Genomic DNA, 80797 nt, shown 5'->3' with positions numbered 1-80797 from the left:
TTGTCGTTACTCACGTCAGCATTCGCACTTCTGATACCTCCAGCAGACTTCTCAATCCACCTTCATCGGCTTACAGAACGCTCCCCTACCACGTAACTTAAAAGTTACATCCGCAGCTTCGGCACATAGTTTTAGCCCCGTTACATCTTCCGCGCAGGCCGACTCGACTAGTGAGCTATTACGCTTTCTTTAAAGGGTGGCTGCTTCTAAGCCAACCTCCTAGCTGTCTATGCCTTCCCACATCGTTTCCCACTTAACTATAATTTTGGGGCCTTAGCTGGCGGTCTGGATTGTTTTCCTCTTGACTACGGACGTTAGCACCCGCAGTCTGTCTCCCGGATAGTACTCATTGGTATTCGGAGTTTGCATCGGTTTGGTAAGTCGGGATGACCCCCTAGCCGAAACAGTGCTCTACCCCCAATGGTATTCGTCCGAGGCGCTACCTAAATAGCTTTCGGGGAGAACCAGCTATCACCGAGCTTGATTAGCCTTTCACCCCTATCCACAAGTCATCCCCTGGCTTTTCAACGACAGTGGGTTCGGTCCTCCAGTTAGTGTTACCCAACCTTCAACCTGCTCATGGATAGATCGCCTGGTTTCGGGTCTATACCCAGCAACTAAACGCCCTATTAAGACTCGATTTCTCTACGGCTCCCCTATTCGGTTAACCTCGCTACTGAATATAAGTCGCTGACCCATTATACAAAAGGTACGCAGTCACCGAACATGTCGGCTCCCACTGCTTGTATGCATGCGGTTTCAGGATCTATTTCACTCCCCTCACAGGGGTTCTTTTCGCCTTTCCCTCACGGTACTGGTTCACTATCGGTCAGTCAGGAGTATTTAGCCTTGGAGGATGGTCCCCCCATATTCAGACAAGGTTTCACGTGCCTCGCCCTACTCGTCATCATTATGTGTGCCCTTTCGTGTACGGGAATATCACCCTCTACGTTCGCACTTCCCAGAGCGTTCCACTAAAACACACATAACTTAATGGGCTAATCCCCGTTCGCTCGCCGCTACTAAGGGAATCTCAATTGATTTCTTTTCCTAAGGGTACTGAGATGTTTCACTTCCCCTCGTTCGCCTTGCAACACTATGTATTCATGTTGCAATACCTACCTTATGGTAAGTGGGTTCCCCCATTCAGATATCTCCGGATCACAGGATATTTGCCGCCTCCCCGGAGCTTTTCGCAGGCTATCACGTCTTTCTTCGCCTCTGACTGCCAAGGCATCCACCACATGCACTTAATTACTTGACTATACAACCCCAAACAGTCGTTAACACATACAAGTGAGTGTTATCGTTGCAAACTTAATTGCTACTGGTTTGTTGTCTGTGAATTTAATCACCATACAGCTTCAATCTAAATTCATATACCAAAACGCTTGATTCAGTGTTTTTGCTAGTTCTCATTTCTAACAACTCAGCTTAAAGAATTAATTCTTCTTGCTTTGTTATTGAATGAGTGAACAATTTATTTCAGACTCAATTTTCTAATCTGTTAATGATTAACTACAGCCTCGTCAGCTTGCAGTAAACTGTGATAAATCACAGAAGTTAATAAATCTAAATCAATCTCTTGATTCACCTTATTTATTAAGTTCTATAATTTAAAAATATCTTTCACTACCATATTAGATCAGATACTACGCGCAGCATAGCTGCTTGTCTTGCGCTTCGGCAAAGCGTTGCTTTGCTGATCGAAGCTCTGGTGGAGACTAGGAGAGTCGAACTCCTGACCTCCTGCGTGCAAAGCAGGCGCTCTACCAACTAAGCTAAGTCCCCAGCTTACAATCATAATGAACGATATATCTTCTCATCTAGTAGCTTGTGATTATTCATCACTTCGTCAGTAGTGGTGGGTCTGACAAGACTTGAACTTGTGACCCCACGCTTATCAAGCGTGTGCTCTAACCAACTGAGCTACAGACCCTGAGAAATAAAAGAAGAGATCGTTGATCTCTTCTTTTATTTCGCAAGACAAGCGCAGCGCGTAGTGCACGACTTATCTCTAAAATTAAAAAAGAGAAACAATACTTTTTCTATCTTTCATTCGATATATCTCGAAGAACAACTTGTTGTGGATTCTTACCGATCGTCAATCTTTCGTTAAGGAGGTGATCCAGCCGCAGGTTCCCCTACGGCTACCTTGTTACGACTTCACCCCAGTCATCGGCCACACCGTGGTAAGCGTCCTCCCTAAGGTTAGACTACCTACTTCTGGTGCAACAAACTCCCATGGTGTGACGGGCGGTGTGTACAAGGCCCGGGAACGTATTCACCGCGGCATTCTGATCCGCGATTACTAGCGATTCCGACTTCATGGAGTCGAGTTGCAGACTCCAATCCGGACTACGATCGGCTTTTTGAGATTAGCATCCTATCGCTAGGTAGCAACCCTTTGTACCGACCATTGTAGCACGTGTGTAGCCCTGGCCGTAAGGGCCATGATGACTTGACGTCGTCCCCGCCTTCCTCCAGTTTGTCACTGGCAGTATCCTTAAAGTTCCCATCCGAAATGCTGGCAAGTAAGGAAAAGGGTTGCGCTCGTTGCGGGACTTAACCCAACATCTCACGACACGAGCTGACGACAGCCATGCAGCACCTGTATGTAGATTCCCGAAGGCACCAATCCATCTCTGGAAAGTTTCTACTATGTCAAGGCCAGGTAAGGTTCTTCGCGTTGCATCGAATTAAACCACATGCTCCACCGCTTGTGCGGGCCCCCGTCAATTCATTTGAGTTTTAGTCTTGCGACCGTACTCCCCAGGCGGTCTACTTATCGCGTTAGCTGCGCCACTAAAGCCTCAAAGGCCCCAACGGCTAGTAGACATCGTTTACGGCATGGACTACCAGGGTATCTAATCCTGTTTGCTCCCCATGCTTTCGTACCTCAGCGTCAGTATTAGGCCAGATGGCTGCCTTCGCCATCGGTATTCCTCCAGATCTCTACGCATTTCACCGCTACACCTGGAATTCTACCATCCTCTCCCATACTCTAGCTTCCCAGTATCGAATGCAATTCCTAAGTTAAGCTCAGGGATTTCACATCCGACTTAAGAAGCCGCCTACGCACGCTTTACGCCCAGTAAATCCGATTAACGCTCGCACCCTCTGTATTACCGCGGCTGCTGGCACAGAGTTAGCCGGTGCTTATTCTGCGAGTAACGTCCACTATCTCAGAGTATTAATCCAAGTAGCCTCCTCCTCGCTTAAAGTGCTTTACAACCAAAAGGCCTTCTTCACACACGCGGCATGGCTGGATCAGGCTTGCGCCCATTGTCCAATATTCCCCACTGCTGCCTCCCGTAGGAGTCTGGGCCGTGTCTCAGTCCCAGTGTGGCGGATCATCCTCTCAGACCCGCTACAGATCGTCGCCTTGGTAGGCCTTTACCCCACCAACTAGCTAATCCGACTTAGGCTCATCATTTAGCGCAAGGTCCGAAGATCCCCTGCTTTCCCCCGTAGGGCGTATGCGGTATTAGCATCCCTTTCGGAATGTTGTCCCCCACTAAATGGCAGATTCCTAAGCATTACTCACCCGTCCGCCGCTAAGATTAGGTGCAAGCACCCAATCCCCGCTCGACTTGCATGTGTTAAGCCTGCCGCCAGCGTTCAATCTGAGCCATGATCAAACTCTTCAGTTTAAAATCATTAGTAGCTTATGGCTACAAATCTTGGCTCATCAATTTTCTGACTAAAAATTCGCTCAAATAAACTTCGAGAAATTTCTACCATTCAATCAATGATAATATATCGATCAATCAATCAGTAAAAATCCACACAAGTTGTTCTTCTATTCTCTTAATGATCTTCTCAATGATTCGTCATCATCAAGCTAGGTCGGCTATGTTACTCTAAATTTCTTTAAAGTCAACTGATAATTTCGATATTTTTAAAACTTATCAACCAACCCAAGAATCTAACAACTTTAGCCAAACCCTTGTTTCTCAACAAGTTTTTATCTGCATCACCGCCGATGAGTGGGCATTCTACAGCATTTCAGGGCGCTTGCAAGAACTTTTAAAAATTTAATTATTCGGTTGTTGTATTTTTAAACTTTAACTTATCTAATATACTGATTTATATAATTTAAAATTAAATAATGTGAAAAATAACGCAGTAGTAATGCTGTAACAGGGTTATTCCTTATGGCTGGATTGCTTGGGTAAATGGGCAATATATTGCAGTGCGATCAAGCGTGACACCACCACCGCAAGGTACATCACCCCACCAAACATTTGTAGCATTGTTAATACTCTAGCCGCTGGACTAATTGGCATCAAATCAGATAAACCCGTTGCTGATTGCAGACTAAAACTCAGAAATAATAAATCGAGCCAAACTTGTAAATCTTGTGGCTGATTTGGGTTTTGAAAACTATTAGGTAAAAGCAACTGGCAAATACTATATAAAAAGGCGAATGCCCAAGCGATGAGAGTAAAAACTGCACCCGCAGCAAATAGCTCATCCTTGGTGAGGTAACGGTCGGCAAACATATAACGCAGCAGCCCATAGGCGGCATAAAAATAGGCAAGCGCCTCAAAGCTATAGGCTGTGACCTGAATGACTGGTGTGCCATAGCCAATAAAAATCAGGATAGAAAACAGGAAAGCGCCACTGACAAAAACCAGTCCCCAAAAGGTAAACACCGGAGTTTGGCGAATGACCTTGGCAATAATCAGTAGTGCCAATACACCCAGCGACCAAGTCAAGGCACGATATTCACTGTCACCAGAAGTCAGCATATATAAAATCAACAGGGCCAGTTGCACCAGTAACAGCCATGCGGATGGGAGTAAACGAAACGTTTTCCAAAATTCCCTCAAGGTTTGCATGTGGTTTCCCCAAGTCTTGTTATGGTTTTCATTATGTTTATAGCATCATCTCTGTACACGACAAATTTCATAGGATCCTTGTCCTATCAGGCTTTTTCTTTCTTAAAATTGCTAGCACTTTCTTAAATTCTTCTTTTTTTCCAAAACCAATCAAACGTAGAATAGCCATTTGAACATAGTCCAAACCGTAGCGAAATAAACTTACTGAAAGTCGTCCATGCTTCTTTATTTTTATCGCTTTTTTTCGATCATGTTGCCATTCACCTGTTAAATAGCACCAACAGAAACCGATAGCTAGCACTGCTATCAATTTCTTGACTCGTCCAGGGTCTGTTAAACGAGTATTTTCAAGATTGAATCCACGTCCTTTGAGACAACTAAATAAGGTTTCGATTTCCCAGCGTAATGCATAATCACGAATAGCAGAAGCATTAAACATAGGAGAAACAACAAGTAAAAGTTCTCCATCTTCTAATCGTAGCGCACTAATATACAGTTTTACTCGACCAACCCAAATACGTCGTTTACGACATTCAGTTTGACCAACTTGAAGATGACGAAATAAATCACTAATTTTATGATTCCTGGCTAAGTGATTGGTCACAATAAAGTTTTTTTAACACGTATACAGAAGTTAATGTCATTTTCAATTAACCATGTAAACCATTTCTCACCGATAAATTCTCTGTCTGCGAACACATTCACAATACGGTCTTTACCAAAAATAGAGATAAAGCGTTGAATCAAAGCAATACGCTCTTTTGTATCTGAATTTCCACGTTTATTGAGCAATGTCCAAACAATAGGTATCGCTATTCCACGATAGACGATGGCTAACATCAAGATATTGATATCTCGTTTTCCCCATTTCCAATTGGTTCTATCTAAAGTCAGTTGCACTTTGTCGAATGAAAATATATTGAAAATTAACTGAGAAATTTGACGATAATCAAAATACTGATCTGCAAAGAAGCGTTGTATACGTCGATAAAATGATTGTGGTAAGCACTTGATGGGTAAGGCTTTAGATGCAGAAGAAAGATTACATGTCTGTTTTACAATTAATGCAATCATAATCAGTGTAAAACATTTTACATGTGACTTGTTCCACTTTAGATATTTGTTTAAGATGAGATGTAACTCATTGAAATGTGTCATCATATTCGTCGTCAGAAAACAAGTATTATGCCATTATTTCAATGAGTTATCTTTTTTTGTCGTGTACAAAGTAGCATCATACTGCATCCAGAAAGGAAATGATCATTTTAGAGAGTTCTTGTTGCAAACGCTGCTCTTCAATTAAAAAGGTGTTTTTACTGGCATACCGCATCATGGTAAATAAAGTACTGTTAATAATCACAAAAGACTTATGTTTTAAAGTCTCAAAATCCCAATGGGGGTAGTAACGTCCAAATAAGTACATACCCACTTCCAAGAAGTGCTGCTCCAATACTTGTGCCGCTTCTGAATCACTATAGGCATGCCAATTTTTTAAGATTTCGATAAAGAAACCATGATCTGATTTCAATGATTCAAAACCAAAAGCGATACTTAATGTGATGATGTCTTGAATAGCTGTTTGTTGTTGGAGCATCACTAACTGCTTTAGTGCTTGCCCTAAATTTTCGCTTTTACGTAACAATAGTTCAGCAACAATCTGTTCTTTATTTTCAAAATATTGATAAATTGATCCGACACTTACTCCTGATTTTTCAGAGATTTTAGGTGTCGTGACATGCAACACGCCATATTCAGAAATGCATTTTTGTGTACCCTGTAAAATGCTTTCCACGATCATTTTGGCACGTTGCTGCTGGGGTCTTTTTCTCATGCTCAGCCTCAAGGGAAATGCGAATTGAATACGAATATTTATTCATATTAAGCTTTGATTAAATAACAATCAGGGGCTTTATGCAATGCAAAGCATCGTTAAACCTAAACGTCTGGCTTCTTTTGAAGACATGATTCAGTCGAATGTGAAATCCAAAATATTAAGCTATATGACTCGTCAGGAGGTCCAGCCAAGTTATGCGGACTATCTGGCATTGAATAACGCCCTGCAAAGTGGTGATGAGCCCATGGATCAGGTGTTGCGCTGGGTATTGCAAAACCCAAAACAGCACCGTAAGTATTTTGAAACGGCGCTGTATGAGGGTTTGGACAAGCTGCCGCATGAGATTCCTGAACTCACTGAGTTTTTTCAGCTCATTGAACAAAAACCCGTTTGGTACGATCAAGGCAAGATTGATGAAGCCCTGAAATTTACCTATCGTTTGGGTGTAAATAATGGCTTCATCCTGAGAGATGTTTCCCTCATGACAGGTTATCTGTATCCTGGCTTTAACCAGCCATTGGTATTGACAGGCGCATTAAAGAAACAGGCGGGCACCCGTCTGGCTGAAACCACCAAATGGTGGGTGGATATCACTGAACAAGGTGGTTTTGAACGCTTTAGCAAAGGTTTTACCTCAACCATTTTTGTACGTTTTATTCATTCGCTGGTGCGTCATCAACTGCAAAAATCTGAAAAATGGGATGCTGAGACCTGGGGTTTGCCCATCAACCAATATGATCAGGCCATGACCAATATTGCCTTTAGCGGTGTGGTATTGCTGGGTATTCGGGCTTTAGGTATTTTTCCGAGTAAACAAGAAGTTGATAGCTTTTTGCATTTTTGGAAATATGCGGGCTGGTTGATGGGCATTGAAGAAAAATGGTTAGTGAATAATGAAGCTGACGGCTGGAAAATGATTTACTGGATGCAGTTTGCACATCCTCAATCTGATGAGAGCAGTATTTCTCTGGGATCTAGTCTTTCCAAAGAACCCTTTGAACGGAAATATCGTTACCTACGCTCTTTCCAGCAAAAACTAGCCTACAAACAACACCTCGAAATTACCCAATTCTTTATTGGTCGTAAAAAAATGCAGAAATTGGGTTTGGCACCACAGTCAGCCTCATGGTTTGCTTATTATTTGATTGGTCGCAATCTAGCACTCTATACAGGCGCCAAACATATTCCAAAATTAAATCATTTCCTTGAACAGAAAGGACGGCATTTACAGAAAATTGGTCTGTCATTGTATCGCAATCAATCACAGCAACTGGCCAGTATGCATCAATAAACCATAAAAAAGCCCTCAATTGATGAGGGCTTTGATTTAGATATCGAATTTAATTAGTGATCTGATGCACCAGAGATACCAATACCTGTTTGCGAACGAACAAACTGAGCATCGAAAGCTTTACGTTCTTTCTCTGCACGTGCTGACTTGTCAGTGACTGAGAACAACCAGCAGCAGAAGAATGAGAGTGGCATTGCGAATAATGCTGGACCATTGAATGGGTTTGGCGCAGTTTCAGAAATACCCAAAGTATCAACCCAAACTGCTTTTGATAAGATAATTAAACTTACCGCACCCACCAAGCCAACCACACCACCAATTACTGCACCACGAGTCGTTAAACCTTTCCAGAACATAGATAACACCAGTACTGGGAAGTTTGCACAACATGCAACTGAGAATGCCAAACCAACCATGAACGCAACGTTTTGTTTTTCGAACAAAATCCCTAGGACCATGGCAAAGATTGCTAAACCTAAAGTCGCAATTTTTGACATACGTAATTCAGATTGAGGCGTAGTTTTACCTTTTTTGAATACGTTTGCATATAAGTCATGTGAAATTGCAGATGCACCTGAAAGCGTTAAGCCTGCTACAACCGCAAGGATTGTGGCAAAAGCAACTGCTGAGATGAAGCCCATGAACAGGTCACCACCAACAGCATCACTCAGGTGAACTGCCGCCATATTATTACCACCAACCAACTCTAATTTTCCTGTCATAGCCGCTTTCGCAACATCAAGGAACTGAGGATTGTTTGCAACGAATAAGATTGCACCGAAACCAATAATGAAAGTTAAAAGATAGAAATAACCAATAAAGCCTGTTGCAACAACAACTGATTTACGTGCTTCTTTCGCATCTTTTACTGTGAAGAAGCGCATTAAGATGTGCGGCAAACCTGCTGTACCAAACATCAAGGCAAGACCAAGAGAAAGTGCATCAATTGGATTCGCAGCAAGCTTGCCTGGCCCCATGATTTTTGCAGCTTCATCCCAGCTCATATTATGCGCTTGGCTGTATACACCAATCGCTTGGTTAAACATATTGCTAAAGCTAAAGCCCACAGCTTTCATCACCATGAATGCCATGAATGTTGCACCACTGAGTAGCATCACCGCTTTGATGATTTGAACCCAAGTTGTTGCCAACATACCACCAAACATCACGTATGCCATCATCAATAAACCGACAATCACAACCGCGATATTATAGTTCAAACCAAATAGTAGTTTGATTAACTGACCTGCACCCACCATTTGAGCAATCAAATAGAAAGCAACAACAACCAATGAACTCACTGCCGCTAAAGTACGCACTGGCTTTTCTTCAAGACGGAACGACACTACATCAGAAAGGTTATATTTTCCTAAGTTACGTAAGCGCTCAGCAACAAGGAATAGAACAATCGGCCAACCGACCATAAAACCAAGTGAATAAAGCAAGCCATCGAAGCCTGAACTAAACACCAATGCTGAAATACCCAAGAACGATGCTGCTGACATATAGTCACCCGCAATCGCTAAACCGTTTTGGAAACCACTGATTCCACCACCCGCAGTATAGAAATCTTGGGTAGATTGTGTTTGCTTAGCTGCCCATTTGGTAATAAAAAGCGTGAAACCAACAAAGATCATAAACATAATGATCGCATGCCAGTTGGTGGCTTGCTGCTCAGCTGCTCCTAAATCAGGACCAGCAAATGCAATACCTGAGCTACACAAGGTTGCGAGTGCGAAAATGATCGCTTTAATAGACGTCCCTTTCATCTCAGTGCATCCCTTTTTCATGTGTGATTGCCTCAACTTCCTTGAGTGCTTCTTCATTGAGTTGATCGAGTTTAGTATTGGCGATATATGAATACACACCACATAATAAAAATGACAACACGATGATGCCTAAACCGAGGGGCATGCCCCAGGTTGTAATGCCACCACTAAATGAACTTGCTAGAAACTCTTTGTTATAGCCAACCAAAAGCATAAAACCAACGTAGATAAACAGCATGATTGCTGTTAATGTCCAACTCAGTGTGCGTTTTTTGCTGACCATCTCTTGAAACTTTGGATTATGTAGAATTCGATCTACCTGTGAATCATCCATAACCAACTCCTTATTTTTGTGTCCAACCGTGGACGCCTTTTTCGAATGGGATTTTTCATTATTCAAATTAGCAAGATTCCACTTGACTCGTAACTTAGACTTTGGTCTCTAAATGTAATCTTGTTTTAACGCACGTTCCGCGCTTCGCGGTATGATAAAAAATGGGACTTGATCACGTGAGCAATATGAACAGTTGGCTGATTATTGGGGTACTTGCCCTGTATATTGTGGTGCTATTCGGCTGCGCGTTTTTCGGAGAGAAACACGCCAGTCGCTTAAGCACACGTGGTCGTATGTTAATGTTCAGCCTAACTTTAGGCGTATATTGCTCATCTTGGACATTTTATGGCGCAACAGGCGCAGCCGTCCGTGAGGGGATAATTTTCCTGCCGATCTATCTGGGTCCGCTGTTGTTTATCTGGTTCGGTTATGACATCTGGAGACGGCTGGGCCGTATTCGCCAGCACCATGCCATTTCTTCAATTGCCGATTTCGTTGCTGCCCGCTATGGCAAAAGTGGCAGTTTAGCTGCACTGGTCACCATCCTTGCCGTGATTGCAATTGTGCCCTACCTTGCCCTGCAACTCCGTGCCATTGCGCTGAGTGCATCGGTGATTCTTGAGCAAAATGCCCACATCCACACCACCACCAACAGTGTGCTGGTGCTGACAGGCATACTGGCGATTTTGGCGATGATCTTTGGCACCCGTCATATTGCCCATACCGAACAGCATGGTGGCCTGATGCTGGCGGTGGCGTTTGAATCTTTCGTCAAGCTGTTCGCATTGCTCTGCGTTGCAGGTTTCTTTCTATTGCAGTCACCTGAAAACATCAGGCAGGTCAGCAGTGATGTCAGCCAGCATTTTCATGACCTACAGCAGCTTGGCGTACCTGAAACATTCTGGATTCAAACCCTGCTCGCTGCACTGGCCATGATTTGCCTGCCACGCCAGTTCCATGTGGCGGTGGTTGAGTTACGGGATGAAAAGCATATTCGGGGCGCACGGCGCTGGTTCGCTGCCTACCTGATCCTGACCATCATTGCGATTATCCCGATTGCCAGTTGGGCACTGCATTCCCTGCCTGAATCACTGGGTACACCTGATGTTGCGGTATTGGCGCTGCCCCTCAGTTATCAACAGGACTGGTTGACCCTGCTGGCGTTTCTGGGCGGCTTCTCTGCCTCCACAGGTATGCTGCTGGTGGCATCCGTTGCCCTCTCGATCATGCTCAGCAACGACCTGATCATGCCTGCGCTGTGGCGCTTTAAGATTATTTCCCGACAGGACCAGCAACTTCCCAGAGTGCTGAAACTGACACGGCGTTTCAGTATTGTCAGCGTGATGACACTGGGTTTTTTATTCTTCCATTTTTTCAATGACATTAACCAGCTCTCGGTGTTTGGCCTACTGGCCTTTAGTGCCGTTGCACAGTTCTCACCAGCCCTGATTGGTGGTCTTTACTGGCGTGGCGCAAGCCGTCAAGGTGTCTATGTCGGTCTGATCGTAGGCTTCATAATGTGGAGCTACACACTACTTTTTCCAACGGTATTACGCAGCCTGCCTGAGTATTATCAGGCTTTTGCCCAGCATTTGTTGATGTTTGGCCCATTTGACATCAATGGCTTGCGTCCAGAAGCCCTGCTCGGTTTTGAATCCTTTGCACCCCTGACCCACGGGGTACTGTGGTCTTTGGGATTGAATGTGGCTCTATATATCTGGGTCTCACGCCTGTACCGTCCCAGTGTTGCCGAACAGATTCAGGCGGAAAGCTTTTTTTACTATGAAAGCAAGCCCCTGCCCTCTGCCCAGTCCAATACCGACCTAACTGACCTGCATCAGAATGCGGCTCGCCTTAAGGTGGGTGACCTGCTGGCACTGGCAAAACGGATTACAGGAGACCGCCCCACTACACAGGCATTCCAGCAGTTCTGTGAGCAAAACCATGTCCTCCTCAATGTAAACCATGTGGCCAATGGCATGTGGTGGCGCTTTACCGAACAATACCTGGCAGGCATTATTGGTGCGGCCTCTGCCCGTACCCTGCTGACCACCGCCATGATCAATAATGGTCTGGCTCTAGGACAGGTAGCAAATATTCTGGATCAGGCATCGCAATGGCAACGCTTTAACCAAAACCTGTTGATGACCATAATTGACCATATGACTCAGGGGGTCAGTGTGGTGGATAAAAATATGTGTCTGGTGGCGTGGAACAATCAGTACCTGAAACTGTTTGATTATCCCAAAGATCTGGTTTATGTGGGATGCCCGATTGCTGATTTAATCCGTTATAACGCGGAACAGGGTGAATGTGGACCAGGTTCGGTTGAAGAGCATGTAAATAAACGGATTCACTGGATGAAAGTCGGCAGTGCGCATGAATTTGAACGGATTCGTAAGGATGGTCTGGTGATTCAGATGCGCGGCAACCCCATTGAGGGTGGTGGCTTTGTCACCACCTTTGCCGATATTACTGCGTTCCGCGAAAATGAAGCGATTCTTGAAGAACGGGTCAATGACCGTACCCAGCAGCTTGCCAATGCCCTGACCGAACAGAAATTGGCACTGGAACAAGCCGACAAGGCCAACCAGTCGAAAAGTCGATTTTTGGCAGCGGCCAGTCACGATTTACTGCAACCGATGCATGCAGCACGTTTGTTCAGTACGGCATTGGAACAGAGTGTCAGCTCAGTTGAAGATCAACAAACCTTACAACAACTTGATCGCGCACTGTATGGTGCTGAAAGCATGCTCTCTGCCCTACTCGATATTGCCCGTTTAGAAGGTGGAACCATCCAACCAAAACGCCAAGCCTATTCATTACATGACTTATTGAGTGATCTTGAACTTCAATTCAAATCAATTGCAGCGCAGCGCAATATTCAACTGTCTGTACACGATACTCAATGCTGGGTGGATACCGATCCACAATGGATGCGACGAATTATTCAGAATTTCGTTAGTAATGCATTGCGTTATACAGCACAAGGTCGGGTCGTTGTTGGTGTATTACGTTCTGCACAACGTCCAAACCATATTCGGATCGGGGTTTGGGATACAGGACCTGGCATCAATGAACAGCAACGCGTGAAACTGTTTCAGGAATTTGAGCGTTGCGGTCATACCTCGCCCTGGGGTGAGCAAGGACTTGGACTTGGTCTCGCGATTGTTCAACGTATGACCAGCCTGCTGGATTTCCCTGTTCATGTCTATTCAGAACTGGGGAAAGGTTCCTGCTTTATCATTGAAGTACCACTGGCTGAAGCACCAAAAATTCAAGTGACTACACCTCAGATAACGGCATTGCAGTATACGGCCTATAAAGTGCTATGTCTGGACAATGATGAAACTATTTTACAAGGTATGCGAACTTTATTAAGTAAGTGGGGCTATCAAATTTTTACAGCAACTGAGCCATCGGAAGCACTAAAACTAATTGAACAAGAAGATATTCAAGTATGGTTAGTCGATCAGCATTTAAATCATGAGCAGCGCGGACTGGATTTCATTGAAAAGTATCGTCCAGCCCATATTCCTGTTGCCCTGATTACTGCGGATTCCGATCCAGAACTTCCTCAGTGCCTAAAGCGACAGAATATTGTTTTGCTGAGAAAACCACTGAAACCTGCTGGATTACGCGCATGGTTATCAGGCTTAAAAATCATGCCGATGGGCTAAATGGCAAAATATTTTGAAACATAGGCAAAAATCATCAAAAAAAGAGTACTAAAATGACAAAAAATTGACCAAAGTGCTCAAAAATTTATTGGCTATGGCAAAAACGTTCACTTACACTAGTGAACGTTTGTACACTTACTTACAATTAATTAAGATATTGTTTTTGTTAATAAATATTACCACAAAAACCACATATACAACTTTAGTCGTATTCTACTTGTTTTCTGAATCACGCATAAATTGATCAAAATGATAGGAACCTATGTCTTTGCTGTTTTAGGTTTCTAACACAATCGCCATAAAGGACATGATCATGAATAGCAATCAAGCCACTTCAGAACATAACGAGTTACAGTTTTACCGCCAATATAGTGCAAATGCATTATTACCAGAGCTCAACTGGCAGGATATTTTTGTACAGAGCAACTTAGATGATACTCATCTAAAAGCATTGAATACACTTTATCAAGCAGCCGTCCCCCTTGCCCTCAATGTATTCCATGAGCTGAATTTTGATGTATTTGCACCAGCAGCTTATCAGCCACAAGGTCTAGGGCTATTTGAAAAGCTAGCGTTACAAGAACAAAAATTCTTGGATGTATTAGAAACAGAATCCGCTCATTTGGATCATGAAACTCGTCATCAAATGTGGAGTATGCTACTTCGTGGTGGTGCCGTGTTGGTCTTTAAAGCATGGTTGGGGCATGTGAACGATGGTGAAAACCAATTAGATAAAAGCCAATTTGATGAGCTTTCCGATTTATTATTTATCAAAACTCGCCCAGAGCAATTAGCACAACGTTTAAACGTAGATGCCAATGCAGAACTGACACACATTTTTTTGATGCATGAAAACGATGTATTTTTAGATCATTTCAATAGCTTGGAAACAGCGGCTTTATTTGTAGATTTAGGTGTTTATGACGCTGCTTTCTTAAGTTTACGTGATGATCGCGTCGCAGAATATCTCATCGCAAAAAACTATGTAACTCAAGAACAAATTGATGATTTACAGTGTGCATTAAATCCACTGTATTGCGATAGCTTAATGCCAAAACAAGACTGTTTGGCTTAAGCTCAGAAAAAACAAGGTGGCTCAGCCACCTTGTTTTTTGTTAATTAGAACTTCATGCTCATCCGCATCCAGTAATTACGTCCAATATTATTAAACTGCTCACTTGCAGCATAACCAAACATGGACGCACCCGCTTTATTTAAGTGCTCTGTATAAGCCTTATCTAAAACGTTATCAATCCCGACTGAAACATCGACTGCATCAGTGAGCTTATAAGTTCCATTTACAGCTAGGGTATCGAATGTTTTACTTTCATTCATGTCATAACCAACCACATTACCCTCATTCAAACTGATACGATTTTGTTTTGCAACAGCACGCCACAATAGACCTAAGCTATATTTTTCATCAACATAGCGTAAATTTAGTCGACCCTCTAAAGGTGCAATTTGTGGTAATGCGCGATGATCCGATGTATTTTCTCCCCAAGCGTACATGGTTGAAAGATCCGCTTGGAAATGATCATTAAATTGATAACCCACCCCGGCCTCTGCCCCAGCAATTGTGGCATCTACATTACGCGCAAGTGGTTTTCTTTTATCTAGTGTATTGTATTCAAGTAGGATGAAATCTTTGATTAATCCAGCATAAACTGATGCCCAAGTACTCCATGCACCATGCTCTGCTTGCAAACCGAGATCCAATTGTGCAGTGCGTTCTTTGTTCAGATTGTTTAGATTATCCACCATTTTATATGTGGTTTTACCCATCATATCTGTGGAACCTACACCATGATCTGTCGACGTACTATACAACTCCCAAAAGTCAGGTGTACGTTCCACATATCCCAAACCTAGATAAGTCTTTAAACCATGTTCTGGGAGACTCTTTTCCAAGCGTACAAAACCACTTGGTACAGTATCTTTACGATTTTTCGCATTTTGCAGATTGTCTATTTTGACTTGATCGACACGTGCTCCTGCTACAACTTTTTGATGTTGATCAATCGCATAAGTCCACTCACTAAATGCACCATAAGATTGAAATTTCAAATCTTCATCCAAGGATGGGATTACTGAAACACCTTGCATATACATATTTCCAGCATGTTGATTATGCTGAGAATCCAAGCCAGAGATAGCACTCCATTTCTCCCATTCTGTTGTAATAGCAGCACGTGCATTCATAGTACGACGCGTCACATTCATCGCCATAGCCATCATTGGCGGCGTACGTAAACTAAAATTATCCATGATATGATCGTTATAGCTGTAGTCCACTTGGGCTTCAACTTTCTTGATCACCTCTGTAATATTTTTCTGTTCAGCGTGTAGACCAAGGCTTTCTCGTTTAAATTGCGAACCATCCATGCTACGACCAGCGTAGGCAGCCTCACCATCACCTTTACCTGCACGTAATTCTAACCAAGAATCATCTGTTGGCTTCCAACCCAATGCCAAGTCAGTATTCCAGCGCTCCCAATTTGAATGAATGCTTTTATCGTTGCCATCTTTATAATCATCTGCAACAGATCGATTGGCATTTAAACGAGCATATTTGGTTTCATCGCCAATTGCCGCTTCAATATTATGATCTAGACGACCATATGAACCCATCAAAATACTGGCTTGGCCACGATAAGGCTGATCTTTGCTGAGATTTTCAGGTTGACGCTGAAAAATGACAGTTGCAGCCGAACCAGGCGTTGCGTACTGAACAGTTTGCGGCCCTTTAATCACCGTAATTTTATCAAAGCTTTCTGGCTGAATATAAGAACTTGGTGCATCCATACGATTCGGGCACGCACCTAAATTTTCACTACCATCAACCAACATTTTAATCCGTGAACCAAACATGCCGCGAAAGGTGACATCACCATTGGTTCCACCATTTTTAATGGCACTAAATCCCATAATATTTTGCAAATAATCTGCACCGTCCGTTGCAGGAATAGGTTGAATTGCTTGCTTAGGATCAGCATGAATAATCAATCCATTTGCATCATTTGGCTGCTGTGCTGTAACGACAATAGGTGCTAATACAACATGGGTTTTATCGGACTGAACATCCATATTTGCCGATAATAATGTGCTATTTGAGGCAGCAAGAATCGCAACCGTAAGCGGTTGTAATAAAAATTTAGGTTGAGCCATGATCGGTCTCTCTTAAAACATAAGTAAAACTAGGCTAGAGTTTTGAAAACCCTAATAAAATTGACGTTTTAATTTATGCAAAGAGTGGCGGTGCTCGCCCTTGAGGTAATAAGAATAGCCGTTGCAGTGCAAAATAAACATGCTTAAATGCCTGTTGATACGCGACTAAACGGATTTGGATTCGAACTAAAACCTCTTTCACGCCGAATTCAGGCGGTAATACCAAATTGGCATACACCGTACAGTATTGACACTGGTGATTTGGATCGTGATGATCGTGTGAAGATGTTGTAGATGCGGGTGCTTGTTCGAGTTGATGTGAATGATGATGAGCATGATGCTGTGATTGACTTTGCTCAGCTTGTACCTGAGGTAACAGTAAAGCTTTGGTAATCGTTTCACAGACAGGTGCAATCTGATATTGCTTCGGCAGCAGTGGCTGCAAAAACACCGCAATCTGTAAATAGACTGCGGTGAATGCAAGCATTAAACCACTACGAAACAAGAAGGGCACTTTTAATAACCGAAAAAAATTTGTTAACGTTTAACCGCAACTTTTTCTTTATCGCGTTGACGTACAACTTTTTCAACTTTCTCACGTGCACGCTGACGTTTTAATGGCGATAAATAATCAACAAAAAGTTTGCCATTTAAGTGATCCATTTCATGTTGGATACAAACTGCGAGAAGTTCGTCAGCTTCTAACTCAAATGCTTGACCATCAAGGTTAATTGCCTCGATTTTTACACGTGACGGACGCGCAACTTTGTCGTATATTTGAGGCACAGAGAGACAGCCTTCTTCGTACGGCTGAGTCTCTTGAGTCAGTGGAGTGACTTTGGGGTTGATGAACACCATCGGTTGATTTTTCTCTTCAGAAAGGTCCATGACAATAAGCTGAATATGATGATCAACCTGAGTTGCCGCTAAACCTATACCCGGTGCCTCATACATGGTTTCTAACATATCTGCTGCAAGCTGACGAATATCATCAGTGACTTCTTCGACTGGCTTGGCAATGGTACGAAGACGGGGATCAGGAAAACTTAAAATAGGTAATAAGGCCATACCGTTCCTCATTTATGCCATTGATCAGAAAACCAACTGAAGGGAATGCTTGATCAAAAAATTGTGTGTAAAGTCGTTATTATAGCGCAACTACACACATAATTTTTAGGAATTATGATAATGAAAAAGGTTTTAAACGGCATACCATCATTTCATGCCTTGGGGTTAAAAAAACAACTGATTGCTGCTGCAATTTGTGCAGGACTGGGCATGACGGCAAACCTGACCCATGCGGCCAGCCCCAATGTCAGCCCACCGTCCGTGAAAGCAGGCGCACCGCATGTCTATGTGGTGAAAAAAGGCGATACGCTTTGGGATATTTCAGGCAAGTTTTTAAGCAAGCCGTGGCGCTGGCCTGAAATCTGGGCAAGCAACAAGCACATTAAAAACCCACACTGGATTTATCCAGGTGACAAACTGCTACTTTGCAGCCTGAACGGTAAACCTTTAATTGGCAAGGATGAGGGAGATGGCTGTGACGGTATTATCCGCCGCTACACAGGCAGTGCCTCAACCTTGCGTCCACGGGTACGCATTGAGGCATTGAACAACAGCGTCCCTGTCATTCCACTGGCACATATCCAGCAATGGCTGGAACGCACCTCGGTACTTCCTGCCGATGCAATTGCCAATACACCTTATATTCTGGGTACAGCAGACAACCGTGTTCTTGCAGGCAAGGGCCAGAGCGTTTATGTGCGTGGTCAGGGTCTTGAAAATGGTCAACGTTATGGTGTGTTCCGTGAGGGTGAACCTTACGTGGTGCTGGATGAGAAAGGCAAGAAACAGGTGCTTGGTGTTGAGTTGACCCAGGTGGCTTCGGGTGTCGCCATTCGCAACGAAAATGACATCACCACGGTTGAACTGACTGACAGCTATAATGGTGAAGTGCGCCGTGGCGACCGCGTTATGGCTGAACAGGATGCCATGCTGCCTACCCTGTTCTATCCAACCGATGCAGGTCAGGTTAAAGACGGTGGCAAGATTATTCGTGTCATGGGCTCAATTGGAACTGCTGCGAAGAATGGTGTGGTAACTGTAGACCGCGGTACGGCTGATGGTATTGAAATTGGGCAGGTGTTCAGCACCTATCAGGATGGTGAAACCGTTCGTGACCCTAAAACCAAAGAAACCGTTAAACTTCCTGGCCAATATGTGGGCAGTGTCATGATCTTTAAGAGCTTTGACCGTATCAGCTATGCATACGTACTGGAAAGTGAGCTGCCAATCAAGATTGGTTCAAACATCAAACCACCCCGTCTTGACGACTAAGTTGTAAAGACTCATGTTGGATCATCTATCACCCCAGCATCACGCAACCGTGTTGGTATGGTATTTGGTTCAACATTCCCTCTCCAGTTTTCAAAAAATTCTTCATCACTTTGGCAGTTGTGAACAGGCAACTCAACCCAACCGCCTGGCAGAATGGCAACAACTTGGCCTGCATGCCAATCATTTAAAACGTTTGCAGGAATTCCAGACGGCTCAGGGACAACAACAATTTGAGCAAGTCATTCAACTCATTCAAAAACACAGTGACTTCATCTTAACGCCTGATGATATCAGCTATCCAACCCAGCTATTGCCCTATTCAGACCACCCACCGATTTTATTTGGACAGGGACAGGCATCGACACTGTTACAACCTCAAATTGCTGTCGTTGGCAGCCGCAAGCCTGGCCCACATGGACGGCAAATGGCCTATGACTTTGGCTATTATTTAAGTGAGAAAGGCTTTTATATCAGCAGTGGTCTGGCACATGGCATTGATGAGGCAGCACATCGTGGCGGACTGGCACATCAACGAACCATTGCAGTGATGGGCACAGGACTGGATACCATTTATCCTGCCCAGCATAAGCAACTGGCAGCAGAGATTCGTCAATCGGGCGCAATTGTGACTGAGTTCCTGCCTGCCACCCTGCCTTTAGCCGCGTTTTTTCCACGGCGTAACCGTATTGTCAGCGGCTTGAGCCTTGGTGTGTTGGTGGTGGAGGCAGCATTAAAAAGTGGTTCCATCACCACGGCAAATGCAGCGGCAAATCAGGGCAAAATGGTCTTCGCCATTCCTGGACATATCTACAGCGAGCATCATCAAGGTTGCCATCAACTAATTCGGGAGGGGGCAATTCTGGTTGACCATCCTGAACAGATCATTGAAGATCTGGCTTTACCAACACAATGGCAAGCCCAGCAGCAACGTGCTGAAAAAACCAAAGAAACAGCATCTCCACCAGCCAGCCTACCTACGCACCTGATCGAACTCTACCAGATACTGGACTGGGTTGGACAAGACCTCGACCAACTTGCCCAGCGCTATTCAGCATCGATTGCTGAGCTCACCGCTCAGTTAATGGAACTGGAACTGCTCGGTTTATGTATCCAGCAAGGTGGACGCTATTTACGTTGCCGTCCAATGCATTAAAATAGCAACATCCATCCTTGATTCCCAATTTTCGCATGATCACATCCTCCATTTCCGAAGCGGCGCAACTTTTGAAACAAGGCGAAGTGCTCGCCTATCCGACTGAAGCGGTCTGGGGGCTGGGCTGTAATCCATTCAATGAACAGGCATTTCAGCACATTCTGGAACTGAAACATCGCCCAGTGGAAAAAGGGGTGATTTTACTGGCTGGGCACCTTGATCAGGTTGAACACTTACTACAAAGCTTAACAGCCGATATTCGCCAGCAAGTCATTGCAAGCTGGTCCAACCGTTTGCCGTCAGAACGTGCCACCACCTGGCTACTCCCTGCCGATCAGCACATTCCAGACTGGATTAAGGGACAGCATCCCCTTGTCGCGGTACGTGTGACCACCCATCCCCTGTGTGTTGGGCTGTGCAACAGCTTTGGTGGCTTTATTGTTTCAACCAGTGCCAATCCTGCGGGTTTAACACCTGCACATAGCCTGCAACAGGCACAGGATTACTTTGCCTCATCGCTGCATTACCTAAAGGGTGATCTGGGACTGAGCCAGCAACCGAGCCGAATATTAAATGCACTCACAGGCGAAGTGATTCGTGCTTAGTACATTAATCATGTAATTCGGTGAAGAGCAGACAAAAAAAAGCTCAGTTATATAGGGATAACTGAGCATAAAAAGGATGTGGATAATCACATCCAGAGGGTTTACAAATTTGGTAAGCAACTTCTTCATTCTCATAACGAATCAGCTTGCTGTGGGCGGTATTATGGAACAATTGTTCAACTTATACAAATATATTATTTATCTAACAAAAAATGTGAAAAGCGTACCATTTTTGTCACTTTCATTATTTTAATAAAATTATATTTCTATTTTTATTCAGCTTTTTTTAGATGACAAATTTAGTCACACTTTAAAATATATTTGTAAATCATATAGAAAGAATGCTCATTAGATAAATTTTTTGGTGTGTTTGTTTTTATTTTCAACAAACACACCTTTATGGAACCTGAATTAGGCTGATTCCACCCGTCTGGCTGGTGCTTTCACCGTTTTCTTCTGTGCCATCACAATACCCACCAGAATCATCACACCACCAATACCATGGTAGATCGTCCATTGTTCAGACAACCAGAGGCTGGCAATAATTGCGGTAACCACAGGCATCAGGTTGATAAAAATACTGGTACGGTTTGGGCCAATCGCCTGTACTGCCAGCATCCATAATAATGGTGCGATCAACGATGGAAAGATAGGCTACCACCACAGTTCCAGCTTTATTGAGTTCTTTAAACGCTATACAGGCCAGACCCCATCCAGCTTAAAAACGCCTCCATTTAAAGAACGCCCTGTTTTCATGGATTATTTGTATGGATTCATCTCAACAGCATTGCACTCTGGCTGAATAGCAGTTAAAACAAACAGGTCTTGCACAACAACAAATTAGGATAATCACATGAGCCAATCGGTTTACCACATTCCAGTTAAGGACATTAAGGGTCAGGATGTTGATCTTGATCAATATCAGGGTAAAGTCCTATTGATCGTCAACGTTGCGTCAAAATGTGGTTTGACACCACAATATGAGGGTTTGGAAAAACTTTATCAGACCAAAAAAGATCAGGGGCTGGAAATTTTAGGTTTCCCTGCCAATAACTTCTTAGAGCAAGAGCCAGGCACAAACGATGAGATTGAACAATTCTGCTCTCTCAACTATGACGTGCATTTCCCACTTTTCGCCAAAATCTCTGTTGCAGGTGATGATAAGCACCCACTTTACCAGACACTGACTCAGGCGATTCCTGAACGTACGGGTGAGGGTCCTTGGTGGAAAGACCTTGTTGACTATGGTTTAACCCCAAACAACCCACCTGAAGTGTTGTGGAACTTTGAAAAATTCCTCATCAATAAAAATGGCGAAATCGTTGCACGTTTTGCACCAGACATCACAGCCGATGACGAACGTATTGTCAGTGCGATTGAAGCTGAGCTAGCCAAATAATTCTTATATATTTAAAGAAAAGAATAGTTTACCTCTTCTTTTCTTTTGAATAACTATTATAATTTTACTTTAATTTATATATATAAAATAAAGATGGAATTTTATGGCAAAGTTTCTTAATACCAGCGCAACTAATTTTTATTTAGAGGAACTGATCAAGAATGCTAAAGAAAGATTGATTTTAATTAGTCCTTTCTTAAAACTGAATGATCGTATCAAAGAACTTTTAGAAGACAAAAATCGTTTAAAAATAGATATTCGTATCATTTATGGAAAAAGTGATTTGCATCCTGATGAAATTAAATGGATGCAAAAACTCGATTATGTACGAGTCAGCTTCTGCAAAAATCTACATGCCAAGTGTTATATAAACGAATCAACTTGCATTATCTCTAGTCTAAATCTTTATGAATTTAGCCAAGTCAACAATAATGAAATGGGTATCCTGATAGAAAAAGATCAAGATGCAACCGTATTTAAAGACGCCTACGAAGAAGCTCAACGCATTATTCGGATCAGCGATGAAGTTCGTATTTCTCTTGATGAAGTTAAAGAGTTCGAGACTGTTCAAGACAATAATGAACAAGAGGATTTCAGCAAATTAACCACCTCTAAACTTGCGGCAAAACATAAGCTCAAAACCAATGAACTTCTTGAACAATTTGTCCAAAAAGGTTTTTTAGTAGTTAATGATAAAGGTAAACACCAATTAACCGAGCAAGGCAAAAATATTGGAGGAGAATTCAAGTTCAATAGCTATGGTGGCTACTTCCTTTGGCTTGGAGATATGAATATCTGAACTGAGGTGGTTCCGTTAATTAGACCACTCAATTCAGTTTTATAAGTGATAAATCCGCTCTAAATATTTAAATTATGCTGCCATTACTTTTAGTAAATGTTGATCATAAAATTCATTTGGTGTTGCCTTATTCAAACTTGAATGAGGACGTATCATGTTATAAAAAACCAAATATTCAGCAAATTGATTGTTTCGCTTGTTTAACCGTATCGTAAGCTTTCAAATAGACTTCCTCATGCTTCAAGCTGCGCCATAACCGCTCAATCATCACATTATCTCTCCACCGTCCTTTCCCATCCATACTGATACGGATATTTCGCAATTTTAACTCATTCAAAAATGCCTCGCTTGTGAATTGACTGCCTTGGTCTGTATTAAACACCTCAGGACAACCATATTTCACAATTGCTTCTTGCAACGCATCTATGCAAAAGTCTGTTTCCATACTGATCGATACACGATGAGCCAGTACTTTACGACTATGCCAATCTATAATTGCACACAGATAGACAAAGCCTTTAGCCATAGGAATGTATGTGATATCTGTACACCAGACTTGATTAGAGTGATCGATGACCATGTTTTTCAACAGATATGGGAAAATACGGTGTGCAAGATTAGGCTTACTGGTATTGGGTTTTGGATACAAGGCATGTATTCCCATCAAGCGCATTAAACGTCGGACTTTACGCCGACCTATTTGATGCCCTTGACGCTGTAGCATATCTCGTATCATTCGACTGCCCATAAATGGGTAGTCGAGATGAATTTCATCGATCAGACGCATCAAACTCAAATCAGTTGATGAAATCTCTTTGGGCTTGTAATACAACGTACTGCGATTGATTTGAATCAATTGCGATTGTTGTCGTACCGAAAGTTGATGGGTCTTATCGATCATTTTTTGCCGCTCAGCTGCCCTATTTTTCTGAGCGCACCTTCTAAAAAATCAATTTGCAATGCCTGATGTCCTATCTTGGCATGTAGAGCTTTGAGGTCAATCTCAGGTTCTTGTTGTGCTGTTGGTCGTGAAAAAATATTGACTGATTGCTCAAGCAGTTGATTTTTCCAATCGATGATTTGGTTTTGATGTAAATCGAATTGAGTAGAAAGTTCAGCGAGTGTGTGGTCGCCTTTAATTGCTGCGAGAGCAACTTTAACTTTAAACTCTGCTGAATGATTACGACGTTTTCTTCGTGTCATGGTTGACTCCAAAAACAAGCATTTCCCATGCTTATTGGGGAGTAGATTATCACTTATAGACGTGGTCTAAAATCCTAGAACCACATCAGAACAACATCATTTACCTAAATCATCAAAAGATTTTGGGCTATAATCTTAGTAGCCCCCTCTTCTTTACATAAGCAATCTTAATGAATTACAAAAATCACTTTTTTATTCATATTTTTTCATTATAGTGACGTTATTCACATATTTTGGTGCAGTTCAGCCATGATGGAAAACCAGTCGATCAAAGCCATCCTTTCAGCCATGACACTTGTTGCTGCATTTACACTGACAGGCTGTGATCAAGTTCCCCATGACAATGAGCAGGTGGAACAAGAGTCTGAATTTGAACAGCCTGCTCCAACAGCGAATCAGGATAACAGCATCGAAATGATCAAGGCACAGGACACCCAAAACCTGAGTCATGGCGATATGCTCAACATCGCACGCGATATTGCAAAGTTGCAGCTTGAGACCGATGATTATGTGACCTTGTTAAAACAGTCACAAACCAGCCTTGAACAGGCAATTCAGGATCAAAATGTTCAGCAACTGCAAAATATCACAGGTGAACTTAAGCAGGAATTACACGGACTACATGACATTTTACTTTCACTAAACCTGAAAAGTAATGAGGTTGACCAGATTCGCCAGAGTCTACTTACGGCCAACCAGCAACTTTTGAGCATGCCCTTGCTGCATGGTCAACTGGACATTGCCCAGCTAGATTTTGCAAAAATTGAAAAGCAGTTCAACACCATTCAAATGGATATGGTCAAATTGGCAACCTTAGTACTCGGCAATAAAGATGATTCAAACGCTTAAAATCCGTTTATTTTAATTTTCGATTCCATATAAAAAAGCCACCTTTCGGTGGCTTTCTCAATCTTAAATCTGCAATTACATTGCGCGATTCTTGATTTTACGGATGGTTTCAAGCTGAGCCGCAGTTTCTGCAAGCGCAGCAAGAGCAGCAGCCGAGTCCAAATCACTCTTTTGGTTGGCTAACAATTGTTCAGCTTGTTTACGAGCTTCCATAATTGCAGCCTCATCCAAGTTGTCAGCGCGAATTGCAGTATCTGCAAGCACAGTCACAACGTGAGGTTGAACTTCTAACACACCGCCAGATACGTAAACAATTTCTTCCGTACCATTTTCCAACTGAACACGAATCGGTCCAGGTTGGAGCAAAGTTACAAGTGGTGCATGTCCAGGTAAAATACCTAACTCACCACCCGCACCTTTTGCGATTAACATCGTAACTTGTCCAGAGTAAATCGACTCTTTAACACTTACAACATCGCATTGCATAATCGCCATGAGAATCTCCTTAAATTAGAGTTGCTAATTAAAGTTTCTCGGCTTTAGCAATCACTTCGTCAATACCACCAACCATATAGAACGCTTGTTCTGGGATGTGATCGTATTCACCAGCTAATAGACCTTTAAAGCCACGAATCGTTTCTTTAAGCGGTACTAATTTACCAGGAGCACCAGTAAATACTTCAGCTACGTGGAATGGTTGAGAGAAGAAACGTTGGATTTTACGCGCACGGTAAACAACCAATTTATCTTCTTCAGCTAATTCATCCATACCCAAGATTGCGATGATGTCTTTAAGCTCTTTATAACGTTGCAATACGTTCTGTACAGAACGTGCAATTTCATAATGCTCTTGACCAACAACCAATGGGTCTAACTGACGTGAAGTTGAGTCAAGTGGATCGATCGCTGGGTAAATACCAGAAGATGCGATATCACGGCTCAATACTACTGTTGCATCTAAGTGAGCAAACGTTGTTGCAGGTGATGGGTCAGTCAAGTCATCCGCAGGTACGTATACAGCTTGGATCGATGTGATCGAACCAGACTTAGTAGACGTAATACGCTCTTGAAGAACACCCATTTCTTCTGCAAGTGTCGGTTGGTAACCTACCGCAGATGGCATACGACCTAACAATGCTGATACTTCAGTACCTGCAAGTGTATAACGGTAGATGTTGTCGACGAATAATAATACGTCACGACCTTTACCATTTTCGTCTTTTTCATCACGGAAGTATTCAGCCATCGTCAAACCAGTTAACGCTACGCGTAAACGGTTACCTGGTGGCTCGTTCATCTGACCGTAGACCATTGCTACTTTGTCAAGAACGTTAGAATCTTTCATTTCGTGATAGAAGTCGTTACCTTCACGAGTACGCTCACCAACACCAGCAAACACAGATAAACCTGAGTGTGCTTTCGCGATGTTGTTGATCAACTCCATCATGTTAACGGTTTTACCAACACCCGCACCACCGAATAAACCAACTTTACCACCTTTTGCGAACGGGCAAAGCAAGTCGATGACTTTAATACCTGTTTCTAAAAGATCAGTAGAAGCTGCTTGTTCAGCATAAGAAGGTGCTTGACGGTGAATCGGCAAACGTTCTTCAGTCGCTACAGGACCTGCTTCATCAATAGGGCGACCCAATACGTCCATGATACGACCAAGCGTAGCAGGACCCACTGGAACAGAAATCGGTGCATTTGTGCTAGTTACATTAAGGCCACGTTTAAGACCTTCTGTAGAACCCATTGCGATGGTACGAACAACACCATCGCCAAGCTGTTGCTGAACTTCTAAAGTAGTTTCAGTACCGTCAACTTGGAGAGCGTCATAGATCTTAGGAACGCTATTGCGCTCAAACTCGACGTCGATAACCGCGCCGATGATCTGAATGATACGACCGCTACTCATTGCTGTCTCCTCAATTCAAACTAATAATGTTAAACGGCAGCGGCACCGCCAACGATCTCGGAAATTTCCTGAGTAATCGCGGCTTGACGCAGCTTGTTGTAAATGAGCTGTAGGTCTTTAATCAATTGTCCTGCGTTGTCTGTCGCCGCTTTCATCGCGACCATACGAGCTGACTGCTCACATGCAACGTTTTCAATCACACCTTGATAAACCATAGACTCGATATAGCGAACCAACAAACCATTCAACAATACTTCTGCTTCTGGTTCGTAGATATAGTCCCAACCATAAGTACGGTTGAGATCATCGCCTGCTTGCGCTGGTGCTAAAGGAACAAGTTGTTCTACCTTAGGCTGTTGAGTCATCGCATTGACGAAACCATTTGAAACGAGGTAGATACGATCTAATTCGCCCTTATCAAATGCATCAAGCATAACTTGTACAGAGCCAGTTAACTGCTCCAAACTCGGCGCGTCGCCAAGTTGGGTCGTTGCACCAAGCACTTTACCGCCGTAATTCTTAAAAAACGAAACCGCTTTTTGACCAATCAAAGCAAATTCAACTTCAATTGACTGCTGTTGTTGTGCTTTGACATGCTGCACAACTTTCTTGAACAAGTTAATGTTCAAGCCACCTGCCAAGCCACGATCTGAAGACACCACGATATAGCCAACGCGCTTAACAGGGCGATCAACCATATAACGGTGTTTATATTCAGGGTTTGCTTGAACTAAGTGAGCAATTACACGGCGCATATTATCGGCATACGGACGGCCCTGAGCCATGCGCTCTTGCGCACGACGCATTTTAGAAGCAGCTACCATTTGCATCGCGCGAGTAATCTTTTGCGTGCTCTTGATACTAGCTACTTTGGCGCGAATTTCTTTTAAATTTGCCATACGCTTAACCTAGTATTCGAAAACCCTTTCGAGCTTCCGAAGGTTGATCCGTGAACCAAACTTAACTAAAGCTTAACTTAGTAAGTTTGAGTCGCTTTGAAGCTCTCAATACCTGCTTTGAATGCTGCTTCGATGTCTTTGTTGTAATCACCAGTTTCATCGATCTGTTGCATCAACGCAGCATGTTCTGAACGGAAGTAAGAGATTAACGCAGCATCAAAGTCTACGATTTTCTTCACTTCAACGTCAGCCATGTAGCCTTCGTTAGATGCATAAACAGATACAGCTTGGTCAGCAATTGAGTATGGAGCATATTGTTTCTGCTTCATTAACTCAGTTACACGTTGACCATGCTCAAGTTGCTTACGAGTTGCTTCATCAAGATCAGAAGCGAACTGAGCAAACGCAGCCAATTCACGGTATTGTGCTAAAGCAGTACGGATACCACCAGACAATTTTTTGATGATCTTAGTTTGAGCAGAACCACCAACACGCGATACAGAGATACCCGCGTTCACTGCAGGACGAATACCTGCGTTGAATAATGATGTTTCTAAGAAGATCTGACCGTCAGTAATCGAAATTACGTTGGTTGGTACGAATGCAGATACGTCACCCGCTTGAGTTTCAATGATCGGCAACGCAGTTAAAGAACCAGTTTGGCCAGTTACTGCACCGTTCGTGAACTTCTCAACATAGTCAGCTGAAACGCGCGAAGCACGCTCAAGAAGACGTGAGTGAAGATAGAATACGTCACCTGGATACGCTTCACGACCTGGTGGACGACGTAATAACAATGAAATTTGACGGTAAGCAACAGCTTGCTTAGACAAATCATCATAAATAATTAACGCATCTTCACCGCGGTCACGGAAGTATTCACCCATTGTACAACCTGAGTACGGAGCTAAATACTGCATAGCTGCAGGATCAGCTGCCGCAGCTGCGACAACAGTTGTATACGCCATAGCACCAGTTTCTTCTAGCTTACGTACCACGTTTGCAATTGTTGATTGTTTTTGACCAATCGCAACATATACACATTTAATGCCAGAGTTTTTCTGAGCGATAATCGCATCGATCGCCATTGCTGTTTTACCAGTTTGGCGGTCACCAATGATCAACTCACGTTGACCACGACCTACAGGGATCATGGTATCAACTGACTTATAACCAGTTTGAACGGGTTCGTCCACTGATTGACGCCAAATTACACCTGGTGCCACTTTTTCAACAGCATCAGTTAATTTTGCATCAATTGGGCCTTTGCCATCAATTGGGTTACCCAAAGCATCTACGACACGACCAAGAAGTTCAGGACCAACTGGAACTTCTAATACGCGACCAGTACAACGCGCTTTTTGACCTTCTTGCAGGCTTAGGTAGTTACCTAAAACAACGGCACCCACTGAATCCTGTTCTAGGTTCAGTGCCATACCAAATAAGCCGCCGTCGAATTCGATCATTTCACCGTACATTGCATCCGCAAGACCGTGAATACGCACGATACCGTCAGATACCATGACGATGGTACCTTCATTCTTAGCGGTCGCGCTGGTGTCCAGATCGCCGATACGCTGTTTAATGAGCGCACTGATCTCGGATGGATTCAGTTGTTGCATTGCGCTATTCCTCAATCTTTTTTAAGTTCAGTCTTTTTGCTGTTAGGCAAGAAGACGAGTCCGCATTTTTTCAAGCTTGTTAAGCGCAGAGTCATCTATCACTTGGTCGCCTGCACGAATCACAACCCCTGCGATCAACGCTGGATTAACGCTAACAGTCACATGAACAGTTCTGTTAAAACGTTTTTCAAGCGCATGAGCTAAAATATGCTCTTGTTTCGCATCCATTGGAAAAGCAGATTCAATTTCTACTTCCAATGAGTTGTTATTCTGCGATTTAAGTTGTTCGTATTCTGTTGCAATTTCAGGCAATAAGATAACACGATCATTTTCAGCAAGCAGTGTCAGAAAATTAGACAGCGCTGCTGATTGATCTTCACCTAAAACTTTTGTAAACAGACCAACTTGCTCCGCAGGAGTCAATTCAGGACGATTTAAATAAGCGGAAAATGCTTCATCTTGCACCGCAGCACTGAGCAATTGTAATGCATTTGACCAAGTGTCAGTTGCATTCTGCTCAGATGCATAAGCAAACGCTGCTTTAGCGTATGGGCGTGCCAACGTCAAGAGTTCAGCCATATTTCCCTCGCTTAAAGTTTAGCAGCCAGCTGATTCAGCATGGCATTATGAGCTTCTGCGTCAACTTGTTGGTTCAGAATTTTTTCTGCACCAGCAACTGCCAAGGCAGCAACTTGTTGACGTAATTCTTCGCGAGCAGCATTGATATCCTGATCAACAGTTTCTTTCGCCTGTTGACGAATACGCTCACCTTCAGCAGATGCTTGGGTACGCGCTTCTTCGACCAATTGCGCTGCACGACGGTTCGCTTGTTCGATCAATTGAGCCGCTTGTGCTTTTGCTGCGTCTAATTCTGCCTTAACTTGTGCTTGCGCATCAGCAAGGTCAGCTTTTGCTTTTTCAGCAGCATTTAAGCCATCAGCGATTTTACGCTGACGCTCACTAATCGCATTGATTAGTGGTGGCCAAACAAACTTCATGCAGAATGCGACAAAGAACGCAAATGCAATCGCTTGACCAATCAATGTGAGGTTGATATTCATTTCGCTATTCCTCAATATGTGGATTTAGGAATTAAGCTATTAACCTACAAATGGATTAGCGAAGATGAAGAACAAGCCAATACCAACACCGATCATAGGCACAGCATCAAGAAGACCCGCAATTAAGAACATACGAGTTTGAAGTTGTGGAGCCAATTCTGGTTGACGAGCAACAGCTTCTAAGAAGCGACCGCCCAAAAGACCAAAACCAATCGCAGTACCTAAAGCACCGAAAGCGATCAAGATAGCAGATGCAATTGCAACTAGACCTAAAGTGAGTTCCATGAAAAATTCCTCAGAGGTTAGGTTATTACCAAATTAAACTAAAATTTAAGCCTAACCATCGATTGATAATTAGGCAATACCATTAATGCTTTTCGCTTGCCATGCTCAAGTAAACGATGGTCAGCATCATAAAGATGAATGCTTGCAACGTGATTACAAGAATGTGGAAAATAGCCCAAGGCACAGATAACGCCCATTGAATCCAGAACGGTAATAACGCGATTAAGATGAAGATTAACTCACCCGCATACATGTTACCGAACAGTCGTAGAGCCAACGAAACTGGTCGAGCAAGAAAAGTTACTAATTCCAAAATCAAGTTCACTGGAATCAATAACGCTTTTGCAACTGGGTTACTTGGGTTAAATGGGTTAAGTGCCAATTCACCGACGAAACCGCCGATCCCTTTTTCACGAATACTATAGAACAAGATTAGTGCAAATACAGACAATGACATACCAAGGGTAATGTTAGGATCTGTAGATGGAACAACCTTGAAATACACGTGGTGAGGGTCCATACCAAACACGCTTGCACCAATCTGTTGAGCTAGATAAGGAATCCAGTCTACAGGAATCAAGTCCATTGCGTTCATGAGGAAAATCCACACGAAGATGGTCAATGATAAAGGAGCAATTAAACGCGATTTGCCGTGGAAAGTATCACGAACACTTGAGTCCACAAACTCGATAATCATTTCGATTGCAGATTGGAATTTAGTTGGAACGCCAGCATTTGCAGCTTTCGCAACTATCCAGAACAACAAACAGAAAATAACACCAAGTCCGATAGACCAACCCATTGAATCCAAGTGAATTGCAGTGAACCCCATCGATTGAGCTTCTTCAGCAGTCTCAGCCAATTTCCATGTACCATCAGGCATTTTGCCATAGGTCATATTGGTCAAGTGATGCTTGATATACTCGGTCGAAGTCAGGGCATGTTCTTCAGCAGCCATAAATCACACCTGGTCAATGTCAATCATTAAAAAGAAGCGGAACGAATCCTGCGAACTGCAAAAATCTCGTACCCTCTTCCAAAAATCTCAAAAATGTGTTTCATTCTCGTTGCTGAAGACGTGACACCCAGAATGGTGCAACCCACGACATAGCCTGAACGAGGATAAACCCACAAAACAATGCTACCGCTGACAACGGTTTGACATTGCTCAAAATTAAAATAAAACCCACAATCACAATTGCAAACTTACCGAGCATTCCCCGATACATATTCAGCATGACCTGTCTTGACGCCCGTGCCCCAGCTGTCCTAAACGACTGCCAGGCAAAATAACAATGCGCCAACCAACAAACCAGTGCCCCAAGCGCAGCACTCAGGGCCGCAGTGGTGTCTTTTATCAACCATGCCAGCAACGCTGCCACAGGAATCATGCACGCCTGTAAGAAGACCAAAGCTTTTGCTAATCGTCGGTCAATCAAGCGACTAGTTCGGCTCATTTTTTACCCACTTACAGCATAACTGCTTGACAAGTTTTAATCATGATTGTTTTGAATCGCAGGCATTATAGAGTTACACCCCTGAACATGCAATCTTTTCTCGACTTAAGTCTGTTTTTTTCGTTAGCCCATTTTTTGACGATAGAGTCAATTGGTTTTTATTTTTTTCATCAATTTTGTGTACTTAATACGCATTTATCGGTTTTTGAAGCCAATTTTTTCCAAGCTGTTACAAAATTGTCCTCACCACGCATGCTTTCATCCACGGGCTGGAAAACCACTGGGTTCAATTTTCGATACTGGCTGCTGCTGGCAGATGTTTCAGCCAATAGGCACATTTGTGCTTTAGGCCGATTGTCCATGAGATATTTAATCTGGGCAGCAGTCGGTGCAATATGTGGATCATCGGTTAATGCCCCTGCAAACTTCAGGTTCAGCGCCCGCTCCAGATACTGATAGGCATCATGATAAGACCAGTAGGGTTTGGATTTACTCGAACTTTCATATTGCTGGGATGCCTGTAGCATCTGCTGGGCAAAGTCCTTGGCATTGGCCAGATATTTCGCCTTGTTTTCTGGATATTGCTGTGAACGCAAGGTCGCAATAAAGAAAGCGATCCGCACTGCATTGTTGGGATCGAGCCATACATGACTGTCCACAGTGTTCGACAGTGCAGCCCCACGCAAGTTGCGTTGTGGCAATGTGGTCAGAATACCCGAATCCAGCAGTGCAATTGCCTTGCGGTTCTGACTGAGCAACTTGTCCAGAGGTGCTTCATGCACTTTACCAAGCCATAACACCAATGAAGCATCCTGTATTGCCTTGCGATGGGCTGGGGTAAGCTGTACATCATGGCCTGTCTGGTCACCCAACAACAGTACTGGTTCTTCCACACCATCGGTGACTTCTTTTGCAATCAGATAAATGGGATGTGTTGAAACCACTAGACTTTGTGTCCAGCCCCATGTGCTCAACATTGACAACAAGACCAGAAGAGAAAGGCGCAACATCACAGGATTACTCAATAAAGCGAATCATGTTATAATATAACAAAAGTTAAAAAATGCCTATGTCTATTTTCAGGATTCATCACACTATCTATTAACCAGTCCATTTAATATGGATCATTATAAATGAATTGCATGATATGATAGTGCGTCTGTTGATATACCTGCGACACAGGTTATATATGGTCGAAATATCAATAGGCCCTACAAAAACAATGAGGTCAATTTATGAGTTCCTGTTCACACGAACATGACAATGCTTTACACGGTGTTCACGGTCATCACGATATTAAGGCGCGGCTTGCTGAAGCAGAGATTTTATGCACTGCGGCGGGCGCTCGCCTGACACGTTTACGTAAAGAAGTGCTTGAACTCATTCTAAATGCTTCTGCTCCAATGGGCGCTTACGACTTACTGGCTAAAATCAAAGGTCAAGCAGACCGCCCTGCTGCCCCTCCCACCGTTTACCGTACCCTGGACTTCTTACTGGAGAAAGGCTTAATCCATCGGCTAACCTCAATTAATGCCTATATTCCCTGCTGTCATCCACGTGAGGGGCATCAGGCCGCATTCCTGATTTGCACTGAATGCCACTTGGTTAAGGAGGCATCGGCACAGGGCCTGATTCAGCAACTGGATCAACTTGCCACCTCTGACCAATTTTCTGCTCAACACAGCATTATTGAAATTTCTGGAAAATGTCATCAGTGCAACACTCGCCAATAAGCACTCCACTGATCCAGTTGGAGAACATCTCGATTCGGCGTGATGAACGGGATATTTTACGCAATGTTGATTTTGCCTTACAGGCAAAAGAGATTGTGACGTTGATTGGTCCGAATGGTGCTGGCAAGTCCACCCTGATCAAGGTCGTGCTTGGTATCATGCCACCCAATAAAGGCAAGGTTCATTTTTCCAAAAAGCTTAAAATGGCCTACGTCCCACAAAAGTTTAATCCATCTGCCAGCCTGCCTTTACGCGTGCAGGACTTGTTGGATTTGGAAGTTTGCGAAGCCCATTTACGTGAAGAAATTATCCGTGATACAGGTATCCTGAAACTACAGCAGTCCAAGGTCCAACAACTTTCAGGCGGTGAACGGCAGCGGGTATTACTGGCACGCGCCCTGTTGCGCCAGCCAGACATTCTGGTGCTGGACGAACCGATGCAGGGTCTGGATATTCAATCTGAGGCAGAGCTGTATGACTATGTGCGTAGTTTGCCCGAGCGCTATGGTTGTGCGGTATTGATGGTTTCACATGATTTACAATGGGTGATGCAGGGTACACACCGTGTGGTCTGTTTAAATAAACATATTTGTTGTAGTGGTTTACCTGAAAGTATTCAGCAGCATCCTGAATACCAAGCGATTTTTGGTACGCAACGCATGTTTTACCAGCATCATCACAACCACTGCGGACATAGTGACCATGCTGAACCCTGTAGCCACGATCCCCGCCCCCACATTCACCCTGAACCAAAGGCCTAAGCGATGATGGAATGGTTACAACTACTATTACCCGCTTGGATCATGGGCACATTGTTGGTGTTTTTAACTGCGCCACTGGGTTGTTTAATGCTATGGCGTAGAATGTCCTTTTTTGCAGACACCATGGCGCATGGCACACTGCTCGGTGTCGCGGTTGCAGGTATTCTGCATTTACCTTTCTGGCTGGGTGTTGGCTGTCTGGCGGCATTGCTGGTTGCCATTCTATGGGTTTTGCACGACTCACGTTTACCGAACGATGCCCTGCTCGCCTTGTGTTCAGCAACCCTGCTTTGCTCAGGCCTGTTATTAATTCAGCAAGTACCGAGCTTACGTCCAGAACTGTTAAGTTATCTGTTTGGTGACCTGCTCAGTATTGAATGGGCCGATTTACCTATCTTTGCAATCGTGATCATCAGCGCCCTTGTGGTGCTTTACCGTTCATGGTCGGCACAAATCCAGATTGCCATTGATCCCGACATTGCCATGAGCGAGGGAGTCAATGCCAACTGGCAACGTCTGGTTTTCATGCTGTTGCTGGCCTTGTTTACTGTACTGGCATTACGTGCCGTGGGTTCACTACTGATGGGTGCGCTACTGGTGATTCCTGCGCTTAGTGCTCGTTTGCTGGCACACTCTCCTAAACAGATGGTGATCTGGGCATTCATACTGGCACAATTTGGCGTTACAGTTGGGCTGTGGTCAAGTGCGGCGCTCAACATTGCCACAGGTTTAAGTATTGTATTGTGTATGGCGCTTTGTTTTGCCATTATTTTTATTGGACAGAAACTGAGTTCACGTTCCTCATAACATTTAACCGATTGCAGTTTGAATGAATCTCTTGCCAATTTGGTTAACGCGACAAAATTTGCTATATTTAGCGTTTTTCCGCGACACTTATTTCGGTAACTATGAATACGGCAATACAATCAGCGCTTGATCATGCGGTACAATCCCTTCAACAACAAGGGGTACTTCCTTCCGATTGGACCAATACGAGCCATTTAACCCGTACCAAAGACCGAAGTCACGGAGACTTCGCCTCCAATATTGCCATGATCGGCTCTAAAGCTGCTGGTATGAAACCACGTGACCTAGCTGAAAAAATCTTATCAGCACTGCCTGAAGTCGCTGACATTACAAAAGCAGAAATCGCAGGTCCTGGTTTTATCAACTTCTTTTTAAACGCAGACCAGCGCTTTGCTGTGCTTGACCAGATTCAGGTACAGAAAGACCAATATGGCCGCAGCCAGGCCAATGCAGCCAAGAAAATTCAGGTGGAGTTTGTTTCCGCAAACCCGACCTCTAGCCTGCATGTGGGGCATGGACGCGGTGCCGCTTACGGTATGACAGTTGCCAACCTTTTAGAAGCAACAGGTGCACAAGTTGACCGTGAATACTATGTCAATGATGCAGGTCGCCAAATGGATATTTTGGCAACATCAACTTATTTACGTTATTTAGAATTGACTGGGCAAACGCTTGTTTTCCCTAAAAATGCCTATCAGGGCGACTATGTTAAAGAAATCGCACAAAGCATTATTGATAAAGATGGCGATGCACACGTTCGCCCAGTTGCTGACATTTACAAAGATGTGCCTGAAGATGTTCAATATGCTGAAGAACTCGATGCCGAAGGCAATAAAGTTATTTTGTCTGGTGATAAAGAAAAACACATTGATGGCTTAATCGCCAATTCACAACAACAGTTAGGTGCGGGCTATCGCGTATTTCACCAAGCGGCTTTACATGCCATTTTGGATGATATCAAAGATGACCTTGCTGACTTTGGCGTGACTTTTGATGAATGGTTTAGCGAAGCTTCGCTAACCGAAAAAATTGATGAAGCACTTGCGACGCTTGATCAACGTGGCTTTCTTTATGAAAAAGATGGCAATATTTGGTTTAAATCAACTGAATTTGGCGATGAGAAAGACCGTGTGGTGAAACGTCGTAATGGCCAAACCACTTATTTTGCATCTGACATTGCTTATCATCTGAATAAACTACAACGTGGTTATACTGACCTGATTGATATTTGGGGTTCAGATCACCACGGTTATATTTCACGTGTAAAAGCTGCCATTGATGCAATGGGTTACGACTCTAAAAAACTGACTGTTCTTTTAGTTCAATTCGTGAGTTTATGGCGTGGTGGCGAGATGGTACAAATGTCATCTCGTTCAGGTCAATTCGTGACTTTACGTGATCTACGTAAAGAAGTGGGTAATGATGCGGCACGCTTCTACTACGTGATGCGTAAATCTGAACAACATATTGACTTTGATTTAGACCTTGCCGTTTCTCAAAGCAAAGACAATGCGGTGTACTACATTCAGTATGCCCATGCACGTGTAAATAGCATTTTGAACCGCGCGAAAGAGAAAGGCATTACATTTGATGTCGCATCTGCTCGCCAAGTTGCTAATCTCTTAGCATTAGAGACTGAAACAGAGATTCTCGCTAAATTAGCAGCTTATCCTGAAATTTTGATTCGTGCTGCAAATGTCTACGAACCACATCAAATTGGTAATTATCTAAAAGACTTAGCTGCGCTATTTCATGGATGGTATGCACAAGATGGCGTTAAATTTGTTGATGAAACAAATATTCCTTTATCACAAGCGCGTTTATTGCTTTCAATCAATGTACAGCAAGTTTTACGTAATGGCTTAGAGTTACTTGGTGTATCTGCTCCTGAAGCGATGTAATTAATACACACAGTTGCAATAAAAAGTTTGAATCTGAAATATTGTTGTTAACAACGCTATACCGATCTACTTTTAAACTTAGCCTATCATTGGTCGGCAATATCTTAAACAAAGCATTATTTTCAAACATAATGCTTTGTTTTTAACCAGATTCAAGTTACAAATAATCTAATAGAATTAAGAGGAATTTCAGGTGTTTGGAAAAACGCAACGTGGTGTATCTGAACGACCAAACAAGCCAAAAAAACCACTTATTCCAAAGTGGTTGGGAATGCTTGTGGCGATTCTTGCGATTCTATGTGTTGGTGTCATGCTCATGCTATGGCAACCATGGCAACCTGTTCCAGCAAAAAATCAGGTAACATCCGATCATTATCAAGAAGATACCAACAAAGATTATCGTTTCTACGATTTGTTGCCACAACAACAAGTTACTCCAATCCCTGAACAAGCTGTACCTGAAACCAAACAACAAGGTAATGTCGTGATTATTGAATCACCAAAACCTGAAACGACCACAGAAGATCCAACAGCGATTAGTTCGACTGAGCCAGCAGTGCCAGCTCAAGCAAGCTATATTTTACAAGTACGTAGCTATCCTGATCCTGACAGTGCTGATGCGCGTCGTGCAGAAATTATTTTGAATGGTTTATCTGCTGATGTCGTGAAAACAGTGGAAAATGGCCAAACATGGTATCGTGTGTTTTCTGGCCCTTATGATAGTCAAGATGCTGCCCTTGCTGCTCAGCAAACGCTACAACATAGTGGTATTGATTCAATCGTCATCAAGCGCTAAACCCTATCGAATAAAGGGGAACGATTGGTTCCCCTATGCACACTGAGAATTTAAACTTTTTTGCTCAGCACGCTGAAATGCTGAACGTTGTTGCACACGGTGTACAAAAGCCTGAATATTGGGATATTTTCCATGTAAACGCTTTTGAATTGCAATCAATGGAAAAGCCATCTGAATATCTGCAAAAGAAAAATCTCCAGCAAAATAATCATGCTCGCCTAAATATTGTTCAAGGTATAGCATGTGCTCTTTGATGCGAGGACGAACAAATCCAGCTTTTACACCATCCGTTACTTTTTCAGCGATAGGTCGAATCACCCAAGGAACATGCTTACTCACATTATTCATCACCAAAGTCATGACTAATAAAGGCATGAGAGAACCTTCGGCATAGTGCATCCAATAGGAATATTGCCGCTGGTCTTTTGCTTGTTCTGGTTTAAATTTTTGCTGCCCATCATACTGCTGTTGCAAATAATCCAAAATAACAGCAGATTCTACAATAACCTCTTCATCATCGACCAGAATTGGTGCTTTTCCTAAAGGATGAATTTGTTTAAGACTCTCAGGGGCTGCATAACTGGACGATCTTTGATAATACTCAACTTGATAATCCATACCAAGTTCTTCTAATGCCCACAATATACGGAACGAACGTGAACATTGTAGGTAATGTAAGGTAATCATTTTTGTGCCTGCTTTGTCTACGCAACTGCTGTATGAATCCCTCTCACAGTTACGTTTAGAATTATGATTTGCCCAAGCACAATAGCATTTTAGTCTTAAATAATCACGGTCTCTATGTCTAAACTGCGTAACAAAGTTTTAGTGATGGGCGTTTTACTACACACATTAAGAAGTTTTTCTTTTAAGTAATTGTGAAATAGGTTGTTTAAATATTACCCGACGTTCAATCCGTTCCTGTTGTTCACGATTGCTGTGAAAGTCAACCTCAACGCTAAACTCGCCCAAATCCATATCCTTATGCTTGGCATACATCCGTAGGTAACGCGCGTTTAATGATTGTACCCTTGCCAATCTCAGCTGAACGAATGGTGAACTCTTGAATAAATTGATTGATATAAGTTTTACAATCTTTTGAATCAGAAATATCGTAATCGTTATTATTAGTCATGATATTACTCTCTTTTACCTATGCTAGTGCAATGAGTTGTTTTATTGATCTTAACAATATCAACAGTATTCAATATAGTCTTTTGGTAATACGCAGAGTGTTATGCATGGGACAATCCTGACTCAGGACTGATAAGCAGCATTCTTTCGCTCAGTGAGGTGGCATCTCCACAATCAGACTCGTTAGGCGTCGCACCAATGGCAAGAAAACAAGCACCACAGGATAGGCGATCAACCATGAAAACAGCCATGTTGACAGCCACTTCGTTGCGAATCCATCTATTAGCCCAACATTCATTAGTAAGTTCATCAATGATAATGTTGCGCTCATCAGCCCCGATCATAATAATGGCATAATCCAAGCAGCATATTTTGCAGGTAATTTAGTAAAGAAAGCTTTCTTTGTTTGTTGCATGCCATTTGCCCCCATACTCATTCAGCCTGTTTCTTTACATGTTGCTTTAGATTCTTCATAAATTGACCGAACTGCGGCAAGAATTCTTCGAATAGTGGATGATCTTTATTTTCCAGCATCACTTCGCTGAAAAGTTTTAAACCCACCGCAAAAGCTTTCGTGGTTTGATCATCAAAAAATTCAGCACTATTTAAACGTTCAACGATCTCAAAAATATCGTCATGATTTCCAGTATAAAACTCTAAACGTTCGGTATAAGTCGAGGCTTGTCCTTTCGCATCTTTTAAATGTTGTACGGTGACATGGTATTGATGTTGTTTCATAAGTTTTCTCTAAATTAATATTGGATAAGGTGTTTATAAACGTCCAATCGCAATCGCGGCTTGATCAATCTTTTCAGCAATTTGATAAATTTGCTCTTGCTGTAGATCAGCAATATTGAGTTTTAATCGTAATGCTGTTTTTAGATTTTCCATTGCTCGATGGATCTCTATCAGTTGATCGTTGTTATGGATTTCACGTCGAATCCGTAGTTTTTCCAATAAAGCGGTCAACATTTCCTGCTGATCTTTCAGATACGTTTCGCCATATTCAGTGACTTGATATTGTTTACGCTCGGCATCGAGCAAAGAAATACAGTTCATTTCTTCTAAACTGGTGAGAGTTGGGTAAATTGTCCCTGCACTTGGTGTATAGCCATCACCAACAAGATCACTAATTTCTTTAATAATTTCATAGCCATGTTTGGGGCTTTGTTGAATCAAATGCAGCACCAACAGTTTCATGCGACCTGATTCAAATAAGCGCCCACGGCGACCTGCTCGATGATGTTCTCGATGTAATAAAGCCGCTTCGGCTTCATCATGAGAATGCTCAGATTGATGTTTCATCTTTATTTTTCTCTATATTTGCTTAATTTATGCTTATTAAGATATATCTTAAATAATCTTATATCAAGTTAAGATATATCTTTAAATTTTAAAATTTTGATATTGAATGAGTTATTTATTTTACAGATCGATTTTTAGAAAAAGTTAAGTAATAAAAAAGGCCACCTTTTTAAAATATTATTATTTGATCAGGCTACTCTTCTTCTTAAATTGTTCATCAATTTTTGAACTCAGGAAGTCAACAACAGCTCCTAAAGCCTGATGCTGTTGTTGCCAGCTTTGCTTGCCTATCTCACCTTTATATTCTTGGATCATGCGCTGCAAAATGGGTTGATGCTGCGACGGTAACTGAGCTATCACCCAGTGTGCGGCCTGGTCTTTAGGCACAATCTCACTCGTCACCAAACTAAAATAAATACGGCATAAGGCCAAAATTTGATTACGCTCATCGGCATCCTCATCCCAATGTTCCACAATCGAGGGATAGGTGTCTGCCATTGCCTGCCAGAGGTGCTGTTCAGGAATTGCCGTTGACCACTGTGTCAAACTTGGCCCCAACAAACTACGATGATGCACTTGTGCTTTCTTCAGCAAAATACTCAGATCAGGGTCTGTATGTGTGCGGAGCAAAGCACCTTGGTTTAACTCCTCCCGTAACCATTCTCCAAATTGTAGTTCGTAGCTGAGTGGATAACTGCCTGAAAGAATTTGCGCTTTAAGTACGATGGTGACTTCAAGTGCACGCTGTGCTGCCCCAATTGGATACGAAATTTTTAATAAGGTTTCTGCCAGTTGCTGTCGTTGCTGGAGTGTCAGAGCTTGACTCACCACAACCAAAACATCCAGATCACTTTCTGGACCTAGCCCGCCATCAACAGCTGAACCATACAGATAAATGGCAAATAGGGATTCACCCAAAAGCTGCTGTAAAGATCCTGTTAACTGTTCGAGTTGCAAGGTTTCGGACATGCTTGACCTCTTTTTTCAATCGCATAAAAAAAGGCAGGATTTTCATCCTGCCCTTCATCTTATTCCCACTCAATCGTTGCTGGTGGCTTAGATGACACGTCGTAGACGACGCGTGAAACATCTTTAATCTCATTCATGATACGAGTTGAGATTTTATCAACCAATTCATATGGAAGATGTGCAAAGCGTGCTGTCATAAAGTCAACCGTTTCTACCGCACGAAGTGCAATCACCCATGCATAACGGCGACCATCACCAACAACACCCACTGATTTTACAGGTTGGAATACTGCAAATGCTTGCGCAGTTTTATCATACCAACCGCTTGCACGAAGCTCTTGCATAAAGATGTCATCAGCAAGACGAAGAATATCAGCATATTCTTTTTTCACTTCACCCAAAATACGCACGCCCAAACCTGGACCTGGGAATGGATGACGATAAAGCATTTCATGTGGTAAACCTAAAGTTGTACCTAAACGGCGTACTTCATCTTTAAACAAATCACGAATCGGCTCAACCAATTCAAAAGCTAAATCATCAGGTAAACCGCCCACATTGTGGTGTGATTTAATCACATGTGCTTTACCATTTTTAGTGGCAGCAGATTCGATCACGTCTGGGTAAATCGTACCTTGAGCAAGGAAGTTCACGCCATCAAGTTTACGTGCTTCTTCAGCAAATACTTCGATGAATTCACGACCAATAATTTTACGTTTTTTCTCAGGATCAACTTCACCCGCTAACGCTGTTAAGAAACGCTGTTCAGCATCTGCACGAATCACACGGATACCCATGTTTTTCGCGAACATGTCCATCACTTGTTCACCTTCGTTTAAACGAAGTAAGCCATTGTCTACAAATACACATGTCAATTGATCGCCAATTGCTTTATGAAGCAATGCAGCAACAACCGAAGAATCCACACCACCAGAAAGACCTAACAGAACTTTTTGATCACCAATTTGCTCACGCAATTGTTCAACACGCAAGTCAATAATGTTTTCAGAATTCCAAAGATTACGGCATCCGCAAATCCCATGCACAAAGTTCGACAATAACTCTGCACCTTTCGCTGTATGGGTCACTTCAGGGTGGAATTGAACACCATAGAAACGACGTGCTTCATCACTTACCGCGGCAAATGGACAGCTTGGTGTGCTTGCAGTAACAGAGAAACCTTCTGGAATCACACTGACTTTATCGCCATGACTCATCCAAACATTAAGCTTATCATCACCATCATTGAGATCACCCAACAATTGATCACGTACCAATACATCAACAGCGGCATAACCAAATTCGTGAACCGTACCTGGTTCTACTTTACCACCAAGCTGTTCAGACATGGTTTGTAAGCCATAGCAAATACCCAATACTGGTACACCAAGTTCAAATACAACTTGTGGCGCACGTGGACTACCTTCTTCATGTACGCTCTCAGGACCACCTGACAAAATAATCCCGTTCGGATTAAACGCACGAATGTCTTCTTCAGACATATCGAAAGCATACATTTCAGAATAAACACCCGCTTCACGTACGCGACGTGCAATCAGCTGGCTATATTGAGAGCCGAAATCCAGAATCAGGATACGATCTTCAGTAATTTGAGTATTGGTCGTCATGGCGAATCATTAAAGGCAAATGAATTAAGCGCCATATTCTAGCATTTTTCACGCTTTGACGCACCGCAATTCATCATCTATCTTATTTTTTAACTGTGGTTGTCGATCAGGCCTAATATTTAAACCAAAATCTCAGCCAAACATGTCGATAAAAGAGAGTTAAATCAACAATTCTTGCCCATTCTGCTCAACACAAAGCAAAAATTGGTGCTAAGATGTTGAGTTAGAGATGCGTTACCATGGAAAGGTATTCAATCGACTACATCGTTTCCTTTTTATGGGATGGCGATGTCCTTGAGCAAAGGAAAATTAAAAAGCCTATAAGGGAAATTGGTGCATCGCCAATGTCCTAAAATATTTCACTATCATCCATGGCTTGCCCATTCACGGGCGACAATTAGGACTTGAAGGACCAATACAATAATGTTTCAAGAAATGATTGCAGATTTTCAACAGAATTTCTGGTTATATATTTCAATCCCGTTTATCAGTGGTTTTATTGGCTATGTGACCAAAGTGATTGCAATTCAAATGATGTTTGCACCACTTGAATTTAAGGGATTAAGGTTATTTGGTCTTCCAATTGGATGGCAAGGGATTGTTCCCCGCAAGGCTGAGAAGATGGCAACCATTGCTGTTGAGTTGATGACCTCAAAGTTGATTCAACCACAGGAAATTTTTGCCAGACTTGATCCCAAGCGTATCGCCCAGGAAATTGAAAAGCCGTTAATGGCCTCTGCTGAGGATATTACTCGCGAAGTTGCACAGCAATATCAGCCTGGTTTATGGGAAGGCATGCCAGAGTTTGCCCGTCAAAAATTGATTAAACGGGTTCAGGCCAAAGCCCCTGAGATTGTTGAACATATCATGGGCGAAGTGCAAAAAGATGTGATCAAATACTTTGACATCAAACACATGGTGATTAGCAATCTCCTCAAAGATAAGCGTCTTCTCAACGAAATTTTCAAAAAAGTCGGCAAACAAGAATTTAAATTCTTTAGTAATGTCGGCTTTATTTTTGGTTTCGCTATTGGTGTAGTGCAAATGTTGTGTTGGGTGGTCACTCAAGGAAAATATCCTTGGATGCTGCCAATGTTTGGTGGCTTTGTCGGCTTTTTCAGTGACTGGATGGCTTTACAAATGATGTTTAGACCATTGTACCCGAAGAAGATTTTGGGCTACACATGGCAAGGTTTGTTCATCAAGCGTCAAAATGAAGTCGCGGCAGACTATGCAGCGCTCATTTCTAAACAATTACTCACATCCCGTAATATGATGGAAGAGCTTTTTTCTGGAACCAATTCAGATAAAGTGATCGAACTCGTCAGTCGCCATGTGAAACAAGAAATTGATCTACAAGCAGGTATTGTTCGTCCACTGGTGGTGTACGCGATTGGCGGTGAAAAATATCAAAACCTTAAGACCGAAGTGGCTGAACGTATTTTACAGCAACTGCCAGAAACCATGCGTTATGTAGAGTCTTATGCCGAAGATGCGATGAATGTCCGCAATACGTTGGTCGAAAGAATGCAGCGCTTAAGCCCTGAAGAATTCGAAGGGATGCTCCGCCCTGCATTTAAAGAAGATGAATGGTCGTTGATCATTGTGGGCGCGGTGCTGGGTTTCCTTGTTGGGGAAATGCAGATCCACTTTATGTTGTAAATCTAAAATCCGTACAATTAAAAATAGGGAGCAATTGGCTCCCTGTTTTTTATGATTAAAAAGTTAATGAGCATCGTAAGCGCCCGCTGAACCCCATGCCTACTTTTAATTTGGGGCTGTAGTAGATAAGGTCAAATACCCGTCCAATCCAACAGTATTTCGAGCTGTTGTTTTGGACTCCCATAGTTAAATCTAAACTCACATTCTTTAATAAACAATGGAAAGGCATTTCGGTCAATCCCATTGTACTTCCTTAGGATGCGTTTAGCTTGATTCCAGAAATTTTCTACACCATTAATATGATTTCGACCTTTTGCAAAATCTTTAGAATGGTTAATTCGCTCATGATAAAAACAATTAACATCAAGCACATTGTAGCTTCGATAGCTATCAGTATAAACCACACTATCAGGCGCTACTTTACGTGTAATAACAGGCATTAATGTATCAGACTTGGTATCAGGGACAACCTTGACATAAACCATACCACCGCGCTTTAGTATACCAAATACAGCCACTTTTCCACCAGCACCACGCCCACGCTTTCCCTTACGAGTGCCACCAAAGTAGCTTTCATCTAACTCAACCTCTCCCTCAAAAATATCATCGGCAGTTTGGTCAAGGTGGTACATGATTATTTCACGTATTTTTCTATAAAATAGTGCCGCAGTATTAGGCTGAATATCCAGCAAATTGGCCGCAGTTCTAGCTGTTACCTCAGCAACAAAGAACTCGACAAGCTTTCTTTGGGTATTTTTATCTAATTTACAACGATTTATCTTCATTTTCATAGAGTAGCACTTCTGCTAATCTACTACAGCCCCCATTTATTTTACGTCGCTTGAAAACTGACGTAGCCAAAGAGTTGCCAGAAAAAACCACGATTGAAGTCAATATTGACATGAATGAGCAGCAATCCAAGCTATATGAGGCTGTTCGCGCCACGATGCAGGCAAATATTCAGAAAATTGTGGCAGAAAAAGGCTTTAAGCGTAGTCAAATCCAAATTTTAGATGCCTTGCTGAAGCTGCGTCAGGTCTGTTGTCATCCTAGCTTGCTGAAACTGGATTCAGTTAAAACCGGGCAGGCGTATTCTGCCAAACTTGAACAGTTGATGGATATGGTTGTTCCAATGGTGGAAGAGGGACGAAAAATTCTTATTTTCTCTCAGTTTACCTCAATGTTGGAACTGATTGAACAACAGCTCTATCACGCAGAAATTGGCTATGTGAAGCTGACTGGAAAGACCAAAAAGCGAGATGAAGTCATTACAGCATTTCAGTCTGGACAAGTGCCGGTATTTTTAATCAGTCTGAAAGCAGGAGGGGTCGGTCTGAATCTAACTGCCGCAGATACGGTCATTCACTATGATCCATGGTGGAACCCTGCTGCTGAAGATCAAGCTTCAGATCGTGCATGGCGGATTGGACAGGACAAGCCGGTATTTGTGTATAAGCTGATTACCAATAAAAGCATAGAAGAAAAAATTATTGCCTTGCAGCAGAATAAAGCAGAACTGGCACAGTCTATTCTAAGCACAGATCATGAGGGAGAAGCGAAACTGACGGAAAATGACGTGATGAACTTGTTTGAGAAATTTTAGTTTGGTTTCAGATTACCCTCATCATCTATAAGTATTTGAAAGTTAGATGTAATTTTTCAAAACCGCCAACCTTGGCAAGAGTCATCGACATAAAATATATTAAATTACATAATAGAAATTTCAATAAAACCTATATATAACAGCTACATAGGGTTTTTATTTTGTGTGGTGTAGTTTGAGGTAGGGAGGATGAACAAATCAGCTTTATGGAGTATCAGGGGCGTATCAAGCTCAATGGGATGAGCGCAGAAGCCTTTGAGATAGCTTCAAAATGAGGCTGTCTCGTGTCTAGGATACTGGGAGTTGTCCAGTCCTGATTGGTTAAATATTTAAAATGGCGGATTAAACATCGCATAAAGAACAGTTAATGCCGCGGCAATTATGTAAAACCGAGCTGCGTGCGCTATTTTGATTGGTACCGGGTCCTTCTACCAGAGGCCCTGCAAGTTGTTCGGCGCCAGAAGAGGGGCGCCATTTGCTTTTCATATTAATTTGCTGATGGCCAGTAATCATCGGCTTAGCTAAAGTCTGCTGTTGGCAATAATTACATTCAATCGTATCGGTTGAGATACGGGCAATTGGAACCCGTTGTTCAAAAATTCCCTCGCAATGCTCACAACGGAAATCATATAACGGCATTTCTGTACTCCTATAGCACAAAGGGCTCAAATTAAAAAGACGGGTAGCCGAAGGCTTTAGGTTGGATGACTACCCGTTGTGAAGCTAAAACAACAATAAACTGTAAAACTAGCGTTTATGCCCCCAGAATTTGTCATCGTTCAGCGCACCTTGAGGCAGGATGTTCTGTTCGAAAATTGAAGTTGGCAGAGATACGGTACATGCACAGTTTGGAATATCCACGATACCGCCGATACGGCCTTCAACTGGTGCCGCAGTCAGTAACATATACGCCTGTGAGCCGGTAAAACCAAAATTCTCAAGGTATTTAATCGCTTTTAAACACGCCTGACGATAGGCCACAGTGGCATCCAGATAGTGGTTTACGCCATCTTCAACGCTGATGCCTTCAAAGGTCAGCCACTGGTCATAAGCCGGACGGACATTACTTGGCACAAAGATTGGAGAATCGATATTGTATTTTTCCATACCGCCCTTGATCAGATCGAAGCCCACACGGGTAACACCATCCATTTCGATCGCGCCACAGAAACCGATTTCACCATCTCCTTGAGAGAAGTGCAGATCGCCCATCGAGAAGCCAGCACCTTTCTGATAAACAGGGAAGTAAATACGGCTACCGGCTGCCAGGTCTTTAATGTCCGTATTTCCGCCATGTTCACGTGGTGGAACAGTGCGCGCAGCTTCTGCTGCCATACGGTCGAATTCAGCACCTGTTACGCCACGCAGAACAGCAGTACGCGGATCAGGCGGATTAGCCTGACCTTTAGGCACCAGTAAAGCTTCACGGCGATTCCATTCCTTTAGCAAATCATGCGATGGCAAAGTTCCCATCAAGCCAGGGTGTTTTAAGCCAGCAATACGCACGCCCGGAATATGACGTGAAGTCGCAAATAAGCCTTTTAAGTCCCAGATAGCTTTGTCAGCTTCAGGGAAATAGTCAGCCAGGAAGCCACCGCCATTTTCCTTGGCAAATACGCCAGAGAAACCGACATCTGAAATTGGCTGAATGTCGAGCAGGTCGATTACCAGCAAGTCACCTGGCTCAGCACCTTCTACATAGAACGGTCCGGTCAATGGATGGGCACGGGTCAGGTCGACATTTTTGACATCAGAAATGTCATCGGTATCTTTAATCTGCGCATCCAGGAAATCCAGACTTTCAATCAGGATTTCTTCACCCGGTTTTACCGAAGTCAGAAATGGCAAATCTGGATGCCAGCGGTTATGTCCAATTTCCGCCTGTTCTGCCAGCGGAACCCCTGGTTTAATTTTAATATGTTGCATGGTTTATCCCCTGTGTTGAGGTCGAATAAAGCTAGTTTTTGATGTTATTGCCCGTGTCATCCATGATGAACAGCGGATCTTCGATCACGCTTTCAACCGGAACTGACTGAACCTGGATCGTTTTGCCGTCATAATCAATGATGATTTGACCGGCTTCTGGATTCTGAATAAAAAATCTGGCGAGTTGTGGCTCAACCAAAATCCGAAAGCGGCGACTCAAGCCTCGTGCACCGAAGCGAACATCGTGTCCGGTAGACAGAAACTGGGTGGCAGCGGGTGTAAGTTCAACCGTGCGGCTCTGCTTACAGAGTCGCTGATTCAGTTTCTCGATTTCCAGACTGACCAGTGTTGGCGCGAAATCAGCTTCTACCGCTTCATAATTCAGAATGCGTTCAATACGATTCAAAAATTCAGGATCAAATTTCTTGTACAAGGCGCGTTCGGTAATCTGGCTGTCATCCAGTTTGGCCAGTCGGGCCAGTTTCTGAATAGGCTTTGGAAGCTTGGCCAGCTGTCTTAAGCGTGCCTGAGCATCTTTGGCGCCGACGTTACTGGTCATAAAGATCATGCAGTTTTTGAAATCCAATACTTTAGTACCCGCGGTCAGCTTTAAGGTTCCGGTTTCCAGAACGTTGAGCAGACCCCGAATGACTTCGGTACTGGCTTTTTCAATTTCATCAAACAGCACAATACCTGGCTTGGAAAAACTGCCCTGAATATGGGCTTCATCAAACAGGGTATTGCCTTCTTTAGAGCCGACATAGCCTGGAGGGGCACCTGTCAGTGCTGCAGCATAATGTTCCTGTGCCAGTGTGTTCATGTCGATCCGGCAGAATGCATCTGGCTTGCCATGGATCGCCTCAGCAATCAGCCGAACCGTTTCGGTTTTCCCCACACCCGTCGGTCCTAGCATCAAGGTGACTGCCAGTGGCCGGGTAGGAGCATTAAAATCTGCCTTGACGGTTAAGAGCATGTTTTCAATTTCATCCAGTGCGGCACGCTGCCCAATGATATGACCACGGACATGCTGCATGACTTTTTCAGGATCAAAGCTAAAGCGAGAGGTACGCGCAATACGTTCTTTGCTCTGCATCTCATAGCGCTGTTTGGCCAGAGTTTCCTGATTGGCACTGATGCGGTCGCTGGCAAATGTCATATCGAATACCTCCTCTCAGACCAAACTTAAGATGCTTCTTTTTCCAAGCCTTCATGTGGCAGATTGCCGATTGGGCATTCCGCGACACCGATGGTAGAACGGGTAATTTTTTCCACGTTCTCTTGCGCTTTTTGAGCATCCAGAACCCAGGTCTTGTAGAAGTCGAATGGACAGTCCGCAACGCCTTTATCGCCGTCACCATTGTTATAGACACCGGTATAGCCGCGGTGCAGTAATTTAAATAAATGGTTTTGTGACTGGTCGTATTTACGTGCATCACGAATTTCATGCAGTGACAATTGCGCGTATTGGATGCCGTTTTCTTCCGTACCACATTCACCCAAGGTACGGCCGTCGAAGCCGACTACCGCAGAGTGACCGAAATAGGTGTAAACGCCGTCGAAACCGGTACAGTTGGCAACAGCAACATAAACGTTATTTGCCCATGCCATGCATTTCGCCATGTTGATCTGCTGATCTGCAGCCGGGTACATATAGCCTTGGCAACGCACCACCAGTTCAGCGCCTTTCATGGCACAGTCACGCCAGATTTCTGGATAGTTACCGTCATCACAGATGATCAGTGACATCTTGATACCCTTTGGTCCTTCAGTCACATAAGTAGTGTCACCTGGGCACCAGCCTTCAATCGGGCACCATGGGATAATCTTGCGGTATTTCTGAACGATTTCGCCCTTGTTATTAATCAGGATCAAAGTGTTATAAGGCACCTTGTTTGGATGTTCCTCATGTTGTTCACCGGTAATCGAGAACACGCCCCAGACGTTGGCTTCAATACAGGCTTGCGAGAAAATCGCGGTTTCATCGCCTGGAATGGTGGCAGCGGTTGCCATCATCTCGTCATGGTCGTACATAATGCCCATGGTGCTGTATTCGGGAAAAACAATCAGGTCCATACCCGGAATACCCTGTTTGATTCCTTTCAACATTTCAGCAATTTTTTTTGCGTTCTTAAGCACTTCCGCTTTGGTATGCAAACGAGGAATTTTGTAGTTTACAACTGCTACACCTACTGTATCTGGGCTGCTTGAGATATCACCGTGACGCATTCAAATTTCTCCAACTCTTTTATCGATTCAACTTTATGATTCGAGTGTCGCGTGAAATGCGTTACAGCAAAATACGTTGAATTGCGTATATGGAGGCGTAGACTGAAAAGAATTTTTAAATGTGAATAATCAAATAAAATATTAAAATCAGCTGCCGATTAATTAAGTGAAATAGAAATTAAAAATCCCCCGACGAATCGGGGGATGTAGAGAAAAATTACAGCCAAATTAAACCAGGAAGACTAAACAGACAGGTATTTACTGATGGTGGTCTCATCGACATTTTCACGGACATCTTCGTAGGCAAAGCGACCTTTGTCGATCACCAGGAAGCGATCTGCCATCGCCATGGTGAAACTCAGTACCTGCTCAGAAACCACAATGGTTAGATCACGCTGATCCCGAATTTCTTTCAGAGTTCTGGCAATGTCCTTGATGATAGAGGGCTGAATCCCTTCCGTCGGTTCATCTAGCAGCAGTACTTTAGGGTTGGTCGCCAGAGCACGGGCAATTGCTAATTGCTGTTGTTGCCCACCCGATAAGTTTCCGCCTTTACGTTTGCGCATATCCCAAAGTACAGGAAACAGCTCATACAGGTCATCCGGTACTTTGCCGTGCGCAGAAGCCGGTAAACCGGTCTGGATATTTTCCAGTACGGACATGGTGGAGAAAATCATCCGACCTTGCGGCACATAAGCCACACCATTTTCTACGCGCTGGTAAGGATCCAGTTTTTCCAGATTCTTGCCATCCAGCTTGATTTCACCTTTGCTATTTTTAATATCACCAATCAGGGTTTTGAACAGGGTGGTTTTACCCATGCCGTTACGGCCCATGATTGCCACAATTTCCTTCGGCTGGATCTTCAGTTCCAGGTCGTGAATCACCTGACTTTGTTTATATCCTGAACACAAAGCATTAATTTCTAATAATCCGCTCATAGTGGCCTCCTTAGTGTCCTAGATAAACTTCAATCACTTTTGGATCATTTTGCACATCGTCCATTTTGCCTGCTGCCAGAATTTTGCCCTGGTGCAGTACCGTGACTTTGTCCGCAATGGTTTTGACAAATTCCATGTCATGTTCAATCACCAGCACAGAACGTCCTTTGCTAATCTCCCGCAACAGTTGCGCCGTCTGCTCACGCTCTGACACACTCATCCCTGCGACAGGTTCATCCAGCATGAGCAGCTCTGGGTCTTGCATGAGTAACATGCCAATTTCCAGCCACTGCTTCTGGCCATGAGAGAGCAGACCGGCGGAGGTATCCAGCAGATCAGTCAGGAAAATCTTGCCAGCAACTTCACGAATACGCTCATCGACATCTTTGGTGCGTCTGAAGAACAGCGCACCAAAGACATTACGGCCACGCGGGAAGGACATTTCCAGGTTGTCATAGACTGACAGATTTTCATAAATATTCGGGTTCTGGAATTTACGCCCAACCCCTTTACGGACAATATTGAACTCTTTCAGTTTGGTCAGTTCAATATCATTAAACTTGATCGTACCTGAAGTTGCTTTGGTCTTGCCACAGATCAGATCCAGCACTGTGGTTTTGCCGGCTCCATTGGGACCGATCACCACATGGACTTCGTTTTTATCCAGATAGAAGTTGAGATCACTGACTGCCTTGAAACCGTCGAAGGACACGGTGAGATCTTCAATGACCAGCACCGGTTTATTCATTTCTACGCCGACTTTATTCATTTCACGCCTCCTTCTACAATTGGATTGATCGTTTTATCCGGATCACTACTTGGCGGTGGCGAAGTGCTGTCGATCGGTTTCTTTTTCAGGAACAATGGACGGACATATTTTTCATACAGACCCGCTAAGCCATTCGGTAAGAACATGACTACACCGATGAACAATGCACCGAGGAAATACAACCATACTTCAGGAAAGGCTTCAGAGAAGTAAGTTTTACCCAGATTCACCAGAACAGCACCATACACTGCCCCAATCAGTGACAGACGACCACCGACTGCAGCTAAAATGACCATTTCAATCGAAGGTACGATGCCGATAATCGTTGGTGACATGAAGCCGACTTGCAGGGTAAACATCGCACCACCAATAGATGACACCACAGCTGCGAAACAGAAAATGAATACTTTGTACATGGCCACGTCATAGCCAGAGAAACGTACACGTTCTTCTTTGTCACGCATCGCAGAAAGTAGACGTCCGAGTTTAGAACTGAGGACAAAACGGCTGATCATGATCACTGCAATGAGCAGCAGGGCATTGATGTAGTACAGGACATATTTGGCTTCATCGGTACGGATATCCCAGCCATGCAGGGTTTTCAGGTCTGTAATCCCGTTAATGCCGCCAGTGAAACCTTGTTGACCAATAATCAGAATGGTCAGGATCGCTACAATGGCTTGCATGATGATCGAGAAGTACACATCACCGACACGACGGGTAAACATCGCGAAACCGATGATGAAGGCAAGCAAGATTGGAATGATGATGATGGCAAACAAAGTAAACCCGAAGCTATGGAAAGGTTCCCAAAAGCCTGGCAAGCTGGTGATCTGGTTCCAGTCCATAAAGTCTGGAATTCCTGGCGTGGTTTGCGCTGCTGTAGATTGCATGTCTGAAGCTTCAAGTTTCAGGAACATGGCCATGCAGTAGCCGCCAATGCCAAAGAAAATCCCTTGACCTAAACTTAAGATACCACCGTGTCCCCAGCACAGAACCAGGCCGATTGCGACAAAAGCAAAAGTCAAATATTTACCCATCAGATTCAGACGGAAAATATCCAGGAACATTGGCATGACCAGCAGGATCAGTACGGCAAGAATCACCAGACCAATCGCACCTTCTTTACCGCCTAAAAAGGCATTCATTAGATTTTTCATAATACCTCTCCTGAATCCCTATTTACGTACTTTGATTGAGAAGAGACCCTGAGGACGCAGCATCAGGATAATAATGACTGTAGCCAGTGTCAGGACTTTAGCGACAGAACCAGAAAGGAAGAATTCCAGAATAGATTGTGCTTGCGCGATACTGAATGCAGAGGCAACAGTGCCAAGCAAGCTTGCAGCGCCGCCGAAGACCACTACTAAGAATGTATCGACGATATACAGCGAACCGGCTGTAGGACCAGTAGAACCGATGGTTGTGAAGGCTGCACCCGCAATACCTGCAAGCCCACAACCCAAGGCAAAGGTTAAGCTATCAACACGTTTGGTATTGATCCCGACAGCACCACTCATAAAGCGGTTCTGGTTGGTTGCACGAAGCTGTAAACCCCAGCGTGAACGGTAAATCAGAAAGTAGACAAATGCAGTAACACAGAGGGTAACGCCCATCAGGAACAGACCATTGATAGGAATATCGATGGCTTCCGTCGGTTGATAAGAACCCATTAACCAGTCAGGTAAAGTCGGGCTGACTTCCTTAGGGCCGAAAATAGAACGGAACAGCTGCTGCATGATGAGGCTTAAGCCCCATGTTGCAAGAAGTGTATCGAGTGGCCGTTGATAGAGCCGGCTAATCATGAGCCGTTCCACCATGTAACCGATAATGCCTGCTGTGAGGAAGGCTGCAATGATTGCAATCAGGAAATAATAAGGTAGGAGTTGAGGGAAAAAACTTTCAGTCAGTGTGGAAATAAAAAATGTCGTATATGCACCAATGGTCAGAAACTCACCATGTGCCATGTTAATTACGCCCATTTGCCCAAATATAATTGCAAGGCCGAGCGCCATCAATAACAGCACACAGAACACAGAGAGACCATTAAAGCCTTGCATGGCAAATATTGCACCGAATTCTGCAAATGATAGATCCATCGCATCATCCTCCAAGCTTTAAAAAATTGTGTGGAATAAAAAGATCAGGAGAATGGCTTCCCCTGATCATGTGGCTGTTAACTCAGTAACCTTTAGGGAATGGGTTTGGTTTGATTAGACCTTTAGACTCGTAAACAACCTTGAACTGACCATTTGGTTGCACTTGACCAATACGTGATTTGCTCCATAAATGGTGGTTTGGGTCAATTTTTACGTAGCCTTCAGGCGCGTTTTTCATTTCTAGGCCTTTAGATGCGGCAGTCACTTTCGCGACATCGAAGCTACCGGCTTTTTCAACTGCGGCTTTCCATAACCATGGACCAAGGTAGGCTGCTTGTGTTACGTCACCTACCACCGCTTTAGGGCCATATTTCGCTTTAAAGGCTTTTACGAATGCAGCATTATTGGGGTTATTCAGGCTTTGGAAATATTTCATTGAAGAGTAGAAGCCCTTCATGTTTTCGCCGCCAATCCCCAGCAATTCATCTTCAGTCACTGAAAGGGTAAGCAGTGTCTGTTTGTCGCCTGTTACGCCCGCAGCTTTCATTTGTTTGTAGAAGGATACGTTTGAACCGCCCACGACTGCTGCAAAGATGGCATCTGGTTTACGCAGTTTGGTTTTGTTGATGAGGGAACCGAATTGTGTATGGCCCAATGGATAGTATTCTTCGCCAACCACTTTACCTTTCAGTACTTTCTCGATGTGGGTACGGGCAATTTTCATGGTGGTACGCGGCCAGATGTAGTCAGAACCAATCAGATAGAAGGTTTTGGCTTTTTTCTCTTTTGCCAGCCAGTTCAATGCTTCAATTACCTGTTGAGTTGCTTCCTGACCCATGTAGATTACGTTTTTAGATTGTTCTAAGCCTTCATAGAAGGTTGGGTAATAAAGTAGAGAGTTGTTGCGTTCAATAATCGGCAATACGGCTTTACGAGAGGCTGAAGTCCAGCAACCGAAAATTGCAGCAACACGGTCTTTTTCAGATAATTTACGTGCTTTTTCTGCAAAGGTTGGCCAGTCAGAAGCACCATCTTCCTGAATAATTTTGATCTGTCGACCAAGTACACCGCCCTGTTTATTGATCTGTTCAATGGCCAGACGTTCTGCCTGGATTGAACCGGTTTCAGAAATTGCCATGGTACCGGTTGCCGAATGTAGCTGACCCACATATACAAACTTGTCATCGACTTTAAGTTTCGTGGTATTGACCTTTGCCGTTGCAGGTACGCTGGCATTGGTTAGTGCGGGTGCCAGCAAGAATGGAACAGCAAGTAAACCTGCCAGTAATCCAGATGTCTTTACTTTTGATTTTAAGCTCATGTCGGGTTCTCCTATAGAATTAGATGTGCTGATGCGCTTAATCATAGGTTTGCGCTTGGTATGCAACTAAGCCTAAGGGGAGTTAAAAATTGAGCATATACGTCACTTTACGTATATAACCTTCAGTCGGATTATTTTTAGATACTGATAGGCTGGGCATAGTTATTGCATTGTAATAGCAGATATTTAGCTTTATTTGATCTGTATGGACCCAACAGCGAATACCAGTCAGGCACCGCAGCGCGTCATTCATACCCGACGTAAATACAATACCTGGGTGGTCGATGAAAGTATTGAGGATTACGCCCTGCGCTATGCGCCTAAATCCGTCCGGAAATGGTCGCTATGGACAGTGACCAATACGGCGCTTGCGGCTGTCAGTTTCCTGGCAATGGAGACACTTGGAGCAACCATGCTCTGGCAATACGGTTTCAGTAATGCTTTCTGGGCACTGGTGGTTGTGGCGATTATCATTTTCCTGACCAGCTGGCCGATTGGTTATTATGCTGCCCGTTATAATGTCGATATTGATTTACTGACCCGTGGTGCCGGATTTGGTTATATTGGCTCCTCCATTACCTCGGTCATCTATGCCAGTTTCACCTTTATCTTTCTCGCCTTTGAAGCTGCCATCATGGCGCTGGCATTGGAGCTAGGCTTAGGGATACCCCTGAGTATTGGCTATCTGATTTCAGCACTGGTGATTTTGCCATTGGTGGTCAAAGGTATTGGCTTCATCAATAAGGTGCAGGCCATCACTCAACCACTTTGGTTATTTCTGCTTTTATTACCATGGTGCTTTGTGTTGGTGAAGCAACCTGATTTGATCAGCAATCTTGCATTGATTGAGGGCGCAAAAAGTCAGAGCGCTGCCTTTAATCTGTCTTTTTTTGGTGCATCCTGCACGGTGCTCTTTGCCTTGATCACCCAGATCGGAGAACAGGCGGATTATCTGCGGTTTTTACCCGATAAAAAACATATTCAGCGTAAATGGAATTGGGCAGTCTTTTTAGGTGGACCAGCTTGGATTCTGGGCGGATTTATCAAGATATTCATGGGTATGCTACTTATGGCGCTGGCAATGCAGTATCTGGTTGCCGATTCCGAACTGAGTAACCCCAATTATCTGTACTGGATTGCCTATCAACAGGTGGTCAATCATCCCGGCATCGCTTTATTTCTGACTGTTCTATTTGTCTGCGTCGCTCAGATCAAGATTAATGTTACCAATGCCTATGCAGGGTCATTGGCTTGGTCGAACTTTTTTGCGCGTCTGACGCATAGCCATCCAGGGCGCGTAGTCTGGCTGGTATTCAATATCTTTATCGCTTTGCTGTTGATGGAACTTGGGGTAATCCATGCGGTGGAGCGTGTGCTTGGCTTATACAGTAATGTGGCCCTTGCTTGGATCGGTGCCATTGTTGCGGATCTGGTGATCTGTAAACCACTGGGACTGAGTCCAAAAGGAATTGAATTTCGACGGGCCTATTTATATGACATTAATCCGGTTGGAGTCGGTAGCCTGATCATTGCATCGGTCTTATCCATGCTGTGTTACTGGGGAGTTTTTGGAGAGATTGCCCGGTCCTTGGCCGGCTTTATCGCACTCGGTACGGCGGTGTTATGTGTACCGCTAATTGCCTGGTTTACCAAAGGTAAATACTACTTGGCACGTCAAGAAAAGCCTGAGCTGAAGTTGGTCGAAACCCAAACCTGTGTAGTCTGTGAGCATGATTATGAAACTGCAGACATGGCCAGTTGTCCAGCCTATAGCAGTCAGATCTGTTCTCTGTGCTGCACGCTTGAAGCACGTTGTCATGATCTGTGTAAGCCGCATGCACGCTGGTCTTCACAGCTAAGAGTTTTTGCAGCCTGGTTCCTGCCGAAATACTGGGTACAACATATTAATACCCGTTTAAGTCTGTATATCCTGCTGATTTTTGTCTTGGGCGTGGTGTTGGCAGTTAGTCTGAGCCTGATTTATTTACAGGAGTCTGCCAGCCTGGGTGCTTTGTCACAGCAGCAGGATGCGCTGACAATGTTGTTCGTCAAAATCTATGCCGTACTGTTTCTGCTACTGTGTGTAGCCGCCTGGTGGTTAGTGCTGAATGATGAAAGTCGACGTCAGGCACAGCTGGAAAGTAATACCCAGACTCAACTGCTGATGGATGAGATTGAAGCGCATAAAGTTACCGATCGCCAGTTGCAGGATGCCCGCATTCAGGCTGAAAAGGCCAATGAAGCCAAAAGCCGCTATGTGATTGGCATCAGTCATGAATTACGAACACCGTTGAACAGTATTCTCGGTTATAGCCAGCTACTGCAGAAACAGGAAAAACTGTCTGAACAGGGCGAATCTGCCCTGGGCGTGATTAGCCGGAGCGGTCAGCATCTGACTTCTCTAATTGATGGTCTGCTGGATTTGGCACGGATTGAAACTGGTAAGATTTCTTTGGAAAATTCCAATATCGACCTGCCAAAATTTCTTAAACAGATCGTGCATATATTCGAGCCACAGTTTGCCCAAAAGCAGCTGAAGTTTGATGTGGAGATCAGTAGCAAGATTCCACAGTATGTCCGTATTGATAAAAAACGTCTGGAACAGATACTGATTAATCTGTTGGGTAATGCTTTGAAATTTACCCTGGAGGGGGGAGTCAAATTTAAGGTCGATTACCGTTTTCAGACTGCTTATTTTGAAATTCAGGATACCGGTTGTGGGATTGCTGAGTCGGATGTTGAGCGGATCTTCCAGCCTTTTGAACGTGGCCGTAATGTAGTACAGGGCAGCTTTGCCGGCACGGGTTTAGGGCTGCCAATCGTGAAGCTTCTGGTCGATATTCTTGGTGGCGAGCTGACCCTGAGTAGCCAGTTAAAACAGGGTTCAGTCTTTAAAATAAAACTGTATTTGCCTTCTAAATCCCTGATCCATCCGATCGCTGACGTTGCCTCTAATACTGTAACCAGTTATACTGGAGAACGCCGTAAAATACTGGTGGTTGATAATGAAGCGACCGACCGTGGCCTGGTTCTGAATTTTCTTAAACCCTTAGGTTTTATTTTAGAAGAGGCAGAATCAGGTTTAGCCTGTTTGCGTCAGGTTCCAGAATTTAATCCTGATCTGATTTTGATGGATTTAAGTATGCCTTTACTGGGCGGCTGGGAAACGGCGAAATTGCTGCGCCAGAATAAAATCACCAATGTACCGATTATTATTATTTCCGCAGATGCTAATGAGCGGATGATTAATCCGGAAACGGATGTATTGAATGAAGACTTTTTAGTAAAGCCGGTCGATCTCAATTTATTATTAAACAAGATTGGCGATAAGCTGGGCTTAAGCTGGCTTCATCAGCATGAGCAGCAGACAGAACAAGAACAGCCTTCTGATCAGAAAGCACAGATCTCCACGCTAGTGGTTGAAAGCGAAAATGAATTGAACCCATCCATTTCATTGTTGAATGTGGCAGAGGTGGTCATTCAGTTGGAACAGTATTTAAGTATTGGTTTTATCCGGGGGGCAAAAGATGTCCTGCATGAATGTGGACAGCACTTTGAACAATATAACGATATATGGCATCAGATTGAGCAGGATTTAAAACAATTTGATTTTAAAAGAGCAATTCAGCGACTTCATGAGCATGCAGATGTGCTGAAGTAGGGGTAAGGTGGACATGTTGGAAAGTATTTTGATTGTGGATGATATACCTGAAAATCTAAGTCTATTGCATGAGAGCCTGGATCAGGCTGGCTATCAGGTACTTGTGGCGACCAATGGATTTGATGCAATTGAAATTGCGCATCGCATTCAACCCGACATGATCCTGCTCGATGGCAGTATGCCGGAAATGGATGGCTTCGAAACCTGCACCCAGCTTAAGGCCAGTCCAGTAACCGAACATATCCCGGTGATTTTTATGACGGGTCTGACTGAAACCGAGCACATTCTTAAAGGCTTTCAGGCAGGTGGGGTAGATTACGTAACCAAGCCTTTAAATATTGATGAAGTTCGGGCGCGGGTAAAAACTCATTTATTGCAGGCGCGTCTGATGCATCAGCAGCGACAAATGCTGGATGCAACCGGCAGTGCGATTCTATCGTTGAATCTGGAAGGTGAAATTATCTGGCAGACCCCAATCGTCAGTGAATTACTGAAATATCATCAGGTGGATGTACAGCATTTTCAGTCCAGTTTAAATCAGTGGCTACAGGACTTGCTCAAGCAGCCAGATCAAGCACACTTACTGCATGGTCAGTATGGTCATGGCCATCAGCAGTTACAACTTAACCTGCTCGCCAAACTGTATGCAGGCCATATCTCTAAACATGTTTTGGTACAGTTGAAAGAGCAGACCCAAATGCCGAGCACAGAGGAAATCGCGCAGGCCTGTCCAAACCTGACGCCGCGTGAAGCAGAAGTGATGCATTGGGTCACGATGGGGAAGACCAACCGGGATATTGCCGAGATCCTGCAACTCAGCCCACGGACGGTAAACAAGCATCTTGAGCATGTCTTTGAAAAGCTTTATGTAGAAACACGGACAGCTGCGGTATTGCATGTCATGTCAGCTTGTCAGAATCAGGCAGTGGCTTAGTTTTCCCTTAGTAGAGGAATCTTTGGAGGATCTGCGACCTCTCCCCAACCCTCTCTGACTTGGAAGTGTCTGGTCTATGATGCACATCCACATCTGATGTGTGCTGAAAAAACAGGAGGTTTTAACTTGGTAAACTAAACACACTCATCAGGAGTTTACCATGAGCAAGAAACACAAGACTTACACCACAGAATTTAAAGCTGAAGCCATCAAATTAATTGAAGCCAATCAAGGCAATGTCTCGGAAACAGCCAGACAACTTAGCATTTCAATGCAAACTCTTTCAAATTGGAATACCAAAGCAAAGGCTGGAACTTTAGCAGGTACAAAACAGTATTCACCTGATCTAAACGCTCTACTCGAAGAAAATAAAAAACTCAAACAACAGCTCAAAATAGCTGAAATGGAACGTGAATTTTTAAAAAAGGCAGCAGCGTACTTTGCCAAAGAAAGTCAGTAAGGTACGCCTATATGAAACAAAAAAGATATTCTTTTCCAATTACCTTAATGGCTCGATTACTTCATGTTTCAGTTTCATGTTTTTATGATTGGCTCAAGAGAGGCGTGAGCAAAAGAACGATTCAACGAAATCAACAGACGATATTGGTGAAAATAGCCCATGAGGAGACAAAGCAGAGCTATGGTTATATTCGATTAACCAAATACTTACAAGCTCAGGGCATAAAAATGAGTATGTACGCTGTACGTCAGATAAAAGCGCTGAACCACCTGTATTGTAAGCGACACAAGCGTTTTAAAAGGACTACGAATAGTGACCATAATCGAGCGATCTATGAAAACCTGCTGGAGCAACAATTCTCAATGACTAGACCAAATCAAGCATGGTCAAGTGATATTACGTACATATGGACTGTTGAAGGATGGCTGTATTTAGCAGCGGTAAAAGACCTTTACACGAAGCAAGTGGTTGGCTATAGCTTAAATGAGCGCATGACAACACAGCTTGTTTGTAATGCGCTAAATATGGCTATTCACAATCAAAAACCAACCAAAGAACTGATTGTGCATTCAGACAGAGGAAGTCAATATTGCAGCCATGAATATCGAAATATACTTGAGCAATATGGTTTTCAAGGTTCAATGAGCAAGCGCGGAGACTGTTACGATAATGCACCGATTGAAAGCTTTTGGGGAATACTGAAAAATGAGTTAGTGCATCATTACAACTATCAAACCAGAGAAGAAGCCAAAGCAGATATTATAAAATACATTGAGTTATTTTATAATCATCGAAGAATTCAAAAGGGTTTGGGTTTTAAGACACCAAATCAAATGGCCGAAGACTTTTATAAGTTGGCTGCCTAGAATCTCCCAAGGGAAAGTCTCCTGATAATTCAGCGTATATCATAACAAGTCGAGTTGTTAATCCATTAGCATTGATTTTAAAACAAAACCCTCTCATCCAACACCATTTCTGATGCGATATAGAGAGGATTTGTTTTATCGTAGCGCTATGCTAAAAATTATTTTTTCGGCATAGGTCCAAGTTTTACGCCATCCGGATAATATTTCCAGCCATCACGAATTTTGATTTTGTCATCCCAAGGTAATTTATACTCTCCTTTGGCCAGATCTTCCACCCAAGTCAGGTAGTTGGCTTTTTCACCACCAGGTTTTCCGACATAAGCGCGGCAACCCAGATTGAAAATATTATTTTCAAGTGCCCAGTTCTCACGTGCCTGATCTACCAAACGTGGGAAAAGTTCTGCGGTCACAATTTCCCAGGGGTTACGATGGCCTTGCTGAATGACATTACCATCATAATTGCAGATAGTACCTTCACCGAAGTAATAGAATACATTGTCATAACCTGCGAGATTGACAGAGACAGTGTACATTAGGTTTTGCCAAGCATTGGTTCTATTGGTCCAGATCCACTGATCGTTGACTTGTGTAGAATAGCCGGAAATCCGAATATAGACATTACATCCTTTATAGGCTGCTTCACGGGCCAATTCTGGGAACATGCCGTCATGACAGATACATACTGCTAGTTTTGAACCTTTTGGTCCATCACATACCGGCATACCGTAATTGCCAGGAGACCACGGTTCAATCGGTACCCATGGTTGTAATTTGCGGTAATGTAATGCAATTTCCCCTAGATTATTGACAATAATGGCTGTGTTATAAGGTGCTTTGCTCGGATCTTCATTTTTTTCCATCAAGGAAAATACTGCCCATACATCATTTTTCTTACAGGCATCTTTGAATTGCTGGATTTCCGGGCTTTCGATGGTTAATAGCATTTCATCATAAGTCCAGATTGCCGTATTTAGGCCCTGAGTTGAATACTCTGGAAATACAATTAAGTCGAGATCTGGATAGCCTGCCTTGGTATTGGCCAGTGCTGTACAAATCCTGTCAACTTGCACTTGTATATCTTCAGGTCCCTTGATCACAGGTACTGGATATTGGATTGCTGCAACAAGTAGGGCCTCTTCTGAAGCACTTACACTTCCGGTACTCGCCATGAGAATTCTCCTGTTTTTGGTCTACACTTTTGAAATAAGGTGCGTTGTTTACCTATGCAGTTAAATTCTCATTTTTCTATTATTTTGATAATACGTAATATGACTTATATGGGTGAAAATTTAGTCTTATTATTTTTTAATTATTTCAAAGCATTGGGTGATAGAAAATCACTTAAGAAATACAAAAAAACTGCCCCAAAATGATTTTAGGGCAGGGTATTCGTGGGAAAAATTTAAAATTGACCAGAGCCAGATTTACAGCTCATTTGCCTCAAGACGACCATTTTTATTGGCATCAAAATGCTTGAACAATAGTTTTGCATAGGCATCTACATCTTTACTGCTGATGGTTGCCTTATTATTTGCAATGGCTTTGAATTGTTCGGTGAAAATAGTTTGATATTCTGCTTTTGCTTTTTGCAGATTTTCATCATAGCGTTGCATGAACTCTGTGACATATTCCTGTTCAGATAAAGTCAAATCGTGGTTTGCATCGGTATGGAAATATTGCTGATCGCGTTCTTTTAAATAATCGCCTAAAGTCACAAAACCTTTATCGCCACCATACATCTGGATAAATTCGGCAATACTATTTGCCATTGGCATAGCCAACGGTGTGGTAATACGTAAACCATCATGTGTACCTTGTGCAGCCGGTGCAAGTTTCTGGTCTTCGGCATTGATAATCCCATCCTGATTTTTATCAAATCCGCCAAATGTTTTTAACCCTGTTTCCTGAAACTCCTTCAGTGTGATTTTGTCATCTTTATCCTGATTAATCACACCAAAACGTACATGTGCCTGTTTTAAAGACATTTCACGACGTTGATCGATAATAGACTGTAATCGGGCATTTTCAAATGCTAGATACTGTTGTAAATCAACTTTACTATGTTGTTGAAATAATGGCTGATAATCTGCAACGAAGTTTTTAACAAAAGTGGCTTGGGTACTGTCCTTGAGTTCGCTATGACTTAAGCTATAAAAGCCCAGACTTTGTTTATAAAGATCAGGTTGGGGCGCAGCTGCAAAACTTATGCTAGTGCATAAAGTCAAAGTAATCAGTGCTGAAAGAGAACGTTTTTCATATCAAATGTTCCAGAAATATCAATAAGGATGTTTAAAATTTAAATTCAAGACTTGCAACGACATTACGGCCTGGCTCGGCAGCACGGTCAATTAACGTTGCCTGATCAGTACCTGATCCTATCAGTGTACCGACACTTGCATAGTTCCAATAGGTTTTATCAAACATATTGTTAAATGCCACATTCAGCTTGGTATATTTATTAATATTCCAATAGCCGGATAAATCAAAAATTGTCTTTGTACACGACAAAAAAAGATAACTCATTGAAATAATGGCATAATACTTGTTTTCTGACGACGAATATGATGACACATTTCAATGAGTTACATCTCATCTTAAACAAATATCTAAAGTGGAACAAGTCACATGTAAAATGTTTTACACTGATTATGATTGCATTAATTGTAAAACAGACATGTAATCTTTCTTCTGCATCTAAAGCCTTACCCATCAAGTGCTTACCACAATCATTTTATCGACGTATACAACGCTTCTTTGCAGATCAGTATTTTGATTATCGTCAAATTTCTCAGTTAATTTTCAATATATTTTCATTCGACAAAGTGCAACTGACTTTAGATAGAACCAATTGGAAATGGGGAAAACGAGATATCAATATCTTGATGTTAGCCATCGTCTATCGTGGAATAGCGATACCTATTGTTTGGACATTGCTCAATAAACGTGGAAATTCAGATACAAAAGAGCGTATTGCTTTGATTCAACGCTTTATCTCTATTTTTGGTAAAGACCGTATTGTGAATGTGTTCGCAGACAGAGAATTTATCGGTGAGAAATGGTTTACATGGTTAATTGAAAATGACATTAACTTCTGTATACGTGTTAAAAAAACTTTATTGTGACCAATCACTTAGCCAGGAATCATAAAATTAGTGATTTATTTCGTCATCTTCAAGTTGGTCAAACTGAATGTCGTAAACGACGTATTTGGGTTGGTCGAGTAAAACTGTATATTAGTGCGCTACGATTAGAAGATGGAGAACTTTTACTTGTTGTTTCTCCTATGTTTAATGCTTCTGCTATTCGTGATTATGCATTACGCTGGGAAATCGAAACCTTATTTAGTTGTCTCAAAGGACGTGGATTCAATCTTGAAAATACTCGTTTAACAGACCCTGGACGAGTCAAGAAATTGATAGCAGTGCTAGCTATCGGTTTCTGTTGGTGCTATTTAACAGGTGAATGGCAACATGATCGAAAAAAAGCGATAAAAATAAAGAAGCATGGACGACTTTCAGTAAGTTTATTTCGCTACGGTTTGGACTATGTTCAAATGGCTATTCTACGTTTGATTGGTTTTGGAAAAAAAGAAGAATTTAAGAAAGTGCTAGCAATTTTAAGAAAGAAAAAGCCTGATAGGACAAGGATCCTATGAAATTTGTCGTGTACAGAGTAAATTAAATTAATACGAGCATTAATGGTTCACTGCCGCATAGGCAGCTTAGAAGTGTGGAAAGATCGGCATTAGTTTCGCATACCAGTTCACTGCCGCATAGGCAGCTTAGAAGAATTAAAAAACTCCGATATATGGAACGCCTATGTTCACTGCCGCATAGGCAGCTTAGAAGATTTATGCTGCTCAATCATTTGCGCATCCGCAGTTCACTGCCGCATAGGCAGCTTAGAAGATTGGGTGAAGTCGGTGGCTTTGCTTCTGGATGTTCACTGCCGCATAGGCAGCTTAGAAGTTTCAAATGATTCATGCATAACAAGCTCCTTTGTTCACTGCCGCATAGGCAGCTTAGAAGACCAATAATGCATATTGAGTGGGGTTCTGTTTGTTCACTGCCGCATAGGCAGCTTAGAAGATAGGTGGGCCATGTTGAGAGTGATGTATAAAGTTCACTGCCGCATAGGCAGCTTAGAAGTATTATTTTCAGTTATACTTATGGAAGCGAGATATTCTGTAAGTAATTCTTGTAATAAAAAGCCAATTATCTCGGAAGATAATTGGCTTGAGCAAAGAGTTTGGCTATCCGATTATTCGTCGATCATCCCAATAACACGGTACTACAATCAAATTGTTTTCATGTAATCGTGACCATAATCGGATACCTAAATCCCGCTGCATATTTTGGACTGTGAAATTGGAAATTAGTAGAGTCGACTTCATACTGTCATAACGGCTATATAAAACCTTATGTACCATTTCTAGACGTTTTTCATGCCGGTCATGCAGGCCATATTCATCAATCACTAATAAATCAAAACTGGAGAAATGGTCGATAACTTCCTTCTCAGAACGTGAAGGATCAGACCAGGTATCCATCATTTTTTGAGCAATTTCTGCACTGGTATAGTAGCGTGCAGATTTTGTACTGTTATGCAGAATGTTGCGAATGATTGATGCACTCAGGTGGGTTTTGCCTGTACCCGGTGTACCAATCATCAACATGTTCGGGTTGTGGTCAGAAATAATCTGCTGTGCAAAAGCCTGACATAGTTTGATGGCATTGTCTTGTGCAGTACATGCAACTACATAATTCTTGAAGCCACGATCCAGGTAGCGTTTATTGAGTCCTGAATTTTTAATTTTCTGCTGTAGTAATCGCTGTTGCAGTTCATTCTCATAAGCCGCATGTGAGTGATGGGCGGTTTCTTTGGCACACAATTTACAGAGCCTGTGACCTGCAATTTCTATCATGGGTATATGATGGGCAGGGCAAAGTGTTTCCGTTGTTTCTGCGCGAAACTGGAGTGTTTTAAGGATGGTATTCATGGCTGATCTCCTAAATCCATTTTGAATTTTCTAAAAAACTCTCATTTTTTTCTTCAAAATTTGAAGATGAAGATGAAGATGAAGATGAAGATGAAGGGCATGATTCAAGTATAACTTGAGTAATACTCGAGCTCTTCTCAGGACCTGCTTGAGCATTTACTTTTTGTTGCTTAGTTGATGCTTGAGCATTACTTGCGGATTTCCCCCAACGTGCTTGAGCTGCATTTTTAGCTTTATCAGATTTCATTTGCTGATTTTGCAATGCCTGGCTTTTTAAACTGGTTAAAAAATTTGAATGAATCTGCTCAGATTCGACTTCAAACAATTCAAGGGCCAACAGCGTATTCAATAAAGTTTTAGCTTTGGTATGTTGCGATAATTTTGTGATGCTACATACAGTCGCTAGGTCATGAGGAATGGCACCATTTTTCCAGAAATCCATCATTAACAGCAGTGCTGCACCAATTTGTTCTGCAGTCATTCGTGCGAATTTTGCCTGTAAGTCGCCAATATAGAGTGGCATCCAAATTGAAATATCTTTATGCATATTTTCACCTTTTTATAGGTATAGAAGGGCTAAGGTCATCAATTAGATGACCTTATATATTTGTTTGATTAGGGGACTAGGCTCATTAACCGGATGCGGGCCTGGCGGGCTAAATCATCGTAATGGGCTTGCCCATCATCCAGCAGTCGTTGTAGCCAAAGCCTTAAAGCCTGGTGATCATCGAAGCATTTATTGATTTCCAGCAAAAAGGCCAGATTGTGCAGTTTAGGAATGTGTAACTCATGAATGAGTTCACGCGCGACCATATCTGCTTCTTGGCTAACGACTACGCCGCCAAAGAAAGCTTTACTGTTCATGGGCAAGCTCCTCCGTATTTAGTCGCTCCAACATGGCTTCAAATGCACTGCCATCACGACGGGTAACATTTGGAATGTAGCGGCTATAAACTCGGAACAACATTTCAGTGGTTGAATGCCCCAATTGGCGTGCGATCCATTCCGGGTTTTCACCTGCAGATAACCACAGTGTTGCTGCGGTATGACGTGTTTGATAAGCTCTACGAGGCTTCAATCCTAGAAAGCGCAAGATCGGATGCCAAACACGCTTATTCACTAAGCGATAATCTAGAGGTCCACCGTCACGATTGCAGAAAACAAAACTGGATTTACCATTATTTAAGCTTTTCTGCTGCAGAAAAGCTTGATAGACCCGATCATTCATTTGGATGGTGCGGTCAGAACCATAAGTTTTGGTTCCACCCAAAACACCATTTACCAGTGCTTCTCTAATATGGATTTCACGACGCTGTAAGTCGATATTTTTCCATTGCAACCCATCAATCTCACTGGTACGCATACCTGTGAAAAAGCGAATAGTGTAATAAGGCTTAAAATCATCACGCACCATTGTGAGAATTTTATGTACCTCTTCCAGAGAAAAGGGAGTGACTTCAATCTTACTTTCCTTCAGATTGTTAATATTTTTATAAGGCGACTCAAACTCGTATCGTTCAGCCGCATCATTGAGTATCATACGTAAAGGCGTCATGATTTGATTAATCCGCGATGCTTTCAGACTTGTCTGATCATTTCCGTGTGTCACTTTGGCGAGGGAGGCACGGAAATTTAGCAAGTCTGACTTCTTAATTTTTGAGAGAACCTGATTACCAAAAGCAGGGATCAAATAGTTTTTGATTACAATTGAAACCTTTTGTTGATATGAAGCTCTCCATTCAATTTGTTTCTGTTTAAACCACAATTCAGTAAACTCTTTAAAAAGAGGAACATTGGTTTGTACAGCAATTTGCTGACTTCTTTTCTCTTTAAACTCCTCAAGACGTTTACTTTTTGGAAAGTACTTTTCGTACTCAAAAGTTCCCAAAATAATTTCAGCTTCAAGCTGTTCAAGACGTTTTTTTAAAATACGTCGGTTATATGCATTATCTTCAAGCGTTGTGGTTTCTCTACAACGCATTCCCATATAACGGAAGTCAGCAATGAGCTTTCCACTTCTTCCACGAATAGTCGCCATACATTAAACTCCTATTGCAACGCTTCCATGCTTAAACCAGTAAACTTAAGCATTTCAGTTTCGATACGTTCCCAAACAAAAAGAATTTTACGGCCACCGAATGGGCGAATGTAATGAACACCCTCAATGAACACACTATCTTTAAGTTGGTTGCGAATAGTACGAGCGTCGTACTGAATTTTTTCAGCCAGTTGTTGGGCGGTAAGGTAGGTATATGTCATAATTGTATTCCTGTAAGAATTCATTGGATGTAAGTAATTATTCATCCATAGACGTAAAATAACCTTAAATTTAATTGAATGCAATTAAATTTTCATCGGATTAGTGGAATTTTTAATGGTTATTTGTAAATTACCAATTTTATTGGCAGAAAGAAAAATGCGGGTTGCTGATTTAATTCGTGGTACTGGAATTAATAAAACGACTTTGCATAAACTTTATAATGGAGAGTTGACCCGAATCGACTTAGATACCATTGATCGTATTTGTGAGCATTTAGATATCCAAGTCGGAGATTTATTTGTTTTTGAAAAAATTATTAATAATCATGGTGTTGAATAGTAATTTGGTCACAAATGGTCACAAAAAAATGGCCTTGGTCACAATTTTTTGCTTAGAAATAGACTTTAAGAAAGTGAAAGGAAATGACAGAATATTTTGTAAATAGTTTAAGAAAATTTAAGGTCATTTAAGATCATTTATAAAAAATGGGCACGTTTTGGTCACATCTTGGTCACAAAGCTAAATTATATTGCGATGAGAAATAATAAAACTGCCTGAGATATGTTGACTGAAAAATATAAAATATATTTAAAAATCAACAAGAAAAAAACCCCCATCTTTCGATGAGGGCTTTTTTTGAATCTGGAGCGGGAAAGGAGACTCGAACTCCCGACCCCAACCTTGGCAAGGTTATGCTCTACCAACTGAGCTATTCCCGCATATTGAGCAGTTTTTACTAAAACTTACACTTAAAAAAACCAATCTGGAGCGGGAAACGAGACTCGAACTCGCGACCCCAACCTTGGCAAGGTTATGCTCTACCAACTGAGCTATTCCCGCGTGCCAGCTATAATACATTAAGCAAAACAACGGTCAATAACTTTATGCAAAGAAATTGCTTAATTGCATAAAATAAAAGCATTTTCAGCCTAAAAACCAAGAAAAACGCACTTTTGCCCAGGATTGGATAATTCAGACATCGAAGTCGCTGTGAAATCTCAACAGACCCACCACTTTCAGTCATGTATACTTGGCAGCTATCTCAATCTGACCTGACAGAGTGACCGATGAATTTAGAACAACAGTTGATTAAACGTTTACAAACCTTGGCACCCATCCATCTTGATGTGATCAATGAGTCGGCAGGGCATGGCGGATATTTCCCAGGCAAGGAATCCCACTTTAAGGTGATTGTGGTAAGTGAGGAGTTTCAGGGGCTGCGTCTGGTACAGCGCCATCAAAAGATCTATGCCGTTGCGGCAGGGTTGATGAGTCCTGGGCAGATTCACGCACTGGCAATTCACGCTTATATTCCAACGGAATGGCAGGGGCAGGCACCTGCAAGCCCTGAATGTGCGCATGCACCAAAAAACTAAGGATCAATCATGGAAGCACATTTACTCACTAAAATTGTTCATATGTCGGCTGTAAGTCTATTGATTCTGGTGTTTTTTACCCGTGCGGCAACCCTATATATGGGTGTCAGGGAGCAGCAGCCCAACCACCATGCACGTAAAGGCTTTGTGGCATTACAGCATCTATCCCTCACCCTAATTATTGTGACGGGTGCGGTTCTACTGTTTATGAATAACTTTGATGTACAGCCATGGTTTTATGCCAAGATCATTCTATTTTTTGTGTTGTGGTCTTCCCTGATCAAAACCTACAACAAAGATGACAGTATCTTGTTGGTGCAGCGGCGTGCTGGTTTATTGATCGGTACGGTGGCGCTGGTGGGGATTCTGGGGCTGGTCATCATTAAACCAATTTTTGCGTAATTGTTTGACATTGTTTTAGTAATTGTTTTTGCACTAGGTTAAACTGCGTGCAGTTTACAAAAATCTTGTAGAGGGAAATCATGTTAACTCGTGTGGTATTTAACCAAAAAGGTGGTGTAGGGAAATCAAGTATTACAGTCAACTTAGCTGCAATTAGTGCTAAGCAAGGTTTAAGAACTTTGGTGATTGATCTTGATCCACAAGCAAATTCAAGCCAGTACCTTTTGGGTGAAGATGCCACCTATTCTGCTGATAAAGCAGCATTAGAGCCAAACATTGAAAATTTCTTTGAAGATATTTTGGGAAGCACGCAGCAAAAGGGCTTGATTGGTAACGCAATTGGTTCAATTTTGAAAGCACCACGTGGTAAGGGTTTAGAAAGTTACGTTCATCGAACCTCTTTTGAAAACTTAGATGTGATTCCTGCAAGCCCAAGTCTTGGTGCTTTGGAGCATGCGCTGGAGAGCAAGCACAAGATTTATAAATTACGTGACTCAATTCAGGCTCTCAGCGCCCGCTATGACCGTATCTTTATTGATACACCGCCAGCATTTAACTTCTTTACCCTCTCTGCGCTGATCTCGGCAGACCGTGTGCTGATTCCATTTGACTGCGATGTGTTCTCAAAGCGTGCGTTACAAACTTTGATTGAAAATGTGATCGAAACCCAAGATGATCATAATAATCGCTTGGAGATTGAAGGGATTGTGGTCAATCAGTTCCAGTCTCAGGCAAAACTTCCCCGTGAAGTGGTTCAGCAATTAAAAGATGAAGGTTTGCCTGTGCTGGAAAGCATGTTGCCGCCGTCAGTATTGATGAAAGAATCACATCAGAAGAATTTACCCTTGATTCATTTGGCATCTGAACATAAATTGACCGTCGCTTATGTCACGCTGTTCAATGAGATTGAGTCAAAGAAATAAGAGAATCTTATGAAACGCTTATATTGGATGCCTGTGTTGGCAGCGAGTATGTTGTTGGGTGCCTGTGCATCGACGGTTAAACCAGCCTACGTGTCACCCACTCAGTACCAGTCGCTCAATTGCCAGCAGTTGCAGGCAGAGTACAACCGTATCCAGCAGTATATTGATAATGGCGTGCAGACACCAAAACGTACAGGTGTGGGCGTGGGTGTTGGACTTGGTGGTGGCTGGGGCAAAGGCGGATGGGGTTTTGGTCCATCCATCTCGGTTAATATGGGGCAGTCCATGAACACCAAGAATACCGAGCTTGCCAATGTGCTTGGACAGCAGGATGCCATTGTGCAGGCGGCACGGTTCAAGGGTTGTCCAATTATTGTGAAGCAACGTCCAAAATCATAAGTGTTGATCTTCTGTCACCGTGGTTTGCCACGGTGACATATAACTAAATTTTAGCAAAATGTTTCAATAAATAATCAATAGAATCAATATATTGTAAATTTTAAACCACTGATCCTGCGTATTTTTCCTCTCAGACAACATCCTAAAATTTGTGTTCTTGTCCCAAATTCGTTTAAGGTGGCGGGCGTGTAGGGTTATTCGGTATGTCTATGATTGAGAGTTGGTTTTTTGTTTTTGCGATGATCGCGGTGTTATTGATTCCTGGGCCGACCAATGCTCTGCTCGCCAGTTCAACCCATCAACAAGGTGTGTTGAAAACCCTGCCGTTTATTCCTATGGAATGGTTGGGCTATGTCTATAGCATCGGGTTGTGGGCACTCTTTATCCATCTGTTCCATCCCATCTGGCCAGCACTCACCCACATTCTGCATGTTGCCAGTGTAGCTTATGTGTTATGGCTGGCCTTTCATTTATGGAAAAGTTCACACCTGCAAAAACATGACCAGCATCACCCACATATCCGAACGCCAGAGTTGTTTGTCTCGGCCTTGCGAAACCCTAAAACCTTGCTGCTGGCGGCAGGAATTTTTCCCAGTGAAACATGGGACTCGGTAGAGAATACAGTTCTGGTGTTTGCGGTATTCAGTGTGGTGCTGATCCCTGTTTCAATCTTCTGGATGGTGTTTGGCCGTGCCTTACTGGCAGGTAGCCTGGTTGGAATCAAGGCCGACCATTTATATAAAGGATCGGCCATGTTGCTGCTGATGTGTATGTTGCCAATGATCTTTCGTTTCTTCTAAGCAGACATTGAATTATTGTGCTTTACGGTTATCCAGTTTCTGGCGAATAAAACCAATCACACCTGGCAGGATACTGATAATGATGATGCCAAAAATGAGGTGGGTGAAGTTGTCTTTCACAATTGGCATATTTCCGAATAAATAGCCGAGGGTAATGAAAGAGGCAACCCAACAGAAAGCGCCAACCACATTATAGGTCAGGAAAAACTTATAATTCATGCTGCCTGCACCCGCAACAAAAGGCGCAAAGGTACGTGCAAACGGCACAAAACGAGCAAAGATAATGGTTTTCCCCCCATGACGCTGAAAAAACAGCTGGGTGTTGATCAAGTGCTGCTGATTGATAAAACGTGAGTTGATTTCAAATACGCGCGGGCCAATGTGGCGGCCAATATGGTAATTGACGGTATCACCCAATACTGCTGCGATAAACAGCAAAATACCGAGTGCCCATGGGTCCATGGCACCCGTTGACGCAGCCAGCGCACCCGCAGCGAACAGCAGGCTGTCGCCTGGTAAAAATGGCATCACCACCAAACCAGTTTCAACAAAGATGATTAAAAATAGAATGGCATAAATCCATATGCCATAATTGGTAATGAACTCTAAAAGATGTTCGTCAACGTGCAGAATAAAATCAATGAGTTCCATAAAATGTAAATACAATAAATTTGAGCTAAATCCTAGCAGTGCCTTTAGGGAAAGTCAGTATAAAAAGCAAAATTATTGGTAACTTTACAGTGTGGAGCTGATCATGTTTAATCCGAATGCCGTTGTAAAAAATATCGTCACGCTGCCAAGCGTTGAGAATATTGTGACGCTGATTGCCCGTATCCTTATGGCCTATATTTTTGTCATTACAGGTTGGGGCAAGTTAACAGGTTAAGGTTATGCCGCAACCGCTCAATATATGGAATCAATGGGCGTGCCTGCCGCACTGTTACCCCTCACTTGGTAGATACACATCGCTATAAACCAACCGATGTTGAGATAATCAACATTCAAAAGGTTGCGCATGCTCAGTAAGCGTCCGCTGAACACACCTTATGAATTCGTCCTATAAGCCTTAATTTAGTCCCCACTTAAAAACAAGTGGGGACTTAAATTTATGACTACAAATAACCAGACATCCATCGCATCTCTTGCGAAAAACGAAGAACATACAGTGCTGAATTTAAACGTATGGATACGGCCATGGCTCAGGTGCTAAGAGCCTTTGGCTACATCAAACCGCATTGTGCCTACCTATTCTGTAATAAACGTGGCCATCGCATGAAAGTGCTGGTACATGATGGACTGGGCATGTGGCTATGTGCCCGACGGCTGGAACAGAGCAAATTTCACTGGGCTAAAGTTCACCAGGGTGAAACCGTAGCTCTCAGCCCAGAACAGTTACAGGCAGTGATCCAGGGTTTGCCCTGGCAACGCATTGGACGACAGCAAGAGGTCACAATGCTCTAAACTAGCTTGGTACATTCTGCTATTCTCCAAACATTCTATTTCATTCTTCTCATGACCTCAGGCATAGAGTAATGTAATCACTTCAGATGCACAAATTTGACTTTGACGCACACGTTTAATCTTGCCACAAGTGAGCATGTATTGCTCAACCTGCTCTGAAATATCAGTGCAGAAACCATCAATTAGGCAGAAAAGTGTTGTAAGCTGTGTGTCGATAGGCATTTTGAGATCATTGTTTTTTTGTCATGATTAAATTTTGATTTAAATGCCTGTCCTTTTACAACTTCCTTATCCCGAATTCACGTTAAGTAGAGACCTGTTCCCAATTTGGATCTGCCTCCAGTAAAATTAGCTTTAGCTGGTCTTGTTGTGGTTTTTCTAATGCCATCCATTTTACTTGCGGGATCGAATATATTTCTTTTATATTCATATTCTTAGAATTCAACATCTGAATATAGTTCAATATCATGCATTTTCAAGGGATGCTGGAATGCCAAATATGCCGCATGTAAAGCCATGCGTTTTAAATGAAACCTGGCTGAATCAGGATGATAGAGTTTATCTCTCATAATCGGATGACCAATATGCATCATATGGACGCGGAGTTGATGTGACCGTCCTGTAACAGGTTCCAAACGGACTCGACTTTGATCTGTTTCCGCATCATATTTCATCAACTGAAATATAGTCTTGGCCTGTTTGCCGAGTTCAAAATGCACCATTTGACGTGGACGATTTTCCCAGTCAGTGATCAAGGGAACTTCAACACTTCCCTCAGCCTGAATTTTTCCTTGTATCAACGCAATATAGTATTTTTTTATTGTACGTGCCTGAAACATCTTGCTGACCGCAACTTCAGCATCGCGGTGTTTAGCAAACATCAACAAGCCAGAGGTGGCCATATCTAGCCGATGGGTGACTTTGGCTGTTGGAAATTTTTGCAAAATCCGCAAATAGGCACTATCCTGATGTTCGGGTAATCGCCCCATGACAGATAACAATCCAGCAGGCTTATTGACCACCATCAGATCTTCATCTTCATATATGATTTCAAGCGGTTCCTGTGGTGGCATATACATAAAGTCGTTATTTAAGGGCATAGGCAACAGACAACCTGGATAAACGCAAATTGGCAACGATTATAGTTCTGCCAAGGGGTTTAGCAAGAGTCCTTAAGCTTGATGGTTTAAGAACAATTAGGAATTTTTATTGCTCTTGGCTAAATTCTCTTTATACATCTCTTCCAGTGTCGCAATTTCACGATTAAGAAAAGCAATCAGGTAGTCTTTTGCCCGTGCCAGACTCAGTTGCCTGAATGAAACCATATCCTTGGTTTTGCGTGTTACCAATCCAAATACATCTTTTTTGGGAATGATTACGGGAATGTCGCTCTCCAGCTTAAATTCAAGCTGTTGCGACTTGGCAAAGGCATCCAGCGTAATCGAGAGCGTTTGTCCCGAATAGCCATCAGTGACAATAAAGCTGGTATCTGATCCATTGAGCTGTAGTTGACGAATAAGTTGCTGACGCCATGCCATTTCGTCAAATTTCGTTAAAATAGTCGCTAAATCAAATGTACCCAAATGATCGATTTCATTTCGGTTGATATGATGTGGATAGCGTATTTTAAGCTCAAACTCATTCATTATTGTTCTGACCTATTTCCTGTGATCATTTTTTGGTTTTACCTATTGTTTCAATTATATCATTTTGTTTTTTAATATAAAAATATCGACTTCTATTCAAAATAGTAAAGCTTTATCGATGAACCTCACATTTATATTAGATTTTATTGATGTGGTTTTTATTATTTAAGTCTGATTGGTCATATTCTATTTCATTAAATTTTTCAGGGTATCAAGGGAAAACATGTTGTTTACTTCAACACCTATAACTTTGTAAGTTATAACCTCTGCCTATAAACTTTTGATCTATAGCGTCCTAAGCCGAATCGAGACCTTTTGGATAAGTACACACTTGCTTTATAAGCTTCGGTGCATGCTACTCTTTTCGATCCCCTTACGGAACTTTAATCGTTCCTCAACCCTTGAGACATAGTTTAGGCAGATTACTGTGGGATTGTTTTCCTAAAAATTACTATTTTTAGCCAGTCATGAAATAATTTTGCATATCCAGTTTTATAATTGGAATTATTTTCCAAATAAAGCATAGATTTACCTATTATCTTCCGATATATCCTGTTTTATCTGTGTATTTTTTCACTTAAAAAACAGATTTAAGCCCAAATCACCATAATTGCGGCCACAATCACCAGCCACAAACCCAAATGATCGGTTTTGGCAAGCTTCTCTTTAAAGAAAAATGCTGAGATCAGTAGGCTAAATAATATTTCGACCTGCCCCAGGGTTTTGACAATTGCCACCGTTTGCATACTCATGGCACTAAACCAACCGACTGAGGCGAGAAAACTACAGATGCTCACGCGCAGGGTTAGGCCAAGACGCTGCCACATTTTATAAAGTGTTGTTCGGCTAAAAATCCCTAGGTAGAGTAAAAGTACAATACACTGAAAGCTGATCAGGCTGCAAAGTACCCATCCTGCACGATGCAGGAACGGCAACATGCTCAGTTCCAGACTGGCTTCGCGGACCAGTAATGAAGTGATGGCAAAGCATAATCCACTTCCCAAACCAATCATTAAGGTTTTAAATGATAATTCAGTGTGTTGACGACCTTTACTGAGTAGAAAGACTGCCACTGCACCAATCAATACACCCACCCAACCCCATGCAGTCAAATGTTCCTGTAGGAATAAAACACCGACCAAAGCCGCCAAAATGGCTTCACTTTTGGCCAGCCCGACACCAATGGCATAGTTCTTCTGCTGGAATAATTTGACCATTAATGCTGTGGCATAAATCTGGCTAATGCCCGCAATCACCACATAGACCCAGAATTTATGGGAGAAATGAACCTGCGCTGTGACAGGTTGGTGCAGATAGAGAAATGCCAGATAGCTAAAGGCAAAGATGGGGGAAAATAAAAATCGAGCCAATGTCGTTCCATAGACATCAACCGTGGTACTGAGTTGTTTTTGAAATGCGTTACGCCACGCCTGCATAAAAGCGGCCATGAGAGTGAATAGAATCCAAGTGATTGCCATAGGCTAAAACGCAAAATCAAAAAGTGATGGTAATTTACTCTGTTTTAAACAGTTTTTCGATGGTCAATATATCCATTCATGTTATTGAGTCCTAAAATATGTTTGACTTATGATGTTTTTTAAACTGATCAAGTCCATATTCTATCCTTGTATTTAGTAAGCTGACTGATCAACATTATTTTGTCTTTTTTTGTGTACCCAACGTGCGACCACAATCACGAGAATAATCACAAATACCGTAATCACAACAGGCATGATAAATGCCAAAATCGACAAGACAATCGAGCCAATCAACTCACCTGTTGCGACTACAAAATTACCGAGGCCACCTGTGGTTGCTGTTGAAACGCCTCGTGCAGCTACGGTACTCATTTGCACCACACCTGCTGTTCCACCACCCACGATTAGGGCGGCTGCCCAAGTAGCAAATTGTGACATTTCCCCACTACTGACTGCCATGGTACTGAGTGTGCCTGCCACTACAGCAGCAGGCGTGGCAATGGTATCCAAGAGATTATCGACCCACGGCACATAGTAAGCTGCGATTTCACAGATGGTTGCAAATCCAAGTGCAGCGCATACAGCAGGGATCGCTAACCATTCAAAGCCTTTTGCAGGTTCATACCAGCCCATCAGGGTTGCAATGCTCATTACCAATAAAGGCACAAAGACACGAAAACCACAGGCAGCACTTAATCCTACGCCGATACAAAGTCCTAATATTGTTTCCATCTGGGTTTTCCTTATTTTTGTCAGATATCGCTATCTTGTTATTTCATATTTTACAGTAACAAAAAAGCCCTATCGAGTGACAGGGCTTTTATTCAAAACAGTGGGTAACTGTTTGGTGTTTGCGGCTTAGGCATTCTTACTGTTGAATTGATTGCCAAGGCATTTGGTACACGGAGGTAAACGATCAGTACCAATTTCTAAATAGGTGCGGTGTCCGCATTGAACACAAAAATAGAAGCCTGTTCCAGGTTTTTCGCCAGCAGTAACCATCTTTGTTCTCCATAGATTTTAGAAATGGTTCATATACTATAGCGTGATAGTTTTGATTATTTATTGACCTTTCTGACAAATGGTGATGGCGGAAAGGTTAAAATACTTATTACCTAAATTATTTCAGGTACATCAATCGAGTTAACAGTAAATAAATTTAAAATATCTTCTCTATCCATAAAAATGATTTGGCTTCTCTTATGAGCATCTAATTTGCCTCCCAGCCAATTTCTAGCGGCTTTTGTTATCTCACCACCAGCAATAATATAGGCATGATCAACTAAAACTCTTTTATTTGTTTCAGGATCAAAAATTTCATGACCTAACATCATAGTCGTCTGATTGTAGATTTCAGCAATATTATGATTGCCTGTTTTTGTCACTCCTGATGAATCAAGCTTTCCTTTCTTAACTTGTATACCAAAATAAATTATGTGCTGTGTTGGTAATATAAATTTCATCCAAATATCTTTTCCATACTCGAGTGCTTTATCTTTGTGCCCAGCCACAGTAATTCGCTGAAAGCCCAAAATTCGAAATAATGGCAATAATACATTTTCTATAAGTTGATCCTCAGAGCACATGTCCAAATAACTTATTAATCGCTCTCTTTTTTTAATCTCAATTTCAGAAAATATTCTATGTGGATTTTCAACAGGTTTTATAGTCTGATTATTATGTAAATTTTTAATATATAAATTATTGTCTGTACCGTAAAAAGCCTCATACCCTTCTCTACTTAAAGGCTTATTTAATTCAATTAAGGCATTTATACGTTCAGGATCATCTTCTGTCGCATCAGATTTATGCATTAAAGCTCTTAATACATGTACAAACGTTGGTGGCAATGCATTTGGAGGACAAGACTCTTCCAACAGTTCTGCCAATCTGTCTGATGTCCAAGCCCAACGTGTTGAACCATCATGCGTAAAGGGTAAGCCACAATCTTCAAAAAACTCTGAAATATATCGACTACTTTTATAATCAAAGTAATTTTTATCACCAATAATACATTCAGCAATTTCTCTTAAATTTTTACTTTTGAATTTCATAATTTTTTATTTTTCGTAAAGGTTATTTGCATTTAACTTAATATAAGAGTTTAAACCCTCGCCATGTCTAGCTAATCTTTTCATCTCTTCGACATTATTAACTCCAGCACTTTGATAACTATAAGTATAAATTTTAAATGTTCTATCAAACTTTACCCTTATATAAGTTTCACCAATTTCATATGCAAGGATTCCAGAATCACCATCTAAATCTAAATATCTTTCCATTATTATTCTCTATAAAAAACCCCATCATCAAGATAGGGTCTTTTTTAAACAATATCAATTACTTTTAGCTAAAGTATTAAGCCACTTGACCTTCTAAAAAGTCTTGTGCAAAACGCTGTAATACACCACCCGCTTCATATACAGACACTTCTTCTTCTGTATCTAAACGGCAAGTCACAGGCACTTCAACAATCTCTTCTTTACCGTCAGCCGTTGAACGCTCAATCACTAAAGTCAAAGTCGAACGCGGTGAGATATTACCAATCACGCTATAAAGCTCCGTCCCATCTAACTTCAAAGTCTTGCGGTTTATACCAGCTTTAAACTCAAGCGGTAACACGCCCATACCCACTAAGTTAGTACGGTGAATACGCTCAAAACCTTCCGCCACAATCGCTTCCACACCTGCAAGACGAACACCTTTGGCAGCCCAGTCACGGCTTGAACCCTGACCATAATCCGCACCAGCAATAATGATCAACGGTTGCTTACGGTTCATGTAGGTTTCAATCGCTTCCCACATACGCATCACTTCGCCTTCAGGCTCTACACGCGCTTTTGAACCTTGTTTAATCGTGCCGTCTGAACGAACCACCATTTCATTAAACAATTTCGGGTTGGCAAATGTTGCACGTTGTGCAGTCAAATGGTCACCACGGTGTGTCGCATATGAGTTGAAGTCTTCTTCAGGTACGCCCATTTTGTGTAGGTATTCACCCGCAGCCGAATCCATCATGATCGCATTTGAAGGCGATAAAT

Annotated in this window: 76 protein-coding genes, 4 tRNA genes, 2 rRNA genes, 9 pseudogenes and 1 CRISPR repeat array (1 of these 92 only partly in view); of the genes and pseudogenes, 29 read left to right on the top strand and 62 right to left on the bottom strand. The window is 42.6% G+C overall.

Features of this window, described 5'->3' with window-relative positions:
• From F967_RS03225 to F967_RS03190, 7 genes are all read right to left on the bottom strand, one after another.
• Positions 1 to 1264 (bottom strand): 23S ribosomal RNA (locus F967_RS03225); the annotation flags it as partial.
• A 451-nt stretch (positions 1265 to 1715) separates the two neighbouring features.
• A tRNA-Ala gene (locus F967_RS03220) sits at positions 1716 to 1791 on the bottom strand.
• 71 nt (positions 1792 to 1862) lie between these two features.
• Positions 1863 to 1939 (bottom strand) — tRNA-Ile (locus F967_RS03215).
• Between the two features lie 177 nt (positions 1940 to 2116).
• A 16S ribosomal RNA gene (locus tag F967_RS03210) occupies positions 2117 to 3653 on the bottom strand.
• Positions 3654 to 4148: 495 nt separating this feature from the next.
• Positions 4149 to 4844 (bottom strand): ion channel, encoded by a 696-nt coding sequence (locus F967_RS03205; protein ID WP_004756608.1) that lies wholly within the window; start codon positions 4842 to 4844, stop codon positions 4149 to 4151.
• A 67-nt stretch (positions 4845 to 4911) separates the two neighbouring features.
• Positions 4912 to 6002 (bottom strand): IS4-like element ISAba33 family transposase gene (locus F967_RS14045; protein WP_155756395.1). Its coding sequence is split into 2 segments (ribosomal slippage): positions 4912 to 5462 and positions 5462 to 6002, totalling 1092 coding nucleotides; the frame shifts between segments, so codons are not numbered across the junction.
• Between the two features lie 76 nt (positions 6003 to 6078).
• Positions 6079 to 6675: a TetR/AcrR family transcriptional regulator gene (locus F967_RS03190; protein WP_004798074.1), complete on the bottom strand. Its 597-nt coding sequence runs from the start codon at positions 6673 to 6675 to the stop codon at positions 6079 to 6081.
• Positions 6676 to 6760: 85 nt separating this feature from the next.
• Here F967_RS03190 and F967_RS03185 point away from each other — a divergent pair, with 85 nt between their 5' ends.
• Entirely contained in the window at positions 6761 to 7969 is a 1209-nt protein-coding gene (locus F967_RS03185) for an oxygenase MpaB family protein (RefSeq protein WP_004674050.1), read from the top strand.
• A gap of 53 nt (positions 7970 to 8022) precedes the next feature.
• On the opposite strand, the gene F967_RS03180 is transcribed toward F967_RS03185, so the two are convergent.
• Positions 8023 to 9738, bottom strand: coding sequence for a cation acetate symporter (locus F967_RS03180; protein WP_034430970.1), 1716 nt, complete (start codon positions 9736 to 9738; stop codon positions 8023 to 8025).
• A gap of 1 nt (position 9739) precedes the next feature.
• Positions 9740 to 10072 (bottom strand): DUF485 domain-containing protein, encoded by a 333-nt coding sequence (locus tag F967_RS03175; protein ID WP_004674054.1) that lies wholly within the window; start codon positions 10070 to 10072, stop codon positions 9740 to 9742.
• 185 nt (positions 10073 to 10257) lie between these two features.
• On the opposite strand from F967_RS03175, the gene F967_RS03170 reads away from it, so the two are divergent.
• Together F967_RS03170 and F967_RS03165 are read left to right on the top strand one after the other, a co-directional pair.
• Positions 10258 to 13752 (top strand): hybrid sensor histidine kinase/response regulator, encoded by a 3495-nt coding sequence (locus tag F967_RS03170; RefSeq protein WP_171063068.1) that lies wholly within the window; start codon positions 10258 to 10260, stop codon positions 13750 to 13752.
• A 313-nt stretch (positions 13753 to 14065) separates the two neighbouring features.
• The gene (locus tag F967_RS03165; RefSeq protein WP_004674058.1) at positions 14066 to 14827 is read left to right on the top strand and encodes a hypothetical protein; all 762 of its coding nucleotides are present in this window, start codon (positions 14066 to 14068) and stop codon (positions 14825 to 14827) included.
• A 44-nt stretch (positions 14828 to 14871) separates the two neighbouring features.
• Here F967_RS03165 and F967_RS03160 read toward each other — a convergent pair whose 3' ends face one another.
• The 3 genes from F967_RS03160 to def form a co-directional block, all read right to left on the bottom strand.
• Positions 14872 to 16920, bottom strand: coding sequence for a TonB-dependent copper receptor (locus tag F967_RS03160; protein WP_004798070.1), 2049 nt, complete (start codon positions 16918 to 16920; stop codon positions 14872 to 14874).
• A gap of 73 nt (positions 16921 to 16993) precedes the next feature.
• The gene (locus tag F967_RS03155; RefSeq protein WP_004798069.1) at positions 16994 to 17407 is read right to left on the bottom strand and encodes a DUF2946 family protein; all 414 of its coding nucleotides are present in this window, start codon (positions 17405 to 17407) and stop codon (positions 16994 to 16996) included.
• Between the two features lie 50 nt (positions 17408 to 17457).
• Positions 17458 to 17988, bottom strand: a complete 531-nt coding sequence (gene def / locus F967_RS03150) for a peptide deformylase (protein ID WP_004680037.1) — start codon at positions 17986 to 17988, stop codon at positions 17458 to 17460.
• Between the two features lie 120 nt (positions 17989 to 18108).
• Here def and F967_RS03145 point away from each other — a divergent pair, with 120 nt between their 5' ends.
• Genes F967_RS03145 through F967_RS03135 form a run of 3 tightly spaced genes read left to right on the top strand, consistent with a single transcriptional unit; the run spans position 18109 to position 21018 of the window.
• Complete coding sequence (locus tag F967_RS03145) at positions 18109 to 19260, top strand: LysM peptidoglycan-binding domain-containing protein (protein ID WP_004798068.1); 1152 nt, start codon at positions 18109 to 18111, stop codon at positions 19258 to 19260.
• Between the two features lie 13 nt (positions 19261 to 19273).
• Positions 19274 to 20413 (top strand): DNA-processing protein DprA, encoded by a 1140-nt coding sequence (gene dprA, locus F967_RS03140; protein WP_004798067.1) that lies wholly within the window; start codon positions 19274 to 19276, stop codon positions 20411 to 20413.
• 35 nt (positions 20414 to 20448) lie between these two features.
• On the top strand, positions 20449 to 21018 hold the full coding sequence (locus tag F967_RS03135) for an L-threonylcarbamoyladenylate synthase type 1 TsaC (protein ID WP_004798066.1): 570 nt from the start codon (positions 20449 to 20451) through the stop codon (positions 21016 to 21018).
• Between the two features lie 411 nt (positions 21019 to 21429).
• Here F967_RS03135 and F967_RS03130 read toward each other — a convergent pair.
• A pseudogene (locus tag F967_RS03130) lies at positions 21430 to 21669 on the bottom strand (EamA family transporter); the annotation flags it as partial.
• Between F967_RS03130 and F967_RS14700 the strand changes: the two are divergent.
• From F967_RS14700 to F967_RS03120, 3 genes and pseudogenes are all read left to right on the top strand, one after another.
• A pseudogene (locus F967_RS14700) lies at positions 21668 to 21756 on the top strand (AraC family transcriptional regulator); the annotation flags it as partial. The pseudogenes F967_RS03130 and F967_RS14700 overlap by 2 nt on opposite strands.
• Positions 21757 to 21871: 115 nt before the next feature.
• The gene (locus tag F967_RS03125; protein ID WP_004798065.1) at positions 21872 to 22417 is read left to right on the top strand and encodes a glutathione peroxidase; all 546 of its coding nucleotides are present in this window, start codon (positions 21872 to 21874) and stop codon (positions 22415 to 22417) included.
• A gap of 103 nt (positions 22418 to 22520) precedes the next feature.
• Complete coding sequence (locus tag F967_RS03120) at positions 22521 to 23216, top strand: phospholipase D family protein (RefSeq protein ID WP_004680047.1); 696 nt, start codon at positions 22521 to 22523, stop codon at positions 23214 to 23216.
• A gap of 72 nt (positions 23217 to 23288) precedes the next feature.
• Here the strand turns inward: F967_RS03120 and F967_RS13530 are convergent.
• Positions 23289 to 24419 (bottom strand): annotated as a pseudogene (locus tag F967_RS13530) (IS3-like element ISAcsp5 family transposase).
• 249 nt (positions 24420 to 24668) lie between these two features.
• Here F967_RS13530 and F967_RS03105 point away from each other — a divergent pair.
• The gene (locus F967_RS03105; RefSeq protein ID WP_004756626.1) at positions 24669 to 25268 is read left to right on the top strand and encodes a hypothetical protein; all 600 of its coding nucleotides are present in this window, start codon (positions 24669 to 24671) and stop codon (positions 25266 to 25268) included.
• A gap of 75 nt (positions 25269 to 25343) precedes the next feature.
• On the opposite strand, the gene F967_RS03100 is transcribed toward F967_RS03105, so the two are convergent.
• The 10 genes from F967_RS03100 to F967_RS03055 all read right to left on the bottom strand — a co-directional run bounded on the left by F967_RS03100 (position 25344) and on the right by F967_RS03055 (position 33520).
• Positions 25344 to 25763, bottom strand: a complete 420-nt coding sequence (locus F967_RS03100; RefSeq protein WP_004674078.1) for a F0F1 ATP synthase subunit epsilon — start codon at positions 25761 to 25763, stop codon at positions 25344 to 25346.
• Positions 25764 to 25791: 28 nt separating this feature from the next.
• Positions 25792 to 27186 (bottom strand): F0F1 ATP synthase subunit beta, encoded by a 1395-nt coding sequence (gene atpD / locus F967_RS03095; RefSeq protein WP_004798063.1) that lies wholly within the window; start codon positions 27184 to 27186, stop codon positions 25792 to 25794.
• A gap of 29 nt (positions 27187 to 27215) precedes the next feature.
• Positions 27216 to 28085 carry a F0F1 ATP synthase subunit gamma gene (atpG, locus tag F967_RS03090; protein WP_004674080.1) on the bottom strand — a complete coding sequence of 290 codons (870 nt, stop codon included), beginning with the start codon at positions 28083 to 28085 and terminating at the stop codon, positions 27216 to 27218.
• Between the two features lie 77 nt (positions 28086 to 28162).
• Complete coding sequence (atpA, locus tag F967_RS03085; RefSeq protein ID WP_004656522.1) at positions 28163 to 29707, bottom strand: F0F1 ATP synthase subunit alpha; 1545 nt, start codon at positions 29705 to 29707, stop codon at positions 28163 to 28165.
• A gap of 42 nt (positions 29708 to 29749) precedes the next feature.
• Positions 29750 to 30286 (bottom strand): F0F1 ATP synthase subunit delta, encoded by a 537-nt coding sequence (locus tag F967_RS03080; RefSeq protein ID WP_004756631.1) that lies wholly within the window; start codon positions 30284 to 30286, stop codon positions 29750 to 29752.
• 11 nt (positions 30287 to 30297) lie between these two features.
• Positions 30298 to 30768, bottom strand: a complete 471-nt coding sequence (locus tag F967_RS03075; protein WP_004680057.1) for a F0F1 ATP synthase subunit B — start codon at positions 30766 to 30768, stop codon at positions 30298 to 30300.
• Between the two features lie 39 nt (positions 30769 to 30807).
• Positions 30808 to 31053 (bottom strand): F0F1 ATP synthase subunit C, encoded by a 246-nt coding sequence (gene atpE, locus F967_RS03070; protein WP_000424060.1) that lies wholly within the window; start codon positions 31051 to 31053, stop codon positions 30808 to 30810.
• Positions 31054 to 31135: 82 nt separating this feature from the next.
• Positions 31136 to 32011, bottom strand: coding sequence for a F0F1 ATP synthase subunit A (gene atpB, locus F967_RS03065; protein ID WP_004680059.1), 876 nt, complete (start codon positions 32009 to 32011; stop codon positions 31136 to 31138).
• Positions 32012 to 32111: 100 nt separating this feature from the next.
• On the bottom strand, positions 32112 to 32510 hold the full coding sequence (locus F967_RS03060) for an ATP synthase subunit I (protein WP_010589287.1): 399 nt from the start codon (positions 32508 to 32510) through the stop codon (positions 32112 to 32114).
• Positions 32511 to 32680: 170 nt separating this feature from the next.
• Positions 32681 to 33520 (bottom strand): metal ABC transporter solute-binding protein, Zn/Mn family, encoded by an 840-nt coding sequence (locus F967_RS03055; RefSeq protein WP_004674087.1) that lies wholly within the window; start codon positions 33518 to 33520, stop codon positions 32681 to 32683.
• Positions 33521 to 33745: 225 nt separating this feature from the next.
• On the opposite strand from F967_RS03055, the gene F967_RS03050 reads away from it, so the two are divergent.
• The 5 genes from F967_RS03050 to F967_RS03030 all read left to right on the top strand — a co-directional run bounded on the left by F967_RS03050 (position 33746) and on the right by F967_RS03030 (position 38508).
• Positions 33746 to 34243, top strand: a complete 498-nt coding sequence (locus F967_RS03050; protein ID WP_004798060.1) for a transcriptional repressor — start codon at positions 33746 to 33748, stop codon at positions 34241 to 34243.
• Entirely contained in the window at positions 34216 to 35004 is a 789-nt protein-coding gene (znuC, locus tag F967_RS03045; RefSeq protein WP_004756641.1) for a zinc ABC transporter ATP-binding protein ZnuC, read from the top strand. Before F967_RS03050 ends, znuC begins: the two co-directional genes overlap by 28 nt.
• A gap of 3 nt (positions 35005 to 35007) precedes the next feature.
• Positions 35008 to 35811 (top strand): zinc ABC transporter permease subunit ZnuB, encoded by an 804-nt coding sequence (znuB, locus tag F967_RS03040; protein ID WP_004674090.1) that lies wholly within the window; start codon positions 35008 to 35010, stop codon positions 35809 to 35811.
• Between the two features lie 101 nt (positions 35812 to 35912).
• Positions 35913 to 37712, top strand: a complete 1800-nt coding sequence (argS, locus tag F967_RS03035; protein WP_004798058.1) for an arginine--tRNA ligase — start codon at positions 35913 to 35915, stop codon at positions 37710 to 37712.
• A 193-nt stretch (positions 37713 to 37905) separates the two neighbouring features.
• Positions 37906 to 38508, top strand: coding sequence for an SPOR domain-containing protein (locus F967_RS03030; RefSeq protein ID WP_004798056.1), 603 nt, complete (start codon positions 37906 to 37908; stop codon positions 38506 to 38508).
• Between the two features lie 33 nt (positions 38509 to 38541).
• On the opposite strand, the gene F967_RS03025 is transcribed toward F967_RS03030, so the two are convergent.
• From F967_RS03025 to guaA, 8 genes and pseudogenes are all read right to left on the bottom strand, one after another.
• Entirely contained in the window at positions 38542 to 39195 is a 654-nt protein-coding gene (locus tag F967_RS03025) for a glutathione S-transferase family protein (protein WP_004798054.1), read from the bottom strand.
• Positions 39196 to 39290: 95 nt separating this feature from the next.
• Positions 39291 to 39513 (bottom strand): annotated as a pseudogene (locus F967_RS13525) (OsmC family protein); the annotation flags it as partial.
• Positions 39509 to 39643: pseudogene (locus tag F967_RS14455) on the bottom strand (hypothetical protein); the annotation flags it as partial. The pseudogenes F967_RS14455 and F967_RS13525, both read right to left, overlap by 5 nt.
• A gap of 150 nt (positions 39644 to 39793) precedes the next feature.
• Positions 39794 to 40072: pseudogene (locus F967_RS03020) on the bottom strand (DUF2798 domain-containing protein).
• A gap of 2 nt (positions 40073 to 40074) precedes the next feature.
• On the bottom strand, positions 40075 to 40380 hold the full coding sequence (locus F967_RS03015; RefSeq protein ID WP_004758584.1) for a DUF3861 domain-containing protein: 306 nt from the start codon (positions 40378 to 40380) through the stop codon (positions 40075 to 40077).
• A gap of 33 nt (positions 40381 to 40413) precedes the next feature.
• Entirely contained in the window at positions 40414 to 40947 is a 534-nt protein-coding gene (locus tag F967_RS03010; RefSeq protein WP_004798050.1) for a PadR family transcriptional regulator, read from the bottom strand.
• Positions 40948 to 41127: 180 nt separating this feature from the next.
• Positions 41128 to 41916 (bottom strand): aminoglycoside nucleotidyltransferase ANT(3'')-IIc, encoded by a 789-nt coding sequence (locus tag F967_RS03005; RefSeq protein WP_004758588.1) that lies wholly within the window; start codon positions 41914 to 41916, stop codon positions 41128 to 41130.
• A gap of 59 nt (positions 41917 to 41975) precedes the next feature.
• Positions 41976 to 43544 (bottom strand): glutamine-hydrolyzing GMP synthase, encoded by a 1569-nt coding sequence (gene guaA, locus F967_RS03000; RefSeq protein ID WP_004674096.1) that lies wholly within the window; start codon positions 43542 to 43544, stop codon positions 41976 to 41978.
• 435 nt (positions 43545 to 43979) lie between these two features.
• Between guaA and F967_RS02995 the strand changes: the two genes are divergently transcribed.
• Complete coding sequence (locus F967_RS02995; protein WP_171063067.1) at positions 43980 to 45206, top strand: DUF445 domain-containing protein; 1227 nt, start codon at positions 43980 to 43982, stop codon at positions 45204 to 45206.
• Positions 45207 to 45337: 131 nt separating this feature from the next.
• On the opposite strand, the gene F967_RS02990 is transcribed toward F967_RS02995, so the two are convergent.
• Entirely contained in the window at positions 45338 to 45997 is a 660-nt protein-coding gene (locus tag F967_RS02990; protein WP_000782406.1) for an IS1595-like element ISAba36 family transposase, read from the bottom strand.
• Positions 45998 to 46029: 32 nt separating this feature from the next.
• Between F967_RS02990 and F967_RS02985 the strand changes: the two are divergent.
• Positions 46030 to 46809, top strand: a pseudogene (locus F967_RS02985) (DEAD/DEAH box helicase); the annotation flags it as partial.
• Positions 46810 to 47151: 342 nt separating this feature from the next.
• Here the strand turns inward: F967_RS02985 and F967_RS02980 are convergent.
• The 9 genes from F967_RS02980 to urtA form a co-directional block, all read right to left on the bottom strand.
• A complete protein-coding gene (locus F967_RS02980) occupies positions 47152 to 47448 on the bottom strand; it encodes an FmdB family zinc ribbon protein (RefSeq protein ID WP_001131903.1) in 297 nt (98 codons plus the stop codon).
• Between the two features lie 108 nt (positions 47449 to 47556).
• Positions 47557 to 48735 carry a formamidase gene (fmdA, locus tag F967_RS02975; RefSeq protein WP_001163819.1) on the bottom strand — a complete coding sequence of 393 codons (1179 nt, stop codon included), beginning with the start codon at positions 48733 to 48735 and terminating at the stop codon, positions 47557 to 47559.
• A gap of 31 nt (positions 48736 to 48766) precedes the next feature.
• Positions 48767 to 49891 carry an AAA family ATPase gene (locus tag F967_RS02970; protein ID WP_004777705.1) on the bottom strand — a complete coding sequence of 375 codons (1125 nt, stop codon included), beginning with the start codon at positions 49889 to 49891 and terminating at the stop codon, positions 48767 to 48769.
• 26 nt (positions 49892 to 49917) lie between these two features.
• Positions 49918 to 50961 carry an aliphatic amidase gene (locus F967_RS02965; RefSeq protein WP_004777704.1) on the bottom strand — a complete coding sequence of 348 codons (1044 nt, stop codon included), beginning with the start codon at positions 50959 to 50961 and terminating at the stop codon, positions 49918 to 49920.
• A gap of 242 nt (positions 50962 to 51203) precedes the next feature.
• Positions 51204 to 51902, bottom strand: a complete 699-nt coding sequence (gene urtE, locus F967_RS02960; protein WP_004777703.1) for an urea ABC transporter ATP-binding subunit UrtE — start codon at positions 51900 to 51902, stop codon at positions 51204 to 51206.
• 10 nt (positions 51903 to 51912) lie between these two features.
• Positions 51913 to 52650, bottom strand: a complete 738-nt coding sequence (urtD, locus tag F967_RS02955; RefSeq protein WP_228127125.1) for an urea ABC transporter ATP-binding protein UrtD — start codon at positions 52648 to 52650, stop codon at positions 51913 to 51915.
• Between the two features lie 17 nt (positions 52651 to 52667).
• Positions 52668 to 53831 (bottom strand): urea ABC transporter permease subunit UrtC, encoded by a 1164-nt coding sequence (gene urtC, locus F967_RS02950; RefSeq protein WP_002032120.1) that lies wholly within the window; start codon positions 53829 to 53831, stop codon positions 52668 to 52670.
• Positions 53832 to 53849: 18 nt separating this feature from the next.
• A complete protein-coding gene (gene urtB / locus F967_RS02945) occupies positions 53850 to 54770 on the bottom strand; it encodes an urea ABC transporter permease subunit UrtB (RefSeq protein WP_004756678.1) in 921 nt (306 codons plus the stop codon).
• Positions 54771 to 54852: 82 nt separating this feature from the next.
• Entirely contained in the window at positions 54853 to 56091 is a 1239-nt protein-coding gene (gene urtA / locus F967_RS02940) for an urea ABC transporter substrate-binding protein (RefSeq protein WP_004756679.1), read from the bottom strand.
• 205 nt (positions 56092 to 56296) lie between these two features.
• Here urtA and F967_RS02935 point away from each other — a divergent pair, with 205 nt between their 5' ends.
• From F967_RS02935 to F967_RS02920, 3 genes are all read left to right on the top strand, one after another.
• Positions 56297 to 59752 carry a hybrid sensor histidine kinase/response regulator gene (locus F967_RS02935; protein ID WP_004756680.1) on the top strand — a complete coding sequence of 1152 codons (3456 nt, stop codon included), beginning with the start codon at positions 56297 to 56299 and terminating at the stop codon, positions 59750 to 59752.
• A 13-nt stretch (positions 59753 to 59765) separates the two neighbouring features.
• On the top strand, positions 59766 to 60686 hold the full coding sequence (locus F967_RS02930; RefSeq protein WP_004756682.1) for a response regulator: 921 nt from the start codon (positions 59766 to 59768) through the stop codon (positions 60684 to 60686).
• A gap of 160 nt (positions 60687 to 60846) precedes the next feature.
• Positions 60847 to 62012 (top strand): IS3-like element ISAba22 family transposase gene (locus F967_RS02920; protein ID WP_085942227.1). Its coding sequence is split into 2 segments (ribosomal slippage): positions 60847 to 61105 and positions 61105 to 62012, totalling 1167 coding nucleotides; the frame shifts between segments, so codons are not numbered across the junction.
• A gap of 158 nt (positions 62013 to 62170) precedes the next feature.
• Here F967_RS02920 and F967_RS02915 read toward each other — a convergent pair.
• The 3 genes from F967_RS02915 to F967_RS02905 all read right to left on the bottom strand — a co-directional run bounded on the left by F967_RS02915 (position 62171) and on the right by F967_RS02905 (position 64520).
• The gene (locus F967_RS02915; RefSeq protein ID WP_004756684.1) at positions 62171 to 63181 is read right to left on the bottom strand and encodes a formamidase; all 1011 of its coding nucleotides are present in this window, start codon (positions 63179 to 63181) and stop codon (positions 62171 to 62173) included.
• A gap of 255 nt (positions 63182 to 63436) precedes the next feature.
• Positions 63437 to 64237: an EF-hand domain-containing protein gene (locus F967_RS02910; protein WP_004756685.1), complete on the bottom strand. Its 801-nt coding sequence runs from the start codon at positions 64235 to 64237 to the stop codon at positions 63437 to 63439.
• Between the two features lie 64 nt (positions 64238 to 64301).
• Positions 64302 to 64520: a TonB-dependent receptor gene (locus F967_RS02905; RefSeq protein WP_228127126.1), complete on the bottom strand. Its 219-nt coding sequence runs from the start codon at positions 64518 to 64520 to the stop codon at positions 64302 to 64304.
• A 56-nt stretch (positions 64521 to 64576) separates the two neighbouring features.
• Between F967_RS02905 and F967_RS14040 the strand changes: the two genes are divergently transcribed.
• A protein-coding gene (locus F967_RS14040) for an IS4-like element ISAba33 family transposase (protein WP_155756395.1) occupies positions 64577 to 65667 on the top strand; the annotation gives its coding sequence in 2 pieces (ribosomal slippage) (positions 64577 to 65117 and positions 65117 to 65667; 1092 coding nt in all).
• Between the two features lie 45 nt (positions 65668 to 65712).
• A CRISPR array of direct repeats spans positions 65713 to 66160; the repeat unit is 28 nt; unit sequence GTTCACTGCCGCATAGGCAGCTTAGAAG.
• Positions 66161 to 66264: 104 nt separating this feature from the next.
• On the opposite strand, the gene F967_RS02890 is transcribed toward F967_RS14040, so the two are convergent.
• From F967_RS02890 to F967_RS02870, 5 genes are all read right to left on the bottom strand, one after another.
• Positions 66265 to 67011, bottom strand: a complete 747-nt coding sequence (locus F967_RS02890) for an ATP-binding protein (RefSeq protein ID WP_004756692.1) — start codon at positions 67009 to 67011, stop codon at positions 66265 to 66267.
• A gap of 10 nt (positions 67012 to 67021) precedes the next feature.
• Positions 67022 to 67558, bottom strand: coding sequence for a DUF1376 domain-containing protein (locus F967_RS02885; RefSeq protein WP_004777682.1), 537 nt, complete (start codon positions 67556 to 67558; stop codon positions 67022 to 67024).
• A gap of 68 nt (positions 67559 to 67626) precedes the next feature.
• Positions 67627 to 67875 carry a hypothetical protein gene (locus tag F967_RS02880; RefSeq protein WP_004756695.1) on the bottom strand — a complete coding sequence of 83 codons (249 nt, stop codon included), beginning with the start codon at positions 67873 to 67875 and terminating at the stop codon, positions 67627 to 67629.
• Positions 67865 to 69049: a site-specific integrase gene (locus F967_RS02875; RefSeq protein WP_004756697.1), complete on the bottom strand. Its 1185-nt coding sequence runs from the start codon at positions 69047 to 69049 to the stop codon at positions 67865 to 67867. The genes F967_RS02880 and F967_RS02875 overlap by 11 nt, the downstream gene beginning before the upstream one ends.
• Positions 69050 to 69060: 11 nt before the next feature.
• Positions 69061 to 69270 (bottom strand): hypothetical protein, encoded by a 210-nt coding sequence (locus F967_RS02870; RefSeq protein WP_004732663.1) that lies wholly within the window; start codon positions 69268 to 69270, stop codon positions 69061 to 69063.
• Positions 69271 to 69385: 115 nt separating this feature from the next.
• On the opposite strand from F967_RS02870, the gene F967_RS02865 reads away from it, so the two are divergent.
• The gene (locus F967_RS02865) at positions 69386 to 69610 is read left to right on the top strand and encodes a helix-turn-helix domain-containing protein (protein ID WP_004732662.1); all 225 of its coding nucleotides are present in this window, start codon (positions 69386 to 69388) and stop codon (positions 69608 to 69610) included.
• A gap of 304 nt (positions 69611 to 69914) precedes the next feature.
• Here the strand turns inward: F967_RS02865 and F967_RS02860 are convergent.
• Together F967_RS02860 and F967_RS02855 are read right to left on the bottom strand one after the other, a co-directional pair.
• Positions 69915 to 69990: transfer RNA gene (locus F967_RS02860), tRNA-Gly, on the bottom strand.
• Positions 69991 to 70035: 45 nt separating this feature from the next.
• Positions 70036 to 70111: transfer RNA gene (locus F967_RS02855), tRNA-Gly, on the bottom strand.
• A 227-nt stretch (positions 70112 to 70338) separates the two neighbouring features.
• On the opposite strand from F967_RS02855, the gene F967_RS02850 reads away from it, so the two are divergent.
• The 5 genes from F967_RS02850 (at position 70339) to F967_RS02830 (ending at position 73171) form a co-directional block, all read left to right on the top strand.
• Entirely contained in the window at positions 70339 to 70647 is a 309-nt protein-coding gene (locus tag F967_RS02850; protein WP_004758590.1) for a BolA family protein, read from the top strand.
• Positions 70648 to 70656: 9 nt separating this feature from the next.
• Positions 70657 to 71049, top strand: coding sequence for a SirB2 family protein (locus F967_RS02845; protein WP_004798045.1), 393 nt, complete (start codon positions 70657 to 70659; stop codon positions 71047 to 71049).
• 80 nt (positions 71050 to 71129) lie between these two features.
• Positions 71130 to 71972 carry a ParA family protein gene (locus F967_RS02840; RefSeq protein WP_004680085.1) on the top strand — a complete coding sequence of 281 codons (843 nt, stop codon included), beginning with the start codon at positions 71130 to 71132 and terminating at the stop codon, positions 71970 to 71972.
• A gap of 9 nt (positions 71973 to 71981) precedes the next feature.
• Entirely contained in the window at positions 71982 to 72371 is a 390-nt protein-coding gene (locus F967_RS02835; protein ID WP_004680087.1) for a hypothetical protein, read from the top strand.
• A gap of 209 nt (positions 72372 to 72580) precedes the next feature.
• Complete coding sequence (locus tag F967_RS02830) at positions 72581 to 73171, top strand: LysE family translocator (RefSeq protein WP_034422590.1); 591 nt, start codon at positions 72581 to 72583, stop codon at positions 73169 to 73171.
• Between the two features lie 12 nt (positions 73172 to 73183).
• On the opposite strand, the gene F967_RS02825 is transcribed toward F967_RS02830, so the two are convergent.
• Positions 73184 to 73822 carry a DedA family protein gene (locus F967_RS02825; protein WP_004675267.1) on the bottom strand — a complete coding sequence of 213 codons (639 nt, stop codon included), beginning with the start codon at positions 73820 to 73822 and terminating at the stop codon, positions 73184 to 73186.
• A 103-nt stretch (positions 73823 to 73925) separates the two neighbouring features.
• Between F967_RS02825 and F967_RS14450 the strand changes: the two are divergent.
• Both F967_RS14450 and tnpB read left to right on the top strand, forming a co-directional pair.
• A pseudogene (locus F967_RS14450) lies at positions 73926 to 74120 on the top strand (DoxX family protein); the annotation flags it as partial.
• A gap of 245 nt (positions 74121 to 74365) precedes the next feature.
• Positions 74366 to 74632, top strand: a complete 267-nt coding sequence (gene tnpB, locus F967_RS02820) for an IS66 family insertion sequence element accessory protein TnpB (protein WP_004798043.1) — start codon at positions 74366 to 74368, stop codon at positions 74630 to 74632.
• Between the two features lie 66 nt (positions 74633 to 74698).
• Here tnpB and F967_RS13515 read toward each other — a convergent pair.
• The 9 genes and pseudogenes from F967_RS13515 to acnD form a co-directional block, all read right to left on the bottom strand.
• Positions 74699 to 74854: pseudogene (locus tag F967_RS13515) on the bottom strand (IS982 family transposase); the annotation flags it as partial.
• Between the two features lie 212 nt (positions 74855 to 75066).
• Complete coding sequence (locus F967_RS02815; protein WP_004798041.1) at positions 75067 to 75732, bottom strand: pseudouridine synthase; 666 nt, start codon at positions 75730 to 75732, stop codon at positions 75067 to 75069.
• A gap of 96 nt (positions 75733 to 75828) precedes the next feature.
• Entirely contained in the window at positions 75829 to 76278 is a 450-nt protein-coding gene (locus F967_RS02810; RefSeq protein WP_004758594.1) for a hypothetical protein, read from the bottom strand.
• 590 nt (positions 76279 to 76868) lie between these two features.
• Positions 76869 to 77756: a DMT family transporter gene (locus F967_RS02805; RefSeq protein WP_004758595.1), complete on the bottom strand. Its 888-nt coding sequence runs from the start codon at positions 77754 to 77756 to the stop codon at positions 76869 to 76871.
• Between the two features lie 153 nt (positions 77757 to 77909).
• The gene (locus F967_RS02800; RefSeq protein ID WP_004798039.1) at positions 77910 to 78488 is read right to left on the bottom strand and encodes a DUF4126 domain-containing protein; all 579 of its coding nucleotides are present in this window, start codon (positions 78486 to 78488) and stop codon (positions 77910 to 77912) included.
• Between the two features lie 126 nt (positions 78489 to 78614).
• Complete coding sequence (locus F967_RS13510; RefSeq protein ID WP_004637424.1) at positions 78615 to 78758, bottom strand: zinc ribbon-containing protein; 144 nt, start codon at positions 78756 to 78758, stop codon at positions 78615 to 78617.
• Between the two features lie 113 nt (positions 78759 to 78871).
• Complete coding sequence (locus tag F967_RS02795) at positions 78872 to 79810, bottom strand: hypothetical protein (RefSeq protein WP_004665294.1); 939 nt, start codon at positions 79808 to 79810, stop codon at positions 78872 to 78874.
• A 6-nt stretch (positions 79811 to 79816) separates the two neighbouring features.
• Entirely contained in the window at positions 79817 to 80038 is a 222-nt protein-coding gene (locus F967_RS02790) for a hypothetical protein (protein ID WP_004798037.1), read from the bottom strand.
• 76 nt (positions 80039 to 80114) lie between these two features.
• Positions 80115 to 80797, bottom strand: partial view of a Fe/S-dependent 2-methylisocitrate dehydratase AcnD gene (acnD, locus tag F967_RS02785; protein ID WP_004798036.1) — the 3' portion only. The gene runs 1948 nt beyond the window's last position; 683 of the gene's 2631 nt are visible here — the last part of the coding sequence; its start codon lies off the right edge, out of view — the gene reads right to left on this strand; its stop codon occupies positions 80115 to 80117.

The organism is Acinetobacter sp. CIP 102637 (assembly GCF_000368425.1).
Taxonomy (GTDB): domain Bacteria; phylum Pseudomonadota; class Gammaproteobacteria; order Pseudomonadales; family Moraxellaceae; genus Acinetobacter; species Acinetobacter parvus.
Note: the sequence above shows the minus strand (reverse complement) of the source record. Positions and strands in the feature narration are given on the sequence as shown.

Excerpts from the sequence above, each read along its gene's own strand:
- F967_RS03205 (WP_004756608.1), bottom strand. The coding sequence starts at position 4,844 with ATGCAAACCTTGAGGGAATTTTGGAAAACGTTTCGTTTACTCCCATCC.
- F967_RS03190 (WP_004798074.1), bottom strand. The coding sequence starts at position 6,675 with ATGAGAAAAAGACCCCAGCAGCAACGTGCCAAAATGATCGTGGAAAGC.
- F967_RS03185 (WP_004674050.1), top strand. The coding sequence starts at position 6,761 with ATGCAAAGCATCGTTAAACCTAAACGTCTGGCTTCTTTTGAAGACATG.
- F967_RS03180 (WP_034430970.1), bottom strand. The coding sequence starts at position 9,738 with ATGAAAGGGACGTCTATTAAAGCGATCATTTTCGCACTCGCAACCTTG.
- F967_RS03175 (WP_004674054.1), bottom strand. The coding sequence starts at position 10,072 with ATGGATGATTCACAGGTAGATCGAATTCTACATAATCCAAAGTTTCAA.
- F967_RS03170 (WP_171063068.1), top strand. The coding sequence starts at position 10,258 with ATGAACAGTTGGCTGATTATTGGGGTACTTGCCCTGTATATTGTGGTG.
- F967_RS03165 (WP_004674058.1), top strand. The coding sequence starts at position 14,066 with ATGAATAGCAATCAAGCCACTTCAGAACATAACGAGTTACAGTTTTAC.
- F967_RS03160 (WP_004798070.1), bottom strand. The coding sequence starts at position 16,920 with ATGGCTCAACCTAAATTTTTATTACAACCGCTTACGGTTGCGATTCTT.
- F967_RS03155 (WP_004798069.1), bottom strand. The coding sequence starts at position 17,407 with ATGCTTGCATTCACCGCAGTCTATTTACAGATTGCGGTGTTTTTGCAG.
- def (WP_004680037.1), bottom strand. The coding sequence starts at position 17,988 with ATGGCCTTATTACCTATTTTAAGTTTTCCTGATCCCCGTCTTCGTACC.
- F967_RS03145 (WP_004798068.1), top strand. The coding sequence starts at position 18,109 with ATGAAAAAGGTTTTAAACGGCATACCATCATTTCATGCCTTGGGGTTA.
- dprA (WP_004798067.1), top strand. The coding sequence starts at position 19,274 with ATGTTGGATCATCTATCACCCCAGCATCACGCAACCGTGTTGGTATGG.
- F967_RS03135 (WP_004798066.1), top strand. The coding sequence starts at position 20,449 with ATGATCACATCCTCCATTTCCGAAGCGGCGCAACTTTTGAAACAAGGC.
- F967_RS03125 (WP_004798065.1), top strand. The coding sequence starts at position 21,872 with ATGAGCCAATCGGTTTACCACATTCCAGTTAAGGACATTAAGGGTCAG.
- F967_RS03120 (WP_004680047.1), top strand. The coding sequence starts at position 22,521 with ATGGCAAAGTTTCTTAATACCAGCGCAACTAATTTTTATTTAGAGGAA.
- F967_RS03105 (WP_004756626.1), top strand. The coding sequence starts at position 24,669 with ATGATGGAAAACCAGTCGATCAAAGCCATCCTTTCAGCCATGACACTT.
- F967_RS03100 (WP_004674078.1), bottom strand. The coding sequence starts at position 25,763 with ATGGCGATTATGCAATGCGATGTTGTAAGTGTTAAAGAGTCGATTTAC.
- atpD (WP_004798063.1), bottom strand. The coding sequence starts at position 27,186 with ATGAGTAGCGGTCGTATCATTCAGATCATCGGCGCGGTTATCGACGTC.
- atpG (WP_004674080.1), bottom strand. The coding sequence starts at position 28,085 with ATGGCAAATTTAAAAGAAATTCGCGCCAAAGTAGCTAGTATCAAGAGC.
- atpA (WP_004656522.1), bottom strand. The coding sequence starts at position 29,707 with ATGCAACAACTGAATCCATCCGAGATCAGTGCGCTCATTAAACAGCGT.
- F967_RS03080 (WP_004756631.1), bottom strand. The coding sequence starts at position 30,286 with ATGGCTGAACTCTTGACGTTGGCACGCCCATACGCTAAAGCAGCGTTT.
- F967_RS03075 (WP_004680057.1), bottom strand. The coding sequence starts at position 30,768 with ATGAATATCAACCTCACATTGATTGGTCAAGCGATTGCATTTGCGTTC.
- atpE (WP_000424060.1), bottom strand. The coding sequence starts at position 31,053 with ATGGAACTCACTTTAGGTCTAGTTGCAATTGCATCTGCTATCTTGATC.
- atpB (WP_004680059.1), bottom strand. The coding sequence starts at position 32,011 with ATGGCTGCTGAAGAACATGCCCTGACTTCGACCGAGTATATCAAGCAT.
- F967_RS03060 (WP_010589287.1), bottom strand. The coding sequence starts at position 32,510 with ATGAGCCGAACTAGTCGCTTGATTGACCGACGATTAGCAAAAGCTTTG.
- F967_RS03055 (WP_004674087.1), bottom strand. The coding sequence starts at position 33,520 with ATGTTGCGCCTTTCTCTTCTGGTCTTGTTGTCAATGTTGAGCACATGG.
- F967_RS03050 (WP_004798060.1), top strand. The coding sequence starts at position 33,746 with ATGAGTTCCTGTTCACACGAACATGACAATGCTTTACACGGTGTTCAC.
- znuC (WP_004756641.1), top strand. The coding sequence starts at position 34,216 with ATGTCATCAGTGCAACACTCGCCAATAAGCACTCCACTGATCCAGTTG.
- znuB (WP_004674090.1), top strand. The coding sequence starts at position 35,008 with ATGATGGAATGGTTACAACTACTATTACCCGCTTGGATCATGGGCACA.
- argS (WP_004798058.1), top strand. The coding sequence starts at position 35,913 with ATGAATACGGCAATACAATCAGCGCTTGATCATGCGGTACAATCCCTT.
- F967_RS03025 (WP_004798054.1), bottom strand. The coding sequence starts at position 39,195 with ATGATTACCTTACATTACCTACAATGTTCACGTTCGTTCCGTATATTG.
- F967_RS03015 (WP_004758584.1), bottom strand. The coding sequence starts at position 40,380 with ATGAAACAACATCAATACCATGTCACCGTACAACATTTAAAAGATGCG.
- F967_RS03010 (WP_004798050.1), bottom strand. The coding sequence starts at position 40,947 with ATGAAACATCAATCTGAGCATTCTCATGATGAAGCCGAAGCGGCTTTA.
- F967_RS03005 (WP_004758588.1), bottom strand. The coding sequence starts at position 41,916 with ATGTCCGAAACCTTGCAACTCGAACAGTTAACAGGATCTTTACAGCAG.
- guaA (WP_004674096.1), bottom strand. The coding sequence starts at position 43,544 with ATGACGACCAATACTCAAATTACTGAAGATCGTATCCTGATTCTGGAT.
- F967_RS02995 (WP_171063067.1), top strand. The coding sequence starts at position 43,980 with ATGATTGCAGATTTTCAACAGAATTTCTGGTTATATATTTCAATCCCG.
- F967_RS02990 (WP_000782406.1), bottom strand. The coding sequence starts at position 45,997 with ATGAAAATGAAGATAAATCGTTGTAAATTAGATAAAAATACCCAAAGA.
- F967_RS02980 (WP_001131903.1), bottom strand. The coding sequence starts at position 47,448 with ATGCCGTTATATGATTTCCGTTGTGAGCATTGCGAGGGAATTTTTGAA.
- fmdA (WP_001163819.1), bottom strand. The coding sequence starts at position 48,735 with ATGCAACATATTAAAATTAAACCAGGGGTTCCGCTGGCAGAACAGGCG.
- F967_RS02970 (WP_004777705.1), bottom strand. The coding sequence starts at position 49,891 with ATGACATTTGCCAGCGACCGCATCAGTGCCAATCAGGAAACTCTGGCC.
- F967_RS02965 (WP_004777704.1), bottom strand. The coding sequence starts at position 50,961 with ATGCGTCACGGTGATATCTCAAGCAGCCCAGATACAGTAGGTGTAGCA.
- urtE (WP_004777703.1), bottom strand. The coding sequence starts at position 51,902 with ATGAGCGGATTATTAGAAATTAATGCTTTGTGTTCAGGATATAAACAA.
- urtD (WP_228127125.1), bottom strand. The coding sequence starts at position 52,650 with ATGAATAAACCGGTGCTGGTCATTGAAGATCTCACCGTGTCCTTCGAC.
- urtC (WP_002032120.1), bottom strand. The coding sequence starts at position 53,831 with ATGAAAAATCTAATGAATGCCTTTTTAGGCGGTAAAGAAGGTGCGATT.
- urtB (WP_004756678.1), bottom strand. The coding sequence starts at position 54,770 with ATGGATCTATCATTTGCAGAATTCGGTGCAATATTTGCCATGCAAGGC.
- urtA (WP_004756679.1), bottom strand. The coding sequence starts at position 56,091 with ATGAGCTTAAAATCAAAAGTAAAGACATCTGGATTACTGGCAGGTTTA.
- F967_RS02935 (WP_004756680.1), top strand. The coding sequence starts at position 56,297 with ATGGACCCAACAGCGAATACCAGTCAGGCACCGCAGCGCGTCATTCAT.
- F967_RS02930 (WP_004756682.1), top strand. The coding sequence starts at position 59,766 with ATGTTGGAAAGTATTTTGATTGTGGATGATATACCTGAAAATCTAAGT.
- F967_RS02915 (WP_004756684.1), bottom strand. The coding sequence starts at position 63,181 with ATGGCGAGTACCGGAAGTGTAAGTGCTTCAGAAGAGGCCCTACTTGTT.
- F967_RS02890 (WP_004756692.1), bottom strand. The coding sequence starts at position 67,011 with ATGAATACCATCCTTAAAACACTCCAGTTTCGCGCAGAAACAACGGAA.
- F967_RS02885 (WP_004777682.1), bottom strand. The coding sequence starts at position 67,558 with ATGCATAAAGATATTTCAATTTGGATGCCACTCTATATTGGCGACTTA.
- F967_RS02880 (WP_004756695.1), bottom strand. The coding sequence starts at position 67,875 with ATGAACAGTAAAGCTTTCTTTGGCGGCGTAGTCGTTAGCCAAGAAGCA.
- F967_RS02875 (WP_004756697.1), bottom strand. The coding sequence starts at position 69,049 with ATGGCGACTATTCGTGGAAGAAGTGGAAAGCTCATTGCTGACTTCCGT.
- F967_RS02870 (WP_004732663.1), bottom strand. The coding sequence starts at position 69,270 with ATGACATATACCTACCTTACCGCCCAACAACTGGCTGAAAAAATTCAG.
- F967_RS02865 (WP_004732662.1), top strand. The coding sequence starts at position 69,386 with ATGGTTATTTGTAAATTACCAATTTTATTGGCAGAAAGAAAAATGCGG.
- F967_RS02850 (WP_004758590.1), top strand. The coding sequence starts at position 70,339 with ATGAATTTAGAACAACAGTTGATTAAACGTTTACAAACCTTGGCACCC.
- F967_RS02845 (WP_004798045.1), top strand. The coding sequence starts at position 70,657 with ATGGAAGCACATTTACTCACTAAAATTGTTCATATGTCGGCTGTAAGT.
- F967_RS02840 (WP_004680085.1), top strand. The coding sequence starts at position 71,130 with ATGTTAACTCGTGTGGTATTTAACCAAAAAGGTGGTGTAGGGAAATCA.
- F967_RS02835 (WP_004680087.1), top strand. The coding sequence starts at position 71,982 with ATGAAACGCTTATATTGGATGCCTGTGTTGGCAGCGAGTATGTTGTTG.
- F967_RS02830 (WP_034422590.1), top strand. The coding sequence starts at position 72,581 with ATGATTGAGAGTTGGTTTTTTGTTTTTGCGATGATCGCGGTGTTATTG.
- F967_RS02825 (WP_004675267.1), bottom strand. The coding sequence starts at position 73,822 with ATGGAACTCATTGATTTTATTCTGCACGTTGACGAACATCTTTTAGAG.
- tnpB (WP_004798043.1), top strand. The coding sequence starts at position 74,366 with ATGGCTCAGGTGCTAAGAGCCTTTGGCTACATCAAACCGCATTGTGCC.
- F967_RS02815 (WP_004798041.1), bottom strand. The coding sequence starts at position 75,732 with ATGCCCTTAAATAACGACTTTATGTATATGCCACCACAGGAACCGCTT.
- F967_RS02810 (WP_004758594.1), bottom strand. The coding sequence starts at position 76,278 with ATGAATGAGTTTGAGCTTAAAATACGCTATCCACATCATATCAACCGA.
- F967_RS02805 (WP_004758595.1), bottom strand. The coding sequence starts at position 77,756 with ATGGCAATCACTTGGATTCTATTCACTCTCATGGCCGCTTTTATGCAG.
- F967_RS02800 (WP_004798039.1), bottom strand. The coding sequence starts at position 78,488 with ATGGAAACAATATTAGGACTTTGTATCGGCGTAGGATTAAGTGCTGCC.
- F967_RS13510 (WP_004637424.1), bottom strand. The coding sequence starts at position 78,758 with ATGGTTACTGCTGGCGAAAAACCTGGAACAGGCTTCTATTTTTGTGTT.
- F967_RS02795 (WP_004665294.1), bottom strand. The coding sequence starts at position 79,810 with ATGAAATTCAAAAGTAAAAATTTAAGAGAAATTGCTGAATGTATTATT.
- F967_RS02790 (WP_004798037.1), bottom strand. The coding sequence starts at position 80,038 with ATGGAAAGATATTTAGATTTAGATGGTGATTCTGGAATCCTTGCATAT.